This window comes from Brevundimonas sp. Root608 (genome assembly GCF_001427825.1).
Taxonomy (GTDB): Bacteria; Pseudomonadota; Alphaproteobacteria; order Caulobacterales; family Caulobacteraceae; genus Brevundimonas.
On the sequence record NZ_LMGT01000004.1, the window covers coordinates 107,796 to 216,405 of the forward strand.

General features: G+C 69.0%; 118 protein-coding genes (1 of these 118 running past the window's edge). 66 read left to right on the forward strand and 52 right to left on the reverse strand.

Going from position 1 to position 108,610, the window contains the following annotated elements:
- Positions 1-125: 125 nt before the first annotated feature.
- From ASD59_RS06815 to ygiD, 4 genes are all read left to right on the forward strand, one after another.
- Positions 126-1,013: a D-alanyl-D-alanine carboxypeptidase family protein gene (locus ASD59_RS06815; protein ID WP_235561745.1), complete on the forward strand. Its 888-nt coding sequence runs from the start codon at positions 126-128 to the stop codon at positions 1,011-1,013.
- Positions 1,010-1,486 carry a hypothetical protein gene (locus ASD59_RS06820; protein WP_055830162.1) on the forward strand — a complete coding sequence of 159 codons (477 nt, stop codon included), beginning with the start codon at positions 1,010-1,012 and terminating at the stop codon, positions 1,484-1,486. Before ASD59_RS06815 ends, ASD59_RS06820 begins: the two co-directional genes overlap by 4 nt.
- 105 nt (positions 1,487-1,591) lie before the next feature.
- A complete protein-coding gene (wrbA, locus tag ASD59_RS06825) occupies positions 1,592-2,194 on the forward strand; it encodes an NAD(P)H:quinone oxidoreductase (RefSeq protein WP_055830165.1) in 603 nt (200 codons plus the stop codon).
- Entirely contained in the window at positions 2,194-2,955 is a 762-nt protein-coding gene (gene ygiD, locus ASD59_RS06830; RefSeq protein WP_082560100.1) for a 4,5-DOPA dioxygenase extradiol, read from the forward strand. Before wrbA ends, ygiD begins: the two co-directional genes overlap by 1 nt.
- Here ygiD and ASD59_RS06835 read toward each other — a convergent pair.
- Both ASD59_RS06835 and ASD59_RS06840 read right to left on the reverse strand, forming a co-directional pair.
- A complete protein-coding gene (locus ASD59_RS06835) occupies positions 2,946-3,347 on the reverse strand; it encodes a DoxX family protein (protein ID WP_055830167.1) in 402 nt (133 codons plus the stop codon). The two genes, ygiD and ASD59_RS06835, sit on opposite strands and share 10 nt — an antisense overlap.
- Before the next feature lie 61 nt (positions 3,348-3,408).
- Positions 3,409-4,968, reverse strand: a complete 1,560-nt coding sequence (locus ASD59_RS06840) for an AMP-binding protein (RefSeq protein WP_082560101.1) — start codon at positions 4,966-4,968, stop codon at positions 3,409-3,411.
- A gap of 168 nt (positions 4,969-5,136) precedes the next feature.
- On the opposite strand from ASD59_RS06840, the gene lipA reads away from it, so the two are divergent.
- The 14 genes from lipA (at position 5,137) to lpdA (ending at position 17,074) form a co-directional block, all read left to right on the forward strand.
- Positions 5,137-6,099, forward strand: coding sequence for a lipoyl synthase (lipA, locus tag ASD59_RS06845; protein WP_055830171.1), 963 nt, complete (start codon positions 5,137-5,139; stop codon positions 6,097-6,099).
- 7 nt (positions 6,100-6,106) lie between these two features.
- Positions 6,107-6,562: a type II toxin-antitoxin system RatA family toxin gene (locus ASD59_RS06850; protein ID WP_055830172.1), complete on the forward strand. Its 456-nt coding sequence runs from the start codon at positions 6,107-6,109 to the stop codon at positions 6,560-6,562.
- Entirely contained in the window at positions 6,559-7,671 is a 1,113-nt protein-coding gene (locus tag ASD59_RS06855; RefSeq protein ID WP_055830174.1) for an NAD(P)/FAD-dependent oxidoreductase, read from the forward strand. The genes ASD59_RS06850 and ASD59_RS06855 overlap by 4 nt, the downstream gene beginning before the upstream one ends.
- A complete protein-coding gene (locus tag ASD59_RS06860) occupies positions 7,664-8,194 on the forward strand; it encodes a GNAT family N-acetyltransferase (RefSeq protein ID WP_055830176.1) in 531 nt (176 codons plus the stop codon). The genes ASD59_RS06855 and ASD59_RS06860 overlap by 8 nt, the downstream gene beginning before the upstream one ends.
- 130 nt (positions 8,195-8,324) lie before the next feature.
- Complete coding sequence (gene rpmF / locus ASD59_RS06865; RefSeq protein WP_055830178.1) at positions 8,325-8,507, forward strand: 50S ribosomal protein L32; 183 nt, start codon at positions 8,325-8,327, stop codon at positions 8,505-8,507.
- A 142-nt stretch (positions 8,508-8,649) separates the two neighbouring features.
- Positions 8,650-9,258: a hypothetical protein gene (locus ASD59_RS06870; RefSeq protein ID WP_055830181.1), complete on the forward strand. Its 609-nt coding sequence runs from the start codon at positions 8,650-8,652 to the stop codon at positions 9,256-9,258.
- A 78-nt stretch (positions 9,259-9,336) separates the two neighbouring features.
- On the forward strand, positions 9,337-10,617 hold the full coding sequence (eno, locus tag ASD59_RS06875; protein ID WP_055830182.1) for a phosphopyruvate hydratase: 1,281 nt from the start codon (positions 9,337-9,339) through the stop codon (positions 10,615-10,617).
- A gap of 111 nt (positions 10,618-10,728) precedes the next feature.
- Positions 10,729-11,046 (forward strand): FtsB family cell division protein, encoded by a 318-nt coding sequence (locus ASD59_RS06880; RefSeq protein ID WP_055830184.1) that lies wholly within the window; start codon positions 10,729-10,731, stop codon positions 11,044-11,046.
- Between the two features lie 125 nt (positions 11,047-11,171).
- Complete coding sequence (gene pdhA, locus ASD59_RS06885) at positions 11,172-12,206, forward strand: pyruvate dehydrogenase (acetyl-transferring) E1 component subunit alpha (RefSeq protein ID WP_055830186.1); 1,035 nt, start codon at positions 11,172-11,174, stop codon at positions 12,204-12,206.
- Positions 12,203-13,588: a pyruvate dehydrogenase complex E1 component subunit beta gene (locus ASD59_RS06890; RefSeq protein ID WP_055830189.1), complete on the forward strand. Its 1,386-nt coding sequence runs from the start codon at positions 12,203-12,205 to the stop codon at positions 13,586-13,588. The genes pdhA and ASD59_RS06890 overlap by 4 nt, the downstream gene beginning before the upstream one ends.
- Positions 13,585-13,902 (forward strand): DUF5076 domain-containing protein, encoded by a 318-nt coding sequence (locus ASD59_RS06895; RefSeq protein ID WP_055830191.1) that lies wholly within the window; start codon positions 13,585-13,587, stop codon positions 13,900-13,902. The genes ASD59_RS06890 and ASD59_RS06895 overlap by 4 nt, the downstream gene beginning before the upstream one ends.
- Positions 13,899-15,173 carry a pyruvate dehydrogenase complex dihydrolipoamide acetyltransferase gene (locus tag ASD59_RS06900; RefSeq protein ID WP_055830193.1) on the forward strand — a complete coding sequence of 425 codons (1,275 nt, stop codon included), beginning with the start codon at positions 13,899-13,901 and terminating at the stop codon, positions 15,171-15,173. The genes ASD59_RS06895 and ASD59_RS06900 overlap by 4 nt, the downstream gene beginning before the upstream one ends.
- A 13-nt stretch (positions 15,174-15,186) precedes the next feature.
- Positions 15,187-15,666: a glutathione peroxidase gene (locus ASD59_RS06905; RefSeq protein WP_055830195.1), complete on the forward strand. Its 480-nt coding sequence runs from the start codon at positions 15,187-15,189 to the stop codon at positions 15,664-15,666.
- Position 15,667: 1 nt separating this feature from the next.
- Positions 15,668-17,074 carry a dihydrolipoyl dehydrogenase gene (lpdA, locus tag ASD59_RS06910; protein ID WP_055830197.1) on the forward strand — a complete coding sequence of 469 codons (1,407 nt, stop codon included), beginning with the start codon at positions 15,668-15,670 and terminating at the stop codon, positions 17,072-17,074.
- Positions 17,075-17,120: 46 nt separating this feature from the next.
- Here the strand turns inward: lpdA and ASD59_RS06915 are convergent, their stop codons facing one another.
- Entirely contained in the window at positions 17,121-18,905 is a 1,785-nt protein-coding gene (locus tag ASD59_RS06915; RefSeq protein ID WP_055830199.1) for an acyl-CoA dehydrogenase, read from the reverse strand.
- A 117-nt stretch (positions 18,906-19,022) separates the two neighbouring features.
- Between ASD59_RS06915 and ASD59_RS06920 the strand changes: the two genes are divergently transcribed.
- Genes ASD59_RS06920 through ASD59_RS06930 form a run of 3 tightly spaced genes read left to right on the forward strand, consistent with a single transcriptional unit; the run spans position 19,023 to position 21,039 of the window.
- Positions 19,023-19,574 (forward strand): cytochrome b, encoded by a 552-nt coding sequence (locus ASD59_RS06920; RefSeq protein WP_055830201.1) that lies wholly within the window; start codon positions 19,023-19,025, stop codon positions 19,572-19,574.
- Complete coding sequence (locus ASD59_RS06925; RefSeq protein WP_055830203.1) at positions 19,571-20,125, forward strand: YceI family protein; 555 nt, start codon at positions 19,571-19,573, stop codon at positions 20,123-20,125. The genes ASD59_RS06920 and ASD59_RS06925 overlap by 4 nt, the downstream gene beginning before the upstream one ends.
- A complete protein-coding gene (locus ASD59_RS06930) occupies positions 20,122-21,039 on the forward strand; it encodes an L-threonylcarbamoyladenylate synthase (RefSeq protein WP_055830678.1) in 918 nt (305 codons plus the stop codon). The genes ASD59_RS06925 and ASD59_RS06930 overlap by 4 nt, the downstream gene beginning before the upstream one ends.
- Here the strand turns inward: ASD59_RS06930 and ASD59_RS06935 are convergent.
- The 4 genes from ASD59_RS06935 to ASD59_RS06950 all read right to left on the reverse strand — a co-directional run bounded on the left by ASD59_RS06935 (position 21,036) and on the right by ASD59_RS06950 (position 24,687).
- A complete protein-coding gene (locus ASD59_RS06935; RefSeq protein WP_055830205.1) occupies positions 21,036-22,085 on the reverse strand; it encodes a patatin-like phospholipase family protein in 1,050 nt (349 codons plus the stop codon). The genes ASD59_RS06930 and ASD59_RS06935 overlap by 4 nt on opposite strands.
- Positions 22,086-22,101: 16 nt before the next feature.
- Positions 22,102-22,950, reverse strand: a complete 849-nt coding sequence (locus ASD59_RS06940) for a 3-hydroxybutyrate dehydrogenase (RefSeq protein ID WP_055830207.1) — start codon at positions 22,948-22,950, stop codon at positions 22,102-22,104.
- Between the two features lie 67 nt (positions 22,951-23,017).
- Positions 23,018-23,785 (reverse strand): peroxide stress protein YaaA, encoded by a 768-nt coding sequence (gene yaaA / locus ASD59_RS06945; protein WP_055830209.1) that lies wholly within the window; start codon positions 23,783-23,785, stop codon positions 23,018-23,020.
- 74 nt (positions 23,786-23,859) lie between these two features.
- On the reverse strand, positions 23,860-24,687 hold the full coding sequence (locus tag ASD59_RS06950) for an NAD(P)H-hydrate dehydratase (RefSeq protein ID WP_055830211.1): 828 nt from the start codon (positions 24,685-24,687) through the stop codon (positions 23,860-23,862).
- 120 nt (positions 24,688-24,807) lie between these two features.
- Here ASD59_RS06950 and ASD59_RS06955 point away from each other — a divergent pair, with 120 nt between their 5' ends.
- Together ASD59_RS06955 and glnA are read left to right on the forward strand one after the other, a co-directional pair.
- Entirely contained in the window at positions 24,808-25,146 is a 339-nt protein-coding gene (locus tag ASD59_RS06955; RefSeq protein WP_055830213.1) for a P-II family nitrogen regulator, read from the forward strand.
- 68 nt (positions 25,147-25,214) lie between these two features.
- On the forward strand, positions 25,215-26,621 hold the full coding sequence (glnA, locus tag ASD59_RS06960) for a type I glutamate--ammonia ligase (RefSeq protein WP_055830215.1): 1,407 nt from the start codon (positions 25,215-25,217) through the stop codon (positions 26,619-26,621).
- A 76-nt stretch (positions 26,622-26,697) separates the two neighbouring features.
- On the opposite strand, the gene ASD59_RS06965 is transcribed toward glnA, so the two are convergent.
- From ASD59_RS06965 to ASD59_RS06985, 5 genes are all read right to left on the reverse strand, one after another.
- Positions 26,698-26,976, reverse strand: coding sequence for a hypothetical protein (locus ASD59_RS06965; protein ID WP_055830217.1), 279 nt, complete (start codon positions 26,974-26,976; stop codon positions 26,698-26,700).
- Between the two features lie 69 nt (positions 26,977-27,045).
- Positions 27,046-28,077: a DUF4118 domain-containing protein gene (locus tag ASD59_RS06970; RefSeq protein ID WP_055830219.1), complete on the reverse strand. Its 1,032-nt coding sequence runs from the start codon at positions 28,075-28,077 to the stop codon at positions 27,046-27,048.
- 22 nt (positions 28,078-28,099) lie between these two features.
- Positions 28,100-28,969, reverse strand: coding sequence for a twin-arginine translocase subunit TatC (gene tatC / locus ASD59_RS06975; RefSeq protein WP_055830220.1), 870 nt, complete (start codon positions 28,967-28,969; stop codon positions 28,100-28,102).
- Entirely contained in the window at positions 28,966-29,508 is a 543-nt protein-coding gene (gene tatB / locus ASD59_RS06980) for a Sec-independent protein translocase protein TatB (RefSeq protein WP_082560120.1), read from the reverse strand. Before tatB ends, tatC begins: the two co-directional genes overlap by 4 nt.
- A 38-nt stretch (positions 29,509-29,546) precedes the next feature.
- Complete coding sequence (locus ASD59_RS06985) at positions 29,547-29,765, reverse strand: twin-arginine translocase TatA/TatE family subunit (protein WP_055830221.1); 219 nt, start codon at positions 29,763-29,765, stop codon at positions 29,547-29,549.
- 103 nt (positions 29,766-29,868) lie between these two features.
- On the opposite strand from ASD59_RS06985, the gene rnhA reads away from it, so the two are divergent.
- Entirely contained in the window at positions 29,869-30,309 is a 441-nt protein-coding gene (gene rnhA, locus ASD59_RS06990; RefSeq protein WP_055830222.1) for a ribonuclease HI, read from the forward strand.
- Here rnhA and ASD59_RS06995 read toward each other — a convergent pair.
- From ASD59_RS06995 to ASD59_RS07010, 4 genes are all read right to left on the reverse strand, one after another.
- Positions 30,306-30,764, reverse strand: coding sequence for an NfeD family protein (locus tag ASD59_RS06995; protein WP_055830223.1), 459 nt, complete (start codon positions 30,762-30,764; stop codon positions 30,306-30,308). The two genes, rnhA and ASD59_RS06995, sit on opposite strands and share 4 nt — an antisense overlap.
- 3 nt (positions 30,765-30,767) lie before the next feature.
- The gene (locus ASD59_RS07000) at positions 30,768-31,775 is read right to left on the reverse strand and encodes an SPFH domain-containing protein (protein WP_055830224.1); all 1,008 of its coding nucleotides are present in this window, start codon (positions 31,773-31,775) and stop codon (positions 30,768-30,770) included.
- A 140-nt stretch (positions 31,776-31,915) separates the two neighbouring features.
- The gene (locus tag ASD59_RS07005) at positions 31,916-32,260 is read right to left on the reverse strand and encodes a hypothetical protein (protein ID WP_156376960.1); all 345 of its coding nucleotides are present in this window, start codon (positions 32,258-32,260) and stop codon (positions 31,916-31,918) included.
- A 44-nt stretch (positions 32,261-32,304) separates the two neighbouring features.
- A complete protein-coding gene (locus ASD59_RS07010) occupies positions 32,305-32,745 on the reverse strand; it encodes an NUDIX hydrolase (RefSeq protein WP_055830226.1) in 441 nt (146 codons plus the stop codon).
- A 200-nt stretch (positions 32,746-32,945) separates the two neighbouring features.
- Here ASD59_RS07010 and ASD59_RS07015 point away from each other — a divergent pair, with 200 nt between their 5' ends.
- The 8 genes from ASD59_RS07015 (at position 32,946) to gmk (ending at position 41,172) form a co-directional block, all read left to right on the forward strand.
- On the forward strand, positions 32,946-34,352 hold the full coding sequence (locus tag ASD59_RS07015; protein WP_055830229.1) for an FAD-binding oxidoreductase: 1,407 nt from the start codon (positions 32,946-32,948) through the stop codon (positions 34,350-34,352).
- A 321-nt stretch (positions 34,353-34,673) separates the two neighbouring features.
- On the forward strand, positions 34,674-35,621 hold the full coding sequence (fabD, locus tag ASD59_RS07020) for an ACP S-malonyltransferase (RefSeq protein ID WP_055830230.1): 948 nt from the start codon (positions 34,674-34,676) through the stop codon (positions 35,619-35,621).
- A 164-nt stretch (positions 35,622-35,785) separates the two neighbouring features.
- Positions 35,786-36,526, forward strand: coding sequence for a 3-oxoacyl-[acyl-carrier-protein] reductase (gene fabG / locus ASD59_RS07025; protein WP_055830231.1), 741 nt, complete (start codon positions 35,786-35,788; stop codon positions 36,524-36,526).
- Between the two features lie 339 nt (positions 36,527-36,865).
- On the forward strand, positions 36,866-37,105 hold the full coding sequence (locus ASD59_RS07030) for an acyl carrier protein (RefSeq protein ID WP_055830235.1): 240 nt from the start codon (positions 36,866-36,868) through the stop codon (positions 37,103-37,105).
- 107 nt (positions 37,106-37,212) lie between these two features.
- The gene (fabF, locus tag ASD59_RS07035; RefSeq protein ID WP_055830236.1) at positions 37,213-38,493 is read left to right on the forward strand and encodes a beta-ketoacyl-ACP synthase II; all 1,281 of its coding nucleotides are present in this window, start codon (positions 37,213-37,215) and stop codon (positions 38,491-38,493) included.
- Entirely contained in the window at positions 38,494-39,663 is a 1,170-nt protein-coding gene (mltG, locus tag ASD59_RS07040; protein WP_055830238.1) for an endolytic transglycosylase MltG, read from the forward strand.
- Positions 39,660-40,541, forward strand: a complete 882-nt coding sequence (locus ASD59_RS07045; protein WP_055830240.1) for a YicC/YloC family endoribonuclease — start codon at positions 39,660-39,662, stop codon at positions 40,539-40,541. Before mltG ends, ASD59_RS07045 begins: the two co-directional genes overlap by 4 nt.
- Positions 40,531-41,172, forward strand: a complete 642-nt coding sequence (gene gmk / locus ASD59_RS07050) for a guanylate kinase (protein WP_055830242.1) — start codon at positions 40,531-40,533, stop codon at positions 41,170-41,172. Before ASD59_RS07045 ends, gmk begins: the two co-directional genes overlap by 11 nt.
- On the opposite strand, the gene ASD59_RS07055 is transcribed toward gmk, so the two are convergent.
- From ASD59_RS07055 to ASD59_RS07100, 10 genes are all read right to left on the reverse strand, one after another.
- Entirely contained in the window at positions 41,169-42,536 is a 1,368-nt protein-coding gene (locus ASD59_RS07055) for a DNA-packaging protein (protein ID WP_156376961.1), read from the reverse strand. The genes gmk and ASD59_RS07055 overlap by 4 nt on opposite strands.
- A 14-nt stretch (positions 42,537-42,550) precedes the next feature.
- The gene (locus tag ASD59_RS07060; RefSeq protein ID WP_055830246.1) at positions 42,551-43,084 is read right to left on the reverse strand and encodes a hypothetical protein; all 534 of its coding nucleotides are present in this window, start codon (positions 43,082-43,084) and stop codon (positions 42,551-42,553) included.
- Between the two features lie 439 nt (positions 43,085-43,523).
- Positions 43,524-45,290, reverse strand: coding sequence for a hypothetical protein (locus tag ASD59_RS07065; RefSeq protein ID WP_156376962.1), 1,767 nt, complete (start codon positions 45,288-45,290; stop codon positions 43,524-43,526).
- A gap of 112 nt (positions 45,291-45,402) precedes the next feature.
- Entirely contained in the window at positions 45,403-46,212 is an 810-nt protein-coding gene (rsmA, locus tag ASD59_RS07070; RefSeq protein WP_055830250.1) for a 16S rRNA (adenine(1518)-N(6)/adenine(1519)-N(6))-dimethyltransferase RsmA, read from the reverse strand.
- A 123-nt stretch (positions 46,213-46,335) separates the two neighbouring features.
- Positions 46,336-46,689, reverse strand: coding sequence for an endonuclease domain-containing protein (locus ASD59_RS07075; RefSeq protein WP_055830252.1), 354 nt, complete (start codon positions 46,687-46,689; stop codon positions 46,336-46,338).
- A gap of 232 nt (positions 46,690-46,921) precedes the next feature.
- Positions 46,922-47,932, reverse strand: coding sequence for a 4-hydroxythreonine-4-phosphate dehydrogenase PdxA (pdxA, locus tag ASD59_RS07080; protein WP_055830254.1), 1,011 nt, complete (start codon positions 47,930-47,932; stop codon positions 46,922-46,924).
- Positions 47,932-49,269 carry a peptidylprolyl isomerase gene (locus ASD59_RS07085; protein WP_200943749.1) on the reverse strand — a complete coding sequence of 446 codons (1,338 nt, stop codon included), beginning with the start codon at positions 49,267-49,269 and terminating at the stop codon, positions 47,932-47,934. Before ASD59_RS07085 ends, pdxA begins: the two co-directional genes overlap by 1 nt.
- A gap of 97 nt (positions 49,270-49,366) precedes the next feature.
- Entirely contained in the window at positions 49,367-51,805 is a 2,439-nt protein-coding gene (locus ASD59_RS07090; protein ID WP_055830256.1) for an LPS-assembly protein LptD, read from the reverse strand.
- 39 nt (positions 51,806-51,844) lie between these two features.
- A complete protein-coding gene (gene lptG / locus ASD59_RS07095; RefSeq protein WP_055830258.1) occupies positions 51,845-52,972 on the reverse strand; it encodes an LPS export ABC transporter permease LptG in 1,128 nt (375 codons plus the stop codon).
- Entirely contained in the window at positions 52,969-54,147 is a 1,179-nt protein-coding gene (locus ASD59_RS07100) for an LptF/LptG family permease (protein WP_235561747.1), read from the reverse strand. Before ASD59_RS07100 ends, lptG begins: the two co-directional genes overlap by 4 nt.
- 89 nt (positions 54,148-54,236) lie before the next feature.
- Between ASD59_RS07100 and ASD59_RS07105 the strand changes: the two genes are divergently transcribed.
- The 5 genes from ASD59_RS07105 to ASD59_RS07125 all read left to right on the forward strand — a co-directional run bounded on the left by ASD59_RS07105 (position 54,237) and on the right by ASD59_RS07125 (position 57,085).
- A complete protein-coding gene (locus ASD59_RS07105) occupies positions 54,237-55,712 on the forward strand; it encodes a leucyl aminopeptidase (protein ID WP_055830262.1) in 1,476 nt (491 codons plus the stop codon).
- Between the two features lie 23 nt (positions 55,713-55,735).
- Complete coding sequence (locus ASD59_RS07110) at positions 55,736-56,197, forward strand: DNA polymerase III subunit chi (protein ID WP_055830265.1); 462 nt, start codon at positions 55,736-55,738, stop codon at positions 56,195-56,197.
- Between the two features lie 122 nt (positions 56,198-56,319).
- Positions 56,320-56,508, forward strand: a complete 189-nt coding sequence (locus tag ASD59_RS14740; protein WP_055830267.1) for an I78 family peptidase inhibitor — start codon at positions 56,320-56,322, stop codon at positions 56,506-56,508.
- Between the two features lie 23 nt (positions 56,509-56,531).
- The gene (locus ASD59_RS07120) at positions 56,532-56,819 is read left to right on the forward strand and encodes an I78 family peptidase inhibitor (RefSeq protein WP_055830269.1); all 288 of its coding nucleotides are present in this window, start codon (positions 56,532-56,534) and stop codon (positions 56,817-56,819) included.
- The gene (locus ASD59_RS07125; protein WP_156376963.1) at positions 56,816-57,085 is read left to right on the forward strand and encodes a hypothetical protein; all 270 of its coding nucleotides are present in this window, start codon (positions 56,816-56,818) and stop codon (positions 57,083-57,085) included. The genes ASD59_RS07120 and ASD59_RS07125 overlap by 4 nt, the downstream gene beginning before the upstream one ends.
- Positions 57,086-57,102: 17 nt before the next feature.
- Here ASD59_RS07125 and panC read toward each other — a convergent pair whose 3' ends face one another.
- The gene (panC, locus tag ASD59_RS07130) at positions 57,103-57,975 is read right to left on the reverse strand and encodes a pantoate--beta-alanine ligase (protein ID WP_055830273.1); all 873 of its coding nucleotides are present in this window, start codon (positions 57,973-57,975) and stop codon (positions 57,103-57,105) included.
- A gap of 102 nt (positions 57,976-58,077) precedes the next feature.
- Between panC and ASD59_RS07135 the strand changes: the two genes are divergently transcribed.
- From ASD59_RS07135 to ASD59_RS07145, 3 genes are all read left to right on the forward strand, one after another.
- Positions 58,078-58,722: an SPOR domain-containing protein gene (locus ASD59_RS07135; RefSeq protein ID WP_235561748.1), complete on the forward strand. Its 645-nt coding sequence runs from the start codon at positions 58,078-58,080 to the stop codon at positions 58,720-58,722.
- A gap of 115 nt (positions 58,723-58,837) precedes the next feature.
- Positions 58,838-59,677 carry a division plane positioning ATPase MipZ gene (locus ASD59_RS07140; protein ID WP_055830276.1) on the forward strand — a complete coding sequence of 280 codons (840 nt, stop codon included), beginning with the start codon at positions 58,838-58,840 and terminating at the stop codon, positions 59,675-59,677.
- A 4-nt stretch (positions 59,678-59,681) separates the two neighbouring features.
- Positions 59,682-60,104: a J domain-containing protein gene (locus ASD59_RS07145; RefSeq protein ID WP_055830278.1), complete on the forward strand. Its 423-nt coding sequence runs from the start codon at positions 59,682-59,684 to the stop codon at positions 60,102-60,104.
- A 42-nt stretch (positions 60,105-60,146) separates the two neighbouring features.
- Here the strand turns inward: ASD59_RS07145 and topA are convergent, their stop codons facing one another.
- A complete protein-coding gene (topA, locus tag ASD59_RS07150) occupies positions 60,147-62,783 on the reverse strand; it encodes a type I DNA topoisomerase (RefSeq protein ID WP_055830281.1) in 2,637 nt (878 codons plus the stop codon).
- A 162-nt stretch (positions 62,784-62,945) separates the two neighbouring features.
- On the opposite strand from topA, the gene ASD59_RS07155 reads away from it, so the two are divergent.
- Entirely contained in the window at positions 62,946-63,185 is a 240-nt protein-coding gene (locus ASD59_RS07155) for a hypothetical protein (protein ID WP_055830283.1), read from the forward strand.
- Here the strand turns inward: ASD59_RS07155 and dprA are convergent.
- From dprA to ruvX, 6 genes are read right to left on the reverse strand one after another with little or no spacing between them, the layout of a single operon-like run.
- Positions 63,182-64,276, reverse strand: a complete 1,095-nt coding sequence (dprA, locus tag ASD59_RS07160; RefSeq protein ID WP_156376964.1) for a DNA-processing protein DprA — start codon at positions 64,274-64,276, stop codon at positions 63,182-63,184. The genes ASD59_RS07155 and dprA overlap by 4 nt on opposite strands.
- On the reverse strand, positions 64,273-64,914 hold the full coding sequence (gene plsY, locus ASD59_RS07165; RefSeq protein WP_055830285.1) for a glycerol-3-phosphate 1-O-acyltransferase PlsY: 642 nt from the start codon (positions 64,912-64,914) through the stop codon (positions 64,273-64,275). Before plsY ends, dprA begins: the two co-directional genes overlap by 4 nt.
- A gap of 15 nt (positions 64,915-64,929) precedes the next feature.
- Positions 64,930-66,216: a dihydroorotase gene (gene pyrC, locus ASD59_RS07170; RefSeq protein WP_055830287.1), complete on the reverse strand. Its 1,287-nt coding sequence runs from the start codon at positions 66,214-66,216 to the stop codon at positions 64,930-64,932.
- Complete coding sequence (locus tag ASD59_RS07175) at positions 66,213-67,196, reverse strand: aspartate carbamoyltransferase catalytic subunit (RefSeq protein ID WP_055830289.1); 984 nt, start codon at positions 67,194-67,196, stop codon at positions 66,213-66,215. Before ASD59_RS07175 ends, pyrC begins: the two co-directional genes overlap by 4 nt.
- A 50-nt stretch (positions 67,197-67,246) precedes the next feature.
- Complete coding sequence (locus ASD59_RS07180) at positions 67,247-68,167, reverse strand: AEC family transporter (RefSeq protein WP_055830291.1); 921 nt, start codon at positions 68,165-68,167, stop codon at positions 67,247-67,249.
- Positions 68,164-68,640 (reverse strand): Holliday junction resolvase RuvX, encoded by a 477-nt coding sequence (ruvX, locus tag ASD59_RS07185; RefSeq protein ID WP_055830294.1) that lies wholly within the window; start codon positions 68,638-68,640, stop codon positions 68,164-68,166. Before ruvX ends, ASD59_RS07180 begins: the two co-directional genes overlap by 4 nt.
- A 73-nt stretch (positions 68,641-68,713) precedes the next feature.
- Between ruvX and ASD59_RS07190 the strand changes: the two genes are divergently transcribed.
- The 4 genes from ASD59_RS07190 (at position 68,714) to gatB (ending at position 72,586) form a co-directional block, all read left to right on the forward strand.
- The gene (locus tag ASD59_RS07190; RefSeq protein ID WP_055830296.1) at positions 68,714-69,241 is read left to right on the forward strand and encodes a hypothetical protein; all 528 of its coding nucleotides are present in this window, start codon (positions 68,714-68,716) and stop codon (positions 69,239-69,241) included.
- Positions 69,242-69,322: 81 nt separating this feature from the next.
- A complete protein-coding gene (gatC, locus tag ASD59_RS07195) occupies positions 69,323-69,610 on the forward strand; it encodes an Asp-tRNA(Asn)/Glu-tRNA(Gln) amidotransferase subunit GatC (protein WP_055830298.1) in 288 nt (95 codons plus the stop codon).
- A gap of 1 nt (position 69,611) precedes the next feature.
- The gene (gene gatA / locus ASD59_RS07200) at positions 69,612-71,090 is read left to right on the forward strand and encodes an Asp-tRNA(Asn)/Glu-tRNA(Gln) amidotransferase subunit GatA (protein WP_055830300.1); all 1,479 of its coding nucleotides are present in this window, start codon (positions 69,612-69,614) and stop codon (positions 71,088-71,090) included.
- Between the two features lie 2 nt (positions 71,091-71,092).
- Positions 71,093-72,586, forward strand: a complete 1,494-nt coding sequence (gene gatB, locus ASD59_RS07205) for an Asp-tRNA(Asn)/Glu-tRNA(Gln) amidotransferase subunit GatB (RefSeq protein ID WP_055830303.1) — start codon at positions 71,093-71,095, stop codon at positions 72,584-72,586.
- Positions 72,587-72,740: 154 nt separating this feature from the next.
- On the opposite strand, the gene ASD59_RS07210 is transcribed toward gatB, so the two are convergent.
- Complete coding sequence (locus tag ASD59_RS07210) at positions 72,741-73,424, reverse strand: DnaA/Hda family protein (protein WP_055830305.1); 684 nt, start codon at positions 73,422-73,424, stop codon at positions 72,741-72,743.
- A gap of 254 nt (positions 73,425-73,678) precedes the next feature.
- Here ASD59_RS07210 and aspS point away from each other — a divergent pair, with 254 nt between their 5' ends.
- Complete coding sequence (aspS, locus tag ASD59_RS07215; RefSeq protein WP_055830307.1) at positions 73,679-75,460, forward strand: aspartate--tRNA ligase; 1,782 nt, start codon at positions 73,679-73,681, stop codon at positions 75,458-75,460.
- A 62-nt stretch (positions 75,461-75,522) separates the two neighbouring features.
- Here aspS and ASD59_RS07220 read toward each other — a convergent pair whose 3' ends face one another.
- The 3 genes from ASD59_RS07220 to ASD59_RS07230 all read right to left on the reverse strand — a co-directional run bounded on the left by ASD59_RS07220 (position 75,523) and on the right by ASD59_RS07230 (position 79,481).
- Positions 75,523-76,425 carry a pentapeptide repeat-containing protein gene (locus ASD59_RS07220; protein WP_055830310.1) on the reverse strand — a complete coding sequence of 301 codons (903 nt, stop codon included), beginning with the start codon at positions 76,423-76,425 and terminating at the stop codon, positions 75,523-75,525.
- A gap of 95 nt (positions 76,426-76,520) precedes the next feature.
- On the reverse strand, positions 76,521-77,012 hold the full coding sequence (locus tag ASD59_RS07225) for a pentapeptide repeat-containing protein (protein WP_055830312.1): 492 nt from the start codon (positions 77,010-77,012) through the stop codon (positions 76,521-76,523).
- Between the two features lie 63 nt (positions 77,013-77,075).
- Positions 77,076-79,481 (reverse strand): TSCPD domain-containing protein, encoded by a 2,406-nt coding sequence (locus ASD59_RS07230; RefSeq protein WP_055830314.1) that lies wholly within the window; start codon positions 79,479-79,481, stop codon positions 77,076-77,078.
- 207 nt (positions 79,482-79,688) lie between these two features.
- Here ASD59_RS07230 and ASD59_RS07235 point away from each other — a divergent pair, with 207 nt between their 5' ends.
- Both ASD59_RS07235 and ASD59_RS07240 read left to right on the forward strand, forming a co-directional pair.
- The gene (locus ASD59_RS07235) at positions 79,689-80,081 is read left to right on the forward strand and encodes an NADH:ubiquinone oxidoreductase subunit NDUFA12 (protein ID WP_055830316.1); all 393 of its coding nucleotides are present in this window, start codon (positions 79,689-79,691) and stop codon (positions 80,079-80,081) included.
- Positions 80,078-80,743 (forward strand): DUF2155 domain-containing protein, encoded by a 666-nt coding sequence (locus tag ASD59_RS07240; protein ID WP_055830318.1) that lies wholly within the window; start codon positions 80,078-80,080, stop codon positions 80,741-80,743. Before ASD59_RS07235 ends, ASD59_RS07240 begins: the two co-directional genes overlap by 4 nt.
- Here ASD59_RS07240 and aat read toward each other — a convergent pair.
- Genes aat through aroQ form a run of 4 tightly spaced genes read right to left on the reverse strand, consistent with a single transcriptional unit; the run spans position 80,710 to position 83,776 of the window.
- Positions 80,710-81,405 (reverse strand): leucyl/phenylalanyl-tRNA--protein transferase, encoded by a 696-nt coding sequence (gene aat, locus ASD59_RS07245; RefSeq protein ID WP_055830321.1) that lies wholly within the window; start codon positions 81,403-81,405, stop codon positions 80,710-80,712. The genes ASD59_RS07240 and aat overlap by 34 nt on opposite strands.
- A 7-nt stretch (positions 81,406-81,412) precedes the next feature.
- A complete protein-coding gene (accC, locus tag ASD59_RS07250) occupies positions 81,413-82,765 on the reverse strand; it encodes an acetyl-CoA carboxylase biotin carboxylase subunit (RefSeq protein ID WP_055830323.1) in 1,353 nt (450 codons plus the stop codon).
- 4 nt (positions 82,766-82,769) lie between these two features.
- A complete protein-coding gene (gene accB / locus ASD59_RS07255; protein ID WP_055830324.1) occupies positions 82,770-83,282 on the reverse strand; it encodes an acetyl-CoA carboxylase biotin carboxyl carrier protein in 513 nt (170 codons plus the stop codon).
- A gap of 26 nt (positions 83,283-83,308) precedes the next feature.
- Positions 83,309-83,776 carry a type II 3-dehydroquinate dehydratase gene (gene aroQ / locus ASD59_RS07260; protein WP_055830327.1) on the reverse strand — a complete coding sequence of 156 codons (468 nt, stop codon included), beginning with the start codon at positions 83,774-83,776 and terminating at the stop codon, positions 83,309-83,311.
- Between the two features lie 99 nt (positions 83,777-83,875).
- Between aroQ and thiS the strand changes: the two genes are divergently transcribed.
- Complete coding sequence (thiS, locus tag ASD59_RS07265; RefSeq protein WP_055830329.1) at positions 83,876-84,073, forward strand: sulfur carrier protein ThiS; 198 nt, start codon at positions 83,876-83,878, stop codon at positions 84,071-84,073.
- Between the two features lie 4 nt (positions 84,074-84,077).
- On the opposite strand, the gene ASD59_RS07270 is transcribed toward thiS, so the two are convergent.
- Complete coding sequence (locus ASD59_RS07270; RefSeq protein ID WP_055830332.1) at positions 84,078-85,631, reverse strand: MFS transporter; 1,554 nt, start codon at positions 85,629-85,631, stop codon at positions 84,078-84,080.
- Between the two features lie 143 nt (positions 85,632-85,774).
- Between ASD59_RS07270 and ASD59_RS07275 the strand changes: the two genes are divergently transcribed.
- The 11 genes from ASD59_RS07275 to ASD59_RS07325 all read left to right on the forward strand — a co-directional run bounded on the left by ASD59_RS07275 (position 85,775) and on the right by ASD59_RS07325 (position 96,287).
- The gene (locus tag ASD59_RS07275) at positions 85,775-86,554 is read left to right on the forward strand and encodes a thiazole synthase (RefSeq protein WP_055830333.1); all 780 of its coding nucleotides are present in this window, start codon (positions 85,775-85,777) and stop codon (positions 86,552-86,554) included.
- Between the two features lie 546 nt (positions 86,555-87,100).
- Positions 87,101-88,390 (forward strand): serine--tRNA ligase, encoded by a 1,290-nt coding sequence (serS, locus tag ASD59_RS07280; protein ID WP_055830335.1) that lies wholly within the window; start codon positions 87,101-87,103, stop codon positions 88,388-88,390.
- A gap of 148 nt (positions 88,391-88,538) precedes the next feature.
- Positions 88,539-88,928, forward strand: a complete 390-nt coding sequence (locus tag ASD59_RS07285) for a hypothetical protein (RefSeq protein WP_156376965.1) — start codon at positions 88,539-88,541, stop codon at positions 88,926-88,928.
- Positions 88,929-88,977: 49 nt separating this feature from the next.
- Positions 88,978-89,769 carry a 5'/3'-nucleotidase SurE gene (gene surE / locus ASD59_RS07290; RefSeq protein WP_055830686.1) on the forward strand — a complete coding sequence of 264 codons (792 nt, stop codon included), beginning with the start codon at positions 88,978-88,980 and terminating at the stop codon, positions 89,767-89,769.
- A gap of 172 nt (positions 89,770-89,941) precedes the next feature.
- Positions 89,942-90,586, forward strand: coding sequence for a protein-L-isoaspartate(D-aspartate) O-methyltransferase (locus tag ASD59_RS07295; RefSeq protein ID WP_055830339.1), 645 nt, complete (start codon positions 89,942-89,944; stop codon positions 90,584-90,586).
- A 117-nt stretch (positions 90,587-90,703) separates the two neighbouring features.
- Entirely contained in the window at positions 90,704-91,825 is a 1,122-nt protein-coding gene (locus ASD59_RS07300) for a peptidoglycan DD-metalloendopeptidase family protein (RefSeq protein ID WP_235561749.1), read from the forward strand.
- 128 nt (positions 91,826-91,953) lie between these two features.
- Positions 91,954-92,259, forward strand: coding sequence for a preprotein translocase subunit YajC (yajC, locus tag ASD59_RS07305; protein ID WP_055830341.1), 306 nt, complete (start codon positions 91,954-91,956; stop codon positions 92,257-92,259).
- A 30-nt stretch (positions 92,260-92,289) separates the two neighbouring features.
- Entirely contained in the window at positions 92,290-93,888 is a 1,599-nt protein-coding gene (gene secD, locus ASD59_RS07310) for a protein translocase subunit SecD (protein ID WP_055830344.1), read from the forward strand.
- Positions 93,888-94,859 carry a protein translocase subunit SecF gene (secF, locus tag ASD59_RS07315; RefSeq protein WP_055830346.1) on the forward strand — a complete coding sequence of 324 codons (972 nt, stop codon included), beginning with the start codon at positions 93,888-93,890 and terminating at the stop codon, positions 94,857-94,859. Before secD ends, secF begins: the two co-directional genes overlap by 1 nt.
- 170 nt (positions 94,860-95,029) lie before the next feature.
- Positions 95,030-95,647, forward strand: coding sequence for a hypothetical protein (locus ASD59_RS07320; RefSeq protein ID WP_055830348.1), 618 nt, complete (start codon positions 95,030-95,032; stop codon positions 95,645-95,647).
- Entirely contained in the window at positions 95,640-96,287 is a 648-nt protein-coding gene (locus ASD59_RS07325) for a squalene/phytoene synthase family protein (RefSeq protein WP_055830350.1), read from the forward strand. Before ASD59_RS07320 ends, ASD59_RS07325 begins: the two co-directional genes overlap by 8 nt.
- A 12-nt stretch (positions 96,288-96,299) precedes the next feature.
- Here ASD59_RS07325 and ASD59_RS07330 read toward each other — a convergent pair whose 3' ends face one another.
- The 3 genes from ASD59_RS07330 to trmFO all read right to left on the reverse strand — a co-directional run bounded on the left by ASD59_RS07330 (position 96,300) and on the right by trmFO (position 98,539).
- Complete coding sequence (locus ASD59_RS07330) at positions 96,300-96,866, reverse strand: DUF1353 domain-containing protein (protein ID WP_082560103.1); 567 nt, start codon at positions 96,864-96,866, stop codon at positions 96,300-96,302.
- 72 nt (positions 96,867-96,938) lie between these two features.
- Positions 96,939-97,139 carry a hypothetical protein gene (locus tag ASD59_RS07335; protein WP_055830692.1) on the reverse strand — a complete coding sequence of 67 codons (201 nt, stop codon included), beginning with the start codon at positions 97,137-97,139 and terminating at the stop codon, positions 96,939-96,941.
- A complete protein-coding gene (gene trmFO / locus ASD59_RS07340; protein ID WP_055830352.1) occupies positions 97,139-98,539 on the reverse strand; it encodes a methylenetetrahydrofolate--tRNA-(uracil(54)-C(5))-methyltransferase (FADH(2)-oxidizing) TrmFO in 1,401 nt (466 codons plus the stop codon). Before trmFO ends, ASD59_RS07335 begins: the two co-directional genes overlap by 1 nt.
- A gap of 62 nt (positions 98,540-98,601) precedes the next feature.
- Between trmFO and ASD59_RS07345 the strand changes: the two genes are divergently transcribed.
- Positions 98,602-99,558, forward strand: coding sequence for a hypothetical protein (locus tag ASD59_RS07345; RefSeq protein WP_055830354.1), 957 nt, complete (start codon positions 98,602-98,604; stop codon positions 99,556-99,558).
- A gap of 32 nt (positions 99,559-99,590) precedes the next feature.
- Positions 99,591-100,526, forward strand: coding sequence for a hypothetical protein (locus tag ASD59_RS07350; protein ID WP_055830356.1), 936 nt, complete (start codon positions 99,591-99,593; stop codon positions 100,524-100,526).
- Between the two features lie 48 nt (positions 100,527-100,574).
- Here the strand turns inward: ASD59_RS07350 and uvrA are convergent, their stop codons facing one another.
- The 3 genes from uvrA to ASD59_RS07365 form a co-directional block, all read right to left on the reverse strand.
- On the reverse strand, positions 100,575-103,481 hold the full coding sequence (gene uvrA, locus ASD59_RS07355; protein ID WP_055830358.1) for an excinuclease ABC subunit UvrA: 2,907 nt from the start codon (positions 103,479-103,481) through the stop codon (positions 100,575-100,577).
- 130 nt (positions 103,482-103,611) lie between these two features.
- Complete coding sequence (locus ASD59_RS07360) at positions 103,612-104,106, reverse strand: group III truncated hemoglobin (RefSeq protein ID WP_235561750.1); 495 nt, start codon at positions 104,104-104,106, stop codon at positions 103,612-103,614.
- 41 nt (positions 104,107-104,147) lie between these two features.
- Positions 104,148-104,585, reverse strand: a complete 438-nt coding sequence (locus ASD59_RS07365; RefSeq protein WP_055830361.1) for a hypothetical protein — start codon at positions 104,583-104,585, stop codon at positions 104,148-104,150.
- Between the two features lie 125 nt (positions 104,586-104,710).
- Here ASD59_RS07365 and ASD59_RS14210 point away from each other — a divergent pair, with 125 nt between their 5' ends.
- Positions 104,711-104,848, forward strand: coding sequence for a hypothetical protein (locus ASD59_RS14210; protein ID WP_156376966.1), 138 nt, complete (start codon positions 104,711-104,713; stop codon positions 104,846-104,848).
- 57 nt (positions 104,849-104,905) lie between these two features.
- On the opposite strand, the gene ASD59_RS07370 is transcribed toward ASD59_RS14210, so the two are convergent.
- From ASD59_RS07370 to ASD59_RS07380, 3 genes are read right to left on the reverse strand one after another with little or no spacing between them, the layout of a single operon-like run.
- Positions 104,906-105,349 carry a hypothetical protein gene (locus tag ASD59_RS07370; protein ID WP_055830363.1) on the reverse strand — a complete coding sequence of 148 codons (444 nt, stop codon included), beginning with the start codon at positions 105,347-105,349 and terminating at the stop codon, positions 104,906-104,908.
- On the reverse strand, positions 105,346-105,648 hold the full coding sequence (locus tag ASD59_RS07375) for a rod-binding protein (RefSeq protein ID WP_055830365.1): 303 nt from the start codon (positions 105,646-105,648) through the stop codon (positions 105,346-105,348). Before ASD59_RS07375 ends, ASD59_RS07370 begins: the two co-directional genes overlap by 4 nt.
- A 2-nt stretch (positions 105,649-105,650) precedes the next feature.
- Positions 105,651-106,757 (reverse strand): flagellar basal body P-ring protein FlgI, encoded by a 1,107-nt coding sequence (locus ASD59_RS07380; RefSeq protein ID WP_055830367.1) that lies wholly within the window; start codon positions 106,755-106,757, stop codon positions 105,651-105,653.
- 184 nt (positions 106,758-106,941) lie between these two features.
- Here ASD59_RS07380 and ASD59_RS07385 point away from each other — a divergent pair, with 184 nt between their 5' ends.
- From ASD59_RS07385 to gltX, 3 genes are all read left to right on the forward strand, one after another.
- A complete protein-coding gene (locus ASD59_RS07385) occupies positions 106,942-107,367 on the forward strand; it encodes a flagellar assembly protein FliX (protein WP_055830696.1) in 426 nt (141 codons plus the stop codon).
- Between the two features lie 185 nt (positions 107,368-107,552).
- Positions 107,553-107,984, forward strand: coding sequence for an RNA polymerase-binding protein DksA (dksA, locus tag ASD59_RS07390; protein WP_082560104.1), 432 nt, complete (start codon positions 107,553-107,555; stop codon positions 107,982-107,984).
- A gap of 70 nt (positions 107,985-108,054) precedes the next feature.
- Positions 108,055-108,610, forward strand: the 5' portion of a protein-coding gene (gltX, locus tag ASD59_RS07395; RefSeq protein WP_055830370.1) for a glutamate--tRNA ligase. 779 nt of this gene lie beyond the right edge of the window; only the first 556 of its 1,335 coding nucleotides appear in the window; the start codon lies at positions 108,055-108,057; its stop codon lies beyond the right edge, outside the window.

Below are 108,610 nucleotides of genomic sequence, written 5' to 3' on the forward strand. Positions count from 1 at the left end.
TCCGGCGATCCGGCCCGAGTCGGCCGTGGGGTCACCATGCCGACTTTGAGCGCCGCGTGCGAGCCTGCGGCCCACCCGCCTCAAAGGCCTTGCGGCGGCCACACGGACAGGGTCACCATCCCCGCATGACGATGCGTCTGATCCTGCTGCTGTTGACCGTCTTCGGCCTGTGCGCGGCGACCCCGGTCGAGGCCCAGCATCGCGCGCCGCCGCGCGGCCAGGCCGAGGCGTGCGACGCCGACCCCATCGAATGGGCCGGGCCGGCCCTCGCCAACAGCCTGTCGTGGCAGCGCATGGAATGGGCCCCCTTCGGCCCGACCGAGTACGGCTGGGAGACCTATCTGCCGCTGATCCAGCGGGAGCTTGGCACCGACTGCGCGCCGAACTCGCCGGTGTTCGCGCGGCGGCTGGCGGAGTTCCAGATCGGGCATGGCCTGCCGCCGACCGGCTGGTTCGACGCGGCGACCTTCCAGACCTTCCGCGGCCTGTGGCAGGAGCGGCGGCCCTTCATCATGGCGCGGGTGCGCGACGAACCCTGCCCGGATCCGCCGCCCTTGTACCAGTTGGGCTATCTGGTCGAATCGGAAGAGCACGCCGACCGCCTGACGCGGCTGCTGCGCCGCGACGTGCTGGACGCCTATCGCCGCCTGGTCCAGGCCGCGCGCGCCGAGGTTCCCGAGGTCGCCCACGATCCCGAACTGCTGCAGATCTTTTCCGGCTTCCGCGATCCCGAGGCGGACGCGGCCCGCTGCGCGGCGGCGGGCAATTGCGACGGGCTGAGGCGCGCCGTCTGCTCGCCGCACCGGACCGGGACGGCGGTGGACCTCTATGTCGGCCAGCTGGCGGATCTGGGGGTCGACAACACCTCGCCGGCCAGTCGGCTGCACATGGCGCGGAGCCCGACCTACCGCTGGCTGGTCAAGAATGCGGGCCGGTTCGGCTTCACCCCCTATGTCTACGAGCCCTGGCACTGGGAGTGGGTCAGCCCGACCGGTGGCTACGCCGGCCCATGATCCGCCTGTTGACGGTCGCGGAGCGGGCGCTGGCGGAACAGGCGTTCGGCGACAGCCTGGACCTCCGCAGCATCCGCTTCCTGCACTCTCCCTGGCCGTTCGACCGGGCCTTTGTGGCCGGACGCTGGTTCGGGCGGGACTGGATCGTCTGGCCGGGGCGGACGCTGCCACGCGACATCGCCGCAGCCCCGTTGCGGCTGCAGGCGACCTTCATTCACGAACTGACCCACGTCTGGCAGGCGCAGCAGGGCGTGAATCTGCTGACCGGCAAGCTCAGGGCCGGCGACCGGCCCTCGTCCTATGAATATCCGGTCGGCATGGATTGCGCCTGGGGCGATCTGAACATCGAACAGCAGGCGATGGTGGTGGAGCATCGCTTCCGCCTGATCCGCGGACAGCGCACCCCGGCCGACCAGGCCTTCTACGACCGCATCTGCCCGATCGGCCCCCGGAGGGAGGAACCGCGGTCCTGACCGACGGTTTCAGAACGCGGCCCCTTGCAGAGACGTCCTGATATCCCACATCAGGCACAGACACTGTTGCGGAACAGAGTCGTGTTGTCATCATGGGAGGGTTTCATGCCCCGGATTCTCGTTCTCTATCACTCCACCTACGGCCATATCGAAACCCTGGCGGAGGCCGTCGCCGAAGGCGCGCGGTCGGTCGAGGGCGCGGTGGTGGACATCAAGCGCGTGCCCGAACTGGTGCCGGACGAACTGGCCAGGGCCAGCGGCTACAAGCTCGATCAGGCCGCCCCGATCGCCGCGGTGGCCGATCTGGAGACCTATGACGCCGTGATCGTCGGCGCGGGCACCCGCTTCGGCACGGCGGCGTCCCAGATGCGCAACTTCTGGGACCAGACCGGCGGCGTGTGGATGAAGGGCGCTCTGGTCGGCAAGGTCGGTTCGGCCTTCACCTCGACCGCGACCCAGCACGGCGGGCAGGAAACCACCCTCATCGGCCTGATCCAGACCCTGTTGCACCACGGCATGCTGGTCGCGGGGCTGCCGTATGCGTGGGCCGGACAGTCGCGCATCGACGAGATGACCGGCGGCTCGCCCTACGGCGCCACCACCATCACCGGCGGCGACGGATCGCGCATGCCCAGCGCCAACGAACTCGAAGGCGCACGCTGGCAGGGCCGCTATGTCGCCGAGACGGCGAAGAAGCTGGTGGCTTGATGCGCCAGCCCGCGATCTTCTTCGGTCACGGCTCGCCTATGAACGCCCTGGGCGGTCCCTGTGCGGACGTCTGGCGCGAGGTCGGGGCGTCGATCGGCAAGCCGAAAGGCGTGGTCATGGTCTCGGCCCATTGGGAAACCGACGGGCTGGGCGTGACGGCTCAGGCGCGGCCGGAAACCATTCATGACTTCGGCGGCTTTCCCGACGCCCTCCATGCCATGCAATATCCGGCGCCCGGCTCGCCGGAGCTGGCGGCGCGTGTCTCTGACCTGACCGGGGCGACGCCGACGACGCAGTGGGGGCTGGATCACGGAACCTGGTCGGTGCTGGCCCACGTCTGGCCCGAGGCCGACGTGCCGGTGGTGCAGCTGTCGCTGAACCGCCGGCTGGATGCCCAGGGCCATTTCGACCTGGCGCGTCGGCTCTCGGCCCTGCGGGACGAGGATGTGGTGATCGCCGGTTCGGGTGACTTCGTCCACAATCTGCGGACCTGGAAGCGGACCGGCGGCGAGGCCTACCCCTGGGCCTCGGGCTTCAATGAGGCGGTCAAGTCGGCCCTGATGCGGGGCGATGACGCCGCCCTGATCGACTGGGTCGGCCTGGCCGAGGACGCGCAGATGAGCGTGCCGACCGACGAACACTATCTGCCGCTGCTCTACGTCGCCGCCCAGCGGCTGCCGGGCGACGAGGTCAGCTTCTTCAACGACGTCATCGAGGGCGGTTCGATCTCGATGACGGGCGTGCGGATCGGTCAGACGTAGGGTTTTTTCCGCATCGCCGCGTCGATGCTCCACGGCCCCGGACCCGCGGCCATCAGATACAGGAAGACGAAGCAGTAGAGGGCGATGGTCTCCCCGCCGTTGAGGATGGGGAAGGGGCTCTGCAGGCCGTGAATCGCCCAGTAGCCGACGGCGCAGAAGCCGGCCGCGAGGAAGGCGGCCGGTCGGGTGAACAGGCCGAGGGTCAGCAGCAGACCCAGAGCCAGCTCGAACGGACCCGACAGGCCGGCGAGGCTCAGGCCGGGCGGCGGCACGCCTTCGACGGCCGGAAAGCCCAGCACCTTGGCCGTGCCGTGTTCCAGCAACAGCAGGCCGGACACGATGCGCAGGACGCTGAGAAGCTGCGGCTGATACCGCGCGACTGAATCGAACATGAAACCCTCCTTCTGATACCGACAGACTGGAACAGAGGCTGTGTCAGTTCAACGGTGAAATTCAGGCGGCCTTGTCGACCTCCGCCATCTGCTGGATGCGGACGTAGTCGGTCTTGCCGGTGCCGAGGACGGGCACCTCGACGACGCGCAGGATCTTCTTGGGCACGGCCAGTTCGGGGGCGCCGTGGCTGCGGGCCCATTCGGCCAGGCGCGCGACGTCGGCGTCCTTGCGGTCGGTGACCAGCACCAGCTTCTCGCCCTTGCGGCTGTCGGGGATGGAGACGACGGCGTGGCGCGCGTCGGGCCAGACCGCGCTGGCCAGCCCCTCCACTGCAGTCAGGGACACCATCTCGCCGCCGATCTTGGCGAACCGTTTCACCCGGCCGAGGATCGAGACGTAGCCGTCCTTGTCGATGTCGACGATATCGCCCGTGTCATGCCAGCCCCCCGCCAGCGGGTCGATGGACAGCGGATCGTCGGCCGAGAGGTAGCCCCGCATGACGTTGGGGCCGCGCAGATACAGCCGGCCGCCCTCGGGAATCCCCTCGACGGGGTCGATGCGCCATTCGAGGCCAGGCATCATCTGGCCGACGGTGCCGGGGCGGTTGCGGTCAGGATGGTTCACGGCCACCACCGGCGCGGCTTCGGTGGCGCCATAGCCTTCCAGCAGCTTCAGGCCATGGAAGCGGGTGTTGAACAGATGGTGGGTCTCGTCGCGCACGCGTTCGGCCCCGGCGACGACGAACTTCAGGGTGGCGAAGTCGTCCGCGGCGGCGACGCGGGCGTACTGGTTCAGGAAGGTGTCGGTGGCGAACAGGACCGAGGCGTTCACCTGCGGCAGGAGTTCGACGATCTGCTTGGCGTGAAGGGGCGAGGGGTACTGGAAGGCCTTCAGCCCCTGCAGGATCGGCAGCAGCACGCCTCCGGTCAATCCGAAGCAGTGGAAGGTCGGCAGCGGGTTGAACATGACCCAGTCGGGGTCCAGGTCTATGTGCTGGGCCACCTGACGGCAGTTGGCGACCAGATTCCACTGGCTCAGGACCACACCCTTGGGCGCGCCGAAGCTGCCGGAGGTGAACAGGACCACGCCCGGAGAGGAGGGTTCGGTCTTCACGCGGAAGCGTTTGGGCATCAGCCCGGCCATCAGGCCGTACAGCTTGTCCTGCAGGCCGATCGTTTCGCGCACGTCGTCCAGCCAGACGATCTCGGCGACCGTGGCCAGGTCCGCGACCAGGTCGTCCAGCTTGGCCTGGGTGATGAAGCGTTTGGCGGTGAGGACCTTCTTCACGCCTGCGGCCTTGATCGCCGCCTTGATGTTGGCCTCGCCCGAGGTGAAATTCAGCATCACCGGCACCCGGCCATGGGCGTGCAGGCCGTAATAGGTGACCACCACCCCCATGCTGGACGGCAGCAGTATGCCGACCCGCTCGGCCGGTTCGGTCATGGCGGCGATCTTGCGCCCCAGCACGAAGGCGGCGCGGATCAGGCCGGTGTAGGTGAGGGGCTTGCGGTCCTGGTCCTCCAGGATTTCCTTGTCGCCGTACTTTTCTCGGGCCGCGATCAGGGCGTCGAAAATGGTCTGCTCGCCGGCCTTCATATCCAGGGGTACGCGCAAAACCATCCTCCGTGGGCCCGGTTGGTTCCGGCCCTTTATGATGAGCGAGGCAAACTAGGGCCCTCAAGCCGCATTGAAAAGATGCGTTACGTTGCGTGAGCCCCGGGGCCGCCTTGCCTTCGCCGCGTGGAAGGACGACATAGCGGTTTCGCACAGCCCGGAGCCCGCGACGCCTTGGTCACGCTGATCGACACCCTGACGAAGACGCCGGCTGAACTGCGTCACCCGGAAAAGCAGAACCGCCCGGAAACGGCCGTGTTGAAGAAACCCGACTGGCTGCGCGTCAAGGCGCCGGGTTCGGGCCAGTACAATGCGACCCGGGCGATCGTGAAGGAGAAGGGCCTCCACACGGTCTGTGAAGAAGCCGCCTGCCCGAACATCGGCGAGTGCTGGAGCCAGAAGCACGCCACCCTGATGATCATGGGCGACACCTGCACGCGGGCCTGCGCCTTCTGCAACGTCAAGACGGGCCTGCCCCAGCCGCTCGACCCCGAAGAGCCTGCCAAGGTCGGCCTCGCCGTCCGCGAAATGGGCCTCAACCACGTCGTCATCACCAGCGTCGACCGCGATGACGTCGCCGACGGCGGCGCGGCCCATTTCGCCGAGGTGGTGCGCCAGATCCGGCTGCAGGCCCCGAACACCACCATCGAGATCCTGACGCCCGACTTCCTGCGCAAGGATGGCGCGGCCGAGGTCATGATCGACGCCACGCCGGACGTCTTCAACCACAACCTCGAGACCGTGCCGCGGCTGTATCTGAAGATCCGCCCCGGGGCCCGCTATTTCCACAGCCTGCGCCTGCTGCAGATGGTCAAGGAGCGCGACCCCAACCAGTTCACCAAGTCCGGCATCATGGTCGGCCTGGGCGAGACTCGCGAAGAGGTCATGCAGGTGATGGACGACATGCGCTCGGCCGGCGTCGATTTCATCACCATCGGCCAGTATCTGCAGCCGACCCGCAAGCATGCCGCGATCGACCGTTTCGTCACCCCGGACGAGTTCAAGGCCTATGAGGCCATCGCCCGGGCCAAGGGATTCCTGATGGTCTCGTCGTCGCCGCTGACCCGCAGCTCTCACCACGCGGGAGATGATTTCGCGCGCCTCAGGGCCGCGCGTCTGGCCCAGACCGGACGCTGAGCCGCGTTTGGCCGTTCACCGCGTCACCAAGATCCTGCCGTACACGCCGGACCAGTTGGCCGCGCTGGTCGCGGATGTGCGCGCCTATCCCGAGTTCGTGCCATGGGTGACCGGGATGCGGACCTGGAGCCCGCGCGAGGAGGCACCCGGCGTCTCCGTTCTGGACGCGGAGGCGGCGGTCGGCTTTTCCTTCCTCAAGGAGCGGTTCTCGACCTGGGTGCGGCATGACCGGAACCGCGACAGGGTCGAGGTCGGCCTGCTGCGCGGACCGTTCAGACACCTGAACAACCGCTGGGAGTTCTTCCCCGATCCCAAGGGAACGCGGGTCGAGTTCTTCATCGATTTCGCCTTCAAGTCGCGGCTGCTGGACGGGGTTCTGCACGCCAATTTCGATCGCGCCGTGAACAAGCTGATGGCCTGTTTCGAGGCGCGGGCGGCGGCGCTCTACGGCCCGAAGGCATGAGCTTCGACTTCGACGCGACGGTGGTGGGCGCCGGCGCGGTCGGCCTGGCCTGCGGACGGGCGCTGGCGAAGCGGGGCCTGTCGGTGCTGGTGCTTGAAAAAGAGCCTCACATTGGCCAGGGCGTTTCCTCGCGCAATTCCGAGGTCATCCACGGCGGCCTCTACTATCCGACGGGCTCGCTGAAGGCGCGGTTCTGCGTTGGAGGCCGGCGGCTGCTCTACGCCTTCCTGGAGAGCCACAAGATCGACTACCGCAAATGCGGCAAGCTGGTCGTGGCCACCGAGGAGGCGGAGGTCGCGCGGATCGAGGCCATCTTCGAACAGGGGGTCGCCAACGAGGTCGAGGCGCTGGATCATTTGACCGGAGCCCAGGCGAGGGCGCTGGAGCCGGGGCTGAACGCCCACGCCGCCATCCTGTCGCCCGAGAGCGGCGTGTTCGACAGCCACGGCTATATGCTGGCCCTGCAGGGCGAGATCGAGGATGCGGGCGGCTCGGTCGTCGTTTCCACGCCGTTCGAACGCGCCGGACCGGCGTCCGGCGGCGGCTTCACCCTCACCACGGGCGGGGAGGAGGGGACGAGGCTGACGACGCGCCTGCTGGTCACCGCGCCGGGCCTTGGCGCCCAGGCGGTCGCGGCCCGGATCGAAGGCTATCCCGCCGACCGCATTCCCGCCGGCCATTTCGGCAAGGGCGTCTATTTCCGCCTGACCGGCAAGGCGCCGTTCGAACGGTTGATCTATCCCCCGCCGATCCCGGGCGCCCTGGGCACCCACTACCGCAAGGATCTGGGCGGACAGGCCGTGTTCGGGCCGGACCTCGTCTATGTCGAGACCGAGGACTATGCGGTCGACGCCGCCAAGGCCGCCGAGTTCGAGGGCTATGTCCGCCGCTTCTGGCCCGGCCTGCCCGACGGCGCCCTGACCCCCGACTACGCCGGCATCCGGCCCAAGCTGCACGGGCCGGGCGAGCCGCAGCCGGATTTCCAGCTGCACGGCCGCGAGGTCCACGGTCTCGACGGCCTCGTCGCCCTGTTCGGCATCGAAAGCCCGGGCCTGACCAGCTCCCTTGCGATCGGCGAGGCGGTCGCCGCAATGCTGGGCCATGACTGAGATCGACATCCGCGACGCCGTCGCGACCGATATCCCCCCGCTGCACAGGCTGATCGAGAGCGCCTATCGCGGCGAGGCCTCGCGCGCCGGCTGGACCACGGAAGCCGACCTGCTGGACGGCCAGCGCACCGATCCGGAGGACCTGGCCGACATCCTCGCCGATCCGAAACAGGCCCTGCTGTCGGCCTGGCGCGGGGATGAACCGGTCGGCTGCGTCCTGATCGCCGAACGCGACCGGGCAATTGGCTATTTCGGCATGCTGTCCGTCAGCCCGACCTTGCAGGGCGGCGGTCTCGGCCGCCGGCTGGTCGAGGCCGCCCACGCCGCGCTGGCGGATCGCTTCGGGGCCAGACGGGTGCGAATCTCGGTGTTTCCGCAGCGCAAGACCCTGATCGCCTGGTACGAGCGGCTGGGCTATCGCCTCACCGGGGAGACCCTGCCGTTCCCCTATGGCAATCCCCGGTTCGGCCTGCCGCGGCGTGACGATCTGCACTTCGTCGTCATGGAACGCGCCCTGGATTGAGCGCCGCCGCGACATGCCTTGAAATCGCCCGCGGCTTCATGCATAAGCCCGCCCTCGCTGGCGGCTCTTTTCGGGCCGCCGCTGTTGTTTTCGCGCTCCTGCAGCGCCGACTAAGAAGATTGAGACGGACATGGCCGTTCCGAAGCGCAAAGTATCGCCCTCGCGTCGCAACATGCGCCGCGCCCACGACTCGCTGGGGACCAACCCCTACACCGAGGACAAGGACACGGGCGAGCTGCGCCGCTCGCACCACATCGACCTGAAGACCGGCACCTATCGCGGCCGTCAGGTTCTGACGCCCAAGGAAGACTAGGACCCTGGAAGCTTGTCATCCCGGCCAACGGAGCGCGAAGCGCGCAGGCCGAGCCGGGAGGGTTGACTGAATGACGGCGCGCGGTTCACCGCGCGCCGTTTTCGTGCGTCTATGCGGCTCCTCGATGAAACGGAGCCTGTGCATGATCCGCCTTGTCACCGCCGCCGCGTCGCTGATGCTGCTCGCCGCCTGCAACGCCCCCGAAACGGCTGAAAGTCCTGCCGCGGAGGCTCCGGTCCCGCCGGCGACTCCGGCGGCGGACCCGAACGCCCTGACCGCCGAGGGGTTCGGCCCCCTGCGCATCGGCATGACCAGGGCCGAGGTCGAGGCGGCGCTGGGCCCCGACAGCGACCCGGCGTCGGTCGGGGGCGCGGAGCCCGAGACGTGTGACCAGTGGCGACCCGAACGTGCGCCGGACGGCCTGCTGGTCATGATCCAGGACGGCGTCCTGACCCGCATCTCGGTCGCGGCGCCGTCGACATTGAAGACGGATCGCGGTTTCGGCGTGGGCGACCCGTCTGTGGCGATCAAGGCGGCCTACGGCGCCCGGGCGGTGTCGGAGCCCCACAAATATTCGCCTGCCCCCGCCGAAGACATCTTCGTCTGGGCCTCCGGCGGCCCCGCCACGCCCCATGCCTATGTCCAGGACGCGGCGGCGCGCGGCGTTCGCTACGAGATCGACAGCACGGGCAAGGTCGGCATCGTCCATGTGGGCGGGCCGGCGATCCAGATGGTCGAAGGGTGCTCCTGATCCCCGAGGCCTGACGGTTGGCGATTCGGCGGGGGTTGGGCTAAACCCCGCCGACTTCCCTGACAGCAGAGCGCTCCCATGACCGACATCGCCGACATCGTCGCCCGCCAGATTCTCGACAGCCGCGGCAATCCGACGGTCGAGGTCGATGTGATCCTCGATGACGGCAGCTTCGGCCGGGCGGCCGTGCCCTCGGGCGCCTCCACCGGCGCGCACGAGGCCGTCGAGCTGCGCGACGGCGACAAGGACCTGTGGGGCGGCAAGGGCGTCGGCAAGGCCGTCGACAACGTCAACGGCGAGATCTTCGACGCCCTGTCCGGCATGGACGCCGAAGACCAGCGCCGCATCGACGAGGCCCTGATCGCGCTGGACGGCACCGAGAACAAGGGCCGCCTCGGCGCCAACGCCATCCTCGGCGTATCGCTGGCCTGCGCCAAGGCCAGCGCCATCTCGTCAGGCCTGCCGCTGCACCGCTACCTCGGCGGCGTCTCGGCCCGCATCCTGCCGACGCCGATGATGAACATCATCAACGGCGGCGCCCACGCCGACAATCCGATCGACATCCAGGAGTTCATGATCCTGCCGACGGGCGCCGAGAGCTTCTCGGAAGCCCTGCGCATGGGCTCGGAAATCTTCCACGCCCTGCGCCAGCAGCTGAAGGACGCCGGTCACAACACCAACGTCGGCGACGAGGGCGGCTTCGCCCCCAACCTGGCCTCGGCCGAGGAGGCGCTGAGCTTCATCACCCGGGCGGGACAGGCGGCCGGCTATCTGGCCGGCGAGGACTTCCACCTCGGCCTCGACGTGGCGGCCACGGAATTCTTCAAGGACGGCAAATACGTCATGGCCGGGGAGGGCAAGACCCTCGAGGCCGAGGCCATGGTCAACTATCTCGCCGACCTGTGCGAACGCTTCCCGATCGTGTCGATCGAGGACGGCTGCGCGGAAGATGATTTCGACGGATGGCGGATGCTGACCGAGCGGCTGGGCGACCGCTGCCAGATCGTCGGCGACGACCTGTTCGTCACCAATCCGGCCCGACTGGCCGCCGGCATCGGCGAGGGCCTGGCCAACTCCATCCTCGTGAAGGTCAACCAGATCGGCACCTTGTCGGAGACTCTTGACGCCGTGGATATGGCGCATCGGGCGGGCTACACCGCCGTGATGAGCCACCGGTCGGGCGAAACCGAGGACGCCACCATCGCCGACCTGGCCGTCGCCACCAACTGCGGGCAGATCAAGACCGGCTCGCTGGCCCGCTCCGACCGCACGGCCAAATACAACCAGCTGCTCCGCATCGAGGAGATGCTGGGCGATCAGGGGGCCTATTTCGGCGACGGCATGCTGCTGAACCGGTAGGCGCCGGCTCGCAGTTTCTACGGCCAAGCTACGGTTCATTAGGCATTTTCGGTCAGACTCCTTCAATCTTGAGTCCGCGCTCAGAAGGAGCGTCCATAAGTGCCCGACCGGATGAAGCCCTATTTTCCGTCAGTGATCCTGCTGTTGCTGATCGCCTACCTGGGCGTTCAGGCCCTGACCGGGGAGCGCGGCCTGCTGAGCGGGCAGGCGCGCGACGCCATGCTGGTGCGCCGCGAGACCCAGCTGGCCGGGATCATGGAGCAGCGGCGCGACCTCGAGGTCCGCGTCCGCTATCTGCGCACCGACAGCCTGTCCCGTGATCTGCTGGAAGAGCGCGCGCGGGCCGTGCTGGGCTTCAGCGACCCGCGCGACTATGTCATCCGGGTCTCGGCCCCGGCGACGCCGAAGGCTTCCGCGCCGCGGGCGTGAACTTTCGTTACAGCTTGACCGGAGCGCTTTGCGTTTCGGGAACGAAGGCTGCTAAAGCCCCTTTCCGTAACGACAAGAGGCCCTGCATCCTGCCATTTGGCGAGGGCCCAGCCGGGAGATGACGGATGGCGAAAGCCCCCGCCGCCAAAGCTGATTCCAGCAAGGCGACAAAACTGCCCAACACGCCGACGGCGTCGAAAGAGGATCTGCTCCGCTTCTACCGCGAGATGGTCCTCATCCGCCGGTTCGAGGAGCGGGCGGGCCAGCTGTACGGCATGGGGCTGATCGGCGGCTTCTGCCACCTGTACATCGGTCAGGAAGCCGTGGCGGTCGGCGTTCAGGAGAGTGTGCGCCAGGGCCACGACAAGATCATCACCGGCTATCGCGACCACGGCCACATGCTGTGCGCGGGCATGGACCCCAAGGAGGTCATGGCCGAGCTGACCGGCCGCATCGGCGGCTCGTCCAAGGGCAAGGGCGGGTCGATGCACATGTTCGACACCGCCACCGGCTTCTACGGCGGCCACGGCATCGTGGGGGCGCAGGTCGCGCTGGGCACCGGCCTGGCCTTCGCGGGCCGATATCGCGGCGACGACTCGGTCGCGTTCATCTATTTCGGCGATGGCGCGGCCAACCAGGGCCAGGTCTATGAGAGCTTCAACATGGCCCAGCTGTGGAAGCTGCCGGCCATCTACATCATCGAGAACAACCAGTACGCCATGGGCACGAGCATCGAACGCTCGTCGTCGACGACCCAGCTCAGCGAGCGCGGCTCGAGCTTCGGCATCCCCGGCGAACAGGTCGACGGCATGGACGTGCTGGCGGTGCGCGACGCCGTGGCCCGGGCCGTCAAGCGCGCCCGCGAGGGCGGCGGGCCCTTCATCCTCGAGATGAAGACCTATCGCTATCGCGGTCATTCGATGAGCGATCCGGCCAAATACCGGGCCAAGGAAGAGGTCGACGAGGTCAAGAAGACCCGCGACCCGATCGATCACATCAAGACCCTGCTGGCCGCCGCCAGGGCGACCGAGGACGAGATCAAGGCCATCGACGCCGAGGTCAAGACCATCGTCGCCGAAGCCGTTCAATTCGCCCAGGAAAGCCCGGAGCCGGATCCGTCCGAGCTCTACACCGACGTCTATGTGGAGGCCTCAGCGTGACCGACATTCTCATGCCGGCGCTGTCGCCCACGATGGAAGAGGGCACGCTGACCAAATGGCACATCAAGGCGGGTGACACGGTGAAAGCCGGCGACGTCATCGCCGAGATCGAAACCGACAAGGCCACGATGGAGGTCGAGGCCGTCGACGAGGGCGAGGTGCTGGAAATTCTCGTGGCCGAGGGGGCCGAGAACGTGAAGGTTAACACGCCGATCGCCCGTCTGGCGGGCGAGGATTCGGCAGGGAATTCGACGACGAATTCCGCTGCGACTCCGACGACTCCGGATACGGCTCCGAAGAATTCGGAGACTGGCGCTTCCGGCGAGCCCGAGAAGGCGCCGGCGCCCGTCGCCGCGACGCCGAAGGTCGAGCTGCGCGATCCCGAGATCCCGGCCGGCGCCAAGCTGGTGAAGACCACCATCCGCGACGCCCTGCGCGACGCGATGGCCGAGGAGATGCGCCGCGACGAGGGCGTCTTCCTGATCGGCGAGGAGGTCGCCCAGTACCAGGGCGCCTACAAGGTCAGCCGCGAGCTGCTCCAGGAGTTCGGCGACAAACGCGTGGTCGACACTCCGATCACCGAGCACGGCTTCGCCGGTCTCGGCGTCGGCGCGGCCATGGCCGGGCTGAAGCCGATCGTCGAGTTCATGACCTTCAACTTCGCCATGCAGGCCATCGACCACATCATCAATTCGGCGGCCAAGACCCTCTACATGTCGGGCGGCCAGATCCGCGCCAGCATCGTCTTCCGGGGACCCAACGGCGCCGCCAGCCGCGTCGGGGCCCAGCACAGCCAGGACTATTCGGCCTGGTACGCCCAGGTGCCGGGCCTGAAGGTGATCGCCCCCTATGACGCCGCCGACGCCAAGGGGCTGATGAAGGCCGCCATCCGCGATCCCAACCCCGTCGTCTTCCTCGAGCACGAGATGATGTACGGGCTGGAGTTCGACGTGCCCGAGGTCGAGGACTGGCTGGTCCCCATCGGCAAGGCCAAGGTCCGGCGCGAGGGGACCGACGTCACCATCACGGCCCACAGCCGCATGGTCGGCTTCGCCCTTCAGGCGGCCGAGAAGCTGGCGGAGGAGGGCATCTCCTGCGAGGTCGTCGACCTGCGCACGCTGCGCCCGCTGGATCACGAAACCATCGTCGAGAGCGTCAGGAAGACCAGCCGTCTGGTCTCGGCCGAGGAAGGCTGGGGCCCCATGGGCGTGGGCGCCGAGGTCGTGGCCCGGGTGATCGAGCACGCCTTCGACTACCTCGACGCGCCGCCGCTGCGGGTCCACCAGGAGGACGTGCCTCTGCCCTACGCCGCCAATCTGGAAGCCCTGTCGCTGCCGGGCGTGGACAAGATCGTGGCCGCCGTGAAGCGGGTGATGGCATGAGCGAGAAGCCCGAGTTCCAGCTGACGACGCCGGACAGCGTCGCGGCCGACGCCGAAGCCGTCGAGATTCTGCGCATGTGGTGGTCGAAGAACGAGCCGGTGATGTCGGTCAAGCCGGCCTTCAACGATCCGGTCCAGTTCGGCCACATGCTGGCCTATGCCGCCAAACACATGGCCCACGGCTATGCGGTGCGACATGGCCATGACGAGCGTCAGGCCTACAACCGCATTCTCCAGGGCCTGTCCGACGTCATCAAGGCGGACAATGTGCAGACCGTGGCAGAACCGGTCGTCCAGTCCGGGAGCGTGCAATGACCGACATCCTGATGCCCGCCCTGTCGCCCACCATGGAAGAGGGCGTGCTGACCAAATGGCACGTCAAGGTCGGTGATGTGGTCAAGGCCGGCGACGTCATCGCCGAGATCGAGACCGACAAGGCGACCATGGAGGTCGAGGCCGTCGACGAGGGCGAGGTCACCAACATCCTCGTGGCGGAAGGCACGGAAGGCGTGAAGGTCAATACGCCCATCGCCCGTCTGAAGGACGAGGGCGGTGCGGCCGCTCCCGCGCCGAAGGCGGCGGCTGCTCCGGCTGAAGCTCCGAAAGCTGAGCAGTCTAAGGCCGAGGCCGCTCCGGCGCCCGCCGCTGCACCCAAAGCCGCTCCGGCCAGGGCCGACGGCGAGCGCGTCTTCGCCTCGCCGCTGGCGCGCCGCATCGCCGCGCAGAACGGCGTCGATCTGAAAGCCGTCAAGGGCACCGGCCCGCACGGCCGGATCGTCAAACGCGACGTCGAAGGCGCCAAGGGCGGCGCCCAGGCTCCTGCCGCATCGACCGCCCCGGCTCCGGCCGGCGAGGTCCGCAAGGTCCAGTCCCTGGCCCAGATGGGCATTCCGGACGGCAGCTACGACCTGATCCCGCTGGACGGCATGCGCAAGGCCATCGCCCGCCGCCTGACCGACAGCTTCCGCGACGTGCCGCATTTCCCGCTGACCATCGACTGCGAGATCGACGGCCTGCTGGCCTCGCGCGCCCGGGTCAACGCCATGCTCGAGAAATCGGGCGTGAAGGTCTCGGTCAACGACTTCGTCATCAAGGCCTCGGCCATGGCGCTGAAGGCCGTGCCCGAAGCCAACGCCAGCTATTCGCCTGAAGGCATCGCCATGCACCACCACGCCGACGTGGCCATGGCGGTGGCGATCGACGGCGGCCTGATCACCCCGATCATCCGCGCGGCCGAGACCAAGTCCCTGTCGCAGATCGCAACCGAGTCCAAGGACCTGGCCAAGCGCGCCCGCGACCGCAAGCTGAAGCCCGAGGAATTCCAGGGCGGCACCTTCTCGGTCTCCAACCTCGGCATGTTCGGCATCCAGTCGTTCGCCTCGATCATCAACGAGCCCCAGGGCGCGATCATGAGCGTCGGCGCGGGCGAACAAAGGCCCGTGGTCAAGAACGGCCAGCTGGCCATCGCCACGGTGATGACCGTCACCCTGACCTGCGATCACCGCGTGGTGGACGGCGCGGTCGGCGCGCGGTTCCTGCAGGCCTTCAAGGCGATGATCGAAGATCCCGTGACGATGCTGGCCTAGGCGGAGAGAGGGCGTGACCACGGTCTATGATTTCAGCGCCACGGCCATCGATGGCGTCGAGCAGGCGCTGGAGCAGTACCGCGGTCAGGCCCTGCTGATCGTCAACACGGCCTCGAAATGCGGCTTCACCGGCCAGTACGCCGGGCTGGAGGACCTGCATCGTCAGTATGCGGACAAACCGTTCGAGGTGCTGGGTTTCCCCTGCAACCAGTTCGGCCAGCAGGAGCCGGGGCGGGCCGCCGAGATCGCCAGCTTCTGCTCCTCCACCTATGGCGTCGACTTTCCGATGTTCGACAAGGTCGAGGTCAACGGCCCAAACCGGCATCCCCTCTACGCCTGGCTGACCAGCCAGAAGAAGGGTTTCCTCGGCAGCCGCGACATCAAGTGGAATTTCACCAAATTCCTGACCGACCGGGAGGGCCGCGTGGTCGCGCGCTACGCCCCGCAGGTCGAACCCGAGGCCATCAAGGCCGATATCGAGAAGCTGATCTGACATGGCTGCTGAATTCGACCTCATCGTCATCGGTTCGGGCCCCGGCGGCTACGTCGCCGCCATCCGCGCCAGCCAGCTGGGCCAGAAGGTCGCCATCGTCGAGCGCGAGAGCCTGGGCGGCATCTGCCTGAACTGGGGCTGCATCCCGACCAAGGCCCTGCTGAAGTCGGCCGAGAAGTACGAAAGCCTGTCGCACCTGAAGGATTATGGCCTGTCCGCCGACAAGGTCGGGTTCGATTTCGACACCATCATCCAGCGCTCGCGCGGGGTGGCCGCCACGATGAACAAAGGCGTCACCTATCTGATGAAGAAGAACAAGATCGAGGTGATCGAGGGCACGGCGAAGCTGGAGAAGGGCGCGGCAGCGCCCAAGGTGATCGTGGCGCTGAAGGCCGGCGGGTCGCGCACGGTGGAGGCGAAGGCCGTGATGCTGGCCGTGGGCGCCCGCGCCAAGGCGATTCCGCAGATCGGCCTGGAGGCCGACGGCGACCGCATCTGGGCCTATCGGGAGGCCATGGCGCCGAAGAAGATGCCGGCCTCCATCGTCGTGATCGGCTCGGGCGCCATCGGCGTGGAGTTCGGCAGCTTCTACCGCGCCCTGGGCGCCGAGGTGACGATCGTCGAGGCCGTCGACCGGATCATGCCGGTCGAGGACGAGGAGGTGTCCAAGGCGGCCCAGAAGGCCTTCGAGAAGCGCGGCATGAAATTCCGCACCGGCTGCAAGGTCACCAAGGTGTCGAAGGGCGGCAAGGGCGTGCAGGTGGCCATCGAGGCCGGCGGCAAGGCCGAGACGCTGGAGGCCGAGGTCTGCATCTCGGCGGTCGGCATCACCGCCAACACCGACGGCATCGGTCTGGAGGCGCTGGGCGTCAACATGGACCGCGGCCACATCACCATCGACGGCCACTGCCAGACCAATGTGAAGGGGCTGTACGCTATCGGCGACTGCGCCGGCGCGCCCTGGCTGGCGCACAAGGCCTCGCACGAGGGGATCCACGCCGCAGAACACATCGCCGGTTACAAGACGCCCAATGTGAACTCGCCCATCGCCGGCTGCACCTACGCCCAGCCGCAGGTCGCCTCGGTCGGGATCACCGAGCAGGGCGCGCGCGAGGCCAAGCGCGAGGTCAAGGTCGGCCGCTTCCCCTTCCGCGTGAACGGCAAGGCCGTGGCCGCCGGCGAGGTCGAGGGCTTCGTCAAGGTGATCTTCGATGCGAAGACCGGCGCCCTGATCGGCGCCCACATGATCGGCCACGAGGTCACAGAGATGATCCAGGGCTATGTCACCGCGATCGCCATGGAAGCGACCGAGGAAGACATCCACGGCATCGTCTATCCGCACCCGACCATGTCCGAGGCCATGCACGAGGCGGCGCTGGACGCCTATGGGCGGGTGATCCACATCTGACGGAATGCATCTCCCTCCCCATGAAGGGGAGGGAGAGCGTTGGGCTCTACCCCGCCAGCACGTCCACGCTCATCCGCTCCAGCAGGGCCCCGCCCTGGCCCACGGCGGCGAGCCGGCTGGACGCATGCCCCAGAACATTGGCGGCGTAGACCTCGTACAGGGTGATCTTGCCTTCCAGCCACGCGGGATCGCCCTGGCCGCCGTCCAGCTGGTCGCGGGCGTAGAGCGCGCCCTGGGCCAGCATCCAGCCGCCCGCGACGTCGCCCAGCAGCTTCAGATAGGCGTCGGCGGCGGCGAGGACGTCCGCGGCCCCTTCCGGAGCGGCCTTCCGGTCCAGCAGCCACAGGGTCGCGTCCTCGACCGCCGTGACGGCGGCGGCGAAGCGCTCGACCGGCTTGCCGGAGTAGAGCCGCGGGAGTCTCGCCAATGTCGCCTTCATGTCGGCGATCAGGTCGTGGGCGGACTGGCCGCCGTCCATCGACAGCTTGCGCCCGACCAGATCCATGGCCTGGATGCCGTTGGTGCCCTCATAGATCGGGGCGATGCGGGCGTCGCGATAGTGCTGGGCCGCGCCGGTCTCCTCGATGAAGCCCATGCCGCCGTGGATCTGGACGCCCAGGGACGCGACCTCGCAGCCGACATCGGTGGACCAGGCCTTGGCGATGGGGGTGAACAGGTCCTCGCGGCCCTTCCAGCGCCGGCGCTCTTCCCCGGTCGCCGAATGCCTGGCCAGATCGGCGGCGACCCCTGTGGACAGGCAGACGGCCCGGGCGGCGGCGACCTTGGCCTTCATCACCGACAGGGTGCGACGGACGTCGGGATGATCGACGATCGGGGCGTTGGCCTCGCCGGTCCAGACCGACCGGCCCTGCCGCCGCTCGAGGGCATAGGCGAGGGCGTGCTGATAGGCGCGTTCGGCGATGCCGACGCCCTCGACGCCGACGGCGAGGCGGGCGGCGTTCATCATGACGAACATATGGGCCAGGCCCTGGTTGGGCTCACCGACCAGTTCGGCGGTCGCGCCCTCATAGGACATGACGCAGGTGGGCGAGGCGTGGATGCCCAGCTTGTGCTCGACGCCCACGGGCCGGAAGCCGTTGCGGTCGCCCAGCGTCCCGTCGTCCCTGACCAGATATTTCGAGGCGAGGAACAGGCTGATGCCCTTGGGGCCGGCCGGGGCGTCGGGCAGGCGGGCCAGCACCATGTGGACGATGTTGTCGGTGGCGTCGTGGTCGCCCCAGGTGATGAAGATCTTCTGGCCGTTCAGGGCGTAGGTCCCGTCGCCGTTCGGCGTCGCCGTGGCGGTCAGGGCGCCGAGGTCCGAGCCCGCCTGCGGCTCGGTCAGGACCATGGCCCCGGTCCATTCGCCGGAGACCAGTTTCGATAGATAGATGTCCTTCTGCGACGGCGTGCCGTGCGCCTCCAGCGCCTCGATGGCGGCCAGCGACAGCATGGGGCACAGGCCGAAGGCCATGTTGGCCGCGTGGACCGTCTCATAGGCCGCCAGCTCGAGGGCCTTGGGCAGTTGCTGGCCGCCGGCGTGGACGGGGGCGGACAGGCCTGTCCAGCCGCCCGCGGCGAACTGGCGATAGGCGTCCGCGAACCCCGGCGCGGCCGTGACCGCGCCATTGGCATAGGTGGAGCCCTTCTGGTCGCCGATGCGGTTCAGCGGGGCCAGGACGCCTTCGGATAACTGCGCCGCGGCCTCCAGCACCGCGCCCAGCACGTCGGCGTCATAGTCGGGGAAGGCGCCGGTGGCGGCGACCTGGTTTATCCCGGCCACGGCCTGCAGGGCGAAAGCGATGTCGCGGACGGGCGCGCGGTAGGTCATGGTGGGCCTCAACTCGGTCTGTTCCGCGTTCATGCCGTCTTGCCGCCGGGGCATGCAAGCGGCGGCTTGGCGGCGGCTTCGCCGTGGTCCAGTCTGGGGCGCAGACTGGAGCGCGACATGGCCGAACCTCGTAACCGTTATTCAACCGTCTCGTTGACCTTGCACTGGCTGATCGCCGCCCTGGTCGTGACGCAGGTGGGCCTGATCGCCGGGCATGAATGGACCGAGGGACCGACCTCGCGCGAGTTCGTCAACGTCCACAAGTCCGTGGGTCTCGGCATTCTGGTTCTGACGCTCGGACGCCTGGGCTGGAGGATCGCCAACCCCGCGATTCCGCTGCCCGACGCCATGCCGCGCTGGCAGAAGCTGCTGGCGCGCGCGACCCACGTCCTGTTCTACGTCTTCCTCATCGCCATGCCGCTGGTCGGCTGGGCGGCGTCATCGGCGGCCGGCCGGGAGATTCTGTGGTTCGGCCTGTTTGAATGGCCCCTGCTGCCGGTGGGCGGCGGGCGCGAGACCGCGGGCGCCCTCATGGACCTGCATGAACTGGCGGCCAAATTCCTCATCGCCCTGATCGTTCTGCACGTTCTCGGCGCGCTCAAGCAACATTTCGTCGACCGGGACAATGTGTTGCACCGGATGATTCCGTGGATACCGCGTCGCCCATGAGACTGTGGGTCGCGCTGCTCTTCGCGCTGCTGACGCCCCTGCTGACCGGGGCGGCGCCGGGGCCCTGGGCCCTTGAGCGGGACGGGTCGAGCATCGAGATGTCCGTCCGGGCTTTCGGCGGCTGGCGCACCGGGCGGTTCGAGGACTGGCGGGGCTCCGCCGTCATGGATCCCCTGCGTCCGGAGGGCGCCCGGGCCTCGGTGACGGTCCAGGCGGCGTCCCTGAAGATGTCGCCCGATGTCGCGACCGGACGCGCCATCGGGCCGGCCTTTCTCGACGCGGCGCGCTATCCGGTCATCCGCTTCGAGCTGAAGTCGCTCGAACCGCTGGGGGGAGACCGCTATACGGCGCGCGCCGACGTCACCATGAAGGGGCGCACGCGGGCGATCGCCTTTCCGCTGGCCTTGCGCGTCAATGGCGACCGGGCGCATCTGGCGGGCGCGTTCCAGCTGGATCGCGCGGACTTCGGGATAGGAACGGCGGGACCGTGGAACAGGCTGGTCGGACGGCAGGTGACGGTGCGGGTCGCGCTTCAGGCGCGACCGTCCTGAGCGCGTCCGACGCGGAGGCCGTTCGGGTCCTGAATGCCGGCGGCCTGGTCATCCTGCCGACCGAAACCGTCTACGGCCTGGCGGCGGACGCGGGCGACGCCCGCGCGGTCGCCGCGATCTTCGAGGCCAAGGGCCGTCCGCGCTTCAATCCGCTGATCGCCCACGTCGCCGACGCCGTCCAGGCCGAGGGGGTGGCGGTGTTCGATGGCCGCGCCCGGGCCTTGGCCGAAGCCTTCTGGCCCGGACCCCTGACCATCGTCGCCCCGGTTCGCGACCGGACGGCCGTCTGCGACCTGGCCCGGGCCGGGCTGGACAGCGTCGCCGTCCGGGCGCCGGGCCACGCCCGCGCCCGCGCCCTGATCGCGGCGTTCGGGCGGCCGGTGGTGGCGCCCTCCGCCAACCGGTCGGGACGGCCCAGCCCGACCACCTTCGCCGACGCCGTGGAGGAGACCGGTTTCGCCGCCGGCGCCGCCGTCGACGGCGGCCCCTGCGCCGTGGGGGTGGAGAGCACCGTCGTCTCCGTGCTGGACGGCCGTGTCGCCCTGTTGCGCCCGGGGTCGGTGACCCGCGAGGAGATCGAGGCCGTCGTCGGCTCGCTCGACCGGGGCGGGGAGGGGCATCGGTCGCCCGGCCGTCTGACCCGGCACTATGCGCCGGACGCCCCCGTCCGGATCGAGGCGGAGACGGCGCGGGCCGGCGAGATCCTGCTGGGCTTCGGGCCGGGGGTCGGCGACCCGCGCTGGAGCCTGAGCCCGACCGGCGACCTGCGCGAGGCGGCGGCCAACCTGTTCCGGCGGCTGCGGGAAGCGGACCGCGGACGGCCTTCGGGGATCGCCGTGTCCCCGATCCCGGCGCATGGCCTCGGCGAGGCCATCAACGACCGCCTGAGGCGTGCGGCGGGGTTCGTAGGCTAGGCCAGAAAGCGGGCCTTGATGTCGATGCTGGATCGCTCGCCGACATGGTCGATGCAGTGCTCCAGCCACTCGCCCGCCGCCTCGCGCCCGTGCGCTTTCAGCTCATTGAGGAAGGTCCATTCGGTATTGAATTTCGAGCTCAGCGACTGGGCTCCCAGCCACGGGCCCGGCTCGATGGCGTGCAGCATCAGGCGGCGATAGCGGTTGTCGCCGGTCCGCTTCAGCCGCCCGTCGGCGATCATGTCCTGGACGAAGGCTATGGCCCTCAGTTCGGCGACCAGGGGCGCGTTGAACACGATCTCGTTCAGCCGGTCCATGATGTCCCCGGCCGCGCGCGGGACCTCCTCGCGCACGAACGGGTTCAAGGGCAGCAACAGGATGTCGTCGGGCGTATCGGCGTAGACCAGCGGCCACAAGGCGGGATTCGCCAGATAGCCGCCGTCCCAATAGGGTTCGCCCTCGATCTCGACCGCCTGGAACAGGTGCGGCAGGCAGGCGGAGGCCAGCAGGACCTGGTCGGTGACCTCGGGGTTTTCAAACAGGCGGGCGCGGCCGTGCTTGACCGCCGTGGCGGCGACGAACAGCCGGATCGAGGACGCGCGCACGGCCTCGAAATCGATCGTCGTATCCAGAACCCGTTTGAGAGGATTGAGGTTGAACGGATTGAATTGGTAGGGACTCATCGACATGGCCGCGTTCTCGGCCGACCGCCACAGGCTGCTGTCCTTAAGCCAGCCCGGGGTCATGGCGGCGCTCCAGATCGAGGAGTCTCCGAATACGTTGCGGCCGCCCGACAGGTTCACCTCGCGCCACAACAGGTCCAGCTGACTTCGGGCGCCCTCTGTCCCGCCCGTATGCAGGCCGCTGATCAGGGCCGCGGCGTTCATGGCTCCGGCGGACGAGGCGGTCACCGCGCGGATGTCGAGCCGGTCATCCTCCAGCAGGCGGTCCAGCACGCCCCACTGGAAGGCGCCATGAGAGCCCCCGCCCTGCAGGGCCAGGCTGATGGGCCGGCGTTTCGGCGTGGGCGGCTTTCGCTTCGACACCCGCTCGCCTCCGTGCCTACTGGGCGGTCCAGCCGCCGTCGATGGAGAAGCTGGCCCCGTTGGCCGAGGCCCCGAGGTCGGACGCCAGATACAGCATCATGCCGGTCAGTTCGTCGGTGGTGACAAACCGCTTGGTGGGCTGCGAGCCCAGGATCACGTCCTTCAGCACCGCCTCCTTCGACATGCCGCGCGTGCGGGCCTGATCGGCGATCTGCTTCTCGACGATCGGCGTCTCGACGAAGCCGGGGCAGATGGCGTTGCAGGTGATGTTGTCCTCGGCGACCTCGAGCGCGACGGTCTTGGTGAAGCCGATGACGCCGTGCTTGGCCGCGACATAGGCGGACTTGAACGGGCTCGCGACGAGGCCGTGGGCCGAGGCGATGTTGATGATCCGGCCGCGGCCCTGCGCCTTCATGATCGGGATGGCCGCACGGGTGGCGTAGAAGGTCGAGGACAGGTTGATGGCGATGATCTGTTCCCACTTGTCGGACGGGAATTTCTCCACCGCCTCGACGTGCTGGACGCCGGCGTTGTTGATCAGGATGTCGAGGCGGCCCAGCTGGTGCTTGCCGTAAGCCACCATGTCGGCGACCTCGTCGCCGCGCAGCATGTTGGCGGCGTGATAGCGCACGCGGACGCCGCAGCTGGCTTCCAGCTCGGCCCGGGTGCGTTCAATCTCGGACGGGTCGCCCAGCCCGTTCAGCACCACGTCGCCGCCGCGCGAGGCGATGGCGCGGGCGAAGGCCAGACCGATGCCCGAGGTCGAGCCCGATATCACCGCCACCTGACCCTTCAGATCACCGATGTCGCGGAAGGGTTCGCTTGAGGTCTGGGAGCCGTCGCCGCGTTTGGGCCATTGGAACATGGGTATCTCGTCCGTCCGTCAGTCTCGTCAGCCTAGCCGTTCGCGGTTGCGAAGGCGACAGTCGGGTTTAATTTCCCGATCTGGTGAATATCCAGTCTGTGTCGCTGGAGGCCGCCTTGTCAAAGCGATAACCGTCGCGGTCGAACGCCTTCAGGTCCTGCGGCCGCTCGATCCGTTCATCGATGGCGAACCGCGCCATGCCGCCCCGGGCCTTCTTGGCGAAGAAGGAGATGATCCGGCTTTCGCCATCCTTCGATTCGCGGAAGTGCGGCGTGACCACCGGCAGTTTCAGCGCCCGGGCGTCGACGGCGCCGAAATACTCCTGGCTGGCGAGGTTGATCAGGGTGGGATCGGCCTGTCCCTCGGCGTCGGCGTTCAGCTGCTTCGACAGCCGGTCGCCCCAGAAGTCATAGAGGCTGGACCCGCGCCGGGTCTTCAGCCGCGCGCCCATCTCCAGCCGATAGGGCTGGATCCGGTCCAGCGGCCGCAGCAGGCCGTAGAAACCCGACAGGATGCGCAGGTGATCCTGGGCCCAGACCAGCGAGGGCTGGTCCAGCTCGCGCGCCTTGAGACCCTCGTACACGTCGCCGGCGAAGGCGAAGGCGGCCTGGACGCCGCCGGTCGAGCCGGCGTCGAAGGCCTGGAAGCGTTCGCGGTTCAGGCGTGCCAGGTCGTCGGAGATGTTCATCAGCCGGCGCAATTCAGCGACCGTGCGGGCCCGCGCCGTCCGGGACAGGTTGGCGGTGTCGTCCAGAAAACGCCGCTCCGAGGCCGGCAGGTCGGGATGGGGCTCGGTGAAATCCAGCCGCTTGGCCGGTGACAGGACGATCAGCAAGGGGCGGGCTCCGGCGGCGTTGGCGTGCAGATAGGCCGGTTCGATGACGAATTGAACCGGGCCCGGCGTCGCGGTCAGTCCGCCTGTGGGTAGAGCGCCGCCAGAACCCGCGGCAGCCGCTCGGGTAAATCCTCGGCGATCAGGCCGGGGCCGAAGCCGCGCGCCGCCTCGGCATGCATCCACACCGCCGCCCGCGCCGCGTCGAAACTGCCCATCCTCTGGGCCATCAGGCCCCCGATCATGCCCGCCAGCACGTCGCCCGTTCCCGCCGTCGCCAGCCAGGGGACGCCGTTGGCGTTGACCGCCAGCCGTCCGTCCGGCGCGGCGATCACCGTGGCCGGGCCCTTGAGCACGACCACCGCCCCGGCGCGTTTCGACGCCTCGCGCGCGGCGGCCTGGCGGCCCCTGGCGAGCAGACCGGGAAACAGACGTTCGAATTCACCCTCGTGCGGGGTCAGGACGTCGTCGCGGTCGAGGACGCCGAACAATTCGGCGGGCCAGCGTTCGAAGACGGTCAGGGCGTCGGCGTCGACGACCAGCGCCGCGCCCGTCCCGGCCAGGGCGCGGACATTGGCCTGGGTCGCGTCGTTCACCCCGGCGGCGGGGCCGATGACGACGGCGTCCATGCCCTCGACGGCCGCCACCAGCGCCTCGGCCGAGCCGAAGGGGGCCAGCATGACGGCCTCGATGGCCGGGGCTATGACGGCCGCCGCGTCAGGGGGGCACAGGATGCGCACCACCCCCGCGCCGATGCGCAGCCCGGCCCGCGCCGCCAGCCGCGCCGCGCCGGTCTGCGTGGCCTTGCCCGAGACGACGCCCAGCCGCCCGCGCGCATGTTTGTGGGCGTCCGCGCCGGGCCAGGGCACGGAGGGGCGCCAGTCCGGGTCGGGGGCCTGGGTCATCGGACGTGTCCTCCGTTCACGGATGGCGACAGGGGGCGAAAAACGCTTGCCTTATTGTGCAATGCAATGTCCCTTTACCTCCCGTGCGCGCGGCATGATAACGCCCGCCTGGGATCGCCAATGAAAAAGATCGAAGCCGTCATCAAGCCCTTCAAGCTGGATGAAGTGAAGGAAGCGCTGCAGGACGCGGGCGTGCAAGGCATGACCGTGCTGGAGGCCAAGGGATATGGCCGCCAGAAGGGCCATTCCGAGCTTTACCGCGGCGCCGAGTACGTCATCGACTTCCTGCCCAAGATCAAGATCGAGGTGGTGGTGTCCGACGACATGGTCAACTCGGTCGTGGACGCCATCCAGGCCGCGGCGCGCACCGGCAAGATCGGCGACGGCAAGATCTTCGTGTCCGACGTCCTTGACGTCATCCGCATCCGCACCGGCGAGACGGGCGCCCAGGCCGTCTGAATTTCCGTCGGCCGTCCTTCCGGGGCGGCCGTTTCTTCACCTCCCCGAGCCACAGGACGTCGAACACCATGAGCGCCAGCAAGATCCTCAAGGAGATCAAGGAGAAGGACGTAAAATACGTCGACCTCCGGTTCACCGACACCAAGGGGCGGATGCAGCACGTCACCTTCGACATCGACCTGGTGGACGATGAGTTCCTGGAAGAGGGGACGATGTTCGACGGCTCCTCGATCGCCGGCTGGAAGGCGATCAATGAAAGCGACATGCTGCTGAAGCCGGACCTGACCAATTTCTGGATCGATCCGTTCTATCAGCAGACCACCCTGTTCCTGTTCTGCGACGTGCTGAACCCTGACACGGGCGAACCCTACAATCGCGACAGCCGCTCGATGGCCAAGAAGGCCCTGGCCTATGTCCAGTCCTCGGGCGTCGGCGACACCGTCTTCTTCGGCCCCGAGGCCGAGTTCTTCATCTTCGACGACGTGCGCTGGAGCACGGCGCCGCACGACACGGGCTACACCTACGATTCGATCGAGCTGCCGGCCAATACGGGCGCGGAATATTCCGAAGGCAACATGGGCCACCGGCCGACGCACAAGGGCGGCTACTTCCCGGTCAATCCGACCGACAGCGCCCAGGACCTGCGCGGCGAAATGCTGGGCGTCATGCGCGACCTGGGCATGCAGCCCGAGAAGCACCACCACGAAGTCGCCCCGGCCCAGCACGAGCTCGGTCTGAAGTTCAGCGACCTGCTGACCATGGCCGACCGGCTGCAGCTCTACAAATACGTCATCCACAACGTCGCCGCCGCCTACGGCAAGTCGGCGACCTTCATGGCCAAGCCGACCTTCGGCGACAACGGCTCGGGCATGCACGTGCACCAGTCGATCTGGCGCGACGGCAAGCCGCTGTTCGCGGGTGACAAATACGCCGGCCTGTCGGACATGTGCCTGTGGTACATCGGCGGCATCATCAAGCACGCCAAGGCCATCAACGCCTTCGCCAACTCGACGACCAACTCCTACAAGCGCCTGGTCCCCGGCTACGAAGCCCCGGTGAAGCTGGCCTATTCGTCGCGCAACCGTTCGGCCTCGATCCGCATCCCGTTCGTCAATTCGCCCAAGGCCAAGCGTATCGAGGCCCGCTTCCCGGACCCGATGGGCAATCCCTATCTGACCTTCGTGGCCCTGCTGATGGCCGGCCTGGACGGGATCGAGAACCGGATCGATCCGGGCGCTCCGGCCGACAAGAACCTGTACGATCTGCCGCCGGAAGAGCGGGGCAACATCCCCGAGGTCTGCGGCAGCCTCAAGGAAGCCCTCGACAACCTCGACAAGGACCGCGCCTTCCTCAAGAAGGGCGGCGTCATGGATGACGACTTCATCGACAGCTACATCGAGCTGAAGATGGAGGAGGTGATGCGCCTGCAACTGCACCCGCACCCCGTCGAATTCGACATGTACTACAGCTGCTGATCCACGGCTGAGGCGAAACGAAAGCGGCGCCGGAGGGGAAGCCCTCCGGCGCCGTTCTTCATTCGGGATTCGCGATCTAGCGGTTGGTCGTCTCGACCTCGATGCCGTCACGACCTGCGCGCACGGTCGTGCTGTCGCCCACGCGCGCTTCGGGACGCTCGATGACCACGGTCGGCGGGCTGGCGGGCACGGGCACGGGAACGGCGACTTCGCGCGTTTCCACGACCGTGCGGGTCTCGGGAGCCGCCGCGGGCGCGGCGGCCTGCTCGGCCGCGGGAGCCGCCTCCTGTTGGGTGCAAGCCGCGGCCGTCAGGGCGAGGGCGGCGAGGGCGGCGAAACGATGGATGGCGATCATGGCGGGTCTCCCAACAGGTGATCCCGTCCAAACCCCGGCGCAAAGCCAAGGTTCCGACCGCGGGGGCCGTCAGTGCAGGCTGACCGCCACGGGCGCCCAGGCCTGGGCGGGCTGGATCGTGGCGGGGAAGCTGATGCGGACCCCGCATCCCGTGGAGCCGCGCGTGATCACCAGCTCGCCGCCCAGCTGTTCCGAGACCGCTTCGAACAGGGGGATGTCCCGCGGCGGGGTGACGTTGCTGTCGCCCGCGGCCACCAGGTCCAGCGTTCGCCGGTCGCCGTCGTCGGCGAGGATGACGGCGAGGTTGGTCGCCGAGGGGCAGGATTTGAGCGTGGTCAGATATTCCAGCAGCACCAGCCCCAGGGCCGTCGCATGCTCAAGCGGCACATCCAGATCGCCGCTGGCGATGCGCACCTTGTCGGCCTCCATTCCGCCACGCGAAGCCGAGGCCTCGACCAGTTTTCGGGCGAAGGCGTCGAACGGGATGCGGCTGTCCGGATTGCCGGTGAACTCGCGGTGGGCGCGGGAGATCAGCAGGGTGCGCGAGGCGGCGTTGGTCAGCACGCGCGAGACCATCGGATCGGCCTCCTCACGCGCGCGAAGCTGCAGGATGGCCGAGATCAGCTGCAGGTGATCGGTCGTCCGTTGGGCGTGCTCGTGAAACAGTTCGGCCTGGCCGGTCGCCAGGGCCTCTACCCGCGCGTGGTTCGCGGCCAGCAGGTTGAACCGGGCCCGGATCGTGCTCAGGATGTGGATCAGCAGCGCCGACGACAGCAGGAAGAAGCTCAGCGCCACCAGACCGCGACCGTCCATGTTCCAGTGCAGCGGCACGGGACCCAGGAAGGCGTAGACGATCGCCGTCGACAGGCCGGCGGCCATCAGGGCGGGCCGGGCTCCCAGCCAGTAGGCCGCCAGGATGACCGCGGGATAGAAGCAGGTGTAGCCGTAGCCATTGCCCATGGCCGACGAGAGCATAAGCCGGACGCCGAGAGCCAGCATCACCAGCACGGCGGCGGCCCCGTAGCGGGCGCCGGGAACGTTCTGCAGCCGCGCCAGTACGGCGGCGGGACGGGGCGCCAGCGAGAAGGTCGGTGAATCCATGACTACATTCCCGCGTCGGCGGTCAGGCCGCGGCGTCCGCGGTCTTGCGGCGCATCTCGATCAGACGCACGCACCAGATGGAAATCTCGTACAACAGCACCAGCGGCACGGCGAGCATCAGCTGGCTGATCGGGTCGGGCGGCGTCACGATGGCGGCGACCACGACGACGGCCACGATGGCGTAACGGCGCCCTTCGGCCATGAGTTTCGAACTGACGATGCCCGCCAGTCCCAGAAGCGTCATGATCACGGGCAGCTGGAAGCACAGGCCGAAGGCCAGGATCAGGGCCGTGGCCAGGCTCATGTATTCGGACACCTTGGGCAGCAGGGCGGCGGTCACGCCCTCGGCCACGATGCCCTGATTGAGCGAGAACAGCATCACGATCGGCAGCATGACGTAATAGACCAGCGCCGCGCCGACGATGAACAGCACCGGGGCCGCGACCAGGAACGGCAGGAAGGCGCCTCGCTCATTGCGATACAGGCCCGGAGCCACGAACCGGTACAGCTGAAAGGCCAGTATGGGGAAGGAGGCGACGACAGCGCCCAGCCCGGCCAGTTTCATCTTCACGAACAGGATTTCCAGCGGCGCCGTATAGATCAGCTGCGCGGCCTGATGCTGGCCGTCGGCCAGCGGCTTGAGCCCGACCATGGTCGAGATCAGGTCCAGCATGGAAACATTGTGGCCGTCGGCGGCCTGCAAGGCGCTGGCCACCACATAGGGTTTGACCAGGAAGACGTAGAGCGGGCTGGCGAAATAGAAGCAGACGAGGAAGGCGATCACGAAGGCGACGACGCAGATCAGCAGCCGGCCGCGCAGCTCGATCAGATGATCCATCAGCGGAGCGCGCGACGCCTCGATCTCGTCCTCGTCGCGATCGACGGCGCTCATGACGCGGGCGCCGTCTTGCGGGCGGCCCGGGGTTTCGCAGGCTTGGCGCCGGTGGACGCTCCGGCCTTCGCCGGGGCGGGCTTGGCGGTCGTTCGGCCCGTGCCGGGTTTGGACGCCTTCGCCTTCACGCCGCGGGTCTTGGCCGGCTTGCTCGCGGGCTTGGCGGCCGGGGCCGGCGTCTCCAGCGGCGCCATGACCGGCGGGCTGTCGGGCCATTCGTCAGGGGCGGACAGCATGGGCTGGTACAGCGGCTTGTTCAGGTCGTCGCGGATTTCGCGGAACGCCGAATCGGCGTCGGCGCCGAGGGCGTGCATGCCCTGACCGGTGCGCAACGCCTCGACCTCCTTGCGCAACTCGTCCAGTTCGGACTGGCGCGCCATCTCGTCGAAGCTGGAGCGGAACTCATTGGCCATGCCGCGCGCCCGGGCGACGATCTTGCCCAGCTTGCGCAGGAGCAGCGGCAGGCGCTCGGGCCCCACGACCAGCAGGGCCACGACCGCGATAACCAGATATTCGCCGCCCCCGATTCCGGGACCCAGGCCACCCATGCGTCAGGTCTCCGCCGTCTACAGCGGCCCTAGGACTTCAGGTCTTCTTTTTCGGCGTCGGTCCGGGGCAGGGCGCCCGCGCGTTCGTCGCGCGGCTTGTCCTCGTCGGTGTCCTTGAGGCCGTCCTTGAAGGCTTTCACACCCTTGGCGGCGTCGCCCATCATGGCCGAAAGCTTGCCGCGGCCGCCGAACAGCAGAAGCACGATGATGGCGACGATGGCCCAGTGCCAGATGCTGAATGAACCCACGGAATACTCTCCTCAGTCAGGCCGGGCCGGCCCGGTCGAAATGTCTTCACGCATATAGGCCGTTCAGTGGCGCGACGCCAAGTGAACCTGTTAGGACGCGCCCATGAGTCACGTCATCATCCACACCGACGGCGCCTGCAAGGGCAACCCGGGCCCCGGCGGCTGGGGCGCCGTGCTTCAGACCGGCGGCGGCCATGAGAAGGAGTTGTGGGGCGGCGAGCCGCTGACCACCAACAATCGCATGGAGCTGATGGCGGCGATTCGCGCCCTCGAGGCTCTGTCCCGGCCCTGCCGCGTCGACCTGCACACCGACAGCAAATACGTCATGACCGGCATCACCGAATGGATCCGGGGCTGGAAGGCGCGCGGCTGGAAGACGGCGGACAGGAAGCCGGTCAAGAACGAGGACCTGTGGCGCCGCCTCGATGAGGCCCGCGCCCGGCACGAGGTCAAATGGCACTGGGTCAAGGGCCACGCCGGCCACGAACTCAACGAACGCGCCGACGGCCTGGCGAATCGGGGGATCGCGGATCTGCCGCGTTAGGCCGTACGCACCTTCAGTTTCGACCCGTCGACGCGGTCCACGATCACGCTTTCGCCGATCAGCGGGCCGGCGCCGTCGATTTCGGCGACCCATTCGGCGCCCGAGACGAACACACGGCCGCGTCCGTCGACAAACGGCTGAACCACCTGGGCCCGCTGGCCAACAAGCCGGTTGTCGCGGGCGTTGATGTCCGGGGCGTCTGACGGATTGACCCTCTGGATCAGCCGCCGCGACAGCAGGGTCATGGCCACGGTCAGGACCGCGAACAGGGCGACCTCGCCGACAAAGCTCAAGGGCAGGCCCAGCGCGGTGACCACGGCCACCATGCCCGCCGACACCGCCGGCCACAGCAGCCATTCGGTCGAGAAGGCGGCCTCGACCGCCAGCAGGATCACGCCCAGGGCCAGCCAGATCCAGAAGGGCTGGGCGGCGTGGAGATCGATCAGGGCGTCCATGGCCTACTCCGTTCCGGGAACCGATCCGCGCGGGGGCCGCGGCGGGCGGGGGGGCGAGGGGGGCGGGGCGTCGCGGCGGACGTCGCTGCGGCCCTGCTGCTGTTCCCGGGCCAGGCCGACCAGTTCGCCGAGGCCGGCGATGGTGCCGACCAGGCCGGACATCTCGGCGGGGACGATGACGGTCTTGGCCGTCGGGTTGCGGGCCAGTTCGGCGAAGGCCTCGACGTATTTCTGGGCCACGAAATAGTTGATGGCGTTGACGTCGCCGCGGGCGATGGCCTCGGACACCATGGCGGTGGCCTTGGCCTCGGCCTCGGCCTCGCGCTCGCGGGCCTCGGCGTCGCGGAAGGCGGCTTCGCGGCGACCCTCGGCCTCGAGGATGGCGGCCTGTTTGGCCCCCTCGGCGCGGGCGATGGCGGCCTGTTTCTCGCCGTCGGCCTCGGTGATGACGGCGCGGCGCTCGCGCTCGGCCTTCATCTGGCGGGCCATGGCGTTGGTGATGTCGGCCGGCGGGGTCAGGTCCTTGATCTCGATCCGGTTGACCTTGACGCCCCAGGGCTCGGTCGCGGCGTCGATCACGGTCAGCAGGCGCGAGTTGATGCTGTCCCGCTGGAACAGCACCTCGTCCAGCTCCATCGAACCGACCACGGTGCGCAGGTTGGTCGAGCACAGCTGGGTGATGGCATAGGGCAGGTTCTCGATCCGGTAGGCGGCGGCCGAGGCCTCCATCACCTGGATGAAGACGATGGCGTCGACCTTCACCATGGCGTTGTCCTTGGTGATGACCTCCTGCTGGGGCACGTCGAGGACCTGCTCCATCATGTTCATGCGCCGTCCGACCCGCTCGACGAAGGGCGTCAGGATGCTGATGCCTGGCGCGAGGGTGCGGGTGTATTTGCCGAACCGTTCGACGGTGAACTCGCGCCCCTGCGGGACGATCTTGACCACGCTGAACAGCAGCACGAAGGCCAGCGCGACCAGGGCAGCGGTGAAGAGAACGGACGTGTCCATAGGGCCTCCCAATCCCGCTCAGGTTAGCAGCCCGTGCCCGCTGCGTCACAGAAACCGGACACGGCGAACATGACATCCGCGTAATGAAAAAGGGCGGCTCCCGCAGGAACCGCCCCTCCAGCCTGCGCCTGGGCGCCGGACTACTCCTCGTTGATGACCAGTTCCTCGCCGTCCAGCTCGCAGAAATTGACTTCCGCGACCTGCACGGAATCGCCGTCCGAGAAGTCGGCGCGGATGTCGTAGACGCATTCGGGCAGGCCATCGTCGATCGAGATGTCGATGCTGTCGCCCGATCCCAGCACGTCGGCGCCGAAGATGTCCTCTTCCCACTCGTTGGTCGAAGGCAGGGAGATGAACAGGGCCGTCAGCACGTGTTCCGTGTTGTTGGTCAGGGTGAAGTCGATGGACTCGGTCTGGGCCGAGGCGGCGGGCGCAAGCAGGGCGGCCGAGGCGGCGAGCGCCGCCACCAGACTACGGATATGCATGATGATGTTCCCCATCCGGCCCATCGCCGGAAAGCTTGACCTTGTCACGTCGCAGAACGCGGGTCGCGTCCCAAATCGCGGGACGCCACGGCGAGCGCGATAATCCGGTGCGTCTCGGGCCAGGCCACCAGCGCCTTCATCTCGTCCAGCGCCACGAACCGCGCCGCGATCGCGTCGTCGCCGGCGACCGGTTCGCCCGATATCCAGCGCGCGGCGTAGTCGATCAGGACATAATGCCGTCCGGCCTCGGGAAAGACGCCGTCGACCACGTCGATCAGGCCGGTGATCTCGGCCTCGATTCCGGTTTCCTCGCGCAGTTCGCGCAACGCAGCGTCCATGGCCCGCTCGCCGGGTTCGATCCGCCCGCCCGGCAGACTCCATTCCCCTTGCCGCGGCGGCGTCCCGCGCCGGATGAGCAGCACCGCGTCGCCGCGCAGGCAGACGACGCCGACGGCGGGAACGGGCGAGGGAAGGGCGGTCGTCATCGATCCTCCTTATCCCGTCATCCCCGGGCTTGTCCCGGGGCCCCGTGGTTCCGCGGCCTCGGACCTTCGGCCAAGGGGCGCCCTGGACGTCCTGCGGGTCTCTGACTTGCCCGCGCGACGGCGAATTGGTCCTCGGGACAAGCCCGGGGATGGCGGTGTTGGGGGTGGCGCGAGACCCGTTGCTTTGAGACAAGGGGCGCATGATCCCGCCCTCCGCCGCCGCGCTCGAAGCCCTGAAATCCGCCGCCGGCCCCGGCGGCTGGACCGACGATCCCGACGAAATCGCGCCGTGGCTGACCGAATGGCGCAACCGTTGGCAGGGGCATACGCCGCTGATGCTGACGCCCCGTTCGACCGAGGAGACGGCCCGGCTGGTCGCCGTCTGCGCCGAACACCGCGTCGCCATCACCCCCCAGGGCGGCGACACCGGCCTGGTCGGCGGCCAGATTCCGTACGGCGAGGTGCTGCTGTCGACCCGCAAGCTGCGGGCGGTCCGCGACGTCACCCCGCTGGACGACGCCATGACGGTCGAGGCCGGCGTCACCCTGCTCGAAGCCCAGCAGGCCGCCGCCGCGGCGGACCGGCTGTTCCCGCTCAGCCTCGCGGCCGAGGGCACGGCGACCATCGGCGGGGTGGTCTCGACCAACGCCGGCGGCACGGCTGTCATCCGCTACGGCGTGATGCGCGACCTGGTGCTGGGTCTTGAAGCCGTCCTGCCCGACGGCCGGATCTTCCACGGCCTGAAGCGGCTGCGGAAGGACAACACCGGCTATGACCTCAAACAGCTGCTCATCGGCGCCGAGGGCACTCTCGGCGTCGTCACCGCCGCGACCCTGAAGCTGTTCCCGGTCATGCGCAGCCGGGCGACGGCCATGGTCGGGCTGGACACGCCCGTCGCCGCCATCGACCTGCTGGCCCGCGCCAAGTCAGAGACCGGAGGCGGCGTCGAGGCGTTCGAGCTGATGAAGCGGATCGGCATGGGCTTCGTGCTCGCCAACATCCCCGACACGCGCGAGCCGCTGGACACCACGCCGCCCTGGTACGTCCTGATCGAACTGGTCTCCGGCGAACCGGGCGGGGCGGAGTCCGCCATGGAGCGGCTGCTGACCCACGCCTTCGAGACCGGCCTGGTCACCGATGCGGCCATCGCCCAGAACGACGCCCAGCGCGCCGCCTTCTGGAAGGTGCGCGAGGAACAGTCGGCCGCCCAGAAGCCCGAGGGCGGCGGCTGGAAGCACGACGTCTCGGTGCCCGTGTCCCGTATCGCCGACTTCCTCGAGGAAGCCACGGCCGCCGTCGAACGCTTCCACCCCGGAGCGCGGGTCAGCGCCTTCGGCCACGTCGGCGACGGCAATATCCACTACGACGTCCTGTGCCCGCCCGGCGGCGACCATCCCGCCTTCCTCGCCCGCTGGGCCGAGGGCTCCGAGGTGGTCCACGACATCGTCGCCCGCTACGACGGCTCCATCTCGGCCGAGCACGGCCTCGGGCGGCTCAAGACGGACGAGGCGCGCCGCTACAAGTCGCCGCTGGAAATCCAGACCATGCAGGCCGTCCGCGCCGCGATCGACCCGCACCGGATCATGAACCCGGCGGTGCTGTTCTAGGGTCCGGAGGGCCGGGCTCCGCGGTCTGCGCTTTCGGCCGACGGGGCTGGTTCATCACAACGAACACGAAGAAGAGACACGAAGGACACGACGAGAGCGAGCCCCTCTCCGCCTTCCGCGGGCGCTTGCCCGCCATCGGACTCTTTTGCGTCTCCCTGACGGGAGATGCGGGTCCGCCGGCCCCGTCGTGTCCTTTGTGAATCCTTCGTGTCCCTTGTGATGAACCTTCGCGGGTCGGGGAGGGCTCCGGCAGGCCCCGCTTGCCCCGCCCGCCTGATCGTCCTACCCCTCCGCCTCGATTCAACACCGCCGGAGCCCCTCATGACCCTCGCCCTGCTGTTTCCGGGACAAGGCAGCCAGTCGGTCGGCATGGGCGCCGCCCTGGCCGACGCGTTCGCCTCGGCCCGCGCCGTCTTCGCCGAGGTCGACGAGGCTCTGGGCCAGAACCTCAGCCAGCTGATGCGCGAGGGGCCCGAAGACCAGCTGACCCTGACCGAAAACGCCCAGCCCGCCCTGATGGCCGTGTCCGTCGCGGCGATGCGCGTGCTGAAGACCGAGTTCGGTTTCGATCTGGCCAGGGCGACCTGGGCCGCCGGCCATTCGCTGGGCGAATATTCGACCCTGTGCGCCGTGGACGCGATCTCCCTCGCAGACACGGCGCGGCTGCTGAAGCTGCGCGGTCAGGCCATGCAGCGCGCCGTGCCGGTGGGCCGGGGCGCCATGGCGTCCCTGATCGGCCCGAAGACCGATCTGGCGCTGGCGGAAGAGGCGGCGAAGGCCGGGTCAGAGGTCGGCGTCTGCGTGGTCGCCAATGACAACAACGCCGGCAACATCGTCATCTCGGGCGACAAGGCCGCCGTCGACCGCGCCATCGAGAAGGCCAAGGAACTCGGCGCCCGCGCCATTCTCCTGAACGTCTCGGCGCCGTTCCACTGCCCGCTGATGCAGCCCGCCGCCGACGAGATGGCCGCGGCCCTCGCCACGGCGACCCTCGTCGCCCCCTCGGTCGCCGTCGTCGCCAATGTCACCGCCCGGCCGGAAACCGATCCCGAGGTCATCCGCCGCCTGCTGGTCGAACAGGTCACCGGCCGCGTGCGCTGGCGCGAGAGCATGGAATGGATGGCCGGGGAGGGCGGCGTCACCCGTTTCGCCGAGATCGGCTCGGGCAAGGTCCTGACCGGCATGGCCAAACGCATCGCGCCCGACGCGGAGAGCGTGTCGCTGAACACCCCGGAAGAGCTGGAAGCGTTCGCCTCGTCGTTTGGATAGTCTCCGCCGTCATCCTCGGGCTTGACCCGAGGATCAGAGGTCTGAGCAAGCTCGGCGCCTCGGATGGCCCTGAAAACTCGCTCCAGCCGCCTGGCTGGGAGCACCCTGACAGTCCGATCCTCGGGTCAAGCCCGAGGATGACGGAAGAAGAAGAAGAGGCACCCATGTTCAATCTCACCGGCAAGACCGCCCTCGTCACCGGCGCCACCGGCGGCATCGGCGGGGCCATCGCCCGCGCCCTGCACGCCCAGGGCGCGACCGTCGTCCTCTCCGGCACCCGCGAGGCGGTGCTGCAGGATCTGGCGAAAGAACTGGGCGAGCGCGCCTTCGCCGCCGCCGCCAACCTGTCGGACCCTGAATCGGTCGACGGGCTGATCGCCCGCGCCGAGGACGTCGCCGGCGCGCCGCTGGACATCCTGATCGCCAACGCCGGCATCACCAAAGACGGCCTGCTGATGCGGATGAAGGATGAGGACTTCCAGGACGTCATCCGGATCAACCTGGAGAGCTATTTCCGCCTGTCGCGCGCCGCGATGAAGGGGATGATGAAGCGCCGTTCGGGCCGGATTATCGGCGTGACCTCGGTGGTCGGCGTCACCGGCAACCCGGGCCAGACCAACTATGCGGCCTCCAAGGCCGGCATGATCGGATTTTCCAAGTCGCTGGCCCAGGAAGTGGGTTCGCGCGGGATCACGGTGAACTGCATCGCCCCCGGCTTCATCGCCTCGCCAATGACGGATGTGCTGAACGATGCCCAGCGCGAGACGATCCTGAAGAACATCCCGGCCGGCCGCCTCGGCACGGGCGACGAGATCGCCGCCGCCGCCGTCTATCTGTCGTCCGACGAAGCCGCCTACGTCACGGGCCAGACCCTGCACGTGAACGGCGGGATGGCGATGATCTAGGACGCAGTGAATTCCTTCTCCCCCTGGGGGAGAAGGCGCCCCGGAGGGGCGGATGAGGGGTAAGTCCGCGCCCGACTGTCCGGCAGCCGGCTTGTCTCGGACATCCCCCTCATCCGAGCGACTTCGCCGCCCACCTTCTCCCCCGGAGCAGAGAAGGAAGTTTGGGACGGCGCCTCCGACAAGGCGTCACAGGGCTATTTCTAGCCCTCGCGGCTGTGCTAAAGGCCAAGCAACCGACGGGTCTGAGTCTTCGTTGAAGGCTTGCACCGTCGCCGCTGCCGTCATACGGCAGTGACTGAGACAACAGCCGCCGTGGCGGCCCTGAAAGCAGAGACACCCATGTCCGACACCCTGGAACGCGTCCGCAAGATCGTCATCGACCACCTGGACGCCGATCCGGAAAAGGTCGTTGAAAAGGCCAGCTTCATCGACGATCTGGGCGCCGACTCGCTCGACAACGTCGAGCTGGTCATGGCCTTCGAGGAAGAATTCGACATCGAAATCCCCGACGACGCCGCCGAGCATATCCAGACGGTCGGCGACGCCGTGAAGTTCATCGACGAGAAGCTGGCGGGCTGATCGCCTCCACTTCAGAACGGCTTTGATGGCCGCCGTGGCGCGCCCCTAGCGGGGTCGCCCGGCGGCCATTACTGTTTGCGGTCAGGATTCTGTAGCGAGGAGCGCTCATGCGCCGTGTCGTCGTCACCGGCCTCGGTCTTCTCACCCCCCTCGGCTGGGGCGTTGACCATAACTGGAAGGGCATCCTCGAGGGGCGGTCGGGCATCGGTCCGATCACCAGCTTCGACACCGAGGGCTACGGCTGCACCATCGCCGGGGAAATCCCGTCCGTGGACGGCCGCGGCGGCGGCGCGCCCGGCCAGCCCGGCGTGTTCGACCATGAAAAGGTCATGTCGCCCAAGGACCGCAAGCGGGTCGACGACTTCATCGTCTACGCCATCGCCGCCGCCGACGAGGCCCTGGCCGACGCCGGCTGGAAGCCCGAGACCGAGGAACAGCGCGAACGCACCGGCGTCATGGTCGGCTCCGGCATCGGCGGCCTCGGCCCCATCGCCGACACCGCCATCATCCTCAAGGAACAGGGCCCGCGCCGGGTCAGCCCCTTCTTCATCCCGTCCGCCCTGATCAACCTGACCTCGGGCCAGATCTCGATCCGGCACGGCCTCAAGGGCCCGAATCACTCGGTGGTGACGGCCTGCGCCACCGGCGCCCACGCCATCGGCGACGCGGCGCGGATGATCATGATGGACGACGCCGACGTCATGGTGGCGGGCGGGGCGGAAAGCTCCATCGTCCCCATCGGCATCGCCGGCTTCCTCGCCTGCAAGGCTCTGTGCACGGCGTACAATGACACGCCCGAAAAGGCCTCGCGGCCGTGGGACAGGGACCACTCCGGCTTCGTCATGGGCGAGGGCGCGGGCATCGTGGTGCTGGAGGAATACGAACACGCGAAGGCGCGCGGCGCGACCATCTACGCCGAGGTCATCGGCTACGGCATGAGCGGCGACGCCTACCACATCACCGCCCCGGCCGAGGACGGCGAGGGCGGCTATCGCGCCATGCAGATGGCGGTGAAACGGGCCGGGATCGACGTCTCCGACATCGACTACGTCAACGCCCACGGCACGTCGACCATGGCCGACTGGATCGAGGCCGGCGCGATCGAGAAGCTGATGGGGGACCACGCCCCCAACGTGGCCCTGTCCTCGACCAAGTCCATGACCGGCCACCTGCTGGGAGCGGCGGGCGCCATCGAGGCCATCTTCTGCATCCTGGCCATCCGCGACCAGATCGCGCCGCCGACCATCAATCTGGACAATCCCGAGCGCGAGACCCCGATGAACATGGTGCGGGACAGGGGCCAGCCGATGGAGATCGACGTCGCCATGTCGAACAGCTTCGGCTTCGGCGGGACCAACGCCACCGTCATCTTCCGGAAGGTGGGCTAGGTGGGGATCGAACGGGGTTCAGGCCGCAAGACGGCCGTCGTGGCGGCGACGGGAACCGTCAGCCTGTTCATCATCGCCGCCCTGGTCGCGGCCTGGAGCGTCTTCTACGCGCCCGGCCCGTCGGCGCGCGGCGGTCAGCCGGCGACCATCGTCACCCTCCCCAGCGGCGCGGGCGTCTCGGCCATCGCCGCGACCCTGAAATCCGCCGGGGTGATCCGCTCGACCGACATGTTCAAGGCGGCCGCCACCCTGACCGGCGCGGACCGCAAGCTGCGGGCCGGCGAATATGAGGTGCCGAGCAAGGCCTCCCTGCGCTCGGTCATCGTCCTCCTGGTCGAGGGCCGGGTGGTCCGCCACTACGTCACCCTGCCCGAGGGCTGGTCCTCCGCCCAGGCCGTCGACATCCTCAACAACCAGCCGATCCTCATCGGCACGGTCGACGGCACGCCGGACGAGGGTTCGCTCTGGCCCGACACCTATGAGGTCAGCCGCGGCGAGACCCGCGACTCGGTGATCGCCCGCATGCGCCGCGCCCGCGACGAGAACCTGGCCCGGCTGTGGGCCGCCCGCAGCCCCACCACGGTCGTCCGCACGCCCGAGGAGGCCATGATCCTCGCCTCGATCGTCGAGAAGGAGACGGGCCTCGCGGCGGAGCGCCCGCGCGTCGCCGCCGTCTTCACCAACCGCCTGCGCGCGGGCATGCGGCTGGAGAGCGATCCGACCATCGTCTACGGCATCACCCGCGGCCGCCCGCTGGGCCGGGGCATCCGCCGCTCCGAACTGGACCGGGCCACCGCCTGGAACACCTATCAGATCGACGGCCTGCCCCCGACGCCCATCGCCAATCCGGGCCGCGACGCGGTCGCCGCCGTCCTCAATCCGCCCCGCAGCGACGAGCTGTTCTTCGTCGCCGACGGCACCGGCGGCCACGTCTTCGCCCGCACCTTCGACGAGCATCTCGCCAATGTCGCCCGCTGGCGCGAGATCGAGCGCCGCAAGGCCGGCCTGCCGCCCGAGGCGGCCCCGCCCGCCGTGCCCGGCACGGTTCCCGGCGTCCCCAACGCGCCGCCGGACGCCGCCTCCGGCGCCGCCGTCCCTCCGGGCGTGACGGTGCCGCCGGGCGCGCGGGTCATCAGCATACCGCCGGCCGCGCCGGCGCCGGCGCGATGAGCCGGATCTCGGGCATGACCGGCTTCGGCCGCGCCGACGGGTCCGACGGCGACTGGACCTGGTCGGTCGAGGCCCGCTCGGTCAACGGCCGCAATCTGGAGGTCCGGTTCCGGGGGCCGCCCGGCTTCGACACCCTCGAGCGTCATGCCAGGACCTCCGCCCAGGCCCGGCTGAGCCGAGGTCAGGTCACCGTCGGAATCCAGACCCGGCGCGAGCTCGGCGCCGCCTCGCTCAAGGTCAACCAGGACATCCTCGCCCGCTACCTGTCCCTCGCCAATCAACTGGCGGAGGAGGGGGCGACCCCGCCCTCGGCCGACGGCCTGCTGTCGCTGCGCGGCGTGCTGGAGGCGCCCGAGGAGGCCGACGACGCCGGGGCCCGCGCCGCCGTCGAGGCCGCCATGGCCGTCACCATCGACCAGGCCCTCGACGCCCTCAAGCTGTCGCGCGACCGCGAGGGCGGCCAGCTTCTGCCCGTGATCACGGACTTCATCGACCGGATCGAGCAACTGGTGGCCCAGGCCGAAACCGGGGCCTCGGCCCAGACCGACGCCATCCGCGAGCGTTTCAGCCGCCGCATGACCGAACTGGCTCCCGACGCCCCCGGCCTTGAGGACCGGATCTTCCTCGAGGCGGCGGCCCTCGCGACCCGGGCCGACGTGCGCGAGGAGCTGGACCGGCTGACGGCCCACGTCGCCTCGGCCCGGACCCTGTTGCAGCAACCCCCCGCCGGGCGAAAACTCGACTTCCTGATGCAGGAATTCATGAGAGAGGCGAACACCCTCTGCTCGAAATCGGCTACGACCGCGCTCACCGGAATCGGCCTCGAGCTGAAGGCCGGCATCGAACAGTTGCGCGAACAGGTCCAGAATGTCGAATGAACGCACGCCCCGCCGCGGCGTCCTGCTGATCGTCGCCAGCCCCTCGGGCGCCGGCAAGACCAGCCTGTGCCGCCGCCTGATGGCCGACCACGGCGGGCTGGAGCTGTCCGTCTCCATGACCACGCGCGGCATCCGGCCGGGCGAGGTGGCGGACCGCGACTATCACTTCGTCGACGACGCCGAATTCCAGCGCATGATCGACGCCGACGCCTTCCTCGAATGGGCCGACGTCCACGGCAGCCGCTACGGCAGCCCGCGCGCCCCCATCGACCGCGCCCTGGCCGAAGGGCGCGACGTCCTGTTCGACATCGACTGGCAGGGCGCCCGCGACATCGCCCGCAAATGCCCCGAGGACGCCGTCCGCGTCTTCATCCTGCCGCCCAGCCTCGAGGAGCTCCGTCGCCGCCTCGTCACCCGCTCCCAGGACGCCGACGAGGTCATCGAGCGCCGCATCGCCAACGCCAAGGGCGAGATCGAGCACTGCGGCGACTTCGACTATATCTTCGTCAACGACGACTTCGACCGCAGCTACGCCGAACTGGCCCACATCTACCACGCCGAACGCTCGCGGCGGTTCCGCAACGTCTGGGTCGACGCCTGGCGTGACGCCCTGCTGAACGAGGCGGTCTAGAGCACGCGGACCGAGGGCCCGGCGCCCGCTCCGTCGATCAGCAGGTCCGTCACCGCCCAGACCAGCGCATCAGCCCGGTCGGGACTGCCGCCGCCGGCGTCGCCCAGCCCCATCAGCTCCTCCTCCAGTTCGGCCAGGTCGGCGCAGTGCCGCACCCGCCCCTGTTCGTAGAGGGCCGCCACCGGTTCGGCCCGGGCCCGCTTGCCGAAGCGCGCATGCACCCGCTTCACCGGGCAGCCGACGCCCGCCGTCTTCAGCACGGCCTCGACCATCTCCCCGCCCTGGTTGGTCTCGGCCACGACGCGAACGGCCCCGAACGCCTCGACCGCCCGCGCCACGACCCGGGCCCAGCCCTGCGGCGACCGCCCGCGCACCGTCCGATCGGCCAGCACCCAGGCCATGCCGCCCTTCCGGCCCGCGACGATGATCCCGCACGCGTCGCCCCCGGTCGAGCACGGCGGATCGACGGCCACCACGACGCGCTCGAACGCGCCTTCTCCCTCCCCCTTGTGGGGAGGGATGTCGGCGCGCAGCGACGACAGGGTGGGGCCCGCATGTCCGCACCCAGGCCCTTTCTGACCCCACCCGGGCTCAGCCTGCGGCCTCGCCGTCCCTCCCCATGAAGGGGAGGGAAATCGCGCCGCCTGCATCATCTCCAGCGTGAATAGCGCCCCGTCGCCCTCGACCACCCGTCCGTCCAGCTCCTGCGCCGCCAGCCGGGTGCCGCCGTACAGACCTTCCAGTCCGTCCAGAAACGCGGGGGCGAGGTTGCCCGCATTGACGCGCGTCGGCAGGTCCGTCCGCTCCAGCCCCGCCTCCTTAAGCAACCGTCTCAGCGCCGCCATCGGTTTCGGCGTCGTGGTCACCACCAGCTGCGGCCGCCGCCCCAGCCGCAATCCCATCCGCAGCAGGGCCAGCGTCGCCTCGGGCTTGCGCCAGGCGCACCATTCGTCCGCCCACGCCGCCCCGAACTGCGGCCCGCGCAGCGACTCCGGATCCTCGGCCGAGAACACCATCGCCACCGCCCCGTTCGGCCACACCAGCCGCCGCCGGCTCGCCTCCCATTGCGGCCGTCCGCCGATGGCGTAGCGGGGCAGGGCGCACAGGCCCGACGGCCCCTCGATCATCACCTCGCGCACGTCATGCAGGCTCTGTCCGACCAGGGCGATCCGCCCGCCGCCCGGCGAGCCGTCGCGCGCCCGGTTCGCCACCCATTCCGCGCCCGCCCGCGTCTTGCCCCCGCCGCGCCCGCCCAGCACCAGCCAGGTGCGCCAGTCGCTCTCCGGCGGCTTCTGGCCTTGATGCGCCGCCTTCGTCCAGTCGGCGCCGAGTATCTGCCGCTCCGCCGGCGACAGGGCGGCCAATCGCACCTCCAGGTTCAAACCGTCTCCTCCACGCTGTGCGGGGAGGGGGACCGCGAAGCGGTGGAGGGGCCACCGCCCCAATCCTCGCCCAGCAGCTTCCGCCGCACCGCCTCGAACGCCGCCTCGTCAGGCTCGCCGGGATCCTCCGGGGCCGTCCCGTCCAGCCGCGCCGCCGCCCGTCCCAGCACGTCGGCCACCCGCGCAGCCTCGCCGGCCAGCGTCATCCGCCCCTCGCGCAACAGCTTCACCGCCTCGCCCAGCGCCAGCCGCGCCGCCTCGCGCGGGGTCAGATCCCCGTCGATCTGCCCGACGACTGCCTCCGCCAGACCCGCGTCGGCGGGACAGACCGGCGTCGCCTCGGCCAGCGACCGTTTGCTCCATCCCTCGCGCGTGATCCGCCGCCGGATCGCGTATTCGGTCACGTCGAACACCTCGGCCAGCCGCGGCGCGCTCTCGCCCGCCAGATACCGCGCCCGGACCAGCGTCCAGACCTCCTCGCGGCGGATGCGGTAGGGATTTCGGCGGCGTTTCCTGCCTGTCTCTTCCATCCCGCCATTATCGGGCCGCCGCTTCCTGCGGCGGGTTCATGACGCTGTTTCGGCGGGAAAACCCCTTCGGATCAAAGGCGTGATCTGAGAGAATTGTCTGGCTGGCGGCGGATTGCCGGCAATTGTCGCGGATATGGCTGATGTCGCCCCTGTCACGGGCCGGATGTCGCGGATATCGAGCCGCGATTGTCCCGGGTCGGCGACCGCAAGGTGCGCGCGGCGCCGCCTCTTGACCGCGACCGGACGGCGCCTATCTCCAACGCACTGTTTCAACAACGAAAGGAGGTGGTCGAATGTCTCATTGTCTCACGCCGCGCGCGGCCCGTCGGATGAGCCCGGCCTCCCCTCTGGCGGGGTCTGTCGCCTGACGAAGCCGTTCGCCGGCTGACAATGGAAGGGCCGCTCCCGCGAGGGGGCGGCCCTTTTTTGCTGGCGGCTCTCAGGGTCGGTTCGCTGCTGGGGCGGCCATGGGCTGCTGGGGGCGGGGCTGCGGGAAGTTCACCGTAAGGTTTTCGACCCGCCGCCAGAGCATCGCTCCCGAGGGCGACCTGTAGCCAACCTCGCCCGTCACCGGGCATTGGACCGTGTCGAACGGCGTGGCTAACGCTCCCTGGAACCGGTTGCGGATCGTCAGGACCAGCGTTCTCGACGACCCTGTGAGGGGGCCGTCGAACGTGGCTGCGAACTCGGCGCCGTTGGTCATCACGTCCGCGCAATCCAGCCGCAGATTATCCAGAATGATCCGGTCGGTGTCGTTGTAGGACCCGATGTTTCGCAGCTGGAACCGGATGCTCCATTGGATATCCGACGCTTCCGGAATGGAGCCGTTCACCGGATAGACGGATGGTCCCTGCTGGCTGAGACGGTGAAGCTCGGGCCCCGCATTTCGCGTCAGCGTGACGTCTCCGAGCTTGAGCCAGAGGCGCTGCTGGCTCTTTTCGTTCGCGCTTGCCAGGAAGGGGGTCAAGGCCACATCGCCCGTGGTCGTGGAGGCCGTCGGCGTATAGCTGATCTGGAACCGGCAAACGGTCAGGTTGTCCTTGCGCACCTGCAGGGGATCGCTCGCGAAGGCCAGCTGCGAGCTGGGCCCGGTCGCGGATCGGCTATCGCGCACTTGCCAGGATGAACGGTTGCAATAGGCGGCGGGCAGGGACTGGATGTCGGCATGCAACATCTTGGGCTGCGTCGGGTCGATCATCGGGCCGTCGGGAGCTGAAAGCTCTGCAGGCGAAGCGTTCTCGACGGCGGCTACGATCGCTGCGAGGTCCGGGAAGGCTCGCCAACCCGTGGTGGCCGGCGCTCCGGTGCGTGGCGTGTCGATCAGGACATGGAAATCCTCGAGCGCATAGGATGACTGTTGCCGTAACTCGCCGTCGACTGAGGCCGCCGCGGTGAACATGGGGATGTTGAGGCGGCCAGAGGCTTCCGCATCGGTCTGCTGGTCAGTCTCGGTCCGTGTCTGCCGGTAGATGACGGTTCCATCGAAATACTCCAGCAGAGACCGGTTGCCGGGCCCCGGGATGTACCAGTCCCAGAACAGGATGCCCGCGTAGAATTTGTGCCGCGCGCGATCGATGTTTTCGATCGTCGATCCGTCCCACATTTCCCAGACGGGCGAGTTGAAGCGGCCGCGGACGACCTCCATCGTTGATCGGCTGTCGCTCCTGGACTCCGCCTCCAGCGCCGCTTGCAGGGTGGCCGTCGGGAAGGCGAAGTCGGCGTTGGCGCTCAAGGCTCCGGCCAGGATGCTGATGCAGCTGGCTTCCAGCCGGGTCGAGGGGAAGCCGGGTTGGAGAATCTTGTCCCTGTCCTCATAGGTCAGCCGAAGGAAGTTCTTGTTCTCGAAGGTGGCGGCGCTCACATCCCGTGAGCTGTAAACATGGCCGAACACCCGGCCGAGGCTCATTTCGAGATCCTTCAGGATCGTCGGATTCGCCGTCAGGTTCAGCCGCCCGATGATACGCGGGTCGATCGCCGACACCTGCCGTGTCGAGCCTAATAGGCCGGGTCTGCGTATGGTCAGCGGGATCTGACCGCTGCAATCGCGCACATACTCAGTGAAGCTTTGCTCGATCGGATAACTCAGTAGCGGCTGGCTGGCGCTGTTCAGCCGCGCGCTGAACGGGGCCGGCGATTGCGCCGCGGCTGACCCGGCCATTGCCAAGCCGGCCAGCATGGCCGGAACGCAGCAAACGGATTTGTGCAAGACGCGCTCCTGTCCCTCTGCCGGCGTCAAACCGGCGCTCCCTGAAGAATATGAGCACGCGCTGTGGTTGAGCACAATCCACGTATCGGTGATACGAGACTTGCGGGCCTTTTCAGGCCAGCGCGTTCGCCAGCCTGAGGAAGCCGGGTCCGTCCACCACTTCCGCCCGCGCATCCGGCTCGATCCCCGCCGCCTCGCACAACGCCGCCCCGCCCAGGGTCTTCAGACTGGACCGCAGCATCTTGCGCCGTTGCCCGAACGCCGCCGCCGTCACCCGTTCCAGCCGCTTCAGCGTCTCCGCGTCCGGCCGGTCCACGCGCGGAACCAGATGCACCACCGCGCTGGCCACCTTCGGCGGCGGCGTGAAGGCGGCGGCGGGCAGGTGCATGACCAGACGGGCCTCGCACACCGCCTGGCTGATCACCGCCAGACGGCCGTAGGCGTCGTCTCCGGGCGCGGCCACGATGCGCTCGGCCACCTCCTTCTGGAACATCAGGGTCAGGGCGTGCGGCAGCCACGGCCCCGTCAGCCATTTGATCAGCAGCGGCGTGCCGACGTTGTAGGGCAGGTTCGACACCACATGCGCCGGCCCCTCGACCAGATCGGCCTCGCGCACCTTCAGGGCGTCGGCCTCGACCACGACCAGACGCCCCGAACCATCGTCCAGCTCGGCCAGCAGGGGCAGGAAGCGCGGATCCTTCTCGACCAGAACCACCTTGCCGGCGTCGCCTTCCAGCAGGGCCCGGGTCAGGCCGCCGGGGCCGGGGCCGATCTCGATCACCGCGCGGCCCTCGAACGGGCCGGCCAGACGCACGATCTTGCGCGTCACATTCAGGTCCAGCAGGAAATGCTGGCCGAAGCTCTTCTTCGCCGACAGCCCGTGGGCGTCGAGGGATTCGCGGAGCGTGGGGAGGTCGGTCACATCAGGTCCGCATCAACAATCCTTCTCCCCCTGGGGGAGAAGGTGGCCCGAAGGGCCGGATGAGGGGTAAGCCCGCCGCAGGCTCGGCGCCAACCCTTTTCCCGCCGGCCTGCGGAAAACGGATCAAACCTTCCACACGACGGCATGCTCGCGGATTGCGGCCAGAATGATCCCGGGATTGCGCAGGAACGCCTCGTTCCTGAACCGCAGCACCGTGAAACCCGCCTCAGCGAGGCGAAGGTCGCGGGCGGCGTCTTCAGCGGCCTTCAGGTCGTGAATTCCGCCGTCCAGCTCAATCACAAGTCTGATCTCCGGACACACGAAGTCAGGAATCGCGCCCGCCACCGGAGTTTGTCTCCGGAACTTCAGACCTTCGAAGCGCCGTCCTCGCAACATGGCCCACAACCTCGCCTCCGCGCCGGTGAGGTCCGCGCGCATACGCCTCGCCTGACGCGTCCGCGGCTGGGTCTGGAACATCGCCTTCGCTCCATTCTCGGATCGCCGGATGATGGCGAGCGGGCGTGGCGATGGCTACCCCTTACAAACCTGAGATTGTCGTTCCTCCCCTTTTCCTCCGGGAAGGAAACCGGGCCCTGCAGGGGCTCGCAAGCTCGGGCGCCGCAGCCGGTCCGGGTCGGGCCTTCCCCTCATCCGGCCCTCCGGGCCACCTTCTCCCCCAAGGGGAGAAGGATCCACCAGCCGCCAGCCACTAACCACTGACCACCCCGGCCCGCGCCGCCGCCATCTCCCCCGCCAGCCGCACCGCCGCGATCAGGCTGTCGGCCCGGGCCAGGCCCTCGCCGGCGATGTCGAAACCGGTGCCGTGGTCCGGCGAGGTGCGGATCACGGGCAGGCCCAGGGTGGTGTTGACCCCGCCCCAGAAGTCCAGCGTCTTGACCGGGATCAGGGCCTGGTCGTGATACAGGCACAGGACGGCGTCATAGGTCGCGCGGGCGTCGTCGTGGAACAGGGTGTCGGCGGGCCGGGGGTCGGTGATGGCGATCCCCTCGGCGCGCAGGGCCCGCGCCGCCGGGCCCAGCACCTCGATCTCCTCCAGACCGATCGCGCCGCCTTCGCCCGCGTGCGGATTCAGCGCCGCCAGCGCCAGCCGGGGGGCCGCGATCCCGAAGTCGCGCTTCATCGCCTCGTGGACCACCCGCGCCGTGCGGCACACCCGCTCGACGGTGATCAGCGCGGGGACCTCGGCCAGCGGCGAATGAATTGTGACCAGGCAGGCGCGCAGGTCCTTCGCCGTCAGCATCATGACGGGCCCGCGCGTGCCGGCGAAGGGGATGTCGGCCGTCAGTTCGGCGATGAACTCCGTGTGGCCCGGAAAGCGGAAGCCGGCGGCGTAGAGCGGGGCCTTGGCGATCGGGGCCGTGACCACGCCCGAGGCCTCGCCCGACAGGGCCAGGTTGACCGCCTGCTCGATCCAGTCGGCCACGGCGCCGGCGTTGGCGGCCTCGGGCCGTCCGGGCGCGACGGCGGCGGGCAGGGGAATGTCCAGCACCGGGATGGCGCGGCCGAACACGGCCGGGGCGTCCGCGAGCGACAGCACGGTCTGGACCGGCTGGCCCTGGGCGCGCAGCAGGGCGGCGTCGCCGACGACGGCGAAGACGGGGCCGCTGGTCTTCAGCGCCGTCCAGGCCGCGGCGATGATCTCGGGTCCCACGCCCGCCGGTTCGCCCATCGACAGGGCCAGCGGCGCGGGGCCGGTCATCACTTCATCTCGATGAGGGCGTCCTCACGCAGGTCGCGCATGTAGCGCCGGGCCAGGGTGGCGAGGTTCTGACGGAACAGCTGGTTCTCGACGGCGCGCGCGTCGGGCGCCTCGATGCCGCCGGCCCGGCGTCCGCAGACGGCCAGCAGATGGACGCCCAGCGGGGTGCGGACCGGGGTGCTGATCGAGCCGACCTCGGCCGAGCGGGCGACCTGCTGGAACTGCGGCGCGAGGTTCTGGACATCGGCCTCGCCGAGGTCCGAGCCCAGCAGACCCTGTTCGGAGGTGGCGCGCTGCAGCATCGTATCGCAGGTCAGCTGGGGCCGCAGGGCCTCGAGCCGCGCCGTGGCGGCGGCCACATCCGCCTCGGTCGCGGTTTCCGGCAGCTCGATCATCACCTGCTTGATCTGCACCAGACTCGCCGACGCCCCGTCCCGCTTGTCGCGCATATAGACAATATAGACGCCGCCATCGACCGGAATGGGGCGCGACAGCTGGCCGACGTCGAGCTGATCGAGGGCCTGCTGCAGGGCGGGCTGGACGGTGCCTTCCACGACCCAACCGGCGTCGCCGCCGCGGGTGGCCGAGGGGGCGGCCGAGAACTGCTGGGCGACGGCTTGGAAGGGCGCGCCCTGAACCATCTGCTGCACCAGCTGCGTGGCGCCGTTCAACGCGGCCTGCTGGCCGCCGACGCGGCTGGCCTCGATATAGATTTCGCCGATCAGATACTGCTTCTTCGACGCCGCCTCGCCGGCCTGGCGGAGGGCTGCGTCCACCGCCGACCTGCTGACCCGGGCACGGCTCTGGAAGCGGCCGCCGACCAGTTGGGACCAGCCGATCTGGGTCCGGAGCTGTTCGCGCAGGGTCGAGGGGCGAATCCCGCCCTGGGCGAGGAAGTCGAGATAGGTCGCGGGCGCGGCGCCCACTTCCTGGGCCATGGCGGCCAGCTCCCGGTCGACGTCTTCGTCGCTGACCACCAGGTCTTCGTATTTGGTCAGCTCCTGGGCCTGCAGTCGCTCGTCGATCAGCAGGTTCAGCGCCTGCTGCTGGATGGCGGGGATATTCTCGGCCGTCGGCTGGACCTGGGTCATGGCAATCAACAGCAGCATGCGCTGGCGCAGGTCGAACCCGGTGATGACGCTGTCGTTGACCGTGGCCAGGATGCCGTCGGACATCTGGAACGCGGGCGCGACCGGAGCCGGCGCCGGAGCCGCCTCGGCGGCCGGATTCAGCGATCCCGCCGCGGCCGGAGCCTGCACGGGGGCGGTTTGGGCCACGGCCGTACCGGCCAGGAGGGCGGCCATCGCCACGCCCGTCATGTAACGCGTCAAACCCATGTCAGTCCGTATTCCTCAAGCGGCGTTGGCCGGATTTGATCCGGATAATCTTCCCGCGCGCCCCCGGGCCGCGCGGCGTCCAGCGCCTGTCGCTGCGTCAATACCCTGTACCGCCGAAAGTGGCGAGGTTTAGGCGCACATAGACGCCCTCCGAAGGCCCCGTCGGGCGGACGCGGGTATTGTCGCGCCGCCAACCCAGCTCGAACCGGAAACAATCGTCGTCGAACAGCAGTCCGATTTCCGAGCGGGTTATCACGTCGCGCTCGAGGTCGGCGATGCCGGCGGCGGCCACGCCCCAGTTGCCGTAGAGGAATTGCTGGCCCGAAAGCTGGACGAATTCATAGTTGCGATTCAGCGGTCCGGCGACCGGGTTGGACCGGTCGATGATGTAGCTGACCGTGGCCAGGTTACGGCGGCCCCAGCGGCCGTCCACGGCCGTCTCGGCCCGGCGGATCTCGCCCGAGGAATCGATCGTCGCGTGGCCCCAGCCGCGAATCCGGTCGGAGGGGGAGAAACTGCCCTGGACGACCCAGTCCGAGGTGTCCGACGCCAGTCCGGAGGGGTCGTAGACCTGCGTCGGCGCATCCGGAACGGGAACCCGGAAGGCCGGCTGTTCAGCGTCTCGCAGGCTGCGGCCGATGAACAGGCTCGCCTGCCGGCCCTGGTCCCAGCGCAGCGTGGCGCGCATACCCGCCGTGAAGCGCAGTCCGCCCTCCAGCAGATCGTAGCCGGGGAAACGGTCGATCCGGAACAGCGAGCTCTCGTCCAGTTCCAGCGTCTGGCTGTCCTCATTGGGAATTCGCGCGTCGAGGTCCGGATCGGTCGATACGGATATCTGCGCCATCGGCTCGAGGATCAGGTCGGCGCTGTCGCCCATGCGCCGGATCAGGGGATAGCTGACGTCCAGGCCGGCGGTGGCGCGGGTGCGGGTGATGGTTTCGTCGTCAAGGCCCAGGATCGGCGGCAGGTCGCCGACGGAATAGGCGTCGGCGCGCACGTCGACGAACGGCTCCCACCGCACGCCCGCCCGCGAAGTGAGGGCCCGACGCCATTCGGCCTGGCCGGAGACGCGGCGGCTGTCCACACCCGGCAGGCCCACGATTGAGCCGGTCGGGACGATCTCGGGCCGGAGAACCGGACTGCCGACATAGGCGTCGCGGTACAGCGAAACGGCGGCGCCGCGCAGCCTCAGGCGCCCGCCCAGCACCGGCCCGTCGGGTTCCCACCGGGCCTCGATCAACGGGGCGACGAACGGCAGGCTGTCGTCGCTCTCGAATATGTTCAGGCCCGGCGCGTCGACGTTCGGGACCGCGACGCGAAGGCTCTGCATGTCGAAGGCGGCGATGGAAAGGTAGGACCGGAGGGTCTGGCGCTCGAGGTAGACCTGGCTGATCAGACGGCGGCGATCGCCATAGTAGAGGCCGTTGTCCTGATAGGGATCGCGGATGTCGTACCGGTCGAACAGGGTCTTGTCCGAGGTGCGTTCAGCGGTGAACCCGCCGCGCCAGGGGCCGTCCGGGTCGAACCGGCCGTGAGCCAGCAGATAGCTGCGGTGCTCGGCTGCGATGGGAATGTCGGGCAGGTTGTCCGGGTCGGGACCGTCGAAATCCCCGAAATTCTCCTCATAGGTATAGCCGGCGCGGGCCACGACCGTCCCGTTCGCGAACCGGCGCCGCCACTGCAGGTTCAGCAGGGGAGCCACATCGGTGTTGAACTGGGGACTGATCAGCCAGTCTTCCGAAGGCGAGACGACGTGCAGGTAGGGAACCTCCAGGCTAAGACCCCGGCCCTCGTCGTAGCTGGGTATCGGGACCAGGAAGCCCGACGCGCGCTCAACCGTCGGATCCGGATGGGCGAAGAACGGCAGGTAGAAGACCGGCACGCCGCCGACGCGGAACAGGGCGTTGCGGTACAGGATCGCTCGCAGGTCCTCGTTCTGAACCACCTTCTCCGCCTGGATGGAGATGCTGGGTTCCTTCGGATTGCCTTCGGCGTCGCAGATCGGGCACGGCGTGAAGATGGCGTAGTTCAGCTCGTTGACGTTCTCGCTGCGGCGCACGGCCGTGGCCGCCATCAGGCTGGCGCCGTTGGTGAAGCGGGTGGCGAAATCGACGGCGACCCCGGCCTTGAGGTCTGAATCGAGCTCGAGGCGGCTGGCGAAGATCACCGTCCCGCCCGGATCGGTGAACTCCACCCGCCGATTGGCCGTCGCGACGCCGGACGAGAGATCATAGCTGACGTCGCCGGCCCTCAGGGTCGCGCCCCGGAAGCGCGCCAGCACCCGGCTTTCGCCCGCGCCGCTGGCGGAGATCACGTCGCCGGCCCGGGCCGCGACGTCGGCCTCGATGTAGACGGCGTCGGGCGTCAGCCCGTCCGGGCCCGTCGGCGCCGGAACGGGCGAGGGGGGCGGGGCGGGGGCGGCCGTTGTCTGCGCGAAGGCGGCAGAGCCTGACGCGGCGAGGGCGACGGCGGCCGCCCCGGCCAGGAGCCGGCGGCGCAGGGCTGCCGTGTCGGGCGCGCGGCGGTCACGCTGCATGCAAATTCACTCTGGATGGCGGACGGGGCGGGGGTTCGCTTAGCCGTCTTCGGTATAGAACAGCAAGGTGAAGGCGGCGAGCGCCGTCAGCAACGGCGGCAGCCAGGCCGCCAGCCACGGCGGGATGACCTCGGCCGAGCCGAAGGCCGACGCGGCCTGGTTGACGAAGAAGAAGCCGAACCCCAGCACCACGGCGGCGACGCTCATCTTCGCCAGATCGCCCAGCCGCATCAGCCTCAGCGAGAACGCCGCGGCGAGGATCGACATGGCGGCGAACATCAGGGGCGTGGCCAGCAGTTGCTGCAGGCGCAGCCGGTAGGCGGTGGACGAGAAGCCCGCGTCCTCGACGCGCGCGATCTGGGCCGGCAGGGACCAGAAGGAGGTGGACTGGGGTCGGGCGAATCGCTCGAACGCCTCGTCGTCCGCGAGGCTGGAAGGCAGGTCCAGGGTGGCGTACTGCACCGCCCGCTGGCCGATCTGGGCCCCGACCGCGTCGACCAGGCGCCACCGTCCGGCCGCCAACGTCGCCGAGGCGGCGTCGATCCGTTCCGAGAAGGTGCGCATGCCCGCGCCGTCGTTGGTGTAGATGAAGAAGCTGACGCCAAGCAGGCGGGCGTTGGCGCGATCCTGCCGGGCCGCGCGGATGACCATCTGCCGCGTATCGTCCCCCTCGCGAATCCACACGGCCTGTTCGGTCGCGCCCGCCGCCGCCGAACCCGACAGCCGGGACCGCTCGCGCTGGAACAGGCCGTCGGCGGACGCCGCCAGCGGTCCCAGGGCGGCGACGGTTGCCACGCCGAACATGAAGGCCGCGCCCGCCGCCGGCAGCACGAATCGCCAGGCGGACACGCCGGCCGCCCGCATCGCGATCAGTTCGCTGCGCCGGTTCAGGCCGACGAAGGCCGCCAGCGTCCCGAACAGGAAGACGAAGGGCAGCAACTGCAGGATCACCTGCGGGGACTTCAGCAGCATCAGCCCGAGAATGCGGACGCCCGACAGATCGACGTCGGATCCCACGCCGCGGGAAATCTCCACGAAATCGATCAGCATGATCAGGGCGCCGATCACGCCCAGCGCGATGGCCAGCGATCGCGCCTGCTGGACCAGGACGTAGCGTTCAATGCGGCCCAGACGCAGCCGCGGGACGGGCAGGGCGATCCGGCTCATGCGAACCTCGCCTTCAGCCGGTCCAGGGCGGGCCAGGCCCGGCTGCGTCGCGGCTTCAGCGCCCGGAACAGAAGTCTCAGCGAGATGGCCGTGGCCACGATCGGCAGCACATACTGGAACACGTTCAGCCAGCCGTTCCAGGCGCTGGCCGAAACGATGCCGTAGCCGGCGACGCGGACGATCAGGAACGCCGCGGCGGCCTTGGCGATTCTCAGGCTGTAGCCGGTCCGGCTGAACTGGCCGCCCATGATCGCGGTCAGGGCCATCGCCATGGCCATGAGTGCGTAGAGCGGGGCCGAAAGCCGCGAATGGCCCTCCGCGTTCAGTTCGCCGGCCGACCCCACGCTCTCGAGGTCCTGCGGCGACGGGTTGAACAGCTGCGGCAGGTACAGGTCCGACGGCTTGTAGCGAATTCGGTCCGTGACGTCGGCATAGGGTGAAAGGTCCACCACGGTGCGGCCGAACGAGATGTATTCAAGGACTCCGCGGGACGAATAACTCTGGCGCGATCCGTTCACCAGGGTCAGGAAAGGGGTTCCGTCGATCCGGCCGAACCGCGCCTCGGCCGCATCCCAGGTGGTGACCTTGTCGCCTTCGTCGACATAGACGAACAGGTTCTTGAGCAGGCCGTTCTGCTCGATCTGCTGGACATACACGGTCAGGCCGTTGGGCCCTTGGACGAAGCGCCCCTCCTCGATCAGCACGGCGGCCAGGTCGGTGCGGATGGCGAAGGCCTCGGCGCGGGCCTGACGCTGGCCCCAGGGCATGAGGACCGTGGTGATCAGCAGGGTCGCCAAGGCCGCGATGGTCGCCAGCCGGATCGCCGGCCGGATCGCTTGCCAGCGGGTCACGCCCGAGGCGAAGACGGCCGTCAGCTCCTGCTCGCGCTGCAGCCGGGTCAGGGCGATCAAGGCGCCGACGAACAGGCCGATGGGCACGATCACCGCGAGCAACTGCGGCACGGCCAGCAGGGTCAGCTTCATCATGACCCAGACGCTCTGGCCCCGTTCGACGATGACCTCGAGCTGATCCAGGCTTTGGCTGAGAATGCCGATTCCGGTCAGGGCGGCGCACGCGCCGACGACGGGACGGGCGATCTGCCGGAAAAGATAGCCTTGGATCAGGGTCATGTTCAGGAGAAATCGCCCGTTGCAGGCGGCGGCGAGGGAGAGCATCTAATACACACCCGACCGCGCCCGTGAAACCGCGCGCGCTCATCCCAATCGACACCAGACCGGGGCGTACCGCCCGGCGGGAGTAGTAAATGAAGATCGAATTCGTCGCGTCCGCGAGCGCCCCCGAGGTTCTCGCCGTCCTCGTCAATGAAGGACGCACCTTTGTCGGGACGGGCAGCCGCCTCGACGTCGCGACATCGGGCGCCCTGAACCGCGCCATGACCGCCAGCCGCTTCACCGGCGGGTCCAACAGCACCCTGATCGTGGCCGCTCCCGCGGGCGTGGATGCGGGCGCCATCGTCCTGACGGGGGCGGGCGATCCGACCAAATTCGACGACCTCGCCCTGGAGGCCGCCGCCGGCGCCGCCTATCACGCGGTCAAGCTGTCGGGCGCGACGGCGCTGACCATCGATGTGTCACACCTGTCGGCGGCCCAGGCCGCGCGCGCCGCCTTCGCAGCCCGTCTGGCCGCCTATCGCTTCCTCAAATACCGCACGACGCTGAAGCCCGAAAAGACGCCGTCGATCGAGACCATCCGCATCGTGGCCGCCGACCCCAAGGCCGCCCAGGCCGCCTGGGCGGATTTCGCCGCCGTGGCCGAGGCCGTGGAATTCTCGCGCGACCTGGTCAGCGAGCCGGCCAATGTCCTGTACCCGGAAGAGTTCGCCAAGCGGGTGAAGGGCCTCGAAAAACTGGGCCTCGAAGTCGAGATCCTGGGCGAGAAGGAGCTTGAGAAGCTCGGCTTCCGCACCCTGCTGGCCGTCGGCCAGGGCAGCGTGCGCGAAAGCAAGGTCGCCATCATGAAATGGAACGGCGGCGCGAAGGGCGACCAGCCCATCGCCTTCGTCGGCAAGGGCGTCTGCTTCGACACCGGCGGCATTTCGATCAAGCCGGCCGACGGCATGGAAGAGATGAAGTGGGACATGGGCGGCGCGGCCGCGGTGGCCGGCCTGATGCACGCGCTGGCCGGCCGCAAGGCGAAGGTCAACGTCGTCGGCGTTCTCGGGCTGGTCGAAAACATGCCCGACGGCGCGGCGCAGCGGCCGGGCGACGTGGTCATGTCGCTGTCGGGCCAGTCGGTCGAGGTCCTGAACACCGACGCCGAGGGCCGCCTCGTCCTGGCCGACTGCCTCTGGTACACCCAGGAACGTTTCAAGCCGAAATTCATGCTCGACCTGGCCACCCTCACGGGCGCCATGATCGTGGCCCTGGGGCTGGAATACGCCGGCGTCTTCTCCAACTCGGACGAACTGGCGAACAACTTCCTCGCCGCCGGTCCCAAGGTCGGCGAGAACGCCTGGCGGATGCCGATCCCGGCCGCCTACGAGCGCCACATCGACACCCCGATCGCCGATGTGAAGAACACCGGAAACGGCCGCGCGGGCGGTTCGATCACCGCCGCCCTGTTCCTGCAGCGCTTCACCAACGGCACGCCCTGGGCGCATATCGACATCGCCCCGACCGCCTGGATCAAGGACTCGAAGAACCCGACCGTGCCCGACGGCGCCGTCGGCTGGGGCGTCCGCACGCTCGACCGCATGGTGGCCGACGCCTACGAGTCCTGAGCGGGGGCGGGAGGTAGAGCCGGATGTCTGAGGCAGCACCGGAAATCTGGTTCTACCATCTCGAGCGCTCGACGCTGGACCAGGTCCTGCCCGGCCTGCTGGAGAAGACGCGCGAACGGGGCTGGAAGGCTCTGGTCCGCGCGTCTGACCCGCGCCTGCTCGACGATATCGACGAGCGGCTGTGGACGTATCGCGACGAGAGCTTCCTGGCCCACGGCCGGGCCACGGAGGCGGAGGCGCCGCGCCAGCCCATCCTGCTGACCGAAACGACCGAGAACCCGAACGCCGCTCAGGCGCTGTTCATTGTGGACGGCTCTGAATTGGGCGACACGAAAGGCTTCGACCGATGCTTCATCATCTTCGACGGACGGGACGAGGCGGCGCTGACCGGCGCACGGGTCCGCTGGAAGGCGCTGAAGGATCAGGGGGGCAACCTGGCCTACTGGAAACAGTCGCCCGAAGGCCGCTGGGAAAAGGCGGCCTGATCGCCCTCGCGGCCCTGGCCGCCTGTTCGACGCCCGCCTCTGACGCCGCGGCGCCGCGCACCGTCGAAGAGGCGCAGCTGAGCCAGCCTGTCGGTTCCCGGCCCACCTATCCGACCGTCGACATGTGCCGCGCCGGCGAGCTGCAATGGCTGGTCGGGAAACGGAAGACCGAAATCCCCGTTCCCGTCGACGTCGTGAACCGCCGGGTCGCCTGCACGACCTGCCCGGTGACCGAGGACTATTCGCCTCAACGCCTGAACATCTTCTTCAACGAGCAGACGCAGATCGTCGAACAGGTTCGTTGCGGCTGAGGCCATCAAGGGAGACGACGCCGATGAAGACCCTGTTTATCAGCCTCGCCGCCGGCCTGCTGGCCGCCGCCTGTGCGCCGATGGAAGAGGGCGGCGCGACCGCGCCCTCCGACGGCCCGAGCACGTGCCGGGCCGACCAGTACCAGCGCTACCTCGGCCGCAGCCGCACCGAACTGCCGCCCAGACCGGCCAACGAGACCTGGCGCGTCACCTGCACCACCTGTCCGGTGACGATGGACTACAACCCGGGCCGACTGAACATCCTCTATGAAGAGCGGACCGGGATCATCCGCGAGGTCAAATGCGGATGAGGGGCGCGATTGTCGCCGCCGCCATGACGCTGGCCTCATGCGCCCCGGTCGAAACGCCGGGCGCGACGCCTGGTCCTGAACGATGCGACGCCGTGGCGTCGCGGTCGCTGGTTGGCTCCCATGTCGGAGCGGTGGATTTCCCGGCCGGGGCCAACGTCCGCATCGTCTGCACGACCTGCCCGACGACGAAGGACCTGCGTCCCGATCGGCTCAATATCCGCTTCAATCAGGCGACGGGGATCATCGAACGCGTCGACTGCGGCTGATCCGGCCCGACCGGGCGTCAGGTCGGCGGCGAAACCGCCATGTTGTCGATCAGCCGCGTCCGGCCCAGCCAGGCGGCCGCCAGAATGCGGGCCGGCGCATCCACCACGCCGTCGCGGAAGGGCGCCAGATCGTCGGCGCGCCGGACGGCGACGTAGTCGATCCGCTCGAACCCCGCCTTCAGCAGGGCCGCGTGGGCGTCGCGTTCGATCGCCGCCAGCGGACGTCGCGCCGTCGCCTGCGCCCCGGCCTCGGCCAGCACGCCGTTCAGCCGCCGCGCGGTCTCCAGTTCGGCTTCGCCGAGGTAGGCGTTGCGCGACGACAGGGCCAGGCCGTAGCCGTCGCGCTCGGTGGGAGAACCGACGATCTCGGTCGGGATGTCGAGGTCGCGGGCCATCCGGCGAACCACCATCAACTGTTGATAGTCCTTCTCGCCGAACACGGCGACGTTCGCCTGGACCTGGTTCAGAAGCTTGGCCACCACCACGGCCACGCCGCCGAAGAAGTGCGGACGGAAGTCGGTCTCAAGCCCCGCCGACGGCCCGCCGACGCTGACGGCGGTGACGAACCCCTCGGGGTACATTTCCTCGACCGTGGGCGCGAACAACAGATGACAACCCGCGCCGGCCAGCATCTCCGCATCCTGCGCCTCCCGCCGGGGGTATGACCCCAGGTCCTCGTGCGCGGCGAACTGGGTGGGATTGACGAAGACGCTGGCGACCACGCGGTCCGTCCGACGGCCGGCCTCTCGGACCAGGGTCAAGTGACCTTCGTGCAACGCGCCCATGGTCGGAACGAAGCCGACGGTGAACCCATGGCGTTTCCACGCGCTGACCTGTTCACGCAGCGCGGCGACCGTGCGGACGACGGGAAGGGAATCGGGCTCGGTCATGATGAACGGATTAACCCTTCGCCTTAAGCGTGCTTGTGAACCGTGCGGCAAAGGCCGCCGTGCGAGGGTTGGCTTATGACGCCGAGCCTCCTGATCCGTCCAGTGCTTGTCCTTCTCGCCACCATGGGCCTGAGCGCCTGCGGCATGGTCGAGAGTGATCCGAATCGTTTCGAGACCCTTGCGGAATCCGTGGCGGCGATCCCGCTGGATGGTCAGCGCCAGCCTGGGCCCGCGCCCGCAATTCACCGCGCCTCCGCCGAACCCGCCCTGCGTCCCGCGATCCGGGTCGAGGTGCTGGATCCCCATGCCCTCTGGGACGCTCGCGACGCCGACATGAACGGCATGGTCGAACGCGCCGCCCCGCGCCTTGTGGCGGCCGCCGCGCCGGCGATGGCCGACGCCGTGGCGCAACAGGTGTCGACCCGGATCGACGCCGCCGCCGTCAGCGCCGGGCTTCGGCCCGCCATCAAGGACCGGCCGGCAGCGACGACAGCCGCGCCCGCCGCCGGCCGTGGCCTGGTGCAGCTGGGCGCCTATTCCAGCGAAGCCTCGGCCCGCGCCGCCTGGGCCCGCCTCAAGAGCGGCGGGGCCGCCTGGGCCCTCGATGGCCTGTCGCCGGTCTATGAAGCCGTCGACGTCGGCGGTCGCCGCCTGACCCGGCTCAAGGTCCGCGCTCCGGCCGCGGGCGCCGCCGCCGTCTGCGCCGCGGCGGGAGTCGATGATCCCTGGTGCCGCCGCACGGCCTGAGCCGCGCATCCACAGCCCTGCCGTTCCGCTGCGTTGACGCCGGGCCCCGCGGCCGCGATTCTGCCTGTCCTGGCCGCGCGTCTGAGTCGGCGGCCCCACACAGGTATGAGTCCCCATGGCTGACCCCACGGTCATCGTCGTCGGCAACGAGAAGGGCGGGGCGGGCAAGTCCACGCTCGCCATCCACATCGTCACCGCCCTGCTGCACGCGGGCAAGCGCGTGGCCATCATCGATCTCGACCTGCGCCAGCGGTCGATGGCCAAATTCTTCGCCAATCGCGCCGCCTGGATGGCGGGCAACAGCCAGACCCTCCCGATGCCGATCGAGCCCGACATGGGCGACGGCAAGGCCCTGGCCCGGGCTGGCGAGGGTGAGCAACTGGCCCGGTTCGAGGCGGCCTTCGCCGAGGCGCGCGCCTCGGCCGAGGTCATCCTGATCGACACCCCGGGCGGGGACACCCTGCTGTCGCGCACGGCCCACGGCCTCGCCGACCAGATCGTCACCCCGATGAACGACAGTTTCGTCGACTTCGACCTGCTGGGTTCGGTGGATCCCGTCACCCTCGACCTGCTCAAGCCCTCGATCTATTCCGAAAGCGTCTGGGAGGCCCGCAAACAGCGCGCCATCACCCAGGGCCGTCATGCCCAGATCGACTGGATCGTGGTCACCAACCGCCTCGCCGTCGCCGCCGCCCGCAACCGCCAGCGGCTGGAAGAGCGGATGGAGAAGCTGGCCCGCCGCGTCGGCTTCCGCATGGGGCCGGGCCTGCGCGACCGCGTCATCTATCGCGAACTGTTCCCGTTCGGCCTGACCGTGGCCGACCTGTCCAACGACGTCCGGCCCGTGGCGGTGTCCCTGGCCCACGTCGCCGCCCGCCAGGAGATGCGCAATCTGATGCAGGCCTTGGGTCTGGACAGCGGCGCCCTGGACGCCCCGCTCGACGCGGCGGCATGACGTCTTGAGCCTCATCTGGCTGGTCCTGGCCGCCATCGCCGTCTGGGCCCTGGTCCGGCTGGGACGCCAGAGCGAGGGCCCCCGCCGGGGTCAGTGGCGCGTCGCCGCCACCCTGTTCAGCGCGGTCATGCTGGGGGGCGGGGTGTTGCTGGCCTTCCGCGGAGCCTGGCTGCCCGCCGTGGGCCTGATCGGCGCGGGCCTGTGGCTGACGGTGGCGTCGCGTCAGCGGGTCGTCGGGGCGCGTCGGACCGAGACCCTGTCCGATTCCGAAGCCCGGTCGATCCTCGGCGTAGCCGTTGACGCCTCGCCCGAAGCCGTCAACGCGGCCTGGCGCCGCCTGATGGGCCGCGCCCACCCGGACCAGGGTGGCACCGAAGGCCTCGCCGCCCGCCTGAACGCGGCGAGGGACAGGTTGCTGAAACGGTGACGGCATTCTCCCTCCCCCGAAGTGGGGAGGGAGAAAGTGTGGTCAGGCCGCCGGCTTGGCGGTCTTCCTGGCCGCAGGCTTTTTCGCCGCAGCCTTCTTGGCGGCCGGTTTCTTGGCCGCGGCCGCCGGCTTCTTCACCGCCGCCTTCTTGGCCGCCGGCGCCTTCTTCCCCTTCGCCGGGGCCGCCAGCGCCCGCGCCGCCAGCAGCGGCAGGGCCTGTTCCAGCGTCAGATCCTCCGGCGCCGTGCCCTTGGGCAGGGTGGCGTTGATCTTGCCCGACTTCACATAGGGGCCGAACCGCCCGGCCATGACGTGGATCGGCTCGCCCGTCTCCGGGTGCGCCCCCAGGTCCTTCAGCGGCGCCGCGGCCCCGCCGCGCCCCGCGAACTTGCCGGCCCGCTTCTCGGCCAGCAGCACGACCGCGCGGTTCAGCCCGACCTCGAACACCTCGTCGATGTCGGCGACATTGGCGTAGGTCCCGGCGTGCAGCACGAACGGGCCATAGCGGCCGAGGCCGGCCGTGATCGGCTTGCCGTCCTCCGGATGCATCCCGACCTCGCGCGGCAGGGCCAGCAGGCGCAGCGCCTGATCCAGCGTCAGCGACGCGGGCGACCAGCCCTTGGGCAGGGACGAGCGTTTCGGCTTCTCCTCGCCCGGCGGCGTCGTTTCCACATACGGCCCGAAGCGGCCGATCTTCAGCGCTACGGGCTGGCCCGTGGCCGGATCGACGCCCAGATCCCGGTCGCCGCCGTCCTCGACCTCGCTGGCCGCGCCGAACCCGCGCGTGTAGCGGCATTCCGGATAGTTGGAGCAGCCGATGAAGGACGACCGCATCTTGAAGCTGGCCTTCAGATGCAGCCGGCCGCTCTTGCACAGGGGGCATAGCCGCGGGTCGGTTCCGTCGCCCTTGTCCGGGAACAGGAAGGGGCCGATCGCCGTGTCCAGCTCGTCGATCACGCCCTGACGGGCGGTGACGGCCTCGGTCGCGGGCTTCAGCTGCTGCCAGAACTCGCGCAGCACCACCTTCCAGTCCAGCTCGCCGGCCGAGACCTCGTCCAGCCGGGTCTCGAGCGCGGCGGTGAAATCGTATTCGACCCACCGGGTGAAGAACTGTTCGAGGAAGGCCGTGACCAGCCGTCCGTTGTCCTCCGGGATGAACCGGTTCTTGTCCATGCGGACGTATTCGCGGTCGCGCAGGGTCGTCAGGATCGAGGCGTAGGTCGACGGCCGGCCGATGCCCAGCTCTTCCAGCTTCTTGACCAGGGTCGCTTCCGAGAAGCGCGGGGGCGGCTCGGTGAAATGCTGGTCGGTGCGCACCGCCTCGACCCTGGCGATCGCGCCTTCCTTCAGCGCGGGCAGGCGGGTCGTGTCGTCCTCGTCGTCGCCGCCGTCCTTGGGCTTATCGTCGCGGCCTTCCTCGTAAACGGCCATGAAGCCGTCGAAGGCCACGACCTGACCCGTGGCGCGCAACCCGGTCTGGCCGGTCGGCTCCTCGATCTCGACCGTCGTCCGGTCCAGACGCGCCGACTCCATCTGGCTGGCGATGGTCCGCTTCCAGATCAGCTCGTACAGCTTCTGCAGGTCGCCATCGAGACGCAGGGTCTCCGGCGCCCGGGTCATGTTGGTCGGACGAATGGCTTCGTGCGCTTCCTGGGCGTTCTTGGCTTTCGTCTTGTAATAGCGGGGCTGTTCCGGGACGTAGGCCGGACCAAAGCGGTCGCCGATGACCTCGCGCGCCTGGGCGATCCCCTCCGGGCTGACCGACAGACCGTCGGTCCGCATATAGGTGATCAGACCGCCCTGGTCGTCGACGCCCTCATACAGTTTCTGCGCCGCCTGCATGGTGCGTTGCGCCGTGAAGCCCAGCTTGCGCGAGGCCTCCTGCTGCAGGGTCGAGGTCATGAAGGGCGGGGCCGGCGCACGCTTGACCGGCTTCTTCTCCACCGAGCTGATGGTGAAGGTCCCGGCCTTGATGGCGTCGCGCGCCGCGGCCGCCATGGCTTCCGAGGTGATGTCCAGCCGCTGCACCCGCTTGCCGGCATGCTTGACCAGACGCGTGGTGAAGGGCGGGCTGTCGGCGGCCAGGTCGGCCTCGACGGACCAGTATTCCTGCGCCTTGAACGCCTCGATCTCGAGCTCGCGATCGACGACGATGCGCAGGGCGACCGACTGCACCCGCCCGGCCGAGCGCGCGCCCGGCAGCTTGCGCCACAGCACCGGCGACAGGGTGAAACCCACCAGATAGTCCAGCGCCCGGCGGGCCAGGTAGGCCTCGACCAGCTCCATGTCGATCTGGCGCGGATTGGCCATCGCCTCGAGCACGGCGCTCTTGGTGATGGCGTTGAAGGTGACGCGCTCGACGTGCGTGTCCTTCAGCACCTTCTTCTTGGTCAGGATTTCCAGCACGTGCCAGCTGATGGCCTCGCCCTCGCGGTCGGGGTCGGTCGCCAGGATGACGCGGTCGGAGCGTTTGGCGACCTCGGCGATCTCGCTCAGCCGCTTGGAAGCCTTGGCGTCGACCTCCCACGACATGGCGAAATCGTCGTCAGGCAGCACCGACCCGTCCTTGGACGGCAGGTCGCGGACGTGCCCGTAGGACGCCAGGACGGTGAAGTCCGGGCCCAGATATTTGTTGATGGTCTTGGCCTTTGCGGGGCTCTCGACGACGACGAGGTTCATGCGGGGAGGGGGCCTTGGAAGGGCGCGGAAAGGGGGCGGAACGTGGTTGGCGCGAGGCCCGCTGTCAATCGGCGCTGGCAAGGCACAACCTTAAATAGGATATGATATCTTGCATAACACGGTGTGGTTGTGTCTATTCCGGACCCGGAGCAGGAGTCAGAAATGTCCGACCAGAGTTTATCTCCAGCCGCCGCCGCCACGCCGCCGCGCGCCATCGAGCCGCAGGGGGTCGTAGCCTGCGCCGGGCCGGTGAGGGAGTATGTCGGCGATCTCGCCGCCGAACTCGCGCAGATGGCTCGCGGCGTCGGCGACGATGCCCTCGCCACGGCGCTGGAGGCGGCGGCGAACCTGGCCGTGCGGCCGATGTCCCGATCAATCGCCCTGGCCCGGCGCCGTCCCTAGCTGGACGCCAGGCCGCCCGGAAGCAAGGTCGCGCGTCCCGCCAGGCTGAGTTCCAGCAGGGCCGCCGCCACGGCGCCGATCGGGGCGGCGGCCGCCCGGGCCAGTTCGTCCCGCGGCGTCGGCGTGGGCGACAGCAGGGCGGCGACCCGCTCGATCAGCGCCGCGTCCGCCTCGTCGGCGGCCCCGCTGAAGGGATTACCGGCCTCAGGTTCACGCAGGGTGCGCAGGGTCGAGAAGGCGCGCTCCACGTCTTCCAGTCCCTCGCACAGGATCGCCCCCTGCCGCAGCAGTTCGTTGGGGCCGCGCGACCGGGGGTCCAGCGGCGATCCCGGCACGGCGAAGACGTCGCGGCCCTGCTCCCCCGCCAGCCGGGCGGTGATCAGCGAACCGGACCTTAGCTCGGCCTCGACCACGATCACCCCGCGCGACAGGCCGGAGATGATGCGGTTGCGGCGCGGAAAGTCCTTCGCCTGGGCCTTCGCGCCGACCGGGCTTTCCGAGACGATGCAGCCCTGTTCGGCGATCTGGCGGTAGAGGTCGGCGTTGTCGGGCGGATAGACGTCGTCCACGCCGCCTCCGAGCACGGCCACCGTGCCCGTGGGCAGGGCGCCGGCATGGGCCGCGCCGTCGATGCCGCGCGCCAGTCCCGAGACGACCACATGGCCGGCCTCGCCGAGTTGCTGGGCCAGGCCGCGGGCGATCCGCTGGCCGCCGGCCGAGGCGATGCGCGCGCCGACGATCGCGATGCAGGGGCGGGACATCAGATCGGCCTCGCCGAGGGTCCACAGCACCGGCGGCGGGGGATCGCAGGCCGCCAGGGGTTCAGGGTAGCCGGCGTCCCCCAGCACGATCAGCCGGGCCCCGATCCGGCCGCCCGCCGCGCATTCCGCCTCGATCTGCTCCACGGACGGCGGACCGTCGCCGCGGCCGCCGGCGCGGCGGACCAGTTCGGGCAGGGCGTCCAGCGCGCGTTCCGCCGTGCCGTACCGGTCCAGAAGCTGGCGGAAGGTGACGGGCCCGACCCGGTCGGTGCGCGCCAGCCTCAGCCGCGCGAATCGCTCCGCCTCCGACAGGGGCGGCGAGGGGTTCACCCCTTTTTGGCGCCGATGCGGGGTTCCGTCCCCCTCAGCAGCCGGGCGATGTTCTCGTGGTGCCGGATCCAGATGAGCAGGGCGGTGAACAGCGCCAGCGCTGCGACCGGCGCCGGGGTGGGCCGGCCGAGCGTGGCCAGCGGCAGTATGGCGTAGACGGGCGCGGCGGCCGCGGCGAGCAGGGCCGCCAGCGACGACATCCGGAACAGCGCCGCGACCAGCAGCCACGTCGCTCCCGCCAGCAGGCCCAGCGGCCAGGCGGCGGCCAGCAACAGACCGAAGAAGGTCGCGACCCCCTTGCCGCCCCTGAAGCCCAGCCAGACGGGGAAGAGATGGCCAAGGAAGGCCGCGCCGCCGGCGATGGCCGCCAACGCCGGTACGCCCGGGAACAACGCTTGGGCGATCAGATAGGCGGCGGCGCCCTTGCCGGCGTCCAGGATCAGGGTGGCGAAGGCCAGATCCTTGCGTCCGGTCCGCAGCACATTGGTCGCGCCGATATTGCCGGAGCCGATGCTGCGCACGTCCTCGCCCGTCACCAGGCGGGTCAGGATCACCCCGAACGGAATGGAGCCCAGCAGATAGCCGCCGACCGCCACGAGGGCGACCGTCCCGAGAGCGGGTCCGACCAGATCCTGCAAGTGATTCGCTCCCTCTTAGCGCGCGTTGTGAACGATGCGGCCCGCGACGACGGTAATCAACACCCGCCCCTGCAGACGGCGCCCGTCAAACGGAGAGTTCTTCGATTTCGACTTCAGGGCGTCGGCGTCGACGACGACCGGCGCGCCGGGGTCGAACAGGATCAGGTCGGCGGGGGCTCCGGCCCTCAACACCCCGGCCTCCAGCCCCAGCAGGGTCGCCGGGCCGTGGGTCAGCGGCCGCAGGATGTCGAGCAGATCCAGCCCGTCCGCGTGGTGCAGCGACAGGGCCGCCGGCAGCAGCGTCTCCAGCCCGACCGCGCCCGGCGTCGCCTCGGCGAACGGCCGGCGCTTGTCCTCGGCGGGGGCTGGGGCGTGGGCGCTGGTTATGGCGTCGATCAGGCCGTCGCGCACCGCCTCGATCAGCGCCTGCCGGTCACCCTCCGGGCGCAGCGGCGGGTCCAGCCGGTAGAAGGTGCGATAGTCGCCGATGTCGATCTCGTTGAAGCACAGGTGGTTGATCGACACCGAGGCGGCGACCTCCAGCCCCTTCGCCCGGGCCCGCGCCAGGGTCTCCAGCGCGTCCGCGGTCGAGATCTGGTCGACCAGGAAGCGCGCGCCGGTCTGTTCGACCAGCGCCAGGTCGCGTTCCAGCTGGATGCGTTCGGCGAGCGCCGGGGCCGAGGCCAGCCCCAGCCGCGTGGCCAGTTCGCCCGAGGTGGCCACCGCGCCCTCGCTCAGCCACGGATCGGCCGGACGGCACGAGATCAGGGCGTTGAAGGCGGCGGCGTAGCTCATCACCCGCTGCAGGGTGCGGGTGTTGGCGATGACCCGGTCGACGTCGGTGAAATACAGGGCGCCCGCCTCGTCCATCAGGCCGATCTCGGCCATGCGAACGCCGTCGCGGCCCTTGGTCGCCGCCCCGGCCGCGCGCACATTGACCAGCCCCAGGGCCGCCCCGCGCCGCAGGATGAAGTCGATCATCGCCGGATCGTCGATGGCCGGATCGGTGTCAGGCTGGATGACGATGGTGGTGACCCCGCCCGCCGCCGCCGACAGGCTGGCTGACTTCAGCGTCTCCTTGGGCTCCGCCCCCGGCTCGCCGGTCTTGACCCGGATGTCGATCAGGCCCGGCGACAGGCACAGCCCCCCCGCGTCCAGCACCGTCACGCCATCCGGCGCGACCGCGCCGGCGCCGTGGATCACCTCCGTGATGCGGCCGTCCTCGACCAGCACCGCGCCGGGACCGTCATACTCGGTCGCCGGGTCCAGCAGCCGGGCGTTGAGGATGGCGACAGCCGTCATGCCGCCGCTCCATCCAGCCGCGCCGACAATGCCGCCAGCACCGCCATGCGCGCCGCGACGCCCATCTCGACCTGGTCCTGGATCAGCGACACCGTCAGGTCGTCGGCCACGTCGGAATCGATCTCCACGCCGCGGTTCATCGGCCCCGGATGCATCACCTTCGCGCCCGCGTTGGCCCAGGACAGTTTCTCGCGGTCCAGACCCCAGAAGCGGAAGTATTCGCGCGTCGAGGGCACCAGCGCCCCCTCCATCCGCTCAAGCTGCAGCCGCAGCATCATCACCACGTCGCAGCCCTTCAGCCCCTCGCGCATGTCGTGGAAGACCTCGCAGCCCCAGCGGTCGGCGTCGCCGGGCACCAGGGTCGGCGGCCCGATCAGCCGCACCCGCGCGCCCATCATCGACAGCATCGAGACATTGGATCGCGCCACGCGGCTGTGGGCGATGTCGCCGCAGATGGCGACGGTCAGCCCGCCGACGTCGCCGAAGGCGCGGCGCAGGCTCAAAAGGTCCAGCAGGGCCTGGGTCGGATGCTCGTGCCGCCCGTCGCCGGCGTTGACCACGGCGCAGCCGACCTTCTGCGACAGCAGGGCCGCCGCGCCCGAAGCGCCGTGGCGCACCACCAGCACGTCCGGTTTCATCGCGTTCAGCGTCGCCGCCGTATCGATCAGGGTCTCGCCCTTGGCGGTCGAGGAGGTGCGGGGGCTCAGGGCGGTCACATCGGCGCCCAGCCGCTTGGCCGCGATCTCGAACGAGGCGCTGGTGCGGGTCGAATTCTCGAAGAACAGGTTCATGACCGTGCGCCCGCGCATCAGGTCCAGCGACTTCGAAGACTGGCGGTTGAAGTCGACGAAGGCGTCGGCCAGGTCCAGCAGCGGCGGGGTGGTGGCGGCGTTCAGGTCGCCGGCCGACAGGAAATGGCTGCGCGGGAACGGCGCCAGCCGCTCGAGAATCAGATCGGTGAGGGCGGCGGGCTGGCTCATCGAGGCCCGGCTATAGGGCCGTCTCCGTCGGAACGGAAGCCGCTCCGTGGTCAGATATAGCCGAACAGCGCCAGCAGGATCGGAATGGTGAAGGCGCTGACCACCGTGGTCAGGGCCACGACCCCCGCCATCAGGGGCGCGTCGCCGCCCATCTGCCGCGCCATGACATAGGAGGCCGCCGCGCCCGGCGAGGCGCCGGCCAGCAGCGCCAGTCCCTGCGCCATGCGGTCTCCGCCCAGCACGCCGGTCAGCCAGTACATGCCCAGCGGCAGGACGATCAGCTTGATCGCCGTCACCGTCAACATCAGCACCGGCCGCGACGCCGCGTAGCGGAAGCTCAGCCCGGCCCCGGCCGTCATCAGGCCCAGGGCGATGGCGCCGGGGCCCATCAGGTCGAACCCGGCCATCAGCAGATCGGGTTTTGGAACGCCCGCCAGATTCAGCGCCGCCCCGATTCCGCAGGCCCAGATGATCGGGTTTCTTGCCAGCGACGACAGCGCCAGCCGCCAGCCGCCGCCCTGACCCGCGCCCCATCGCGCCAGCACCAGCACGCAGACCACGTTCAGCGCCGGGGCCAGCACCCCGAAGGCCACCGCCGCCACGCCGAGCCCCGGTTCTCCGAACACCGCGCCCGCCACCGGCAGGAAGACGAAGCCGTTCCAGCGGATGACGCCCTGGAACACGCTGGTGAAGGCCGGGTCGCTGATCCGCATCAACGGCTTGGCCAGAACCGTCAGCAGGGCGACGGTCAGGGCGACGGCGACCGTGGCCGTCGCCACGGGCCCCGCCGCGCCGCCTGCGAAATCGGCGCGCCACACGGCCGGGATCAGGAAGGCCGGATAGAAGACGAAATAGGTCAGCCGCTCGACCGCCCGCCAGCCGTCATCGGTCAGGAAGTCGCGCTTCTTCAGCCCCCAGCCGAGGGCGATCATGGCGAAGACGGGAACGATCCCGGTCAGCAAGGCGCTCATCGCCCGGCCTGGTCCCTCAACCGGTCCAGCGCGCCCTGCAATATCCAGGCGGCGGCGGTGCGGTCGACCACGTCGGCGCGCCGCTTGCGGGTCAGGTCCAGCTCCCCGATCAGGAACCGCTCGACCGCGCTGGTCGACAGCCGCTCGTCCTGGAAGGCGCAGGGCACGGCGCGGATGCGCTGCAGGTTGCGGGCGAAGGCCCGGCACGACTGCGCCCTTGGCCCCTCGCTGCCGTCCATGTTCAGCGGCAGGCCGATGACCAGGGCCGAGGCCTTGCGCCCGTCCATCAGCTTCAGCACCGCATGGGCGTCGTCGGTGAATTTCGTCTTTCGGATCAGCGACAGCGGGCTGGCGATCATGCGGGTGACGTCGGACGCGGCGACGCCGATGGTCTTCTCGCCGAGGTCCAGCCCCAGCCACGGCGTGCCGGGCGGAGTCGAGGCGGCGAGGTCTTTCAGCGATAGAACGGTCACGGTCTGGCGGTAGGACTGGCGAGCCGCCCTGTCAAAGTGCAAGGTGGAGCTGTCGTTGATGGGGGAACATCCGATGAAGCCAGTCACCTTCCTTGTCGCCGTCCTGGGGCTCGCGGCCTGCGACGCCCAGGTCGAGACCCGCAAGGCCGAGGTTCCGCCCGCCGAACAGGCCGCCGCCACGGCGCCCGCTGCCGCGCCCCTGACCGCCTCGGGCCCCGCCGCCACGCTGCAGCCCGACGCCGCGCCGGACGTGCAGACGGCCGCCTCGGTGGTCAGTCTCGACGCGCTGAAGAACCAAGGCTCCCTGACAGCCAAGCTGTTCGGCACGGCCGGCGGCGATCCGGCCATGAACGGCCTCTACACCTACCTCGCCTTCTTCCACGATCCGGCGGAGGGCTGGCGCGTGTTCCGTCTCGGCGACGTCCTCGGCTACCGCGTCCTGTCGGAAGCGCCGGGACGGGTTGATCTGGAGATCCGGGAAAGTACGATGGACGAGGCCGCGGGTGCGATTGGCGAGCGCACCCGCCACGTCATCGTCGGCTGGGCCGTCGCGGCCGACGGTTCGGTCCCGCCCACGGTGACGGTCGCGCCGGCGAGATAGCGGCCACGCCGTCAGAATCCTTGTGAAACCGGGGCCGGGCGGCTAATCCCGCCCGTTCTGGTTTCGCAATTGGAGGGCCGCATGGCCATCGACGCCGCGACCGTGCGCCGCGTGGCGCACCTCGCCCGCATCAAGACCCCGGAAGACCGGCTCGAACCGCTCGCCGCGGAGCTGAACGGCATCCTCGCCTGGATCGAACAGCTCAACGAGGTCGACGTCACGGGCGTCGAGCCCATGACCTCCAATGTGGCCCAGCCCCTGCGCCTGCGCGACGACGTCGTCACCGACGGCGGCAAGGTCGCCGACGTGCTCGGAAATGCGCCGCGGTCCGCCGACGGCTTCTTCGTCGTGCCCAAGGTGGTCGAATAGAATGTCCGACCTGACCAGACTGACCCTCAAGGCCGCCCTCGACGGCCTGAAGGCGAAAACCTTCTCGTCCGAGGAGATCACCAAGGCCTTCGTCGCCAACATCGACGCCGCCAACCCGCGCCTGAACGCCTATGTCGTCCAGACCACGGACAAGGCGCTGGCCATGGCCCGCGCCTGCGACGCCCGGCTGGCGAAGGGGGAGGGCGGCGCCCTCGAAGGCGCGCCTCTGGGCATCAAGGACCTGTTCTGCACCGACGGCGTCCAGACCACAGCTGGCTCCAACATGCTGCGCGGCTTCGTCCCGCCCTATGAGTCGACCGTCACCGCCAACCTGTGGCGCGACGGCGCGGTCATGCTGGGCAAGCTCAACATGGACGAGTTCGCCATGGGCTCGTCCAACGAGACCAGCGCCTTCGGCCCTGTCGTGAACCCATGGAAGTCAACGGCTTCCAACGCAGACTTGACTCCCGGTGGCAGCTCCGGCGGCTCGGCTTCGGCCGTCGCCGGCGACCTGTGCCTCGCCGCCACCGCCTCGGACACCGGCGGTTCGATCCGCCAGCCCGCCGCCTTCACCGGCACGGTGGGCATCAAGCCCACCTACGGCCGCGCCAGCCGCTTCGGCATGGTCGCCTTCGCCAGTTCGCTGGATCAGGCCGGCCCGATCACGAAGACGGTCGAGGACGCCGCCATCCTGCTGCGGTCCATGTGCTCGTTCGACGTCAAGGACTCGACCAGCCTCGACGTCGAGACCCCCGACTGGACCCAATCCCTGAACAAGGGCGTCAAGGGCCTGCGCATCGGCGTGCCGAAGGAATATGTCGTCGACGGCATGCCCGCCGAGATCCAGCAGCTGTGGGACCGGGGCGTCGAATGGCTCAAGGCCGGCGGCGCCGAGATCGTCGAGATCAGCCTGCCGCACACCAAATACGCCCTGCCGGCCTATTACATCATCGCCCCGGCCGAGGCCTCGTCCAACCTGGCCCGCTACGACGGCATGCGCTTCGGCCACCGCGCCGAGGGGACCACCTCCCTGACCGACCTCTACGAGACCAGCCGCGCCGAGGGCTTCGGCAAGGAGGTCCAGCGCCGCCTGACCATCGGGGCCTATGTCCTGTCGGCCGGATTCTATGACGCCTACTACGTCCGGGCGCTCAAGGTCCGCCGCCGCATCGCCATGGATTTCGACGCCGTCTGGGACAGGGTCGACGCCATCCTGACGCCGTCTACGCCATCAGCGGCCTTCGCGATCGGCGACAGGCAGATCGACCCGCTGCAGATGTATCTGAACGACATCTTCACCGTCACCGCCAACCTCGCCGGCCTGCCGGGCATCTCGGTCCCCGCCGGCCTCGACAAGGGCGGCCTCCCGCTGGGCCTTCAGGTCATCGGCAAGGCGCTGGACGAGGCGACGGTGTTCCAGGTGGCGAGCGCGCTGGAAGAGGCGGCGGGGTTTGTCGCCAGGCCCGAGAAGTGGTGGTGAGCATGACCGACACATCCAAACTCATCCACGGCCGCACCGGCCCGTGGGAAATCGTCATGGGGCTGGAGATCCACGCCCAGGTGGCGTCGAAGGCCAAGCTGTTCTCGGGCGCCGCCGTCGGCTTCGGCGCCGGCCCGAACGAGCAGGTGTCGCTGGTCGACGCCGGCTTCCCCGGCATGCTGCCGACGCTGAACCGTCACTGCGTCGAACAGGCCGTCCGCACCGGCCTCGGCCTCAATGCGCAGATCAACAGACGCAGCCAGTTCGACCGCAAGAACTATTTCTACCCCGACCTGCCGACCGGCTATCAGATCAGCCAGCTCTACTTCCCCATCGTCGGCGAGGGCGTCGTCGAGGTTGAGGCCGAGGACGGCTCCTTCTTCAACGTCGGCATCGAACGCCTGCACCTGGAGCAGGACGCGGGCAAGCTGATCCACGACCTGTCGCCGACCGAGAGCTATGTCGACCTGAACCGCGCGGGCACCGCCCTGATGGAGATCGTGTCGCGTCCCGACATTCGTTCTCCTGAGGAAGCCGTGGCTTACGTCAAGAAGATCAGAACCATTCTGATCTATCTCGGCACCTGCGACGGCGACATGGAGAAGGGCAACCTGCGCGCCGACGTCAACGTCTCGGTCTGCCGCGAGGGCCAGTACGCCAAGTACAAGGCGACCGGAGACTTCAGCCATCTGGGCACGCGTTGCGAGATCAAGAACGTCAACTCGTTCCGCTTCATCTCCCAGGCCATCAACTATGAGGCCCGGCGCCAGATCGAGATCCTCGAGGACGGCGGCAAGATCGACCAGGAGACCCGCCTCTACGACCCCACGGCCGGCGAGACCCGCTCGATGCGCTCCAAGGAGGAGGCGATGGATTACCGGTATTTCCCGGATCCGGACCTGCTGCCGCTGGAGCTGGAGCAGGCCTGGATCGATGACATCAAGGCGAACCTGCCGGAACTGCCGGACGCCAAGCGCCGCCGCCTGATGGCCGACTACGGCCTGTCGCAATACGACGCCGTGGTGCTGATCTCGGAACAGGCCAAGGCCGACTATTTCGAGGCCGCCGCGAAAGGCCGTGACGCCAAGCTGGTGTCCAACTGGGTCACCAACGAGCTGTCGGCCCGCCTCGCCGCCGACAACCTCGACTTCGGCCAGAGCCCGGTCCCGGCCGCCCATGTCGCCCAGCTGGTCGAGCTGATCGAGACCGGCGTCATCTCCTCGAAGATCGCCAAGGAGGTCTTCGACCACGTCTGGAACGGCGAAGGCTCGCCCGCCGAGGTCGTGGAGCAGCACGGCCTCAAACAGGTCACCGACACCGGCGCGATCGAGAAAGCCATCGACGACATCATCGCCGCCAACCCCGACAAGGCCGCCGCCGTCGCCGAAAAGCCCCAGGCCCTCGGCTGGTTCGTCGGCCAGGTCATGAAGGCCACCGGCGGCAAGGCCAACCCGGCGGCCGTGAACGACATCCTGAAGGCCAAGCTGGGGCTGTAGGGGCCCGCGTTCTCCCTCCCCTTTATGGGGAGGGATGTCGGCGCGAAGCGGCGACAGGGTGGGGTGCGTCAGTCCGCGCGCCGGCCCCTTCGAACCCCATCCCGATCGCTGGCGCGATCGTCCCTCCCCATGAAGGGGAGGGAGACGTCGAAGCCTACTCGAACAGCTCCCCGCTCTCGTCCGTCCCCTCCACCACCGCCCGCGCCAGCGTGCGGGTCACCGGCCGGTGCATCGCGTCCAGCCGCTCGACAACCTCCGCCGCCGCGGCGGCCGACCGGTCGATCCGCCTCAGCAGATAGGGCACCACGTCCTTCTGCGGCCGGATGCCCCGTTCGGCGAACCGCGCCTCCAGCATGGCCGCCAGCACCGCGTCGTCGGGGGCCTCCATCGGCACGCTGATCACGGCGTCCAGGCGCGAGCGCAGGTCGGGCAGGGCGACGTCCCAGCTCGACGGCGCCGACCGCGCCACCAGCAGCAGGGCCCCGCCCGGCGCCTGGGCCAGATTGATCAGGTGAAACAGGGTCTCGTCGTCCACGTCCCGGGCCCGGTCCAGCAGGATCGGCCGGCCCTCCAGCTCCATCGGATCGATCACAGCCGCCTCGGCCCCGTGCAGGGCCACGGCGCCGACCCGTTCGGCCCAGATCTGCGCCAGCCGGCTCTTGCCGCAACCCGCCGGGCCGCAGATCGCCATGGCCCCGCCGATCAGACTGGGCCAGTCGGCCAGGGCCTCGACCGCGGCGCGGTTGCTGTCGGACACCACGAACCCCTGCGCCCCCTCGGGCAGGTCGCGTTGCAGCGGCAGGCGCATCTGGTCGGCGGGCGAGGGGCGGGCGGTCATAATGGAACAACTATAGCAGACAGCGTTCCGGGTTCCTCGCGTCGCCGTGGACAACGTCTTTCGGCTGTGGAGGATGGGGCGAGGAATTGGACGACGAAAACCGGAGGAATTCAGAGACGCCCGGGAAGGATTTGGAGGACGGGGAGGACAGACGCGCCGCCCGCCCGCAAACCTTGACTTTCCGGGGCGATGATGCGCCCTTCCGGCCTCCCGAATTGCGGCCCCCGCGGCCCCTGATCCAAGACGAAACAGCCATGCACGCCTACCGCTCCCACACCTGCGGCGCCCTGCGTTTGACCGATGCGGGCTCCAATGTCCGCCTGTCCGGGTGGGTCCATCGCAAGCGCGACCACGGCGGCCTGCTGTTCATCGACCTGCGCGACCACTACGGCCTGACCCAGCTGGTGCTGCACCCCGAGACGCCCGGCTTCGAGGCGGTCGAGCGGCTGCGCGCCGAAAGCGTCATCCGCGTCGACGGCGAGGTCGTGGCCCGCGAAGGCTCGGTGGTGAACCCCAACCTGCCCACCGGCGAGATCGAGCTGCGCGTCACCGGCGTCGAGGTCCTGTCCGAGGCCGCCGAACTGCCGCTGCCGGTGTTCGGCGAGCCGGAGTACCCCGAGGACATCCGCCTCAAGCACCGCTACCTCGACCTGCGCCGCGAGACCCTGCACAAGAACATCGTCCTGCGCTCGCGCGTCATCTCCTCGATCCGCCAGCGCATGGTCGGGCAGGGCTTCCTCGAGTACCAGACGCCGATCCTGACGGCCTCCAGCCCTGAAGGCGCGCGCGACTTCCTGGTCCCCTCGCGCCTGCACCCGGGCAAATTCTACGCCCTGCCGCAGGCTCCCCAGCAGTTCAAGCAGCTGCTGATGGTCTCGGGCTTCGACCGCTATTTCCAGATCGCGCCCTGTTTCCGGGACGAGGACCTGCGCGCCGACCGTTCGCTGGAATTCTACCAGCTCGACGTCGAGATGAGCTTCGTCACCCAGGAGGACGTCTTCGCCGCCATCGAGCCCGTCATGCACGGCGTGTTCGAGGAGTTCGCCGACGGCAAGACGGTCGACCCGTACCCCTTCGTCCGCATCCCCTACCGCGAGAGCATCGCCCTGTTCGGCACCGACAAGCCGGACCTGCGCAACCCGATCGAGATGCAGGACGTCTCGGAGCATTTCCGCGACGGCGGCTTCGGCCTGTTCAACAAGATCCTCGCCGGGGATGCGAAGAACGCCGTCTGGGGCATTCCGGCGCCGACCGGCGGCTCGCGCGCCTTCTGCGACCGCATGAACTCGTGGGCCCAGGGCGAGGGCCAGCCGGGCCTCGGCTACATCTTCTGGTCCGAGGACCAGGGCGCCTGGGGCGGCCCGATCGCCAAGAACCTCGGCGCCGAGGCGACCGACGCCCTGATGAAGTCCCTGGCCATGGGCAAGGGCGACGCTGCATTCTTCGCCGCCGGCGACCCGTCCGTCTTCTACAAATTCGCCGGCGCCGCCCGCACCAAGCTGGGCCAGGACCTCAACCTGATCTCGGACGACGAGTTCAAATTCTGCTGGATCGTCGACTTCCCGATGTTCGAGTGGAGCGAGGAAGAGAAGAAGGTCGACTTCTCGCACAACCCCTTCTCGATGCCGCAAGGCGAGATGGAGGCCCTGACCACCAAGGACCCGCTCGACATCCTCGCCTACCAGTACGACATCGTCTGCAACGGCTATGAGCTGTGCTCGGGCGCGATCCGGAACCACAAGGCCGAGATCATGCTCAAGGCCTTCGAGATCGCCGGCTATGACGCCTCGGTGGTCGAGGACCAGTTCGGCGGCATGCTCAACGCCTTCCGCTATGGCGCGCCGCCGCACGGCGGCCTGGCCCCCGGCATCGACCGCATCGTCATGCTGCTGGCCAACCAGACCGCCATCCGCGAGGTCATCGCCTTCCCGCTGAACCAGCAGGGCCAGGATCTGCTGATGAGCGCGCCGTCCGATGCCGCCGAGCGTCAGTACAAGGAGCTGCACATCCGCGCGGCCCTGCCGCTCAAGACCTGATCGGCGGCCGGAGACCCGGACATGAAAAAGGCCGCTGTCCCCGGGGACGGCGGCCTTTGTCGTCAGCGGCCGGAGTTGGCCACAACCAGGTTTCGCACCCGGGGCGGAACGGGCGGCGCCGGCGGCGCGGCGGGCGGGCGGGGGGAAATCCTCACCATGCTGACGCCGCGACAGACGCGGACGGTCAGGCGAGCCGGCAGGCGCGTAGCGCCATCGCCGCAGGCGCGACTGATCTGTTCCTGGCTGAGGCCCCGCGCGCCGGACAGGTCAGAGCCGCGGATGTCGACCCGGTTCATTTCCGCGTTGCGGAAATCGGCGCCGTCGAAATTGCCGCCGGTCAGCCGCGAGCCGTTCAGCGTGGCTTCCCGGAACGACACGCTCCGGAAGTCGCCGTTCGACAGGTTCGACATGGCGACTTCGGCGTTGCTGAAGTTTGCAGCGCGGGCGCTGACGTTCGCCAGGGTGGTGGCGTTCATCTCGGCCGCCGAAAGATTGGCGTTGGTCAGGACCGCGCCGTTCATATTGGAGTTGTTCAGGACGGCCCCGCTCAGATCCGTTCCGGCCATCCGCACCCGGACCAGGGTCGCGCCCATGGCCTCGGCGCCGGACATGTCCGCGCCGGTGAAGTTGGCGCCCGTGAGATTGGCGAAGTTCATCTCCGCGCCGGTCAGGTCGGCGCGGCTGAAGTCGCTGCCGGTGAAGTTCGAGCCTTGCAGCTCCGCGCCGCGAAGGATGGCGCCTACCAGGGTGGCGTTTGTGAAGGCCGCGCCGGTGAAGGCCGCGCCCGTCAGGTCGCGCCCCGACAGCTCACAGCGGTTGCAGGATCCGCCCAGCGACACCATCCGGGCCACATCGCGGTCCTGCAGGCCGAACTGGAAGTTGACTTCGGCGCTCGCCGATCCGGCGGCCGCCAAGGCGGCGATGGCCGCGCCGAGCGCGAAGCCGGTGGAGAGGCGACGGGTCATGGGTACAGCAGGCTTTTTCACGCCCTTGTCATGAGGCCAAACCCCGACAAACCCTACTTAAATCGCCGTAAGGTCCAAGGCGGTACGCGGTCAGCTCAGCAGTGGCGAATCGACAGTCCGCGTGGCAGGCGGGTGGCCTCGTCCCCGCAGGCCTGGTTCAGCCGGCCCTGGGTCAGACCCGTGGCTCGCTGCAGCGAGGCGCCGGAAAAGTTGACGCCCGTCAGCGTCGCGCCCGAGAACGACGCGCCGTCCAGATATGCGCCGACGAAGCTCGCGTTTGTCAGGTTCGCGCCGGAAAAGTTCGCACTTGAAAAGACCCCGCCGTAGGCCTCGACGTCGCGCAGGTCGGCGTTGGTGAACCGGGCCCGGTTCATGACGGCCAGACTCAGGTCGGCCTGGCGCAGGCGCGCGCCCGACAGGTTCAGGCCGCGGGCGTCGACGCCGCCGAAGTCGCCCTGGAACAGGTTGCAGCCCGCGCAGCTGGCGCCGCCGCGCACGCGGGCGATCTGGCCGGCGTTCTGCGCCGAGGCCGGCAGGGCCGCAGCCGCAAGGGCGGCGGCGAGGGTGAAGGTCAGGATGGCTTTCATCACAGGCTCCGGTCTCGCCTTCGAATGTGCAAGACGCGGGCCATCATGGCGCACAATCGTTGATCAACCCTGCATCGAGGGCGCCGCCCCGCAGGTGTCGCAGCTCCAGCCCGCGCCCCGCTGTTGCAGGGTGAAGTCCCCGCAGGCCGGACAGGCTACGGCTTCGGTCGCCGCCGGCGGAGACGCCGGCGTTCCCCGCGGATGGCCGAAGGGAAGGACCACCAGATTGTCCGGAGCCGCGCCCCGGGCGAACCCCTTGGAAATGAATCGGGCCGCCGGCACCGTCTCCGGCTCCCCGTCTTCAGCCTTGCCCAGGCCCAGGCCGTCGGCGTTCAGGCTCTCGGCGTCGGCGTTGGCCAGTTCCCGCCGGTCCAGGTACGAAACGCCGAGTTCGCGGAAGATGTAATCCAGGATGGAGGTCGCAGAGCGAATGGAGTCGTTGCCGGTCACCCGTCCCGCGGGCTCGAACCGGGTGAAGACGAAGGCGTCGACGAACTCATCCAGCGGCACGCCGTATTGCAGGCCGATCGAGATGGCGATGGCGAAATTGTTCATCAGGCTGCGGAAGGCCGCGCCTTCCTTGTGCATGTCGATGAAGATTTCGCCCAGTTCTCCATCCTCGTATTCGCCGGTGTGGATGTAGACCTTGTGCCCGCCCACAGCCGCCTTCTGGATATATCCCTTGCGCCGGTCCGGCAGCTTGCGGCGGGTGCGGTCGCGTTCGATCACCTTCTCGACCACGCGTTCGACGGCGCGGGTCTCGGGCTCGCGGCGACGCTGGCGGAGGGGTTCGTCCGGCTCGACGAGGTTGAGAATGCCGCTGGCGGGCGCCATGGCGCGCTGCAGGCGCACGGCCCGGCGTCCGTCGCGGGCGGCGTCGCCCAGAAGCCGCGCGGCCTGCATCGCCGTGGTCCGCCAGTCGATGATCGTCGGCGCGGGGTCCGGCGCGGCGCTGACCTGTTCCACCACGGCGCGCAGACCGGCTTCAAACGCGGGCAGATCGGCCAGGACGGGCCGCAATGCGGCCGGGACGCCGGTCCATTCCGTCAGATCCGGCTCGCCGAAAGCCCAGGCCTGGGCCCGGGCGACGGCGTCGGCCGAAAAACCGAGATGGCCGAGCAGATCGTCCGCCGCATCCGCGATCCCCAGCACGTCGCGCAGGAAGCCGGCGTCAAGCACCGGCACCCGAAGGGCGTCGGCCAGCAGGTCCACCTGGGCGACGGCGGTTTCCACCGCTTCCAGTTCGATATCCGTGAATCCCCTGGCCCGAAGCGCGGCGTGATCGACGCCGGGCGCGTCGACCAGGGTGCGCCGGCCGAACAGATGCCGTTCGGCCGATTCGAGGTCGCCGCCGGCCCGGCGGATCGCCGACGCCAGCGCGGGCCGCAGCCGGCGGACGATTTCGCCATCGCCCGTCTGCCAGACCTCGGTGACGGCGAGCGGGCTCAAGGCCAGGCGCAGGGCCGCCTCGACGTCGTCGACGAACAGGGACGGCGCCACGCCCTCGCAGGCCGCGGTGACGGTGCCCGCCAGTTCAGCCGCCCGCGACCGGGCGTCGTCCGGGCCTTCCTTCAGGACCAGATCGCCCAGGCCGCCGAGGCCGATCGCGATCGAGGGAGCACCGGTCGCGGTCAGGGCGCGCGTCCACAGCCGCACCAGATCCCCCAGCGCGGTTTCGACGCCGGCTCCGCTGAGCGCCCGCAATCCCGTCAACGACAGCACTATGGCCGGCGACCGCGCCGAACCGGACGCGCTTTCCGCGTCATCCGGCTCGAAGGTCAGCAGGAGATCGCCTTCCAGCGCGGCTTCGGCGGCGAGCAGGGCGTCCGGCGCGCCCGAGGCGATCATCGCGCGATCGGCCAGGGCGACGATCAGGGGCGGGGTCGGGACGGGCGAGGCCACTGCGTCGAATCGTTCGCCGGCTATCGCCCGCAGGATGTCCGCGTCCGACGCCCCGGTGCGCCGCGCCGCCAGGGCCGCCCTGGCCAGCGCCGGGTTGGAAGCGGGATCGGCGCAGTCGGCCCGGGGGCCCTCGCATCGGCTTACCGCGTCCGAAACGGTCGTCAGAGCTGCGGCCAGAGCCTCGATCGCGCCCGCCGCGCGGCGGCTCGCCCGCCGTCGCGCGCCCTCGGCCGCCAGCGTGTCGCCTGCACCAGGATCCGACAGGTTCAGGACATCCGGGCCGATCCGCGTGGACCGCGCCGGGGAGACCAGCCCCAGCAGAAGCGTCGCGGTCAGCTCGATGGCGTCGTCGCCCGGCAGTTTGGCCGCCCAGCCTGCCATGGCCTCGGCCAGAGGATCCCCATCGCTGACGGCGAACCCCTCGGCGTCCGCCCAGTCGAGCCAGGCTTCGATCTGCACGTCTGTCCAGGCGTCGGGAGCGCGCACGGAGACGACGCGCCCGCATCGCTCGATCTGGCGCATCGGCCGCGGCAAGGCGGCGGCGTGGGGAGCGAAAGGAAAGCGCATGCGGCGTCTCGGCGTGGCCTTTGCGCCAGACTAGCGGTCTTGCGGGTCTGTCGGCAATAAATCTGGCGTGTCGGACCTCGGTTACCCCCAAGATGTTGAGGTTCGCCATATTTCAACGACGCTGGACGGGAGGCGCGCCGGTTTCTATGATCACCCAAGGGTCGCCGGCTTCCGCCGCTGCGACGGATCGTGAGTGGATTTCCCGACGTGCTAGGCAGGATTTTCGGCTGGACCAGCGGCGCAACCATCGGCACCTTCTTCACCATCGCCAAGCGCGGCGAGCATGTGGGGACCGATGAGTTCGGCAACCGCTACTACCTGTCGCGCGATACCTCGAGCTATGACGGACGCCGCCGCCGGTGGGTCACCTACAATGGCTATGCCGACGCCTCCAAGGTCCCGCCGGACTGGCACGGCTGGCTGCACTACACCTATGACGAACTGCCGACCGAGCACCCCCTGCCGCGTCGCAAGTGGGAAGAGGACCATCTGCCCAATCTGACGGGCACGCCGATGGCGTGGCGGCCGCAAGGATCTCTCGCTTCGGAAGGCAAGCGTCCGGCCGCGACAGGCGACTACGAAGCCTGGCGTCCGGAATGACCGTGCGCGGCTTCATTCTGGCGGGCAGCGTGGTTCTGGCGCTGACGGCGTCGGGCGCCGTCGTCGCCTCGGCCCTAAATGACATGCCCCAGGACGCCGTTCCGGTTCAGGACCCGACGGCGAACCTGAACGCCCAGCCGACCCCGCCACCGACATCGCCTGCGCCCGTTGAACCGGCCCCGGAAGGCACGCCTGCGCCGGCTTCGCCGGTCGCGGTAACGCCGCCGACGCCGGCCATCGTCATCGCCGAAGACAAGATCGACGCAGACGCGGACGAAAACGGGAAGACTGAAACGGTCGCGCCCAAACGCGTGGAGACGCCCGCCGAGCCGGCCCGCCGCCAGCGTCGCCGGGTCGCGATCGTGGAGGCCATCGACAAGATCACCGCGGAATCGATGCGGTTCGAGGTCGAGGTCGGCGGTCGCCCGGTGCGGTTCCAGAAGACCCTGATCTTCACCGCCCGCGCCTGCGAGGTCTCCGCCCCCGACGAACAGGTGTCCGACGCCGTCGCCTATCTGGAAGTGTCGCTGCAGCCGCGCGGCGTGATCCAGGTCAGCGAGCCGCGCCAGATCTTCCGCGGCTGGATGTTCGCCTCAGCCCCTGCCGTCAACGGCCTGCAGCATCCGGTCTATGACGCCTGGGTCGTGGGCTGCAAGGCGTAGAAGACCGCCTCGGAACCCGTCATCGGCTTGAACAGCGACCGTGAGTCCGCCTGCGCGGCGCGGGCCGACTTCAGCAGCTTCAGATAGACGGCCTGGGGAGTCTCCACGGCGCCGAACTGGCTCAGGTGCTGCGTCAGGAACTGGGCGTCCAGCAGCCGCCAGCCGCCGCGCTTCAGCCGGGCCACAAGATGGACCAGGGCGACTTTTGACGCGTCCCGTTCCCGGCTGAACATGCTTTCGCCGAAGAAGGCGCCGCCGAGGGTGACCCCGTACAGCCCGCCGACGAGCCGCTCGTCATGCCAGCATTCAACGGAATGGGCGCGACCGCGGGCGTTGAGCTCCATGTACAGACGGCGGATCGGACCGTTGATCCAGCTGTCCTCACGGCCCGGCCCCGGGGCCGCGCAGGCGTCGAGCACGGCCGAAAAGGCGGTGTCGACCCGGATCTCGAATGGGTCGGACCGGACGGTGCGTTTCAGCCGGGTCGGAATCCGGAAGCCGTCCAGGGGTATGACCCCGCGTTGCTCGGGCTCGACGAGGAAGACGCGGGGGTCGTCGCGGCCCTCGCCCATGGGAAAGACCCCGTTGGCGTAGCACTGCAGCAGTTCGTCCGGGCCAAAGCCGCCGAAGGGGCTGCTGGCGCTGAAGCCCGGTTCCTCCATCACGCCGTCAGGCGGCGCCCTTCTGGCGCTTGGCCCAGTTCTCGAGCCAGTGGATGTCGTAGTCGCCGGACAGGATGTCGGGCTCCTGCAGCAGCTTCTGGAACAGGGGGATCGTTGTGTCGATGCCGCCGATGACCATCTCGTTCAGGCTGCGCTTGAGGCGGGCGATGCACTCCTCGCGGTCGCGGCCGTGGACGATCAGCTTGCCGATCAGGCTGTCGTAATAGGGCGGGATCGAATAGCCGGCGTAGATGGCGCTATCCAGCCGCACGCCCAGACCGCCGGGGGCGTGGAAGTCGGTGATGGCGCCGGGCGAGGGCGTGAAGGTTTCGGCGTTTTCGGCGTTGATGCGGCACTCGATCGAGTGGCCGGTGAAGGTAACGTCGGCCTGGGTGAACGACAGCGGCAGGCCGGCGGCGATGCGAATCTGCTCGCGAACCAGATCGACCCCGGTGATCATTTCCGTAACCGGATGCTCAACTTGCAGCCGGGTGTTCATCTCGATGAAGAAGAACTCGCCATCTTCCCAGAGGAATTCGATGGTGCCCACGCCGAGGTAGCCGATGGCGGCGATGGCCTTGTTGACCGTCTCGCCGATGGCGACCCGTTCCGCCGCCGACAGGGCCGGCGAGGGGGCTTCTTCCATGACCTTCTGGTGGCGGCGCTGCAGGGAGCAGTCGCGCTCGCCGAGGTGGACGACGTTGCCGTGGCTGTCGGCGATGACCTGAAGCTCGATATGACGCGGCTTCTGGAGATAACGCTCCATGTAGACGGCGCCGTTGCCGAAGGCGGCGGTGGCTTCGGACTGGGCGGTCTGGACGGCCTCGACGAGGTCGTCGGCGGTCAGGGCGACCTTCATGCCGCGCCCGCCGCCGCCGGCCGCGGCCTTGACGATCAGGGGGAAGCCGATGGTCTTTGAGGCCGCGATGGCGTCCTCGATGGTCTCGACCTCGCCGGCCGAACCGGGAACGCACGGAATGCCGGCTTCCAGCACCGTCTGTTTGGCGGTGATCTTGTCGCCCATGACCCGGATGTGCTCGGGCTTGGGCCCGATGAAGGTCATGCCGTGGGCCTCGACGATCTCGGCGAAGCGGGCGTTCTCGGACAGGAAGCCGTAGCCGGGGTGGATGGCCTGGGCGCCGGTGATCTCGGCGGCCGCGATGATCGACGGGATGTTGAGGTAGCTCTTGGCCGCGGGCGCGGGGCCGATGCAGACGCTCTCGTCGGCCAGCCGCACCCACATGGCGCCGCGATCGGCCTCGGAGTGCACGGCGACGGTGGAGATGCCCATCTCCTTGCAGGCGCGGTGAATCCGCAGGGCGATTTCGCCGCGGTTGGCGATCAGGACCTTGGTGAACATGGGCTTACGCCTCGAGCAGGACGAGCGGCTCGCCGAACTCGACCGGCTGGGCGTCGCCGACCAGAACCTCGACCACAACGCCGTCGCGGGGGGCCTGGATCGGATTCATCGTCTTCATCGCCTCGACGATCAGCAGGGTCTGGCCCTTCTTGACCTTGTCGCCGGCCTGGCAGAACGGCGGCGCCTCGGGCGAGGCCTGCAGATAGACGGTGCCGACCATCGGCGACTTCACCTCTTCGCCCGACTTGGCGACGATGGTGGCGGGGTCGGACGGCATCGACGCCGGGGCCGCGGCGGCCGGAGCCGGCGCATGGGCGGCCGGGGCGGGGGCGGCGGAATACTGCACGACCGGAGCGGCCACGACTTCGCGGGCCACCCGGATGCGCAGTTCGCCGCGCTCGACCTCGATCTCCGTCAGGGAGGTGTCGTTCAGGATGTCAGCCAGCTGGCGCACCAGGGTGGTGTCGATCTCGGCCTCGTTCTTGAGCCTGGACGCGGGGGTCTTGGGATCGGCCATGGGTGTTTGAGCCTCTTCTTGTCGTCTTAAACCGAACGGCCCGCGGGGCCGGCGCGTTCCTGCGCCAGCCTGAGGGCGGCCTTGACGGCCAGTTCGTAGCTGAATGGGCCGAAGCCCGAAACCACGCCCGCCGCGACCGGCGAAACATAGGAGCGATGGCGGAAACGCTCGCGCGCCGCCGGATTGGAGAGATGGCATTCGACGATCGGGATCGTCAGGGTCTTCAGGGCGTCCAGCAGGGCCACCGACGTGTGGCCGTAGCCGGCGGGATTGATGACCAGGGCGGAGGCCTTTTCGCGGGCCTCCTGGACCTGGTCGATCAGTTCGCCCTCGTGGTTGGTCTGGCGGAACACCACGGTCGCGTCCCCGGCGGCCCGTTCGCACATCGCCTGAACGTCGGCCAGCGTCTGACGTCCATAGATATCCGGCTCGCGCACCCCAAGCAGGTTGAGGTTCGGGCCGTTCAGGACGTAGAGGACGGTTGGTTCGGGCATGAGCTCGTGAACTGCGGGTTCCGACCGGAATCGGACGGGCCTTTTAGCTGAGGCGTGGCGGTTATCAAACCGCGGCGCGGAATAGAGTGACGTAGCGGCATGCGCATTCAGGTCAACGGGGAAGTCCGCGAGGTCGAGGCCGGCACCATTCTGGCGCTGGTCGAGGAACTCGGGCTGGACATCCGCAAGGTGGCGGTAGAGCGCAACCTGGAGATCGTGCCGCGGACGCTGCATGGCGCGACGGCGCTGGCCGACGGCGACCGGATCGAACTGGTGCAGTTCGTGGGCGGGGGCTGAGGGCTCACCGGTCGACCTCGAGATCCCGCAGATCCCGGCCCCGCGTCTCGCGACCGAGGACCGCGATCATGCCGAACGCCACCACGGTCAGGCCGCCGACCAGGGCCGCGGCCACGCCCAGCACGGGCGCCGCGCCCAGGACGCTCAGGCCCTGTGCGGCCAGACCGCCCAGCTTGCTGCAGCCGGCGACCCAGCCGGTGGCGCGGCCGCGGATGCGCAGGGGGTAGTTCTCGGCCGTATAGGGCAGGATGATCGAGATGACGCCGCTGGAGCCGACGATCAGCAGGGCCAGCGGGGCGATCGGATCGGCCAGGGCCTCGACGCCCATGCCGCGCAGCAGGAAACCAAACAGGCCGAGGGCGCTGACGCCCAGCATCAGGGCCAGGGCCCCCCGCGTGCTCCAGGCGCTGTAGAGCCAGACCGAGATCAGCACCGTCGGCGCGGCGATCAGGGTGGATCGGGCGATCAGGGCCGAGGCGGCCTCGACGCTTCGGCCCTCGGCGACGAGGGCGGCGGGCAGCCACAGCAGGACGCCGAAATTGACCAGGCCCCAGGACAGGGCGGCGAGGGTCAGGGCGACCGTCACCGCGAGATGGCGGCGGTCGACCGGCGGCAGGCGAGAATGGCTTTCCGCCTCGATGGAGGCCGCGACGGTCCGGACCCCGGCCCCGAACCGCGCCAGCACGGCGCGGGCTTCCTCGCCGCGGCCGACGTGCTGCAGGAAGCGGGCGGACTCGGGCAGAAGAGGGCTGAGGGCGATCAGGATCAGGCCGGTGGGCAGGTTGAGGAACCACATGATCCGCCAGCTCCAGTCAGGCTGGAGCCAGGCGGACAGGGCGCTGGCGGCGAAATAGCCGCCGACCGCGCCGATGCCGCCGACCAGGACCAGGGCCCAGCCGCGGTGGCGTGTGGGCATGATCTCGGCCAGCAGGGCGTAGGCCACGGGCAGCATGCCGCCGGCGGCCGCGCCCATCAGGAAACACATGCCGACGTTCCACCAGAAGTCCGGCATGGCGCCGCAGATCGAGGTGCCGACGAACATCACCGAGGACAGCAGGATCGAGGCGCGGCGGCCGTAGATGTCGGCGAGCCAGCCCCAGGCGAAGGAGCCGACCACAGTGCCGCTCAGGGCCGCGAACGGCAGCAGGGCGACCATGGCGCCGCTCAGGCCATATTCGGCCCGCATGCCCGGCAGGACGAAGCCGAGGCTGGCGGGCTTCATGATATCGACGATCAGGGCGATGGAGAGCAGGCCGCACATCAGCCAGTGAGCCCGGGTCAGGGGCGCGTCCTCGGGCGGAGCCAGGACGAGCACGGCCTCGCCCGCACCCGCCTGTCGCGCCGGCAGCAGGCCGAAGGCCGTCAGGCCCACGCCGCCGACGATCAGGACCATGCCCCACATCATGCCGGCGTCCATCGGCATGCCGGCCAGATGGAACCCCATGTCCCGGCCCATCCAGTACATGGGCAGGTGGAGCAGGACGCCCGCCGTCACGACCAGGCAGCCGAACCAGAAGGCCCAGGCGTGGCGTCGGTCTCCGAATAACCGTGACAGCATGGGCCGCGTCTTCCCCCGGAGACCGATGATCCCGTTCCTAGCGTCCCGGTTCGGCGCGCGTCGAGCGGCAATCGTCGGCGCGGGCGGCGGATAAGTGCCGCGGGGCTCTTCGACTCGGGCTGCGGACGGGCTAAACCCCGCCCATGACCGCTCCCACAGACACCTGGACCGTCGCCGGCCGGACCTTCAACAGCCGACTGATCGTCGGCACCGGCAAGTACAAGACCTATCAGGAGAACGCCGAGGCCGCCGAGGCGGCGGGGGCCGAGATCGTCACCGTGGCGGTGCGGCGGGTGAATCTGAGCGATCCGTCGCAGCCGATGCTGGTCGACTATGTGAAGCCGGACCGGTTCACCTTCCTGCCCAACACCGCGGGCTGTTTCACCGGCGAGGACGCGGTGCGGACGCTGCGGCTGGCGCGCGAGGCCGGCGGCTGGGATCTGGTCAAGCTGGAGGTGCTGTCGGACACGGCGCACCTGTATCCCGACATGATCGAGACGCTGCGGGCGCTGGACCTGCTGATCAGGGACGGCTTCCAGGTCATGGTCTATTGCACCGACGACGTGGTCATGGCGAAGCGGCTGGAAGAGGCGGGGGCCGCGGCGATCATGCCGGCGGCGGCGCCGATCGGCTCGGGCCTGGGCATCCAGAACCGGGTCAACATCCGGCTGATCGTGGAACAGGCCAAGGTGCCGGTGCTGGTCGATGCGGGGGTGGGCACGCCGTCGGATGCGGTGCTGGCCATGGAACTGGGCTGCGACGCGGTGCTGATGAACACGGCCATCGCGGGGGCCGCCGATCCGATCCTGATGGCGTCGGCCATGAAGCACGCGGTGATCGCCGGGCGGCAGGGCTATCTGGCGGGGCGGATGCCGCGGCGGCTGTATGCGAGCGCCAGTTCGCCGCTGAGCGGGCTGATCTGAGGGGCGAGAGTCTCCAACATCAGGAAAAAATGTTGTGACGCGCAGAGCGGCTCGCCGGTGAGGCGGGCGCCGGGGCCTGGGGCGGCTCCGGGCGAGGTTTGGCGCTGTCAAAGACCAGTCCCCGTGGGGATTTGAATCAGTATGCACGGCGATGCGTCAGAAGCGGACGCAGGCGGTTTTGCGGGTCCGGGGCGGCGGGACTGAGGGGGCGGGAAGGGCGGAAAAATGTCTCGAGAGTAGCGGGTTGGGAGGGGCGGGAGTCTTCATTTCCGACAGCGAGGATGGTCACGCGGCGCACCCCTTTCGTCATTCCGGGCGCAGCGCAGCGAAGACCCGGAACCCAGCGGCGCGCGAGAGCGCGAACCTGTCGCGAATGCGATCTGAGCAGCGTGCATGAACAGATCGCCTTCGGCGCCGCTGGGTCCCGGGTCTCCGGGCCGCTACGCGACCCTGCGCCCGGGATGACGAAAGCAAGGAAGGGCGAGGGCGGGTTGGCGGAAACCGTTGCGCCCGCTAGAGCATCGCTTCCTTCCCAAGAGACCCGCCATGCACGACATCCGCGCCATCCGTGAGAACCCCGCCGCCTTCGTCAGCGGCTGGTCGTCGCGCGGGGTGGAGGGGGCGGAGGCTCTGGTGGCGGATATCCTGCGGCTGGACGGCGAGCTGCGCGCCGCCCAGACGACGGGGCAGGAGGCGCTGGCGAAGCGCAATGCGGCGTCGAAACTGATCGGCGCGGCGATGGCCAAGAAGGACATGGCCGAGGCCGAGCGCCTGAAGGCCGAGGTCGAGAACCTGAAGGGCGAGATCGCGACGGCCGAGAAGACCGAGGCCGAGGTCGGCACGGCGTTGCGCGACCTGCTGGCGGCGCAGAAGAATCTGGCGGCGGACGACGTGCCGGAGGGTGAGGACGAGAGCGGCAATGTGCTGGTCGGCGAGCCTTGGGGAACGCCGCGCCAAGAGGGGCCGGCCAAGGATCACGCCGATCTGGGCGAGGCCATGGGCCTGCTGGACTTCGAGGCGGCGGCGCGGATGTCGGGGTCGCGGTTTGCGGTGCTGAAGGGCGGGCTGGCGCGGCTGGAACGGGCCATCGGCCAGTTCATGCTGGACGTGCAGACGAACGAGCACGGCTATCTGGAGGTCAATCCGCCGCTGCTGGTCAACGACGCCGCGGCCTACGGCACGGACAAGCTGCCGAAATTCGCTGACGACCTTTTCCATACGACAGACGGGCGTTGGCTGATTCCGACCGCCGAAGTGTCGCTCACGGCTACGGTGATGGGCCAGCTGCTGAGCGAGAGAGACCTGCAGACGCCGATCCGGATGACGGCGCTGACCCCCTGTTTCCGGGCAGAGGCGGGCTCGGCCGGCAGGGACACGCGCGGCCTGATCCGACAGCACCAATTCTACAAGGTCGAGATGGTGTCGATCACCCGGCCCGAAGACAGCGACGCCGAACACGAGCGGATGACGGCCTGCGCCGAGGCCATTCTGCGGAAGCTGGAGCTGCCGTTCCGCCGACTGTTGCTCTGCAAGGGGGACATGGGGTTCGGCGCCAGAAAGACCTTCGATCTGGAGGTCTGGCTGCCGTCGCAGGGGACCTATCGCGAGATCTCGAGCTGCTCCAACTGCGGGGACTTCCAGGCCCGGCGGATGGACGCGCGCTTCAAGCGCGACGGCGAGAAGAAGACCGAGTTCGTGCACACGCTGAACGGCTCGGGTCTGGCGGTCGGCCGGACGCTGGTGGCCGTCATGGAAAATTATCAGGACGGCGATGGACGGATCGCGGTGCCGGCGGCTCTGCTGCCATATATGGGCGGGGTGACGCACGTGGGATGATTCAAATCCCCGCGCATCCGGCGAAAGCCGGGACCCGGTGCTTTCTAGGGCATTTGTGAATGGGATTGGCGCCGCCGCAACACAGGCAGCGCTGGATCATCCAAAGAACTGGGGCCCGGCTTTCGCCGGGATGATCGGAGTAGAGATGATGCGAACGATCCTTGGCCTGGCCGCCGCCGCACTGACCCTGACCGCCTGCGCCACCAGCGGCCCCTCGTCCAACACCTACGTCCACGCCGCGGGCGACACCGCCTTCACCGGCTGGGTGCGCTTCTCGAACGGGGAGTTCCAGCTGTACGGCGACGAGGACCAGGTGCTGCAGCCCTTCTCGCGGCCCTGCGTCTCGGGCGCGGCGTCGCGGGACGAGATGGCCCAGGCGATGGGCGACCTGGGCGGACAGAAGGTGCGGATCACGGGCCGGACGGCGCCCTGGAGCGCGGCCGTGAACGGCCGGATCGAGCACGCGCGGTCGGACATCCGCAACGACTGCGGCGGAGCCTTCGTGATCCTGGCCGACGACATCCGGCCCGCCAACTGACACAGGCGGCTTGCGCGAGGGGCCGACGCGCTGCAAGAGCGCGGGCGGCATGCGCATTCTTCTGACCAATGACGACGGCGTCGACGCCGAGGGGCTGGCTTGCCTCGAGCGGATCGCGCGGACCCTGTCCGACGACATCTGGCTCTGCGCGCCGCAGGTCGAGCAGTCCGGCAAGGGCCGGGGCATCACCCTGACCGAGCCGCTGCGGGTCAATCGCATGGGCGAGAAGCGGTTCGCGGTGACGGGGACGCCGACCGACTGCGTCGTTCTGGCGGTCAACGACCTGATGCCCGAGCGGCCCGATCTGGTGCTGTCGGGGGTCAATCGCGGCCACAACGTCGGCGAGGACTGTTCGTATTCCGGCACGGTGGCGGGCGCGCTTCAGGGCATGGCCTTCGGCATCCGCTCCATCGCCCTGAGCCAGAGCCTCGAACGCTTCCACGACGAGGTGACGGCCCACTGGGAGACGGCCGAGGCCTATGCGCCGGCCATCATCTCGCGCCTGCTGGCCCAGCCGTGGCAGGACGGGGTGGTGATGAACCTGAACTTCCCCGCCCGTCCGCCCGAGGCCGTGACCGAGGTCGAGGTGACGCGGCAGGGCTTCCGCGACATCGGCGAGATGCATGCGGTCAAGCGCACCGACCTGCGCGGCCGCGACTACTACTGGATGAGCTTCCGCGGGACGAAGCATGACCATCCGTCCGGCACGGACCTGCGGGCCATGGACGAAGGGAAGATTTCGGTCACGCCGCTGCACATCGACCTGACCCATGCGCCCAGCATCCACGACCTGAAGGGCGTGCTGGGCGGGGCGCCGCCGAAGGGTATGGTGACGATATGAGGTCGCTTTTTCACGCCCTTCCCCCATTTCGGGGGAAGGTGGGCCGCGAAGCGGCTCGGATGGGGGCTCTGTCCGGGTTCCGATCAGGGGGCAGCCGGGCCGCCACCGGCCGGCCCCCATCCGTCAGGCTTCGCCTGCCACCTTCCCCCGCGAGGGGGGAAGGGACCCGTCCATGAAACTCAACGACGACCGCGCCGGACGTTTGATCCTCGGCCTTCGCCAGCAGGGGGTGACCGACCCGCGTGTGCTGGCGGCCATGGAATCGATCGACCGCGCCGTCTTCGTGCACGAGAAATTTCTCGACCAGGCATGGGAGGACCAGGCCCTGCCGATCGACTGCGCCCAGACCATCAGCCAGCCCTATATCGTCGGCCTGATGACCCAGGCGCTGGACGTGCAGCCGCGTCACCGGGTGCTGGAGATCGGCACCGGCAGCGGCTACCAGGCCGCGGTGCTGAGCCGGCTGGCGCGCTATGTCTATTCCATCGAGCGGTACCGCAGCCTGCTGACCGAGGCCGAGACCCGGCTGAAGGACCTGAAGATCGACAATGTCATCACCCGGCACGGTGACGGCAATCTGGGCTGGCCCGAACAGGCGCCGTTCGACCGGATCATGGTCACGGCCGCGGCGCCGGGCGAGCCGACCGAACTGCTGCACCAGCTGAAGCCGGGCGGGATACTGGTCTGTCCGGTGGGGCGCAGCTCGGTGCAGATGCTGCACCGCTATGTCGGCCAGGCCGACGGCTCGTTCCGGCGCGAAAGCCTGAGCGAGGTGCGGTTCGTGCCGCTTGTCGAGGGGACGGCCAAGGAGGGGTGAGGGGTAGTCCCGATCGCCCTCCGTTAACCTTCGCGCCCAACTTTGGCGCCCTTTGACGGGTTGGCTTGGGCCGACGGGCGAGGCACACCGGATGACGACCACGGGGCGGGAGACGGCATGACGATGCGATTCGGGATCAGGGTTCTGGCGGTGCTGGTCGGGATGATGACGCTGGCCGCCTGCGCCAGCTATCCGGCCGAGCCGCGCTATTCGATTCGCGCCGACGGCGCGGCTCCCGCCCGGACGCCCGCCTATCCCGCCGCACCGCTTTCGCCGGCTCCGGCTCCAAGCGGGGAGGGCGTGCGCGGCGCGACCAATCCTGCGAACGAAGCGCCGCCGCCGCGCACCGCGCCGGTCGAATCGATCGAGGGCGGGGCGCTGTCGGCGCCGATCGGCACGGCGCCGCGGGTCTATTCCGAAAGCCCCACGCCGGCGGCCGGGCCCGCCTCGGAAGGCTTCAGCACGCCGCCGCCGCCGCGGTCCGGCGCGGTCGCCGTCGAGGCCGGGGCCGTCTATGAAATCCAGCCCGGCGACACGATCTCGGGCATCGGCCGGCGCTTCCAGACGCCGGTGCAGAACCTGATCGACCTGAACGCCCTCGGCCCGCGCGCGGCGATCACTCCGGGCCAGCGGCTGATCCTGCCGGCCAGCGCCGTCGACATCGGCGGCGATCCCTACGCCACCGGGCCGTCGCCGAGCGGCGTCTATGTGCCCGAAGTCGGGACGCCTCCGCCTCCGCCTCCGCCGCCGCCCTCGGGCAACGCCGCCCTGCCGCCGCCGCCGCGCGAGGCCGCGCCCGCGGCCGGACCGGCGCCGACGGCCGGACCCGCTCCGGCGCCCGCGCCCTCGATGGTCAATCTGGACTGGCCGGTGCGCGGCGACATCCTGCGGCGCTTCGGGCCGGTCGGCATGGGCGAGCGCAACAACGGGGTGAACATCGGCGCGGCCGCAGGGGCCGAGGTGCGCGCCGCCGCCGCCGGACGGGTCGGCTATGTCGGCGACGACCTGGCGGGGCAGGGGCTGACCGTGCTGGTGGTGCACCGCGACGGCTGGCGCACGGTCTATGGCCACCTCGGCTCGGCCGTGGTGCGGGACGGGGACGAGATCCGCGCCGGGCAGCAGATCGGCACGGTCGGGACGACCGCCGGGGACGGGCGGCCGTCGGTGCATTTCGAGACCTGGCGCATGCGCGGCGACCAGCCGAACGCCGTCGATCCGCTGACCGTGTTGCCGCGATAACGCAAAGCGGAGCGGTGAACACGCGTCGCGTTGCAAAGTGCGGCGGCGCACCCTAGTTTCCGCGCCTCATTTTCAAGGGCCGCTCCCGGCGGCTCCAGACGTTCGCGGAGACCATCGTGCAGGAACTTATGGCGGGGCCGTTCGGCACCCTGATCTTCTTCGTCCCTGTGATCATCCTGTTCTACTTCATGCTGATCCGCCCGCAGCAGAAGCAGATGAAGGCCCATCAGGCGCTGGTCGCCGGTCTGAAGCGCGGCGACACCGTGGTGCTGTCGAACGGCATGATCGGCAAGGTCACCCGCGTCGAGAACGACCAGGCCATGGTCGAGATCGCGCAGGGCGTGAACGTTCCGGTGGTCAAGCAGATGATCACCCAGGTGCGCGACCGCACGGCGATCGCCGCCAACGACACCAAGACCATCGCCAAGTCCTGACGCCGTTCTGAAAAGGTCGGGGACGCCCGCATGATCCATCTGTCGCGCTGGAAGGTCATCCTTCTTGTCCTGTCCCTGCTGTTCGGGCTGCTGTTCAGCTATCCGAACCTGCTGACGGCCGCCCAGCGCGAGGCGTTGCCGGGCTGGCTGCCGAAGAGCGGGCTGAACCTGGGGCTGGACCTGCAGGGCGGATCGTACCTGCTGCTGGAGGTCGACGTCCCGGCCATGCGCGAGAAGCGCCTGACCAACCTGGGCGAGGACGCCCGCACGGTTCTGGCCGAGGCGCGGGTCGGGGTGACCAGCATCGGACGGGAAGACGCCGGCGTGGTCGTCACCCTCGCCGATCCGACCCAGATGGACCTGGCCCTGCAGTCGATGCGGGCCCTGGTCAGCGGGGGCGCCAGCGGCGTCGCCGACCGGTCGGTGCAGCGTCTGGGCGACAACCGCATCCGTTACGGCTTCACCGAGGCGGCCCTGAACTCCATGGGTTCGGACGCCGTGACGCAGTCGATCGAGGTGGTGCGCCGCCGGATCGACAGCCTGGGCACCCGCGAACCCTCGATCACCCGCCAGGGCGCCGACCGCATCGTGGTCCAGGCCCCGGGCGAGAGCGACCCGGCCCAGCTGGAACGCGTCATCGGCCAGACGGCGCAGCTGACCTTCCAGATGGTCGACGTCGAGAATTCGGTGGAGGAGGCGCTGGCCGGCGCCGTGCCGCCGGACTCCGAACTGATCCCCGGCGCCGAGGCCGGCGGCCCGGCCTACTATCTGGTCAAGCGCCGGGTGCTGGTGTCGGGCGAGAACCTGACCAAGGCCGAGGTGACGGCGGACCAGAACAACCAGACCGCCATCGGCTTCCGCTTCGACGGCGCCGGCGCGCGCCGCTTCGGCGAGGCCACGGCCGCCAATATCGGCAAGCCCTTCGCCATTATTCTCGACGGCAAGGTGATCTCGGCTCCGAACATCCGCAGCGCCATCACCGGCGGCTCGGGCATCATCGAGGGCAGCTACACCATCCAGGAGGCCTCCGAGATGGTGAACCTGCTGAACGGCGGCGCCCTGCCGGCCCCGCTGAACGTCGAGGAGCGCCGGACGGTGACGGCCGAGCTCGGCGCCGACGCCGTGGCCGCGGGCAAGCTGTCGACCCTGATCGGCTTCGCCATCATCGTGGTGTTCATGCTGCTGACCTACGGTTTCATCTTCGGCGGCATCTCGGTGATCGGCCTGCTGCTGAACGGCCTGCTGATCATCGCCGCCATGTCCTTCACCCAGGCGACCCTGACCCTGCCCGGCATCGCGGGTCTGATCCTGACCTTCGCCGTGGCGGTGGACGCGAACGTGCTGATCTATGAGCGGATGCGCGACGAGGCGCGGGCCGGACGGTCCGTGATCGCGTCGCTGGACGCCGGCTTCAACAAGGCCATGGGCACGATCGTCGACGCCAACCTGACGACCCTGGTGGCGGCGCTGATCATGTTCATCTTCGGCGCCGGTCCTGTGCGCGGCTTCGCCTGGACGCTGACGATCGGGGTGTTCACCTCGATGCTGTCGGCGGTGCTGGTCGCCCAGGTCGGACTCGCCCTGTGGCTGAAGATCGCCAAACCCAAAAAACTGCCGATCGCGGAGTGATGGCGATGTCCTGGTGGCCCCTCATCAAAGTCCTGCCGATCAAGACGAACCTGAAGTTCGTCTCGTTCGCCAAATACGCCGCCGTGCTGTCGGCCGTGCTGGTGATCGCCTCGCTGGTCGGGGTGTTCAAGCCCGGCCTGAACCTGGGCATCGACTTCCGCGGCGGCGCCGTGATGGAGCTGAGCAAGCCCACCGGTCAGGCGCTGGAGCTCGACAAGGTGCGCGAGGCCGTCGACGGCCTCGGCCTGGGCGACGTCCAGGTGCAGGGCATCGACAACGACGCCAGCGCCATCGTCAAATTCCAGGTGCCCGACGACGAGCCGCAGGCCCAGGTGGTCCAGCGCGTGCAGTCGGCCGTCACCGCGGCCGTGGGCGAGGTCGAATATTCGGGCGTCAGCGTCGTGGGTTCGAAGGTTTCGGGCGAGCTGTTCACCTCGGGTCTGCTGGCCCTGGGCGCGGCCATCCTTCTGATGTTCGCCTACATCTGGTTCCGGTTCGAGCCGCAGTTCGGTCTCGGCGCCGTGGCCGGGCTGCTGCACGACGTGATCCTGGTGTTCGGCCTGATCGTGCTGATGCGGCTGGAGTTCAGCCTCAACATGGTCGCCGCCATCCTGACGGTCATCGGCTATTCGATGAACGACACCGTGGTGGTGTTCGACCGCCTTCGCGAGAACCTGCGCAAATACAAGACCATGCCCCTGCGCGAGGTGATCGATCTGACCATCAACGAGATCCTGACGCGGACGATCATCACCGGCTTCACGGCGGTGATGGTGCTGGCGGCCCTCGCCTACTTCGGCGGACCGGCCCTGTTCGGCTTCTCGATCGCCCTGATGTTCGGCATCGTCTGCGGCACCTATTCGTCGATCTATGTCGGCGCGCCGATCATCCTGCTGTGGGGCGTCAAGCGCGGCGGCCGCGACAAGGAAGACGCCAAGCCGATCAAGCTGGGAATGGCCAGCCGGCCGTAGGGCGTCTGATCTCCCTCGCCCTTGTGGGGAGGGTGGTCGCGCAGCGACCGGGTGGGGCATCGTCCGGACGCACCCCACCCTGTCGTCGCTTCGCGCCGACATCCCTCCCCATGACGGGGAGGGAGAGGTAAGGTGACGCTTCAACGAATCGCTCCGGGGAGGGGCTGACCATGGGCAAGCTGCTGTCGAATTTCCGCACCACCATCCTGCTGAGCCTCGCGCTCGCGGGCGTGATGATCCTCGCCTTCGGACAGGTGTCCGGCGGCTTCGGGGAGGCCTTCTGGCAGGCGGCGTTCCGCTGGGTGCACGTCGTGGCCGGCATCCTGTGGATCGGCCTGCTGTACTATTTCAACTTCGTCCAGATCCGGGTGATGCCGAACATCCCCGCCGAGCTGAAGCCCGCCATCGGCAAGCATATCGCCCCGGAGGCCCTGTTCTGGTTCCGCTGGTCGGCGCTGGTGACCGTGCTGGCCGGTCTGGCCGTCATGTTCGCCCGTGGACACGCATACGCCGCCGAGGTGCTGACCTTCGGCCTGGCCCAGGGCCTGACCGAGGACCAGAAGGGCTTCACCCTGATGGGCATCGGCGTCTGGCTGGCCATCGTCATGTTCCTCAACGTCTGGGGCATCATCTGGCCGAACCAGAAGCGGGCGCTGGGCATCGTCGTCGTGGATGACGCGGCCAAGGCCAAGGCCGCCCGCGTCGCCATGATGGGCAGCCGCATCAACCTGCTGCTGTCGCTGCCGATGCTGACGTCCATGGCGATGTTCCAGACCCTGTTTGGCTGATCCGTCTTCCGATCGTACGGGCGTCAGCCTCGACGACCAGGTCCGCGGCGCCGACCGCGACCGGTGGCTGTCCAGCCGGTTCGTGGCCGACGAGCGGCTGCGCGCGGACCTGATCGCCCTCTACGCCCTCGAGGCCGAGCTGATGGCCATACCGACGCGGGTGACCCAGCCGATGCTGGCCGAGATGCGCTATGTCTGGTGGCGCGAGCAGATGGACGGGGTGTTCGCGGGAGCGGCGCGCAAGGGCCATCCGGTGCTCGAGGCCCTGACCGACATCGTCGCCCGCCACGGGCTGGAGCGCGCGCCCTTCGACGCCCTGATCGAGGCCCATGTGGGCCGGGTGCATGGCGAGCCGCACGATCTGGACGCCTTCTACGTCGGACCGATGCAGGTCGCGGTGCGGATCCTGTCGAAGACGGCAGACCCCGCTTCCGTGGTCTCGGCGGCGCGGGCGAGGGGACGGGTCCAGACCGGACAGGCTGTGGATACGGGGATGCGGGCGGAGGCGAACCGGGCGCTGCGGAGCCTGCCGGCCGAAGCCTTTCCCGCCGTCGCGTCCGCGGCCCTGCGGAGCGCGGACCCCGCCGATGCGGCTCGGCGGCTGCGGCTGACATGGGCGGTCCTGAGAGGACGGATCTGACGTCCGCGGGTCTCAGAGATCCACGGTCGGGACGCCGGCGGGCCAGGCGTCGTTGAAGAAGGCCTCGCGCGACGGAGCCGGAACGGTCGCTCCGCCCGTGCGCCAGTCCATGAAGGAGGCGTTCCAGTCGGCCCCGGCCCGGTCATAGGCGCCGCCGCCTCCGGCCCGGACGGCCGCGTGCATGGCCGCACGGCGCGTCAGGCCGACGCCCAGTTCCTTCAGGGCCTCGCGGAAGATGTCGTCCGCCTCCCCACGGCGTCCGGGCTGGCCGATGGTGTAGAGCCAGTCATGCAGGACGGCGGCGATCGCATGCCGGCCGAAGGGCGGGATGACCCAGCGGGCGAAGGTCGGGATGGAGGCGAAATCGGTCAGATAGGTGGGCGGCACCCGAACCGTCCGCGACCCGTCGGGAAGCGTGTAGGCGAACGGCCGAAGCACCACGACGGTCGTGCGCCCGTGCCGCTCGCGCGCCTGGTCATGATTGACGGCGCAGACCAGAGGCTCCTCGACACGGATCGCCGCCTCGGTCGCCGTTCGGCCGGTTCTGGCTGCCCTGGGTTTGACCGAGTGGAACGGCATAACGGCGATACTGCAACCGTCACGGGTAGCGTGCAAGGCCCGGGGGCCAAGGCGGCCCTTCCGCCATGGCCGTCAGTTCAGGGTGCGTTCCAGCAGTGCGATGCGCCGGTCGAGGTCGGCGACGACCGAAGCCAGACGCTCCTTTTCGGAGGCCATGTCGATCGGCGTTCCGTCCTCGTAGGACAGTCGCGCGCCGCGGGCGATCAGGTCGAGGCGGTACAGGGCGGTGACGCGCCGCGCCTTGAGGCGGTCGAGTTCGCTTTCCGCGGCCATCAGGCCGCGTCCCGCCACGCCTTCAGCGCGTCCAGCGCCCGGACGCTCATCAGTCGCTTCTTGGCCCGGCCGCGTTCCTTGAGCGGAATCTTCACGCCCGCCTCGTCGACCTTGGGGGCCTCGAGCGGCGGCAGCAGGCCGTAGTTGATGTTCATCGGCTGGAATTTGGAAATGCCCCCGGGTCCGTCGAGGTGGCCGCCGGTGATGTGTTCGACCAGGGCGCCCATGGCGGTGTGGACGGGCGGAGCCTCCAGCGGCCGGCCCAGCCGTTCCGCGGCGGCGAGGCGGCCGGTCAGCAGGCCCATGGCGGCGCTCTCGACATAGCCCTCGACGCCCGTGACCTGGCCGGCGAAGCGCAGGCGCGGCATGGCCTTGAGGCGCAGCTGGCGGTCCAGCAGCTTCGGAGAGTTGAGGAAGGTGTTGCGGTGCAGGCCGCCGAGGCGGGCGAACTGGGCCTCGTGCAGGCCCGGGATCATGCGGAAGACCTCGGCCTGGGCGCCGTGCTTCAGCTTGGTCTGGAAGCCGACCATGTTGAACAGGGTGCCCAAGGCGTTGTCCTGGCGCAGCTGGACGATGGCGTAGGCCTTGACCTGGGGGTCGCGCGGATTGGTCAGGCCGACCGGCTTCATCGGGCCGTGGCGCAGGGTCTCGCGGCCGCGCTCGGCCATGACCTCGATGGGCAGGCAGCCGTCGAAATAGGGAACGTTCTCCCAGTCCTTGAACTCGGCCTTGGGGCCGTTCAGCAGGGCGTCGATGAAGGCCTCATACTGGGCCTTGTCCATCGGGCAGTTGACGTAGGCGGCGGCGTCGCCGCCCGGGCCTTCCTTGTCGTAGCGCGACTGGCGCCAGGCGATGTCGAAGTCGATGGAGTCGGCGTGGACGATGGGGGCGATGGCGTCGAAGAAGCTGAGCGCGTCCTCGCCGGTCAGGTCGAGGATGGCGGCGGCCAAGGCGGGCGAAGTCAGGGGGCCGGTGGCGACGATGACATTGTCCCACTCTTCCGGCGGCAGGCCGGCGATCTCCTCGCGCACGATGGTGATCAGGGGATGGGCCTCGAGTTTCGCCGTGACCGCCTGCGAGAAGCCGTCGCGGTCGACGGCCAGGGCCCCGCCCGCCGGCACCTGATGGGCGTCGCCGCAGGCCATGATGATGGAGTCCAGCGCCCGCATCTCGGCGTGCAGCAGGCCGACGGCGTTGTGCTCCCAGTCGTCGGAGCGGAAGGAGTTGGAGCAGACCAGTTCCGCGAGCCCGTCTGTGTGGTGGGCGTCGGTCTTCACCCCGGGCACGCCGCGCATCTCGTGCAGGACCACGGGGACGCCGGCCGAGGCGATCTGCCAGGCGGCTTCCGAGCCGGCGAGGCCGCCGCCGACGACGTGGATGGGCTTCAGGATGTCCGTCATGCGCGGCTTCTAGCGGGGCCGGGCGAAAGGGGCTAGCTTGGCCATGAGCTTGGGGAGGCTGAATGGCGCGATTTTCAATCGGGACCGCGATCGGCGATGCGTTCGGCCTGATCCGGCGGCGTCCGTTGTCGGTGTTCGTCTGGGGGCTGCTGATGATGGCGCCGTCGGCGGCGACCTTTGGCCTCATGCTGCCGATGATGGGCGACATGATGGGCGAGATGGCGGAAGCGGGTCGGGACGGCGCCGCCCATAACGCCGCCTTCGCCGAAATGATGCAGTTCCAGGCCGTGTCCGGACTGATGAACCTGGTCCAGCTGTTCGTGACGGTCGTCGTCTATACGGCGGTCATGCGGGCCGTGCTGCGGCCCCGGGAGAGTGGCTTCTTCTCCTTGCGTCTGGGCATGGACGAGCTGAGGGTCGCGGTCGTCGGCATCGCCGTGGTCGTGGGCATGTATATCGCCATGATGGTGCTGCTGCTGGTCGGCTTCGCCATCGGCTTCGCCGTCTGGGGCGCGGGTTCGCCGATGAACTGGCTGGTCATCACCGGCCTGATCGTCACGGGAATGCTTGCGATCTGGCTGGGGATGGCGCGGGTCGGCCTGATCGCGCCCGCCAGCGTCCTGTACCGCAGCTTCGCCTTTCCCGAGGGGTGGCGGCTGGCCCGCGGCCAGACCGGCGCCCTGTTCGGCATGATGCTGCTGGCCCTGCTTCTGGTCGTCGCGATCAAGGCGGTCGCGTTCGGCATCGGCCTGGCCGTCGCCCTGGCAGCCGGAGTCTCCGGCGGCGTCGACTGGTCGGCTCTTCAGGCGCACAATATGGACGTCAATCCGTTCGAAGGCATGGAGGCGATGTTCGCGGCCAACTGGCCATGGTTCGCGGTGGGCGCGCTCGTGGCGGCGATGGTCTATGGCGCAGCGCTGACGCTGCACATCGCACCCTTCGCCTCGGCCTGCCGGCAACTGGCCGGAAGCGAAACGCCGCCCGTCGCGGACGAGCCGTCGCCCGGGTCCGTCGGATGAGCCAGGATCAGGACAAGAGAACAGGAGACACCATGGCGTTTTCGGCCACCGACGCGGCTTTCGAGGGTTTCCGCCTCGTCCGGCGCAATCCGCTGGCGCTCGTCGCCTGGACGCTGCTGTACGCCGTCCTGACGCTGACCGCCCTGTTCTCGCTGTCCACCATGGTGGGGCAGCTTGAGGCCTGGAGCGTGCAGGCCGAGGCGATGGAATCCGTCGAGCCGAGCTTCGACCAGGTCTGGGCCCTGATGGCCGGTTTCGGTGCGATCATGGCCCGGGTGGCGTGGCTGCTGCCGATCAGCCTCGTGGTCGGGGCCATGCTGGCCGCGGCGGTGGCGCGCGGGGTGCTGAACCCGTCCCGCGACCGGTTCGGCTATCTGCGCCTCGGCATGGACGAGGTGCGGGTCCTGGCGGTGACCTTCGTGCTCGGCCTGGTCATGACCCTTGTCGCCGTGGTCGCCATCCTGGCGGTCGGCGTGCTGATCGCGGCGGCCAAGGCGGCGGGCGGCGACGGACCCGCCCTCATCGCGGGCCTGCTCGGCTTCCTCGCCGGGACCTGCTTCTTCATCTGGCTGTGCGTCCGGCTGAGCCTGGCCGTGCCGATCACCGTGGCCGAGCGCCGCTTCGCCTTCTTCGATTCCTTCAACCTGACGAAGGGCCGGTTCTGGCCCTTGCTGGGCATGGCGGTGCTGGCCATCGTCATGGTCATGCTGGTGCAGCTGTTGTCGTCCATCGTCAGCCTGCCGCTGGGCATTATCTCGGGCCTCGAGAGCTGGTCGTTCAACAGCGATCAGGACCCCGAGGCCGTCCGGGCGGCTCTCGACGTCGGCAATCCCTGGGTGATCACCCATGCGGTCGTCGAGGCGATCGTGTCCGCACTGACCGTCGGCATCCTGTACGCGCCGTTCGCGGCCGCCTATCGCCAGATCACGGGCGGTCGACCGACAGAAACGGCGTCCGGTCCGGTCTGACCTCGAGGGAAGGCGTCGTGGAAGCGGCCCCGGCCGCAGCCTGAGCCGTCAGGCGCTCTTCCTCAGCGCCGCCACGCGCGCCTTGCGGCGCGTCTCGTGGCGGTCGAGGACCTCCTTGAGGTATTTGCCGGTCCAGCTCTTCGGATTGGCGGCGACCTGTTCGGGGGTGCCGACCGCGACGATCTCGCCGCCGCCGTCGCCGCCCTCGGGGCCGAAGTCGAGCAGCCAGTCGGCGACCTTGATGACGTCGAGATTGTGCTCGATGACCACGATGGTGTTGCCGTTCTCGACCAGTTCCTGAAGCACCTCCAGCAGCTTGCGCGTGTCCTCGAAATGCAGGCCCGTGGTGGGCTCGTCGAGGATGTAGAGGGTCTTGCCGGTGGCGCGTTTCGACAGCTCCTTCGACAGCTTGACCCGCTGGGCCTCGCCGCCGGACAGGGTGGTCGCGGACTGGCCGACCTTGACGTAGCCGAGGCCGACGCGGTTCAGGGTCAGCATCTTGTCGCGGATCGACGGCACGGCCTTGAAGAAGCTGGCGGCCTCTTCAACCGTCATATCCAGAACGTCGGATATGCTCTTGCCCTTGAAGACGATTTCCAGCGTCTCGCGGTTGTAGCGCCTGCCCTTGCAGACGTCACAGGTGACGTAGACGTCGGGCAGGAAATGCATCTCGATCTTGATCAGGCCGTCGCCCTGGCAGGCCTCGCAGCGGCCGCCCTTGACGTTGAAGCTGAAGCGACCGGGCCCGTAGCCGCGGGCCTTGGACTCGGGCAGGCCGGCGTACCAGTCGCGGATGGGACCGAAGGCGCCGGTGTATGTCGCCGGGTTCGAGCGCGGGGTGCGGCCGATGGGCGACTGGTCGATGTCGATGACCTTGTCGAACATCTCCAGCCCCTCGATGCGGTCGAAGGAGGCGGGGGCGTCCGACGCATTGTGCAGCCGGCGGGCGGCGGCCTTGTAGAGGGTCTCGATGGTGAAGGTCGACTTGCCGCCGCCCGACACGCCGGTGACGCAGGTGAACAGGCCGGCGGGAATTTCGCCGGTGACGTTCTTCAGATTGTTGCCGGTGGCGCCGCTGATCCTCAGCATCTTCTTGCGGTCGACGGGACGGCGGCCCTCGGGCGGCAGCTCGATCTCGCGCTCGCCGGTCAGGTATTTGGCGGTCAGGGAGTTGGGATTGGCCATGACCTCGGCCGGGGTGCCCTGGGCGCAGACCTCGCCGCCATGGACGCCGGCGGCCGGGCCCATGTCGATGACATAGTCGGCGGTCAGGATCGCCTCCTCGTCATGCTCGACGACGAGGACGGAATTGCCGAGGTCGCGGAGACCCCGGAGGGACTCCAGCAGGCGGGAGTTGTCGCGCTGGTGCAGGCCGATCGACGGCTCGTCGAGGACGTACAGCACGCCGGTCAGGCCCGAGCCGATCTGGGAGGCCAGGCGGATGCGCTGGCTCTCGCCGCCGGACAGGGTGCCCGAGGCGCGCGACAGGCTGAGGTAGTCGAGGCCGACGTTGTTGAGGAAGCGCAGCCGGTCGGTGATCTCCTTCAGGACCCGACGGCCGATCTCCAGCTGCTTGTCGGTCAGCTTGTCGTTCAGGGCCGTGAACCATTCGTGGGCGTGTTTGATCGACAGCCAGGACACCTCGGCGATGTCCGTCGCGGCGACCTTGACCGCCAGGGCCTCGGGCTTGAGGCGTTTGCCGAGGCAGACCTCGCACGGGGTCTCGGACTGGAACCGGCCCAGTTCCTCACGCACCCATGAGGAATCCGTCTCGCGCCAGCGGCGCTCGAGGTTGGGCAGGACGCCCTCGAAGGCCTTGGAGACCTCGTATTTGCGGGCGTTGTCGTCGTAGGTGAATTTGATCTTGTCGCCGCCCGAGCCGCGCAGGATGACGTCCTGGGCCTTGTCCGGCAGCTCGCGCCAGGGCTTGTCCATCGAGAAGCCGTAGTGGCGGCTGAGCGACTGCAGCGTCTGTGTGTAGAGGGGCGACGGGCCGCGCGACCATGGGGCGACGGCGCCCTTGTGCAGGGTCTTGTCGCGATCGGGGATCACCAGATCGGCGTCGAAGGCCAGTTTGACGCCCAGACCGTCGCAGGCCGGGCAGGCGCCGAACGGATTGTTGAACGAGAACAGCCGCGGCTCGATCTCGCTGATGGTGAAGCCCGAAACCGGGCAGGCGAATTTCTCGGAGAAGGTCAGCCGGCGCGGCTCCTTCTCACCCTCGGCGACATTGGCCCACTCGGCGACGGCGATGCCGTCCGCCAGACCGAGGGCGGTCTGCAGGCTGTCGGCGTAGCGGCTCTCGAGGCCTTCCTTGGTGACGATCCGGTCCACGACGATGTCGATGTCGTGCTTGAATTTCTTGTCGAGGGTCGGGGCGTCCTCGATCGCGTAGTATTCGCCGTCGATCTTGACGCGCTGGAAGCCCGCGCGCTGCCACTCGGCCATTTCCTTGCGGTATTCGCCCTTGCGGCCGCGCACGACCGGGGCCAGCAGCATCAGGCGCTCGCCGTCGGGCAGGGCCGTCAGCTTGTCGACCATCATGGAGATGGTCTGGCTCTCGATCGGCAGGCCCGTGGCCGGCGAATAGGGCACGCCGACCCGCGCCCACAGCAGGCGCATATAGTCGTGGATCTCGGTCACCGTGCCGACGGTCGAGCGCGGGTTCTTCGAGGTGGTCTTCTGCTCGATGGAGATAGCCGGCGACAGGCCCTCGATCAGGTCGACATCGGGCTTGCCCATCAGCTCGAGGAACTGGCGGGCGTAGGCGCTCAGGCTCTCGACATAGCGGCGCTGGCCCTCGGCATAGATGGTGTCGAAGGCGAGCGAGCTTTTGCCCGAGCCCGACAGGCCGGTCATGACCACCAGCTGCTCGCGCGGGATGTCGAGGTCGACGCCCTTGAGATTGTGCTCGCGCGCGCCGCGCACGCGGATGAAGTTGTGCTTTTCGGTCATGGAGTCCGGGAACGCGGTGGGGCCGGGGAGGGGTCCGGCGCGACGACGCTATATGGGGATCAATTCGCGGGATTCAGCAAGAACATTGTGTGAACACGGCGGCGGCGGGCGACGCTGCTGACAGCAGGTGTCAGCAGGCGCTGTCCGCGGCCGGCGGCGTCCACGCCTCGGACGGCCGCAGATAGCGCTCGCCCTTGCGCAGCAGCACGCCCTGCGCGCCCGCGATGCCCAGTTCGAGGCTTTCGGCGATGCGGCGGGCGCGCTCGATGAAATGGGCCGCGGCGGCGGGCGGGCAGACGTCGGCGGCCGTGGCCTCGAACAGGTCCAGCCAGCGGTCGAAATGCCGGGCGTCGACGGGCAGGGGCAGATGTTTCGGCATGGGCCGCCCGTGATAGACGCCGCTCATGAGGGCCACGGAGGACCAGAACAGCTTCATCTGTTCGAGATGCGGGCCCCAGTCCGAAATCCGCTCATCGAACACCGGCCCGATCAACGGATCGCGGCGCACCCGGTCGTAGAAGGCGTCCACGAGGCGGGCGATCATCGGCTCGTCGATGCCGGTCTCGGCTTCGATGCGCCGGACGATGGACTGGCGGCGGGTCGCGGGATCATCAGACAGGGTCACCCGCCCTAACTAGGCCGCCAGGAGCCGCTCCGCCATTGCGGCTAATCGCCGTCGAGGAAATCGCCGGCGTTGAAGCTGAGGACGCAGCGATGGTCCGCGCCGGCCGCCGCCGAGCAGGAGTCGACGCCGAACATGTTGGTCTGGACCCTCGCCGTCGAGCGATAGCTGCGGCCGTCGTGGTCAAAGGCGGAGCCGATCCGCGCGCTCCAGGGGCCCAGGGCGTCGTAGAACGCCCGCGCGGGCGCGCCGGCGCAGGTGAACAGGATCAGTTCGTCGCCGCCGCCGTCCGCCGCCCTGCGCCAGGTCCCGGCCGCGGCGGCCTGACCGAGGCAGTCGGCGTAGAGGCGCGCGTTCGCCGGGGCCGGATCTCCCGCGATCGGGCGGTAGTCCGGGACTGTCACGGCCGCGTCAGGCGCATGGGCGCAGGCGGTCAGCAGCCCCGCGAGAGCAAGGGCGGCGAGGAAGGGGGCGTGACGCATGATCTGTTCTCCAGGGCCACCGTCTCACGGGTTCGTCAGGGGGGCCATTCCTGAAATGGCTTGCACGCCAGCCGCTTCGACCTCATCTTCCGGCCTTCGAGTGCGTTCACCGGAGGCCCGACGACATGATCAGCACGCTGGAAATCGCTGTCGCCCTTTCCGCATCGCTGCTCGCGCTCGTGACGGCTCTCAGCCTGCCGAGGCCCAAACGCGCCCGCGTTCGCGCCCGGGATCGCCGGTCGGACCGCGCGCCGCGCGGCTGACCGCCCCGCCAACGTCTGAATATCTGTCGCCCGTGACGTCGCCCGCCGGATCGCCTGTCAGGCCGTCCGGTTGAAGGCCACGGCCCGGCCGTCGCTGGCGTTGGCCTGACCCGAGGCGCCATAGGCCGAGGGCGATCCGCGCTGGCTGGCGACCTCTGCGACGATGGTCTTGACCAAGCCCTCGGAGACGATGCGGGCGGCCTCCACGGCGCGGGCGTGGCCCGACAGCACGGCCTCGAAGGCTTGCGTGGCCTTCACCAGCGCCATGCGGTCGGCGGCGGGGGCCGCGGCGAGCACGGACGGGTCCGCCTTCACCTGGGCCGACTCGCGGCGATAGGCGTTGGCCAGCTGCTGGGTCTCGCCCAGGGTCGCGGCGGCGTCCTGCGGACGGCGATCCTCGAAGGCCTTCGACTCCTCGACGAGTCGGGCGGTCAGGCGCGCCGTCAGGTCGGTCAGCTGACGGACCCGCGCGCGGGCGTTGACGACGGCGGCTTCGGTCATGCGGCGGGTTCCCCGGCTTCCTGCATCTTGAGCATCTGGGCGACGACCTGATCGGCCAGGCCGATGCCGCCGGCCCTGACGGTCTGTTTGGCCATGGCCTCGATCATGAAGCTGCGCCATGTCGACTCGGCCTCGCCGCCGCCGAACGGCGCTTCGGTGGAGAGGCCTTCGAACATCGGCTTCATCATCTGGGCGAGGAAGGTCGCCTCGAAATTCTCGGCCGTCTCCCGCATCCGGGCGGAAACGGCGGCCGGAGCGGCCGGGACGGGCGAGGTGGGGGAGATGACGGGGTCGCTCATGGTCACATCACCTCGATGTCGGCCTGCAGGGCTCCCGCGGCCTTGATGGCCTGCAGGATGCTGATCATGTCGCGCGGGCTGACGCCGAGGGCGTTCAGGCCGTTGACGAGGGTGGACAGGGATGTCCCGCCGCCGACGATGCGCATCTGGCGACCCAGCTCTTCCTCGACCGCCACGTCGGACTGGGGGACGACGACGGTTTGGCCGCCCCGGCTGAAGGGCGCGGGCTGGCTGACCTGGGGGCTTTCCTGCACCGAAATGGTCAGATTGCCCTGGGCGATGGCCACGGTGGAGACGCGGACGGCTTCGCCCATGACGATGACGCCGTTGACCTCGTCGATGATGACCTTGGCCGGGGCGTCGACCTGGACCGGCAGGTTCTCGACCATGCTGATGAAGCCGGCCATGCCCATCTGGCCCGGCGCGCGCAGCGCGATGACAGTGCCGTTCTCGGCCAGGGCGGTCCCGGGATAGGTCTGGTTGATGGCGGCGGCGACGCGCTGGGCCGTGGTGAAGTCCGGATTGCGCAGCGTCAGCCGCACCTCGTTCATATTGGCCAGATGGAAGCCGGTCTCGCGCTCGACCGTGGCCCCCGAGGCGATGCGGCCGGCGGTCGGCACGCCGCGCGTGACCGAGGAGCCCGACGCGCCGCCGCCCGAGACGGCGCCGGTCTGGATCGAGCCCTGGGCCACCGCATAGACCTGACCGTCCGCGCCCTGCAGGCTGGTGACCAGAAGGGTGCCGCCCAGCAGGCTCTTGGCGTCGCACATGCTGGCGACATTGACGTCGACGCGGGCACCGGGGGTGGCGAAGGGCGGCAGTTCGGCCGTCACCATGATGGCGGCCATGTTCTTGGAGTTGGCGTTGGAGCCGCGGATGTTGACGCCCAGCCGCTCGGTCATGCCCTCCAGGGACTGGCGGGTGAAGGGGCAGTTGCGCAGGCTGTCGCCGGTGCCGTTGAGCCCGACCACCAGGCCGTAGCCGACCAGTTGGTTGGTGCGGACGCCCTCGATGGCCGCGATGTCCTTGATCCGCGACTGGGCGGACGCCGGCGCCGCGAATCCGGCCACGGCCGCGGCGGTCAGGAGGGAGGCGAGCAGTTTCTGCATAGGCGGGGCGTCCACATACGGTTGCGCCTTTCGCTGATGCCAGAGCCGTGCCAGCCGGAAACCTGAATGAAAACAGTCGCCGGCGCGATCGAGTCCCGGATGAAAGCGGCAAAAACTGCCGGGACGTTAACCAAACGGTGACGCCGCGCCGACGATGGTCCGGCATGTGCTGGAGTCGCATCGCATGAAGGTCACTGGCCCGTCCGGACCGTCGTCCACGCAAGGCAGCCGTCCGGCCCGGGCCAGCGGCGGCTTCTCCGTGCCCCACGCGGCGGCAGGGGCGGCCGCTGCGCCGGCCAGTTCAGCGTCCGGCGTTTCCGGGGTCAGCGACGTCTCGGCCCTGATGGCCTTGCAGGGGGTCGAGGACGTCACCGAGCGCCGCCGCCGGGCCATCCGCCGCGGCGGGGGCCTGCTGGACCGGCTGGAAGAGCTGAAGCTGGCCCTGTTGCAGGGCGAGGCGGGCGAGGGCGCGCTGGATCGCCTGTCCCGGACGCTGCGCGAGGAGCGGCCGGTCGACGCCGACGCCGAACTGAACAGTCTTCTGGATCAGATCGATTTGCGCGCGGCGGTTGAACTAGCCAAGGCTGATTTACGCCGCACTGCAGCATAAGTCGCCGGAATTCCTTGAAAAAGGGCCCTCGCCGAGCGGTGGGTGATGAAGAAATGTCACGCTCGCGTCTGGACTGTAAGCTTTACGGGTCACGCTCTTGCGAGCGTTGTTGCCGCGACTCTTCGCCATCCGTATAGGCAGGGCTGCGCCACAGGGGGGCGCTGTAAGAGACCGTGAGTGCGATTATGACCGCATTGGCCTCTGTGCCTGTCGGAACGCCCGGATACCGGCCGTCTGACGAAGAGCCATTCATGAACGAGCGCCAGCTGGCCTATTTCAAGGCCAAGCTGATGGACTGGAAGGAGGACATCCTCCGCGAGTCCAAGGGGACTGTCGTCAACCTGAAGGCCGAGACGGAGAATCATCCGGATCTGGTCGACCGGGCTTCGTCGGAATCCGACCGGGCGCTGGAACTGCGCACCCGGGACCGTCAGCGCAAGCTGATCTCCAAGATCGACGAGGCGCTGCGCCGCATCGAGGACGGCTCCTACGGCTATTGCGAGGAGACCGGCGAGCCGATCAGCCTCGGACGGCTGGAGGCCCGCCCGACGGCGACGCTGTCGGTCGAGGCCCAGGAGCGTCATGAGCGCCGCGAGCGCGTCCACCGCGACGACTGATCGCCCGCGAGCCTTGACTTGATGGGCCGCGAGGGCGACCTGTGCGCCCCGCGTTTCCAAGGTCTATCGCATGTCCGTCAAGGTCCGTTTCGCCCCGTCGCCGACGGGTAAGCTGCACGTCGGCAATGTCCGCACCGCCCTCGTCAACTGGATGTTCGCCAAGGGGCAGGGCGGCAGCTTTGTCCTGCGCATCGACGACACCGACCTGGCGCGGTCCACGCCCGAGTTCGAACAGGGCATCGAGGACGACCTGACCTGGCTGGGTCTGGTCTGGGACGAGCGTCACAACCAGTCGAAGCGGTTCGATCGCTATGAAGAGGCCGCCGCGCGGCTGAAGGCCGCCGGGCGGCTGTACGCTTGCTACGACACGTCGGAAGAGCTGGACCGCCGCCGCAAGGTGCAGCTGTCGCGCGGCCTGCCGCCGATCTACGACCGCGCCGCCCTGGCGCTGACCGACGCCGAAAAGGCGGCCTACGAGGCCGAGGGGCGCAAGCCGCACTGGCGGTTCAAACTCGACGGCCGGCGCGTGGCCTGGGAAGACCTGTCGCGCGGCCATGCCGAAGTGGACACGGCGTCGATGTCGGATCCGGTGCTGATCCGCGAGGATGGCCTGTTCCTCTACACCC

Bases quoted from the DNA above. Each gene is read 5' to 3' on its own strand.
- eno (WP_055830182.1), top strand. From the start codon at position 9,337: ATGACCGACATCGCCGACATCGTCGCCCGCCAGATTCTCGACAGCCGC.
- ASD59_RS06925 (WP_055830203.1), top strand. From the start codon at position 19,571: ATGAGACTGTGGGTCGCGCTGCTCTTCGCGCTGCTGACGCCCCTGCTG.
- ASD59_RS07110 (WP_055830265.1), top strand. From the start codon at position 55,736: ATGTCTGAGGCAGCACCGGAAATCTGGTTCTACCATCTCGAGCGCTCG.
- lpdA (WP_055830197.1), top strand. From the start codon at position 15,668: ATGGCTGCTGAATTCGACCTCATCGTCATCGGTTCGGGCCCCGGCGGC.
- uvrA (WP_055830358.1), bottom strand. From the start codon at position 103,481: ATGACCGAAAAGCACAACTTCATCCGCGTGCGCGGCGCGCGCGAGCAC.
- gatB (WP_055830303.1), top strand. From the start codon at position 71,093: ATGACCGACACATCCAAACTCATCCACGGCCGCACCGGCCCGTGGGAA.
- ASD59_RS07060 (WP_055830246.1), bottom strand. From the start codon at position 43,084: ATGGAAGAGACAGGCAGGAAACGCCGCCGAAATCCCTACCGCATCCGC.
- secF (WP_055830346.1), top strand. From the start codon at position 93,888: ATGGCGATGTCCTGGTGGCCCCTCATCAAAGTCCTGCCGATCAAGACG.
- serS (WP_055830335.1), top strand. From the start codon at position 87,101: ATGCACGACATCCGCGCCATCCGTGAGAACCCCGCCGCCTTCGTCAGC.
- ASD59_RS07015 (WP_055830229.1), top strand. From the start codon at position 32,946: ATGATCCCGCCCTCCGCCGCCGCGCTCGAAGCCCTGAAATCCGCCGCC.
- ASD59_RS07190 (WP_055830296.1), top strand. From the start codon at position 68,714: ATGAAGCCAGTCACCTTCCTTGTCGCCGTCCTGGGGCTCGCGGCCTGC.
- ASD59_RS07180 (WP_055830291.1), bottom strand. From the start codon at position 68,167: ATGAGCGCCTTGCTGACCGGGATCGTTCCCGTCTTCGCCATGATCGCC.
- lptG (WP_055830258.1), bottom strand. From the start codon at position 52,972: ATGAGCCGGATCGCCCTGCCCGTCCCGCGGCTGCGTCTGGGCCGCATT.
- rpmF (WP_055830178.1), top strand. From the start codon at position 8,325: ATGGCCGTTCCGAAGCGCAAAGTATCGCCCTCGCGTCGCAACATGCGC.
- ASD59_RS07225 (WP_055830312.1), bottom strand. From the start codon at position 77,012: ATGAAAGCCATCCTGACCTTCACCCTCGCCGCCGCCCTTGCGGCTGCG.
- ASD59_RS07295 (WP_055830339.1), top strand. From the start codon at position 89,942: ATGAAACTCAACGACGACCGCGCCGGACGTTTGATCCTCGGCCTTCGC.
- ASD59_RS06835 (WP_055830167.1), bottom strand. From the start codon at position 3,347: ATGTTCGATTCAGTCGCGCGGTATCAGCCGCAGCTTCTCAGCGTCCTG.
- ASD59_RS07385 (WP_055830696.1), top strand. From the start codon at position 106,942: ATGAAGGTCACTGGCCCGTCCGGACCGTCGTCCACGCAAGGCAGCCGT.
- ASD59_RS06995 (WP_055830223.1), bottom strand. From the start codon at position 30,764: ATGGACGCCCTGATCGATCTCCACGCCGCCCAGCCCTTCTGGATCTGG.
- ASD59_RS07300 (WP_235561749.1), top strand. From the start codon at position 90,704: ATGACGATGCGATTCGGGATCAGGGTTCTGGCGGTGCTGGTCGGGATG.
- ASD59_RS07230 (WP_055830314.1), bottom strand. From the start codon at position 79,481: ATGCGCTTTCCTTTCGCTCCCCACGCCGCCGCCTTGCCGCGGCCGATG.
- aspS (WP_055830307.1), top strand. From the start codon at position 73,679: ATGCACGCCTACCGCTCCCACACCTGCGGCGCCCTGCGTTTGACCGAT.
- ASD59_RS07285 (WP_156376965.1), top strand. From the start codon at position 88,539: ATGCGAACGATCCTTGGCCTGGCCGCCGCCGCACTGACCCTGACCGCC.
- accC (WP_055830323.1), bottom strand. From the start codon at position 82,765: ATGTTCACCAAGGTCCTGATCGCCAACCGCGGCGAAATCGCCCTGCGG.
- tatC (WP_055830220.1), bottom strand. From the start codon at position 28,969: ATGAGCGCCGTCGATCGCGACGAGGACGAGATCGAGGCGTCGCGCGCT.
- ASD59_RS07140 (WP_055830276.1), top strand. From the start codon at position 58,838: ATGGCTGACCCCACGGTCATCGTCGTCGGCAACGAGAAGGGCGGGGCG.
- fabG (WP_055830231.1), top strand. From the start codon at position 35,786: ATGTTCAATCTCACCGGCAAGACCGCCCTCGTCACCGGCGCCACCGGC.
- ASD59_RS06920 (WP_055830201.1), top strand. From the start codon at position 19,023: ATGGCCGAACCTCGTAACCGTTATTCAACCGTCTCGTTGACCTTGCAC.
- thiS (WP_055830329.1), top strand. From the start codon at position 83,876: ATGCGCATTCAGGTCAACGGGGAAGTCCGCGAGGTCGAGGCCGGCACC.
- ASD59_RS06820 (WP_055830162.1), top strand. From the start codon at position 1,010: ATGATCCGCCTGTTGACGGTCGCGGAGCGGGCGCTGGCGGAACAGGCG.
- gatA (WP_055830300.1), top strand. From the start codon at position 69,612: ATGTCCGACCTGACCAGACTGACCCTCAAGGCCGCCCTCGACGGCCTG.
- ASD59_RS07320 (WP_055830348.1), top strand. From the start codon at position 95,030: ATGGGCAAGCTGCTGTCGAATTTCCGCACCACCATCCTGCTGAGCCTC.
- ASD59_RS07155 (WP_055830283.1), top strand. From the start codon at position 62,946: ATGTCCGACCAGAGTTTATCTCCAGCCGCCGCCGCCACGCCGCCGCGC.
- ASD59_RS14740 (WP_055830267.1), top strand. From the start codon at position 56,320: ATGTGCCGCGCCGGCGAGCTGCAATGGCTGGTCGGGAAACGGAAGACC.
- ASD59_RS14210 (WP_156376966.1), top strand. From the start codon at position 104,711: ATGATCAGCACGCTGGAAATCGCTGTCGCCCTTTCCGCATCGCTGCTC.
- ASD59_RS06815 (WP_235561745.1), top strand. From the start codon at position 126: ATGACGATGCGTCTGATCCTGCTGCTGTTGACCGTCTTCGGCCTGTGC.
- gatC (WP_055830298.1), top strand. From the start codon at position 69,323: ATGGCCATCGACGCCGCGACCGTGCGCCGCGTGGCGCACCTCGCCCGC.
- ASD59_RS07090 (WP_055830256.1), bottom strand. From the start codon at position 51,805: ATGCAGCGTGACCGCCGCGCGCCCGACACGGCAGCCCTGCGCCGCCGG.
- pdhA (WP_055830186.1), top strand. From the start codon at position 11,172: ATGGCGAAAGCCCCCGCCGCCAAAGCTGATTCCAGCAAGGCGACAAAA.
- ASD59_RS06915 (WP_055830199.1), bottom strand. From the start codon at position 18,905: ATGACCTACCGCGCGCCCGTCCGCGACATCGCTTTCGCCCTGCAGGCC.
- aat (WP_055830321.1), bottom strand. From the start codon at position 81,405: ATGGAGGAACCGGGCTTCAGCGCCAGCAGCCCCTTCGGCGGCTTTGGC.
- ASD59_RS07075 (WP_055830252.1), bottom strand. From the start codon at position 46,689: ATGTTCCAGACCCAGCCGCGGACGCGTCAGGCGAGGCGTATGCGCGCG.
- ASD59_RS06870 (WP_055830181.1), top strand. From the start codon at position 8,650: ATGATCCGCCTTGTCACCGCCGCCGCGTCGCTGATGCTGCTCGCCGCC.
- ASD59_RS07275 (WP_055830333.1), top strand. From the start codon at position 85,775: ATGACCGCTCCCACAGACACCTGGACCGTCGCCGGCCGGACCTTCAAC.
- ASD59_RS06860 (WP_055830176.1), top strand. From the start codon at position 7,664: ATGACTGAGATCGACATCCGCGACGCCGTCGCGACCGATATCCCCCCG.
- ASD59_RS07365 (WP_055830361.1), bottom strand. From the start codon at position 104,585: ATGCGTCACGCCCCCTTCCTCGCCGCCCTTGCTCTCGCGGGGCTGCTG.
- ASD59_RS07085 (WP_200943749.1), bottom strand. From the start codon at position 49,269: ATGGGTTTGACGCGTTACATGACGGGCGTGGCGATGGCCGCCCTCCTG.
- ASD59_RS07240 (WP_055830318.1), top strand. From the start codon at position 80,078: ATGACCGTGCGCGGCTTCATTCTGGCGGGCAGCGTGGTTCTGGCGCTG.
- ASD59_RS07350 (WP_055830356.1), top strand. From the start codon at position 99,591: ATGGCGTTTTCGGCCACCGACGCGGCTTTCGAGGGTTTCCGCCTCGTC.
- ASD59_RS07210 (WP_055830305.1), bottom strand. From the start codon at position 73,424: ATGACCGCCCGCCCCTCGCCCGCCGACCAGATGCGCCTGCCGCTGCAA.
- pyrC (WP_055830287.1), bottom strand. From the start codon at position 66,216: ATGACGGCTGTCGCCATCCTCAACGCCCGGCTGCTGGACCCGGCGACC.
- ASD59_RS07330 (WP_082560103.1), bottom strand. From the start codon at position 96,866: ATGCCGTTCCACTCGGTCAAACCCAGGGCAGCCAGAACCGGCCGAACG.
- pdxA (WP_055830254.1), bottom strand. From the start codon at position 47,932: ATGACCGGCCCCGCGCCGCTGGCCCTGTCGATGGGCGAACCGGCGGGC.
- accB (WP_055830324.1), bottom strand. From the start codon at position 83,282: ATGGCCGATCCCAAGACCCCCGCGTCCAGGCTCAAGAACGAGGCCGAG.
- rnhA (WP_055830222.1), top strand. From the start codon at position 29,869: ATGAGTCACGTCATCATCCACACCGACGGCGCCTGCAAGGGCAACCCG.
- ASD59_RS06900 (WP_055830193.1), top strand. From the start codon at position 13,899: ATGACCGACATCCTGATGCCCGCCCTGTCGCCCACCATGGAAGAGGGC.
- aroQ (WP_055830327.1), bottom strand. From the start codon at position 83,776: ATGCCCGAACCAACCGTCCTCTACGTCCTGAACGGCCCGAACCTCAAC.
- ASD59_RS06895 (WP_055830191.1), top strand. From the start codon at position 13,585: ATGAGCGAGAAGCCCGAGTTCCAGCTGACGACGCCGGACAGCGTCGCG.
- yajC (WP_055830341.1), top strand. From the start codon at position 91,954: ATGGCGGGGCCGTTCGGCACCCTGATCTTCTTCGTCCCTGTGATCATC.
- ASD59_RS06940 (WP_055830207.1), bottom strand. From the start codon at position 22,950: ATGTTCCAATGGCCCAAACGCGGCGACGGCTCCCAGACCTCAAGCGAA.
- ASD59_RS06880 (WP_055830184.1), top strand. From the start codon at position 10,729: ATGAAGCCCTATTTTCCGTCAGTGATCCTGCTGTTGCTGATCGCCTAC.
- ASD59_RS07100 (WP_235561747.1), bottom strand. From the start codon at position 54,147: ATGCTCTCCCTCGCCGCCGCCTGCAACGGGCGATTTCTCCTGAACATG.
- wrbA (WP_055830165.1), top strand. From the start codon at position 1,592: ATGCCCCGGATTCTCGTTCTCTATCACTCCACCTACGGCCATATCGAA.
- trmFO (WP_055830352.1), bottom strand. From the start codon at position 98,539: ATGACGGACATCCTGAAGCCCATCCACGTCGTCGGCGGCGGCCTCGCC.
- dksA (WP_082560104.1), top strand. From the start codon at position 107,553: ATGACCGCATTGGCCTCTGTGCCTGTCGGAACGCCCGGATACCGGCCG.
- ASD59_RS07175 (WP_055830289.1), bottom strand. From the start codon at position 67,196: ATGAGCCAGCCCGCCGCCCTCACCGATCTGATTCTCGAGCGGCTGGCG.
- ASD59_RS07380 (WP_055830367.1), bottom strand. From the start codon at position 106,757: ATGCAGAAACTGCTCGCCTCCCTCCTGACCGCCGCGGCCGTGGCCGGA.
- ASD59_RS07045 (WP_055830240.1), top strand. From the start codon at position 39,660: ATGAGCCGGATCTCGGGCATGACCGGCTTCGGCCGCGCCGACGGGTCC.
- ASD59_RS07345 (WP_055830354.1), top strand. From the start codon at position 98,602: ATGGCGCGATTTTCAATCGGGACCGCGATCGGCGATGCGTTCGGCCTG.
- ASD59_RS07220 (WP_055830310.1), bottom strand. From the start codon at position 76,425: ATGACCCGTCGCCTCTCCACCGGCTTCGCGCTCGGCGCGGCCATCGCC.
- ASD59_RS06950 (WP_055830211.1), bottom strand. From the start codon at position 24,687: ATGACCCAGGCCCCCGACCCGGACTGGCGCCCCTCCGTGCCCTGGCCC.
- surE (WP_055830686.1), top strand. From the start codon at position 88,978: ATGCGCATTCTTCTGACCAATGACGACGGCGTCGACGCCGAGGGGCTG.
- ASD59_RS07010 (WP_055830226.1), bottom strand. From the start codon at position 32,745: ATGACGACCGCCCTTCCCTCGCCCGTTCCCGCCGTCGGCGTCGTCTGC.
- glnA (WP_055830215.1), top strand. From the start codon at position 25,215: ATGAGCGCCAGCAAGATCCTCAAGGAGATCAAGGAGAAGGACGTAAAA.
- fabF (WP_055830236.1), top strand. From the start codon at position 37,213: ATGCGCCGTGTCGTCGTCACCGGCCTCGGTCTTCTCACCCCCCTCGGC.
- ASD59_RS07270 (WP_055830332.1), bottom strand. From the start codon at position 85,631: ATGCTGTCACGGTTATTCGGAGACCGACGCCACGCCTGGGCCTTCTGG.
- secD (WP_055830344.1), top strand. From the start codon at position 92,290: ATGATCCATCTGTCGCGCTGGAAGGTCATCCTTCTTGTCCTGTCCCTG.
- ASD59_RS07375 (WP_055830365.1), bottom strand. From the start codon at position 105,648: ATGAGCGACCCCGTCATCTCCCCCACCTCGCCCGTCCCGGCCGCTCCG.
- ASD59_RS07370 (WP_055830363.1), bottom strand. From the start codon at position 105,349: ATGACCGAAGCCGCCGTCGTCAACGCCCGCGCGCGGGTCCGTCAGCTG.
- topA (WP_055830281.1), bottom strand. From the start codon at position 62,783: ATGAACCTCGTCGTCGTCGAGAGCCCCGCAAAGGCCAAGACCATCAAC.
- ASD59_RS06840 (WP_082560101.1), bottom strand. From the start codon at position 4,968: ATGGTTTTGCGCGTACCCCTGGATATGAAGGCCGGCGAGCAGACCATT.
- ASD59_RS07005 (WP_156376960.1), bottom strand. From the start codon at position 32,260: ATGCATATCCGTAGTCTGGTGGCGGCGCTCGCCGCCTCGGCCGCCCTG.
- ASD59_RS07030 (WP_055830235.1), top strand. From the start codon at position 36,866: ATGTCCGACACCCTGGAACGCGTCCGCAAGATCGTCATCGACCACCTG.
- ASD59_RS06955 (WP_055830213.1), top strand. From the start codon at position 24,808: ATGAAAAAGATCGAAGCCGTCATCAAGCCCTTCAAGCTGGATGAAGTG.
- ASD59_RS06855 (WP_055830174.1), top strand. From the start codon at position 6,559: ATGAGCTTCGACTTCGACGCGACGGTGGTGGGCGCCGGCGCGGTCGGC.
- ASD59_RS06965 (WP_055830217.1), bottom strand. From the start codon at position 26,976: ATGATCGCCATCCATCGTTTCGCCGCCCTCGCCGCCCTCGCCCTGACG.
- ASD59_RS07125 (WP_156376963.1), top strand. From the start codon at position 56,816: ATGAGGGGCGCGATTGTCGCCGCCGCCATGACGCTGGCCTCATGCGCC.
- ASD59_RS07120 (WP_055830269.1), top strand. From the start codon at position 56,532: ATGAAGACCCTGTTTATCAGCCTCGCCGCCGGCCTGCTGGCCGCCGCC.
- panC (WP_055830273.1), bottom strand. From the start codon at position 57,975: ATGACCGAGCCCGATTCCCTTCCCGTCGTCCGCACGGTCGCCGCGCTG.
- ASD59_RS07000 (WP_055830224.1), bottom strand. From the start codon at position 31,775: ATGGACACGTCCGTTCTCTTCACCGCTGCCCTGGTCGCGCTGGCCTTC.
- gmk (WP_055830242.1), top strand. From the start codon at position 40,531: ATGTCGAATGAACGCACGCCCCGCCGCGGCGTCCTGCTGATCGTCGCC.
- ygiD (WP_082560100.1), top strand. From the start codon at position 2,194: ATGCGCCAGCCCGCGATCTTCTTCGGTCACGGCTCGCCTATGAACGCC.
- ASD59_RS07335 (WP_055830692.1), bottom strand. From the start codon at position 97,139: ATGGCCGCGGAAAGCGAACTCGACCGCCTCAAGGCGCGGCGCGTCACC.
- ASD59_RS06970 (WP_055830219.1), bottom strand. From the start codon at position 28,077: ATGGATTCACCGACCTTCTCGCTGGCGCCCCGTCCCGCCGCCGTACTG.
- fabD (WP_055830230.1), top strand. From the start codon at position 34,674: ATGACCCTCGCCCTGCTGTTTCCGGGACAAGGCAGCCAGTCGGTCGGC.
- ASD59_RS07105 (WP_055830262.1), top strand. From the start codon at position 54,237: ATGAAGATCGAATTCGTCGCGTCCGCGAGCGCCCCCGAGGTTCTCGCC.